This is a genomic window from Halomonas cibimaris (assembly GCF_055379665.1).
The window spans coordinates 1,036,648-1,148,949 of record NZ_AP043828.1; the positions used below are offsets into that span (position 1 = coordinate 1,036,648).

The 112,302-nt window shown below is 63.2% G+C and carries 104 protein-coding genes and 7 pseudogenes (2 of these 111 cut by a window edge); 65 read left to right on the forward strand and 46 right to left on the reverse strand.

The annotated features are described in order from the left end of the window. On the reverse strand, nt 1–297 hold the start of the coding sequence (gene rdgB, locus ACZ415_RS04720) for an RdgB/HAM1 family non-canonical purine NTP pyrophosphatase (RefSeq protein ID WP_344701822.1). The gene continues 324 nt to the left of window position 1, outside the view; the window shows 297 of its 621 coding nt (coding positions 1–297); the start codon lies at nt 295–297; the stop codon falls past the left edge of the window. A gap of 201 nt (nt 298–498) precedes the next feature. Here rdgB and ACZ415_RS04725 point away from each other — a divergent pair, with 201 nt between their 5' ends. After that, nucleotides 499–726 carry a hypothetical protein gene (locus tag ACZ415_RS04725; RefSeq protein WP_344701824.1) on the forward strand — a complete coding sequence of 76 codons (228 nt, stop codon included), beginning with the start codon at nt 499–501 and terminating at the stop codon, nt 724–726. A gap of 154 nt (nt 727–880) precedes the next feature. Here ACZ415_RS04725 and hemL read toward each other — a convergent pair whose 3' ends face one another. The 4 genes from hemL to ACZ415_RS04745 are packed head-to-tail and all read right to left on the reverse strand — an operon-like array spanning nt 881 to nt 5,274. Next, complete coding sequence (gene hemL / locus ACZ415_RS04730) at nt 881–2,164, reverse strand: glutamate-1-semialdehyde 2,1-aminomutase (protein WP_344701826.1); 1,284 nt, start codon at nt 2,162–2,164, stop codon at nt 881–883. Then, nucleotides 2,161–3,003 carry a bifunctional hydroxymethylpyrimidine kinase/phosphomethylpyrimidine kinase gene (gene thiD, locus ACZ415_RS04735; RefSeq protein ID WP_344701828.1) on the reverse strand — a complete coding sequence of 281 codons (843 nt, stop codon included), beginning with the start codon at nt 3,001–3,003 and terminating at the stop codon, nt 2,161–2,163. The genes hemL and thiD overlap by 4 nt, the downstream gene beginning before the upstream one ends. Then, nucleotides 3,003–3,434 carry a protoporphyrinogen oxidase HemJ gene (gene hemJ, locus ACZ415_RS04740; protein WP_344701830.1) on the reverse strand — a complete coding sequence of 144 codons (432 nt, stop codon included), beginning with the start codon at nt 3,432–3,434 and terminating at the stop codon, nt 3,003–3,005. Before hemJ ends, thiD begins: the two co-directional genes overlap by 1 nt. Nucleotides 3,435–3,471: 37 nt before the next feature. After that, nucleotides 3,472–5,274 (reverse strand): chloride channel protein, encoded by a 1,803-nt coding sequence (locus tag ACZ415_RS04745; protein ID WP_344701832.1) that lies wholly within the window; start codon nt 5,272–5,274, stop codon nt 3,472–3,474. Between the two features lie 125 nt (nt 5,275–5,399). Here ACZ415_RS04745 and argC point away from each other — a divergent pair, with 125 nt between their 5' ends. From argC to ACZ415_RS04770, 5 genes are all read left to right on the forward strand, one after another. Then, nucleotides 5,400–6,437, forward strand: a complete 1,038-nt coding sequence (argC, locus tag ACZ415_RS04750) for an N-acetyl-gamma-glutamyl-phosphate reductase (protein WP_344701834.1) — start codon at nt 5,400–5,402, stop codon at nt 6,435–6,437. A gap of 113 nt (nt 6,438–6,550) precedes the next feature. Beyond that, the gene (erpA, locus tag ACZ415_RS04755) at nt 6,551–6,904 is read left to right on the forward strand and encodes an iron-sulfur cluster insertion protein ErpA (protein WP_344701836.1); all 354 of its coding nucleotides are present in this window, start codon (nt 6,551–6,553) and stop codon (nt 6,902–6,904) included. A 192-nt stretch (nt 6,905–7,096) separates the two neighbouring features. After that, the gene (locus tag ACZ415_RS04760) at nt 7,097–7,918 is read left to right on the forward strand and encodes a transporter substrate-binding domain-containing protein (RefSeq protein WP_344701838.1); all 822 of its coding nucleotides are present in this window, start codon (nt 7,097–7,099) and stop codon (nt 7,916–7,918) included. A 124-nt stretch (nt 7,919–8,042) separates the two neighbouring features. Continuing rightward, nucleotides 8,043–8,714 carry an amino acid ABC transporter permease gene (locus tag ACZ415_RS04765; RefSeq protein ID WP_344701839.1) on the forward strand — a complete coding sequence of 224 codons (672 nt, stop codon included), beginning with the start codon at nt 8,043–8,045 and terminating at the stop codon, nt 8,712–8,714. Between the two features lie 9 nt (nt 8,715–8,723). Further along, nucleotides 8,724–9,509, forward strand: coding sequence for an amino acid ABC transporter ATP-binding protein (locus ACZ415_RS04770; protein ID WP_344701840.1), 786 nt, complete (start codon nt 8,724–8,726; stop codon nt 9,507–9,509). 9 nt (nt 9,510–9,518) lie between these two features. Here the strand turns inward: ACZ415_RS04770 and ACZ415_RS04775 are convergent, their stop codons facing one another. After that, the gene (locus tag ACZ415_RS04775; protein WP_344701842.1) at nt 9,519–10,205 is read right to left on the reverse strand and encodes an SDR family oxidoreductase; all 687 of its coding nucleotides are present in this window, start codon (nt 10,203–10,205) and stop codon (nt 9,519–9,521) included. A gap of 689 nt (nt 10,206–10,894) precedes the next feature. Between ACZ415_RS04775 and mnmG the strand changes: the two genes are divergently transcribed. The 14 genes from mnmG to mgtE all read left to right on the forward strand — a co-directional run bounded on the left by mnmG (nt 10,895) and on the right by mgtE (nt 24,064). Beyond that, the gene (gene mnmG, locus ACZ415_RS04780) at nt 10,895–12,814 is read left to right on the forward strand and encodes a tRNA uridine-5-carboxymethylaminomethyl(34) synthesis enzyme MnmG (RefSeq protein WP_344701844.1); all 1,920 of its coding nucleotides are present in this window, start codon (nt 10,895–10,897) and stop codon (nt 12,812–12,814) included. Continuing rightward, the gene (gene rsmG / locus ACZ415_RS04785) at nt 12,811–13,491 is read left to right on the forward strand and encodes a 16S rRNA (guanine(527)-N(7))-methyltransferase RsmG (RefSeq protein WP_344701846.1); all 681 of its coding nucleotides are present in this window, start codon (nt 12,811–12,813) and stop codon (nt 13,489–13,491) included. Before mnmG ends, rsmG begins: the two co-directional genes overlap by 4 nt. Next, entirely contained in the window at nt 13,492–14,259 is a 768-nt protein-coding gene (locus ACZ415_RS04790) for a ParA family protein (RefSeq protein ID WP_344701848.1), read from the forward strand. Nucleotides 14,260–14,330: 71 nt separating this feature from the next. Continuing rightward, on the forward strand, nt 14,331–15,260 hold the full coding sequence (locus ACZ415_RS04795; RefSeq protein WP_344701850.1) for a ParB/RepB/Spo0J family partition protein: 930 nt from the start codon (nt 14,331–14,333) through the stop codon (nt 15,258–15,260). A gap of 205 nt (nt 15,261–15,465) precedes the next feature. Next, nucleotides 15,466–15,873: an ATP synthase subunit I gene (locus ACZ415_RS04800; RefSeq protein WP_344701852.1), complete on the forward strand. Its 408-nt coding sequence runs from the start codon at nt 15,466–15,468 to the stop codon at nt 15,871–15,873. A gap of 4 nt (nt 15,874–15,877) precedes the next feature. Next, the gene (gene atpB / locus ACZ415_RS04805; protein WP_344701854.1) at nt 15,878–16,705 is read left to right on the forward strand and encodes a F0F1 ATP synthase subunit A; all 828 of its coding nucleotides are present in this window, start codon (nt 15,878–15,880) and stop codon (nt 16,703–16,705) included. Between the two features lie 51 nt (nt 16,706–16,756). Beyond that, complete coding sequence (gene atpE / locus ACZ415_RS04810) at nt 16,757–16,984, forward strand: F0F1 ATP synthase subunit C (protein WP_344701855.1); 228 nt, start codon at nt 16,757–16,759, stop codon at nt 16,982–16,984. Between the two features lie 76 nt (nt 16,985–17,060). Beyond that, entirely contained in the window at nt 17,061–17,531 is a 471-nt protein-coding gene (locus ACZ415_RS04815; protein ID WP_344701856.1) for a F0F1 ATP synthase subunit B, read from the forward strand. Nucleotides 17,532–17,542: 11 nt separating this feature from the next. Continuing rightward, a complete protein-coding gene (locus tag ACZ415_RS04820) occupies nt 17,543–18,094 on the forward strand; it encodes a F0F1 ATP synthase subunit delta (RefSeq protein ID WP_344701857.1) in 552 nt (183 codons plus the stop codon). Between the two features lie 16 nt (nt 18,095–18,110). Next, on the forward strand, nt 18,111–19,655 hold the full coding sequence (atpA, locus tag ACZ415_RS04825) for a F0F1 ATP synthase subunit alpha (RefSeq protein WP_344701859.1): 1,545 nt from the start codon (nt 18,111–18,113) through the stop codon (nt 19,653–19,655). A 69-nt stretch (nt 19,656–19,724) separates the two neighbouring features. Next, complete coding sequence (gene atpG / locus ACZ415_RS04830; protein ID WP_344701861.1) at nt 19,725–20,609, forward strand: F0F1 ATP synthase subunit gamma; 885 nt, start codon at nt 19,725–19,727, stop codon at nt 20,607–20,609. A 64-nt stretch (nt 20,610–20,673) separates the two neighbouring features. Further along, nucleotides 20,674–22,053, forward strand: coding sequence for a F0F1 ATP synthase subunit beta (atpD, locus tag ACZ415_RS04835; RefSeq protein ID WP_344701863.1), 1,380 nt, complete (start codon nt 20,674–20,676; stop codon nt 22,051–22,053). Between the two features lie 24 nt (nt 22,054–22,077). Continuing rightward, entirely contained in the window at nt 22,078–22,500 is a 423-nt protein-coding gene (locus tag ACZ415_RS04840) for a F0F1 ATP synthase subunit epsilon (RefSeq protein ID WP_344701865.1), read from the forward strand. A 145-nt stretch (nt 22,501–22,645) separates the two neighbouring features. Then, nucleotides 22,646–24,064 (forward strand): magnesium transporter, encoded by a 1,419-nt coding sequence (gene mgtE / locus ACZ415_RS04845; protein WP_344701867.1) that lies wholly within the window; start codon nt 22,646–22,648, stop codon nt 24,062–24,064. Nucleotides 24,065–24,073: 9 nt separating this feature from the next. Here the strand turns inward: mgtE and ACZ415_RS04850 are convergent, their stop codons facing one another. Further along, on the reverse strand, nt 24,074–25,255 hold the full coding sequence (locus ACZ415_RS04850) for a cation diffusion facilitator family transporter (protein WP_344701869.1): 1,182 nt from the start codon (nt 25,253–25,255) through the stop codon (nt 24,074–24,076). A 207-nt stretch (nt 25,256–25,462) separates the two neighbouring features. On the opposite strand from ACZ415_RS04850, the gene ACZ415_RS04855 reads away from it, so the two are divergent. The 6 genes from ACZ415_RS04855 (at nt 25,463) to ACZ415_RS04880 (ending at nt 32,362) form a co-directional block, all read left to right on the forward strand. Then, nucleotides 25,463–26,263 carry an undecaprenyl-diphosphate phosphatase gene (locus tag ACZ415_RS04855; protein ID WP_344701872.1) on the forward strand — a complete coding sequence of 267 codons (801 nt, stop codon included), beginning with the start codon at nt 25,463–25,465 and terminating at the stop codon, nt 26,261–26,263. 51 nt (nt 26,264–26,314) lie between these two features. After that, nucleotides 26,315–27,418, forward strand: a complete 1,104-nt coding sequence (locus ACZ415_RS04860; protein WP_344701874.1) for an FAD:protein FMN transferase — start codon at nt 26,315–26,317, stop codon at nt 27,416–27,418. A 4-nt stretch (nt 27,419–27,422) separates the two neighbouring features. Further along, a complete protein-coding gene (glmU, locus tag ACZ415_RS04865; RefSeq protein WP_344701876.1) occupies nt 27,423–28,790 on the forward strand; it encodes a bifunctional UDP-N-acetylglucosamine diphosphorylase/glucosamine-1-phosphate N-acetyltransferase GlmU in 1,368 nt (455 codons plus the stop codon). A gap of 32 nt (nt 28,791–28,822) precedes the next feature. Further along, complete coding sequence (gene glmS / locus ACZ415_RS04870) at nt 28,823–30,655, forward strand: glutamine--fructose-6-phosphate transaminase (isomerizing) (protein ID WP_344701878.1); 1,833 nt, start codon at nt 28,823–28,825, stop codon at nt 30,653–30,655. A 141-nt stretch (nt 30,656–30,796) separates the two neighbouring features. Further along, entirely contained in the window at nt 30,797–31,306 is a 510-nt protein-coding gene (locus tag ACZ415_RS04875) for a TnsA endonuclease N-terminal domain-containing protein (protein ID WP_344701880.1), read from the forward strand. Nucleotides 31,307–31,372: 66 nt separating this feature from the next. Next, entirely contained in the window at nt 31,373–32,362 is a 990-nt protein-coding gene (locus ACZ415_RS04880) for an IS481 family transposase (RefSeq protein ID WP_017428936.1), read from the forward strand. Nucleotides 32,363–32,623: 261 nt separating this feature from the next. Here ACZ415_RS04880 and ACZ415_RS04885 read toward each other — a convergent pair whose 3' ends face one another. Further along, nucleotides 32,624–34,042: an IS1380 family transposase gene (locus tag ACZ415_RS04885; protein ID WP_464387719.1), complete on the reverse strand. Its 1,419-nt coding sequence runs from the start codon at nt 34,040–34,042 to the stop codon at nt 32,624–32,626. Nucleotides 34,043–34,256: 214 nt separating this feature from the next. Here ACZ415_RS04885 and ACZ415_RS04890 point away from each other — a divergent pair. Then, nucleotides 34,257–35,269 (forward strand): IS630 family transposase gene (locus ACZ415_RS04890; protein ID WP_464387722.1). Its coding sequence is split into 2 segments (ribosomal slippage): nt 34,257–34,641 and nt 34,641–35,269, totalling 1,014 coding nucleotides; the frame shifts between segments, so codons are not numbered across the junction. Between the two features lie 192 nt (nt 35,270–35,461). Here ACZ415_RS04890 and ACZ415_RS04895 read toward each other — a convergent pair. Then, nucleotides 35,462–35,593, reverse strand: a pseudogene (locus ACZ415_RS04895) (IS3 family transposase); the annotation flags it as partial. Nucleotides 35,594–35,828: 235 nt separating this feature from the next. Further along, the gene (locus ACZ415_RS04900) at nt 35,829–37,247 is read right to left on the reverse strand and encodes an IS1380 family transposase (protein WP_464387768.1); all 1,419 of its coding nucleotides are present in this window, start codon (nt 37,245–37,247) and stop codon (nt 35,829–35,831) included. A gap of 207 nt (nt 37,248–37,454) precedes the next feature. On the opposite strand from ACZ415_RS04900, the gene ACZ415_RS04905 reads away from it, so the two are divergent. Beyond that, a complete protein-coding gene (locus ACZ415_RS04905) occupies nt 37,455–38,288 on the forward strand; it encodes a tetratricopeptide repeat protein (RefSeq protein ID WP_344703322.1) in 834 nt (277 codons plus the stop codon). A gap of 139 nt (nt 38,289–38,427) precedes the next feature. Here the strand turns inward: ACZ415_RS04905 and ACZ415_RS04910 are convergent, their stop codons facing one another. The 8 genes and pseudogenes from ACZ415_RS04910 to ACZ415_RS04945 all read right to left on the reverse strand — a co-directional run bounded on the left by ACZ415_RS04910 (nt 38,428) and on the right by ACZ415_RS04945 (nt 45,488). Further along, entirely contained in the window at nt 38,428–39,108 is a 681-nt protein-coding gene (locus ACZ415_RS04910) for an anaerobic ribonucleoside-triphosphate reductase activating protein (RefSeq protein WP_464387769.1), read from the reverse strand. A gap of 104 nt (nt 39,109–39,212) precedes the next feature. Then, entirely contained in the window at nt 39,213–39,374 is a 162-nt protein-coding gene (gene nrdD, locus ACZ415_RS04915; RefSeq protein WP_017428931.1) for an anaerobic ribonucleoside-triphosphate reductase, read from the reverse strand. Between the two features lie 48 nt (nt 39,375–39,422). After that, the gene (locus ACZ415_RS04920; RefSeq protein WP_344703325.1) at nt 39,423–41,147 is read right to left on the reverse strand and encodes a ribonucleoside triphosphate reductase; all 1,725 of its coding nucleotides are present in this window, start codon (nt 41,145–41,147) and stop codon (nt 39,423–39,425) included. Between the two features lie 746 nt (nt 41,148–41,893). Then, a pseudogene (locus tag ACZ415_RS04925) lies at nt 41,894–43,117 on the reverse strand (ISL3 family transposase). 418 nt (nt 43,118–43,535) lie between these two features. Next, nucleotides 43,536–44,108, reverse strand: coding sequence for a cytochrome b (locus ACZ415_RS04930; protein ID WP_311883922.1), 573 nt, complete (start codon nt 44,106–44,108; stop codon nt 43,536–43,538). A 28-nt stretch (nt 44,109–44,136) separates the two neighbouring features. Continuing rightward, nucleotides 44,137–44,688: a cytochrome b/b6 domain-containing protein gene (locus ACZ415_RS04935; RefSeq protein WP_311883924.1), complete on the reverse strand. Its 552-nt coding sequence runs from the start codon at nt 44,686–44,688 to the stop codon at nt 44,137–44,139. Continuing rightward, on the reverse strand, nt 44,681–44,953 hold the full coding sequence (locus tag ACZ415_RS04940) for a PepSY domain-containing protein (RefSeq protein WP_344703316.1): 273 nt from the start codon (nt 44,951–44,953) through the stop codon (nt 44,681–44,683). The genes ACZ415_RS04935 and ACZ415_RS04940 overlap by 8 nt, the downstream gene beginning before the upstream one ends. A 259-nt stretch (nt 44,954–45,212) precedes the next feature. Continuing rightward, nucleotides 45,213–45,488, reverse strand: a complete 276-nt coding sequence (locus ACZ415_RS04945; protein ID WP_311883925.1) for a hypothetical protein — start codon at nt 45,486–45,488, stop codon at nt 45,213–45,215. A gap of 155 nt (nt 45,489–45,643) precedes the next feature. Between ACZ415_RS04945 and ACZ415_RS04950 the strand changes: the two are divergent. The 10 genes and pseudogenes from ACZ415_RS04950 to ACZ415_RS04995 all read left to right on the forward strand — a co-directional run. Next, nucleotides 45,644–45,940 (forward strand): annotated as a pseudogene (locus tag ACZ415_RS04950) (DDE-type integrase/transposase/recombinase); the annotation flags it as partial. A gap of 225 nt (nt 45,941–46,165) precedes the next feature. Continuing rightward, nucleotides 46,166–46,828: a response regulator gene (locus ACZ415_RS04955; protein WP_027962683.1), complete on the forward strand. Its 663-nt coding sequence runs from the start codon at nt 46,166–46,168 to the stop codon at nt 46,826–46,828. Beyond that, nucleotides 46,825–48,243, forward strand: a complete 1,419-nt coding sequence (locus ACZ415_RS04960; protein ID WP_311883926.1) for an ATP-binding protein — start codon at nt 46,825–46,827, stop codon at nt 48,241–48,243. The genes ACZ415_RS04955 and ACZ415_RS04960 overlap by 4 nt, the downstream gene beginning before the upstream one ends. 78 nt (nt 48,244–48,321) lie before the next feature. Next, nucleotides 48,322–48,483, forward strand: a pseudogene (locus ACZ415_RS04965) (transposase); the annotation flags it as partial. A gap of 31 nt (nt 48,484–48,514) precedes the next feature. Then, nucleotides 48,515–48,706, forward strand: coding sequence for a ferredoxin reductase domain-containing protein (locus ACZ415_RS04970; RefSeq protein WP_311883927.1), 192 nt, complete (start codon nt 48,515–48,517; stop codon nt 48,704–48,706). A gap of 218 nt (nt 48,707–48,924) precedes the next feature. Beyond that, the gene (locus tag ACZ415_RS04975) at nt 48,925–49,479 is read left to right on the forward strand and encodes a TetR/AcrR family transcriptional regulator (protein WP_425552731.1); all 555 of its coding nucleotides are present in this window, start codon (nt 48,925–48,927) and stop codon (nt 49,477–49,479) included. Then, nucleotides 49,476–50,843, forward strand: a complete 1,368-nt coding sequence (locus ACZ415_RS04980) for an efflux RND transporter periplasmic adaptor subunit (RefSeq protein ID WP_027962675.1) — start codon at nt 49,476–49,478, stop codon at nt 50,841–50,843. The genes ACZ415_RS04975 and ACZ415_RS04980 overlap by 4 nt, the downstream gene beginning before the upstream one ends. Beyond that, nucleotides 50,840–53,947, forward strand: coding sequence for an efflux RND transporter permease subunit (locus tag ACZ415_RS04985; RefSeq protein ID WP_344703304.1), 3,108 nt, complete (start codon nt 50,840–50,842; stop codon nt 53,945–53,947). The genes ACZ415_RS04980 and ACZ415_RS04985 overlap by 4 nt, the downstream gene beginning before the upstream one ends. A 77-nt stretch (nt 53,948–54,024) precedes the next feature. Beyond that, the gene (locus ACZ415_RS04990) at nt 54,025–54,546 is read left to right on the forward strand and encodes a cytochrome c (RefSeq protein ID WP_084286595.1); all 522 of its coding nucleotides are present in this window, start codon (nt 54,025–54,027) and stop codon (nt 54,544–54,546) included. Nucleotides 54,547–54,711: 165 nt separating this feature from the next. Then, nucleotides 54,712–54,916 (forward strand): annotated as a pseudogene (locus ACZ415_RS04995) (IS481 family transposase); the annotation flags it as partial. Between the two features lie 16 nt (nt 54,917–54,932). Here the strand turns inward: ACZ415_RS04995 and ACZ415_RS05000 are convergent. The 3 genes and pseudogenes from ACZ415_RS05000 to ACZ415_RS05010 form a co-directional block, all read right to left on the reverse strand. Then, a protein-coding gene (locus ACZ415_RS05000) for an IS630 family transposase (RefSeq protein ID WP_464387722.1) occupies nt 54,933–55,945 on the reverse strand; the annotation gives its coding sequence in 2 pieces (ribosomal slippage) (nt 54,933–55,561 and nt 55,561–55,945; 1,014 coding nt in all). A 161-nt stretch (nt 55,946–56,106) separates the two neighbouring features. Continuing rightward, a pseudogene (locus tag ACZ415_RS05005) lies at nt 56,107–56,348 on the reverse strand (IS1595 family transposase); the annotation flags it as partial. Nucleotides 56,349–56,737: 389 nt separating this feature from the next. After that, nucleotides 56,738–57,490, reverse strand: coding sequence for an SDR family oxidoreductase (locus tag ACZ415_RS05010; protein WP_344703395.1), 753 nt, complete (start codon nt 57,488–57,490; stop codon nt 56,738–56,740). Between the two features lie 113 nt (nt 57,491–57,603). Between ACZ415_RS05010 and ACZ415_RS05015 the strand changes: the two genes are divergently transcribed. Both ACZ415_RS05015 and nhaD read left to right on the forward strand, forming a co-directional pair. Next, on the forward strand, nt 57,604–58,575 hold the full coding sequence (locus tag ACZ415_RS05015; protein WP_344703397.1) for a magnesium transporter CorA family protein: 972 nt from the start codon (nt 57,604–57,606) through the stop codon (nt 58,573–58,575). Between the two features lie 106 nt (nt 58,576–58,681). Continuing rightward, a complete protein-coding gene (gene nhaD, locus ACZ415_RS05020; protein ID WP_344703399.1) occupies nt 58,682–60,145 on the forward strand; it encodes a sodium:proton antiporter NhaD in 1,464 nt (487 codons plus the stop codon). Between the two features lie 13 nt (nt 60,146–60,158). On the opposite strand, the gene ACZ415_RS05025 is transcribed toward nhaD, so the two are convergent. Then, nucleotides 60,159–60,620 (reverse strand): MerR family transcriptional regulator, encoded by a 462-nt coding sequence (locus tag ACZ415_RS05025; protein WP_425552732.1) that lies wholly within the window; start codon nt 60,618–60,620, stop codon nt 60,159–60,161. A gap of 120 nt (nt 60,621–60,740) precedes the next feature. Here ACZ415_RS05025 and ACZ415_RS05030 point away from each other — a divergent pair, with 120 nt between their 5' ends. After that, nucleotides 60,741–62,873: a heavy metal translocating P-type ATPase gene (locus tag ACZ415_RS05030; protein ID WP_344703403.1), complete on the forward strand. Its 2,133-nt coding sequence runs from the start codon at nt 60,741–60,743 to the stop codon at nt 62,871–62,873. Between the two features lie 9 nt (nt 62,874–62,882). On the opposite strand, the gene mntR is transcribed toward ACZ415_RS05030, so the two are convergent. Continuing rightward, nucleotides 62,883–63,371: a manganese-binding transcriptional regulator MntR gene (gene mntR / locus ACZ415_RS05035; protein WP_344703405.1), complete on the reverse strand. Its 489-nt coding sequence runs from the start codon at nt 63,369–63,371 to the stop codon at nt 62,883–62,885. 288 nt (nt 63,372–63,659) lie between these two features. On the opposite strand from mntR, the gene ACZ415_RS05040 reads away from it, so the two are divergent. The 5 genes from ACZ415_RS05040 to ACZ415_RS05060 all read left to right on the forward strand — a co-directional run bounded on the left by ACZ415_RS05040 (nt 63,660) and on the right by ACZ415_RS05060 (nt 68,594). Further along, entirely contained in the window at nt 63,660–64,637 is a 978-nt protein-coding gene (locus ACZ415_RS05040) for a metal ABC transporter solute-binding protein, Zn/Mn family (protein ID WP_344703407.1), read from the forward strand. Between the two features lie 41 nt (nt 64,638–64,678). Further along, nucleotides 64,679–65,449 carry a metal ABC transporter ATP-binding protein gene (locus ACZ415_RS05045; RefSeq protein WP_344703409.1) on the forward strand — a complete coding sequence of 257 codons (771 nt, stop codon included), beginning with the start codon at nt 64,679–64,681 and terminating at the stop codon, nt 65,447–65,449. 3 nt (nt 65,450–65,452) lie between these two features. Then, entirely contained in the window at nt 65,453–66,571 is a 1,119-nt protein-coding gene (locus ACZ415_RS05050; protein WP_344703411.1) for a metal ABC transporter permease, read from the forward strand. Between the two features lie 48 nt (nt 66,572–66,619). After that, the gene (locus tag ACZ415_RS05055; protein ID WP_344703413.1) at nt 66,620–67,534 is read left to right on the forward strand and encodes a metal ABC transporter permease; all 915 of its coding nucleotides are present in this window, start codon (nt 66,620–66,622) and stop codon (nt 67,532–67,534) included. Between the two features lie 145 nt (nt 67,535–67,679). Beyond that, nucleotides 67,680–68,594 carry a c-type cytochrome gene (locus ACZ415_RS05060; protein WP_344703415.1) on the forward strand — a complete coding sequence of 305 codons (915 nt, stop codon included), beginning with the start codon at nt 67,680–67,682 and terminating at the stop codon, nt 68,592–68,594. 68 nt (nt 68,595–68,662) lie between these two features. Here ACZ415_RS05060 and rep read toward each other — a convergent pair whose 3' ends face one another. Next, nucleotides 68,663–70,732 (reverse strand): DNA helicase Rep, encoded by a 2,070-nt coding sequence (gene rep / locus ACZ415_RS05065; RefSeq protein ID WP_344703417.1) that lies wholly within the window; start codon nt 70,730–70,732, stop codon nt 68,663–68,665. A 117-nt stretch (nt 70,733–70,849) separates the two neighbouring features. Here rep and ACZ415_RS05070 point away from each other — a divergent pair, with 117 nt between their 5' ends. Then, nucleotides 70,850–71,332, forward strand: coding sequence for a tRNA (cytidine(34)-2'-O)-methyltransferase (locus ACZ415_RS05070; protein ID WP_344703419.1), 483 nt, complete (start codon nt 70,850–70,852; stop codon nt 71,330–71,332). 9 nt (nt 71,333–71,341) lie between these two features. Here ACZ415_RS05070 and pyrE read toward each other — a convergent pair whose 3' ends face one another. Next, a complete protein-coding gene (pyrE, locus tag ACZ415_RS05075; RefSeq protein WP_344703421.1) occupies nt 71,342–72,004 on the reverse strand; it encodes an orotate phosphoribosyltransferase in 663 nt (220 codons plus the stop codon). An 85-nt stretch (nt 72,005–72,089) separates the two neighbouring features. Here pyrE and ACZ415_RS05080 point away from each other — a divergent pair, with 85 nt between their 5' ends. Further along, a complete protein-coding gene (locus ACZ415_RS05080) occupies nt 72,090–72,857 on the forward strand; it encodes an exodeoxyribonuclease III (RefSeq protein ID WP_344703423.1) in 768 nt (255 codons plus the stop codon). Nucleotides 72,858–72,926: 69 nt separating this feature from the next. Here the strand turns inward: ACZ415_RS05080 and rph are convergent, their stop codons facing one another. After that, nucleotides 72,927–73,676, reverse strand: a complete 750-nt coding sequence (gene rph, locus ACZ415_RS05085; RefSeq protein ID WP_344703425.1) for a ribonuclease PH — start codon at nt 73,674–73,676, stop codon at nt 72,927–72,929. Between the two features lie 134 nt (nt 73,677–73,810). Here rph and ACZ415_RS05090 point away from each other — a divergent pair, with 134 nt between their 5' ends. Further along, on the forward strand, nt 73,811–74,677 hold the full coding sequence (locus ACZ415_RS05090) for a YicC/YloC family endoribonuclease (protein WP_344703428.1): 867 nt from the start codon (nt 73,811–73,813) through the stop codon (nt 74,675–74,677). A gap of 216 nt (nt 74,678–74,893) precedes the next feature. Further along, the gene (locus ACZ415_RS05095; protein ID WP_344703430.1) at nt 74,894–75,514 is read left to right on the forward strand and encodes a GNAT family N-acetyltransferase; all 621 of its coding nucleotides are present in this window, start codon (nt 74,894–74,896) and stop codon (nt 75,512–75,514) included. Here the strand turns inward: ACZ415_RS05095 and ACZ415_RS05100 are convergent. Beyond that, nucleotides 75,507–75,800, reverse strand: coding sequence for a sll1863 family stress response protein (locus tag ACZ415_RS05100; protein WP_344703432.1), 294 nt, complete (start codon nt 75,798–75,800; stop codon nt 75,507–75,509). The two genes, ACZ415_RS05095 and ACZ415_RS05100, sit on opposite strands and share 8 nt — an antisense overlap. 150 nt (nt 75,801–75,950) lie before the next feature. Continuing rightward, on the reverse strand, nt 75,951–77,483 hold the full coding sequence (locus ACZ415_RS05105) for a methyl-accepting chemotaxis protein (protein ID WP_464387770.1): 1,533 nt from the start codon (nt 77,481–77,483) through the stop codon (nt 75,951–75,953). Between the two features lie 152 nt (nt 77,484–77,635). Between ACZ415_RS05105 and ACZ415_RS05110 the strand changes: the two genes are divergently transcribed. Continuing rightward, nucleotides 77,636–78,628: an IS30 family transposase gene (locus ACZ415_RS05110; RefSeq protein ID WP_344703434.1), complete on the forward strand. Its 993-nt coding sequence runs from the start codon at nt 77,636–77,638 to the stop codon at nt 78,626–78,628. On the opposite strand, the gene ACZ415_RS05115 is transcribed toward ACZ415_RS05110, so the two are convergent. Beyond that, nucleotides 78,618–78,791, reverse strand: coding sequence for a hypothetical protein (locus tag ACZ415_RS05115; RefSeq protein WP_344703436.1), 174 nt, complete (start codon nt 78,789–78,791; stop codon nt 78,618–78,620). The two genes, ACZ415_RS05110 and ACZ415_RS05115, sit on opposite strands and share 11 nt — an antisense overlap. An 845-nt stretch (nt 78,792–79,636) precedes the next feature. Beyond that, entirely contained in the window at nt 79,637–81,055 is a 1,419-nt protein-coding gene (locus ACZ415_RS05120; RefSeq protein ID WP_464387729.1) for an IS1380 family transposase, read from the reverse strand. 283 nt (nt 81,056–81,338) lie between these two features. Between ACZ415_RS05120 and gmk the strand changes: the two genes are divergently transcribed. The 4 genes from gmk to ACZ415_RS05140 all read left to right on the forward strand — a co-directional run bounded on the left by gmk (nt 81,339) and on the right by ACZ415_RS05140 (nt 84,964). Beyond that, nucleotides 81,339–81,953, forward strand: a complete 615-nt coding sequence (gmk, locus tag ACZ415_RS05125) for a guanylate kinase (protein WP_344703265.1) — start codon at nt 81,339–81,341, stop codon at nt 81,951–81,953. A gap of 147 nt (nt 81,954–82,100) precedes the next feature. After that, complete coding sequence (gene rpoZ, locus ACZ415_RS05130; protein ID WP_344703267.1) at nt 82,101–82,358, forward strand: DNA-directed RNA polymerase subunit omega; 258 nt, start codon at nt 82,101–82,103, stop codon at nt 82,356–82,358. A gap of 56 nt (nt 82,359–82,414) precedes the next feature. Beyond that, entirely contained in the window at nt 82,415–84,544 is a 2,130-nt protein-coding gene (locus tag ACZ415_RS05135) for a RelA/SpoT family protein (protein WP_344703269.1), read from the forward strand. A 30-nt stretch (nt 84,545–84,574) separates the two neighbouring features. Then, the gene (locus tag ACZ415_RS05140) at nt 84,575–84,964 is read left to right on the forward strand and encodes a RidA family protein (protein WP_344703271.1); all 390 of its coding nucleotides are present in this window, start codon (nt 84,575–84,577) and stop codon (nt 84,962–84,964) included. A 63-nt stretch (nt 84,965–85,027) separates the two neighbouring features. Here ACZ415_RS05140 and ACZ415_RS05145 read toward each other — a convergent pair whose 3' ends face one another. Next, the gene (locus ACZ415_RS05145; RefSeq protein ID WP_344703273.1) at nt 85,028–85,927 is read right to left on the reverse strand and encodes an SDR family oxidoreductase; all 900 of its coding nucleotides are present in this window, start codon (nt 85,925–85,927) and stop codon (nt 85,028–85,030) included. Nucleotides 85,928–86,059: 132 nt separating this feature from the next. On the opposite strand from ACZ415_RS05145, the gene ACZ415_RS05150 reads away from it, so the two are divergent. Together ACZ415_RS05150 and recG are read left to right on the forward strand one after the other, a co-directional pair. Then, nucleotides 86,060–86,989 carry a hydrogen peroxide-inducible genes activator gene (locus tag ACZ415_RS05150; protein ID WP_344703275.1) on the forward strand — a complete coding sequence of 310 codons (930 nt, stop codon included), beginning with the start codon at nt 86,060–86,062 and terminating at the stop codon, nt 86,987–86,989. Nucleotide 86,990: 1 nt separating this feature from the next. After that, nucleotides 86,991–89,081, forward strand: coding sequence for an ATP-dependent DNA helicase RecG (recG, locus tag ACZ415_RS05155; RefSeq protein WP_344703277.1), 2,091 nt, complete (start codon nt 86,991–86,993; stop codon nt 89,079–89,081). A 79-nt stretch (nt 89,082–89,160) separates the two neighbouring features. Here the strand turns inward: recG and ACZ415_RS05160 are convergent, their stop codons facing one another. The 3 genes from ACZ415_RS05160 to ACZ415_RS05170 form a co-directional block, all read right to left on the reverse strand. After that, a complete protein-coding gene (locus tag ACZ415_RS05160) occupies nt 89,161–89,517 on the reverse strand; it encodes a hypothetical protein (RefSeq protein WP_344703297.1) in 357 nt (118 codons plus the stop codon). Beyond that, nucleotides 89,517–89,789 carry an HU family DNA-binding protein gene (locus tag ACZ415_RS05165; RefSeq protein WP_344703279.1) on the reverse strand — a complete coding sequence of 91 codons (273 nt, stop codon included), beginning with the start codon at nt 89,787–89,789 and terminating at the stop codon, nt 89,517–89,519. Before ACZ415_RS05165 ends, ACZ415_RS05160 begins: the two co-directional genes overlap by 1 nt. 135 nt (nt 89,790–89,924) lie before the next feature. Then, entirely contained in the window at nt 89,925–91,118 is a 1,194-nt protein-coding gene (locus ACZ415_RS05170; protein WP_344703281.1) for an NAD(P)/FAD-dependent oxidoreductase, read from the reverse strand. A 107-nt stretch (nt 91,119–91,225) separates the two neighbouring features. Here ACZ415_RS05170 and ACZ415_RS05175 point away from each other — a divergent pair, with 107 nt between their 5' ends. Both ACZ415_RS05175 and ubiA read left to right on the forward strand, forming a co-directional pair. Next, a complete protein-coding gene (locus ACZ415_RS05175) occupies nt 91,226–91,783 on the forward strand; it encodes a chorismate--pyruvate lyase family protein (RefSeq protein WP_344703283.1) in 558 nt (185 codons plus the stop codon). Between the two features lie 78 nt (nt 91,784–91,861). Then, nucleotides 91,862–92,752, forward strand: coding sequence for a 4-hydroxybenzoate octaprenyltransferase (ubiA, locus tag ACZ415_RS05180; protein ID WP_344703285.1), 891 nt, complete (start codon nt 91,862–91,864; stop codon nt 92,750–92,752). A gap of 5 nt (nt 92,753–92,757) precedes the next feature. On the opposite strand, the gene cysZ is transcribed toward ubiA, so the two are convergent. The 7 genes and pseudogenes from cysZ to ACZ415_RS05215 form a co-directional block, all read right to left on the reverse strand. Beyond that, nucleotides 92,758–93,492, reverse strand: coding sequence for a sulfate transporter CysZ (cysZ, locus tag ACZ415_RS05185; protein ID WP_344703287.1), 735 nt, complete (start codon nt 93,490–93,492; stop codon nt 92,758–92,760). Between the two features lie 49 nt (nt 93,493–93,541). Beyond that, nucleotides 93,542–95,752: a DNA helicase II gene (gene uvrD / locus ACZ415_RS05190; RefSeq protein WP_344703289.1), complete on the reverse strand. Its 2,211-nt coding sequence runs from the start codon at nt 95,750–95,752 to the stop codon at nt 93,542–93,544. A gap of 126 nt (nt 95,753–95,878) precedes the next feature. Beyond that, nucleotides 95,879–96,955, reverse strand: a complete 1,077-nt coding sequence (locus tag ACZ415_RS05195) for an NAD(P)H-dependent flavin oxidoreductase (RefSeq protein ID WP_344703290.1) — start codon at nt 96,953–96,955, stop codon at nt 95,879–95,881. Nucleotides 96,956–97,002: 47 nt separating this feature from the next. Beyond that, nucleotides 97,003–97,866 (reverse strand): transcriptional regulator HexR, encoded by an 864-nt coding sequence (hexR, locus tag ACZ415_RS05200; protein ID WP_344703292.1) that lies wholly within the window; start codon nt 97,864–97,866, stop codon nt 97,003–97,005. A gap of 197 nt (nt 97,867–98,063) precedes the next feature. Beyond that, nucleotides 98,064–98,414: an SLC5/6 family protein gene (locus ACZ415_RS05205; protein ID WP_344703294.1), complete on the reverse strand. Its 351-nt coding sequence runs from the start codon at nt 98,412–98,414 to the stop codon at nt 98,064–98,066. A 21-nt stretch (nt 98,415–98,435) separates the two neighbouring features. Beyond that, a complete protein-coding gene (gene tnpC, locus ACZ415_RS05210; RefSeq protein WP_464387713.1) occupies nt 98,436–99,878 on the reverse strand; it encodes an IS66 family transposase in 1,443 nt (480 codons plus the stop codon). Nucleotides 99,879–99,970: 92 nt separating this feature from the next. Beyond that, nucleotides 99,971–100,972 (reverse strand): annotated as a pseudogene (locus tag ACZ415_RS05215) (sodium-dependent transporter); the annotation flags it as partial. A gap of 547 nt (nt 100,973–101,519) precedes the next feature. Here ACZ415_RS05215 and ACZ415_RS05220 point away from each other — a divergent pair. The 3 genes from ACZ415_RS05220 to aroQ are packed head-to-tail and all read left to right on the forward strand — an operon-like array spanning nt 101,520 to nt 102,790. After that, nucleotides 101,520–101,918 carry a fluoride efflux transporter FluC gene (locus ACZ415_RS05220; RefSeq protein ID WP_344704806.1) on the forward strand — a complete coding sequence of 133 codons (399 nt, stop codon included), beginning with the start codon at nt 101,520–101,522 and terminating at the stop codon, nt 101,916–101,918. Next, nucleotides 101,915–102,298, forward strand: coding sequence for a fluoride efflux transporter FluC (locus ACZ415_RS05225; RefSeq protein ID WP_344704807.1), 384 nt, complete (start codon nt 101,915–101,917; stop codon nt 102,296–102,298). Before ACZ415_RS05220 ends, ACZ415_RS05225 begins: the two co-directional genes overlap by 4 nt. 39 nt (nt 102,299–102,337) lie before the next feature. Then, nucleotides 102,338–102,790 (forward strand): type II 3-dehydroquinate dehydratase, encoded by a 453-nt coding sequence (gene aroQ / locus ACZ415_RS05230; RefSeq protein WP_344704808.1) that lies wholly within the window; start codon nt 102,338–102,340, stop codon nt 102,788–102,790. Here the strand turns inward: aroQ and ACZ415_RS05235 are convergent. The 5 genes from ACZ415_RS05235 to hemC all read right to left on the reverse strand — a co-directional run bounded on the left by ACZ415_RS05235 (nt 102,787) and on the right by hemC (nt 109,089). Next, the gene (locus tag ACZ415_RS05235) at nt 102,787–104,715 is read right to left on the reverse strand and encodes an FUSC family protein (RefSeq protein WP_464387771.1); all 1,929 of its coding nucleotides are present in this window, start codon (nt 104,713–104,715) and stop codon (nt 102,787–102,789) included. The two genes, aroQ and ACZ415_RS05235, sit on opposite strands and share 4 nt — an antisense overlap. A gap of 82 nt (nt 104,716–104,797) precedes the next feature. After that, a complete protein-coding gene (locus ACZ415_RS05240; protein WP_344704809.1) occupies nt 104,798–106,069 on the reverse strand; it encodes a heme biosynthesis HemY N-terminal domain-containing protein in 1,272 nt (423 codons plus the stop codon). Further along, entirely contained in the window at nt 106,066–107,355 is a 1,290-nt protein-coding gene (locus ACZ415_RS05245) for a uroporphyrinogen-III C-methyltransferase (RefSeq protein ID WP_344704810.1), read from the reverse strand. Before ACZ415_RS05245 ends, ACZ415_RS05240 begins: the two co-directional genes overlap by 4 nt. A 46-nt stretch (nt 107,356–107,401) precedes the next feature. Continuing rightward, nucleotides 107,402–108,145, reverse strand: a complete 744-nt coding sequence (locus tag ACZ415_RS05250) for a uroporphyrinogen-III synthase (RefSeq protein ID WP_344704811.1) — start codon at nt 108,143–108,145, stop codon at nt 107,402–107,404. A 2-nt stretch (nt 108,146–108,147) separates the two neighbouring features. Continuing rightward, nucleotides 108,148–109,089: a hydroxymethylbilane synthase gene (gene hemC / locus ACZ415_RS05255; RefSeq protein ID WP_344704812.1), complete on the reverse strand. Its 942-nt coding sequence runs from the start codon at nt 109,087–109,089 to the stop codon at nt 108,148–108,150. A 340-nt stretch (nt 109,090–109,429) separates the two neighbouring features. Here hemC and argH point away from each other — a divergent pair, with 340 nt between their 5' ends. The 3 genes in view from argH to lysA are tightly spaced (at most 52 nt apart) and all read left to right on the forward strand, a layout consistent with a single transcriptional unit that may run on beyond the window. Further along, nucleotides 109,430–110,833, forward strand: coding sequence for an argininosuccinate lyase (argH, locus tag ACZ415_RS05260; RefSeq protein WP_344704813.1), 1,404 nt, complete (start codon nt 109,430–109,432; stop codon nt 110,831–110,833). A 5-nt stretch (nt 110,834–110,838) separates the two neighbouring features. Next, nucleotides 110,839–110,988 (forward strand): LPS translocon maturation chaperone LptM, encoded by a 150-nt coding sequence (lptM, locus tag ACZ415_RS05265; protein ID WP_464387772.1) that lies wholly within the window; start codon nt 110,839–110,841, stop codon nt 110,986–110,988. 52 nt (nt 110,989–111,040) lie between these two features. After that, nucleotides 111,041–112,302, forward strand: the 5' portion of a protein-coding gene (gene lysA / locus ACZ415_RS05270; RefSeq protein ID WP_344704815.1) for a diaminopimelate decarboxylase. 16 nt of this gene lie beyond the right edge of the window; the window shows 1,262 of its 1,278 coding nt (coding positions 1–1,262); its start codon is at nt 111,041–111,043; its stop codon lies beyond the right edge, outside the window.

Sequence of the window (112,302 nt, forward strand, 5' to 3'; positions counted from 1 at the left end):
CGCGTCGCTTTTGGGCTCGCCGGCGTAGCGGGCGGAGTAGATCCCCGGCTGGCCGGCGAGGGCGTCCACCTCCAGGCCGGAATCATCCGCCAGCGCCGGCAGGCCGCTGATGCGGCTGGCTGCGCGGGCCTTGAGCAGGGCGTTTTCCACAAACGTCAGCCCGGTTTCGGCAACGTCCGGCGCATTGATGTCTGCCTGGGGGCGCACGTCAAATCCCAGCGGCTGCAAAATCTGGTTGAATTCCTTGAGCTTTCCGGCGTTGCCGCTGGCCAGTATCAGCGTTTTTGTTGCGGTCATAGCGTGGTCTCCTTGGCGGCCGGCCAGTGTACGCCGGGTCGGAGTAGACCAAAAGGACGGGGCATCCGAGCCTTTTTACGACCTGCTTTTACGGCCTTCTTTTACAATCTTCTTGCGTAACTTTAATTTACAAACTTAAATACATTAAGCAACAAATCAGCCGGCACCTGCTCAGCCGTTCTCTGCTCGAGGGTCACTTTCATGTCGCAGGACAACACCCGCAAAACTGTTTACCTGGTTACCCAAAAAAGCCCGCAAACACAGCTGTTTGCGGACTATCTCGGGGAAAAGACCGGCTGCAACGTCTGCATACACCCCCCTGCCGGGGTGTTTCAGGCCCCGCCCGCTGATCGGGTGCTGGTACTGATCGACAGCGACCACGTAGCCGTCGACCGGCTCCCGGCGTGGCAGCAGCGACGAGACGCATAGCGCCGCCCCGGGCAGGCCGTAGCGGATGATACAACGCAGCATGGAAACCTCCGGTGGCGTGTCACAACGCAAAGAAGCCGCCTATAGGCGGCTTCTTCAGTATAGCCCACAAGTGTAACACTTGGTTACATCAGGCGGACACGGTAGGCCGTGCTTACGCCATGCCGGCAAACACCCGTTCGGCGGCGTCCAGCGTGTGCTGGATGTCCTCAGCGGTATGGGCGCTGGACATAAAGCCGGCCTCGAACGCCGACGGCGCCAGGTACACGCCTTCATCGAGCATGCCGGTAAAGAAGCGGCGGAAGGCTTCCGGGTCGCAGGCGGTGGCCTGGGCGAAGTTGTCCACGCGGCTCTGCGCGGTGAAAAACAGCCCAAACATGCCGCCGGCCCACTGCGCTACCATCGGCACGCCGGCGGCGTCGGCGCGTTCCTTGAGGCCGGTGCACAGCGTCTCGACCCGCTGGGTCAGCGCGTCGTGGAAGCCCGGCACCTGAAGCTTGTTCAAAAGCGTGGTGCCGGCGGCCATGGCCAGCGGATTGCCCGAGAGCGTACCGGCATGGTAGACCGGCCCCAGCGGCGAGATCTGCTCCATGATCTCGCGGCTGCCGCCGAATGCGCCCACCGGCATGCCGCCGCCGACGATCTTGCCCAAACAGGTCAGATCCGGCGTCACGCCGTAGTGTGCCTGGGCCCCGCCCATGGCCACGCGAAAGCCGGTCATCACCTCGTCAAAAATCAGCAGGCTGCCGTGCTCGCTGCATACCCGGCGCAGGGTGTCGAGAAATTCCGGGCGTGAAGGAATGCAGTTCATATTGCCCGCTACCGGCTCGACGATAATGCAGGCCACCTGGTCGCCGATTTCGTCAAAGCAGGCTTCCACGCCGTCCGGGTCGTTAAACGAAAGCGTCACGGTGTGCTCGGCCAGCGAAGCGGGCACCCCGGGTGAGTTGGGCACGCCGTGGGTCAGCGCACCGGAGCCGGCCTTGACCAAAAGCGAGTCGGAGTGGCCGTGGTAGTTGCCTTCGAACTTGACGATCTTGTCACGGCCGGTGTAGCCCCGCGCCAGGCGAATGGCCGACATGGTGGCCTCGGTGCCGGAGCTGGTCATGCGCACCATGTCCATGCTGGGGATCATCTCGCAGATCAGATCCGCCATGGTGGTTTCGATTTCGGTGGGGGCGCCAAACGACAGGCCGTTGTCCAGCCGGGCGCGCACCGCGGCCAGCACGTCGCGGTCGGCGTGGCCGGTGACCATCGGCCCCCAGGAGCCTACGTAGTCCACGTAGCGGTTGCCTTCCACGTCGAACAGATACGCGTTTTGGGCGCGCTCAATGAACACCGGCGGGCGGTGCATCCCCTTGAAGGCGCGTACCGGCGAGTTGATGCCGCCGGGAATGTGGCGGTTGGCGCGTTCAAACAGTTCAGCGGAAGTGGTCATGGCATCCTCTTTGTCGCAGGTAAGTGGCAATGAGCAAAAAAGCGGTTGGGCAGATGCTGGCCGTGCGCCGGCCGGTAGCCGTGGGACAGGCTCTGCCAGGTAAAGTGCTGGGCCTGCTCGCAGGCCGTGACCAGCGCATCGCCGGCGGCCAGGCGAGCGGCCAGCGCTGCCGCCAGCGTACAGCCCGAGCCGTGATACGTCGCCGCCAGGCGCGGCCAGTGCCACTGACGGGCGCTTTCCGGGGTGTGCAGCGTGTGGGTCACCGTTTGCTCGCCGTGCGCCAGCGGGGTGTCGGTGCCGGTGACCAGCACGCCCTGGCAGCCCGCAGACAGCAGCGCCACGGCGCGCTCGGTATCGTTTGCGCCGGCCTGCTCCGGGGTCAGCCGGGCAAGCTCGTGGCGGTTGGGGGTCACAATATCGGCATGCCCGATCAGCGTATCCACAAACCGCCGGCACAGTTCGGGTGTGGATAACTCCGCGCCGCCGCCGGCCCTGAGCACCGGGTCGATCACCACCGGCACGCCGGGAAAGCGGCGCACGATCTGCACCGCAGCGTCGGTGGTAGCGGCGTCGGCCAGCAGGCCGATCTTGATCGCCGCTACGGGGATATCCGCAAGCGCCTCGACGGCGGCCAGCATCGTGTCGGGGTCGGCGGGGATCACCCGGCGCACATCGTCGCAGCTTTGCACGGTCAGCGCGGTAGGGACGGTCAGCGCCCAGCCGCCGTTGGCCGCCACGGCTTCGCTGTCGGCGATAAGCCCCGCGCCGCCGGTAGGGTCGTGGCCTGCGAGCACCAGTACCGCCGCCGGAAGCGGCTCATTGAGCAATGACGTCGCCATTAAAAAGGCTTCACCACGACGAAAATCATAATGGCAATCAGCGCCAGCACCGGCAGCTCGTTAAACCAGCGGAAGAACACGTGGCGCTTTGTGCAGCGATCCTCGGCGAACTGCTTGAGATAGATCAGGCAGACGTGATGGTAGGCAATCAACAGCACCACAAACAACAGCTTAGCGTGCATCCAGCCCTGGCTGAGCCAGCCGGGCGCCAGCGCCAGCAGAATGCCGCCCAGCACGACAACCGCGATCATCGACGGTGTCATGATGCCGCGATACAGCTTGCGCTCCATGACCTTGAAACGCGCGATGCTCTCGTGCTCGCCGCTATCCCGGGCCATGGCGTGATACACGTACAAACGCGGCAGATAAAACAGCGCGGCAAACCAGGTCACCACAGCCATCAGGTGGAATGCTTTCACCCATAGATACATAACAGCTCCTTGTACAGCGGACGGACCGACAAACGCCTCAGGGGCCACGCTCGGGGCTGCGGCTTTCGGGAATGTGGTCGGTATAGCGGTAATAACGCTCGACGGCGCCACGGGTGATGATACCCGAAATTCGCTTTTGCTTATGCCGATAGCCGTGCACTACGTAAAGCGCGCCCAGCGTCTCGTTTTGCAAGGCCAGAAACGCCTCGGACAGCGTGGCCTGCAAGTTGATCGGTGCAAGTTCCAGGCGCTGGCCGGGAATTTCCAGCAGATCAACGTGCTGATAGCCGCGGTGCCCTTCATTGATGGGCGTTTCATGTTCCAGCAGCCAGCGTGCCAGCGCCGAGCCTTTCAGCGCCAGCGGCGGTTTGTCATCCTTGGCGCGCTCGATCACCAGCCACACCGGGTTGGTCGTCAGCAGCTTGCGCGCCTCGGCCGGCGTTACCGTCCGCTGGCTGCGCACCAGATTACGCTCCATGACCGCCGGCACCGACACCCGCGACAGCGCCTGCATCAGCGGGTGCTGCAGCGGATGGCGGCTGCCCTGACGGGCCTGGTTGAAAAAGCCCTTGCTGCCGGTCAGCTGGCGGGTGGTCAAACAGGCCACCACAACGCTGAGCATGCCCGGCAGCATCATGTTGGGCGTATGGGTCAGCTCCAGCAGCGCCATCAGCGCGGCCAGCGGGGCCTGCAAAATCGCCCCCATCATGGCGGCCATGCCCAGCATGGCGTAAATCGTCGGGCTGGCAGAGGCATTGGGCATCAGCTGAGCCCCCAGCACGCCGAACAGGGCCCCGGCCGCGCCGCCGGCCACCAGAATCGGCCCGATGATGCTCACCGGAATGCCGCAGGCCACGGTAACCGCCGTCAGCAACAGCTTGCCCACAGCCACGGCCAGCAGCACATCAACGGCCAAATGCGCGCCGAACGTCAGCCCCAGCGTATCGTAGCCCATGCCCTGCACTTGAGGATAAAACCAGGCCGTGCCGCCCAGCAGCACGCCCACCGCAATGCAGCGCACGGTCAAGGAAAAATGCGCCAGCCGCTCGGACAGCCGGGCCAGCTGCAAAAAGCCGGCGGCCAGTATGCCGATGCCCAGCGCGCTGATTACAATCCAGGGCAGGTTGGCAAAAGCGCCCAGCGCAAGATCGCTGACCTGAAAGGGACGCTCAAAGCCGAACACCAGCTGGGCGATCAAACCGCTGACCGTAGACGCCAAAATCACCGGCATAAATCCGGTGATGGTGTATTCCATCATCACCACTTCCATGGCGAAGATGACCCCGGCAATGGGCGTATTAAACGATGCCGAAATGCCCGCCGCCGTGCCGCAGGCCACCAGCACCCGCAGGCTGTTGTGGGGCAGGCGCATATATTGCCCGAGCCCGCTGGCCGCCGCGGCTCCCAGATGAATCGCCGGCCCTTCCCGGCCGGCAGACAGCCCGCCGAGCACCGACACAAGCCCTACCCACCATTGAGTGAACCAGTTTCCCCGAGGAAAACGCCCCTGGTGGTAGCTCAGCCGCTCGATTACATGCGCCACGCCGATCTTGCGCGCCGACGGCGACAAGCGCCCAAGCCACAGGCCGATGAGCGCCACGGCGATCAGCGGCAGCAGCGCTCGTCCCCAAGGGGCCAGCTGCTCAAAGGCTTCGGGATTGCCTTCGGGCATATAAAGCGTGGCGCCCAGACTCAGCAAAAAGCGAAAGGCCACCATCAGCGCGCCGGTCATCACCCCGGACACCAGGCCCAGCACGCAAAGCTGGGGCAGCGCATCCACGTTGGCGAGCTGGCGCCGGAAGCGCTCAAGAGTCAATAAGGAGCGAAATACGCGTGCCACGCCAGAGGTGTCCTTGTAGTGTTTTTGCGGTTGTACGCTTTACCATGATGTTCACTCTATTGTGTATCATAGGCGCATCAACTTCGACAGTCCGGCGCTTCAAGGCGCCCGTGAAGGAGTCAAACGTGATCAAGGTTGGCATTGTAGGCGGTACCGGCTATACGGGCGTGGAGCTTCTGCGCCTGCTGGCCCAGCACCCCGAGGTTAGCGTCGAGGCCATCACTTCGCGCTCTGAGGCAGGGAAAAACGTCACCGCGATGTATCCCAATCTGCGCGGCTACTACGACCGTCTGGCCTTCACCGCGCCCGACGCCAAGCAGCTGGGCGACATGGACGCGGTATTTTTCGCCACGCCCCACGGCGTGGCCCATGCTCTTGCCGGCGAGCTGCTCGAATGCGGCACCCGAGTGATCGACCTCTCGGCGGATTTCCGCCTGCGCGACGTTGCCGAATGGGAAGCCTGGTACGGCCAGACCCACGGCGCCCCGGCGCTGCTGGAAGAAGCCGTTTACGGCCTGCCCGAAGTCAACCGCGAGGCGATCAAGCGCGCCCGCCTGATTGCCGTGCCCGGCTGCTACCCCACCGCCGTACAGCTAGGCTTTTTGCCGCTGCTGAAGGCCGGCATGATCGATCCCGGCCAGCTGATCGCCGACTGCAAGACCGGCGTCACCGGTGCCGGGCGCGGCGCCAAGGTGGGCTCGCTTCTGGCCGAGGCCAGCGAGTCGCTCAAGGCCTACGCCGCCGGCGGCCACCGCCATCTGCCGGAAATTCGCCAGGGGCTGGTTGCCGCACACAATGGCGAGATCAACCTGACGTTTATTCCCCATCTGACGCCGATGATTCGCGGCATTCACGCCACGCTCTACGGCCAGCTTATCGCCGAGCCGGAGGCCGATCTTCAGACGCTGTTCGAGCACTGTTACGCTGACGAGCCGTTCGTCGATGTGATGCCCCCCGGCAGCCATCCGGAAACCCGCAGCGTCAAGGGCAACAATACCTGCCGGCTGGCCGTGCACCGCCCGGAAGGTAGCAATACCGTGGTGGTGCTGTCGGTGATTGATAATCTGGTCAAGGGCGCATCCGGCCAGGCCGTTCAAAACCTCAACCTGATGTTTGGCCGAGACGAAACCCTGGGCCTTGCCGCCCCGGCGCTGATGCCCTGACCGCCGGCGCCCCGGCAGACGTTGACCCTTTTGCCAAGGGATATCCATAATGGCGGCAATAACCGTTGAGCGGTTGTTGACTTTGATTTCCTCTCACGCTTGCGGAGATAACCATGAGCAGCGCCGAATCTTTTGTCCCCACTCCGCTGCTGCTTTCCGACAGCGCTCGTATACGCCTCAAGGCGCTGATGGAAGAGCAGAGCAATCAAGCACCCAGGCTGCGCGTCTACGTGACCGGCGGCGGCTGCTCGGGCTTTCAGTACGGCTTTGACTTTGCCGACCGGCTCGCCGACGACGACACCGTCATCGACTTTGGCGATGCGACCCTGGTAGTGGATCCGCTGTCCTACCAGTATCTGGTCGGCTCTACCGTGGACTATGAAGAAGGCCTGGCCGGGGCACGTTTTCGCGTACAAAACCCCAACGCCAGCTCCACCTGCGGCTGCGGCGCCTCCTTTATGGTGTAACGTAATCCTGCCCCGTCGCCGCTTCTATCAAGCACTCAACGTCTGGCCCCGTCAGCGCCAATAAACTTGACGCTCCAGCGGTTTCTCGCCAAGGTTATCCCGTCCAGTCGCTAAAAAAACCAACAACAGCCGTGGTCGCACGCGGGTTTTCCGGCGGTGCGCCACAGGCACTTCCATGACGGGGTTACGACAATGCTGAACAAAAAACTGAGCGCCATCGCCCACCAGGCCATCGGCCATACGCCGCTGGCATCCGCTGTGCTGGCGGCTGTCTTGGCCGCAGGTCTTGGCAGTGCCGGCATCGCCGCCGCCCAAGAACAGGACAAGCCCAGCGTCAACGTGGCCACCGACCCAAGCTTTGTCCCCTTCGAAATGTTGGATTCCGAAACCAACGAGATGGTCGGCTTTGACATGGACATCATCAACGAAGTCGCCGACCGCGCCGGCTTCGAGGTCAACCTGACCACCATGAAGTTCTCCGGCATCATCCCCGCGGTGCAGACCGGCAGCCAGGAAATCGCCATTGCCGGCACCACCATCACCGACAAGCGTGCCAGGGTCGTGGACTTCTCCGACCCCTACTACGACTCCGGCCTGCGCCTGATGGTCCGCGAAGGCAACGACGACATCCAAACGCTGGAAGACCTCGAAGGCAAAGCGGTAGCCACCAAGATCGGCTCTACCAGCTACGACTACCTTCAGGAAAATCTGGGCGACAGCGCCGAGATTACGCCCTACCCCGGCACCTCCGACATGTACATGGCACTTCTTGGCCGCAACGTCGACGCCACCTTTTATGATGCGCCCAACGTCGCCTATTTTGCCCAGACCCAGGGCGAAGGCCGCGCCAAGGTCGTCGGTCCGCTGTACGAAGGCCAGCAGTACGGCATCGTTTTCCACAAGGGCAGCCGGTGGCTCAAACCCGCTAACGAAGCGCTCGCCGCGATGAAAGAAGACGGTACCTACGACGAAATCTACCGCAAATGGTTCGGTAAAGCCCCCAGCGCCGAGTAACCCGGCGCGCTATCTGTGATTTCTTGTCAGCCAAGAGGTTGATCAGGGCCGGTGGGCGTCGCTCCCGGCCCTGCGTCATTTCTTCGCTTTGGTTTATGTATCGTCCCTTCTCAGGAGATTCGACGTGGACGTCACCTTCAATTTTGATTGGGCAGCGGCGCTCGCCTCGATTCCCCACCTGCTGCCCGGGATCCCCTGGACGCTTCTGATTTCGTTCGGCGGGCTTGCCGTCGGCTTTGTTATCGGCATTGTGTTCGGGCTGATGCGCATCAGCCCGCTGCGCTGGATGCGCTGGCTGGCCGTTGTCTATATCGAAGTGTTTCGCGGCACGCCGATTCTGGTGCAGGTATTGTTCATCTTCTACGGCCTGCCCCAGCTGCTGGGCGGGCCCATCGATGCGCTCACCGCCGGCATTGCCGCGATCGCGGTGAACTCCGGTGCGTATATTTCCGAAATCGTGCGCGGCGGGGTGCAGTCCATCGCCCGGGGCCAGCGCGAAGCGGCGCTGTCGCTGGGTTTATCGTCGCGCCAGGCGTTTCGCTATGTGATCTGGCCCCAGGCGCTGCGCCGCATGATCCCGCCGCTGGGCAACCAGGCGATCATCAGCATCAAGGATACGTCGCTGTTTTCAGTGATCGGCGTCGGTGAACTGGTCCGCCAGGGGCAGATCTACATTGCCACGACCTTCACCGCCATGGAGGTCTATTTCATGGTGGCGCTTTTGTATCTGGCGATCACCTGGACGCTTTCCATCGTGCTCGCCCAGCTTGAACGCCGCGGCCTGGCCGGAGAATAAGGACAACCCATGAACGCAACGACACAATCCGCTCAGCCAGCTCAAAACGCACGGCCCATCGTGCGCATGGACAAGCTCAACAAGCATTTCGGCAGTTTGCACGTGCTCAAGGATATCAACCTTGAGATTACCCAAGGCGAGGTCGTGGTGGTGATCGGCGCCAGCGGTTCGGGAAAGTCCACGCTGATTCGCTGTATCAACGGGCTGGAAGAGTTTCAGCAAGGGACGCTGGACGTGGCCGGCAAGACGCTGCTCCCCCACGGCAAAGGCGGACAGGCACTGCAGAAAATCCGCACGGAAGTGGGCATGGTGTTTCAACAGTTCAACCTGTTTCCCCATCTCAGCGTGCGCGACAACGTCACGCTAGCGCCGGTGAGCGTGCGCGGGCTCGGGCGCGAGCAGGCGCGGGACAGCGCAATCCGACTGCTGACCCGGGTGGGCATCGAAGATCAGGCCGACAAGTACCCGGCACAGCTTTCCGGCGGCCAGCAGCAGCGCGTGGCGCTGGCCCGGGCGCTGGCCATGGAGCCACGGTTGATGCTGTTTGACGAGCCCACCTCGGCGCTGGACCCGGAGATGATCGGCGAGGTGCTCGACGCCATGCGCGAGCTGGCCCGGGAAGGCATGACCATGGTGATCGTCACCCATGAGATGGGCTTTGCCCGGGAGGTCGCCGACCGCGTGATTTACATCCACCAGGGCGAAATCACCGAGCAGGGCCCGCCGGAGCAGCTGTTCGACGCGCCGCAGCACGCGCGCACCCGAAGCTTTCTGGCTCGGGTGCTCAAGCACTAGCTGCGAGCGTTATTCAACGGCCGGCGTGGGGCGTACCAGGATTTCGTTGACGTCTACATGGGCGGGCTGCTCCAGGGCGTACAGCGCCGCGTTGGCAATATCTTCATCTTTCATGGCGTGGTCCGGACGCTCATCAAAGAAGGGCGTGTCCACCATGCCGGGCTCAATGAGGGTGACGCGAATCCCCGTACCGCGCAGCTCTTCGCGCAGATTGTAGCCAATGCCGGTCACCGCCCATTTGCTGGCGCTGTACATGGAGCCGGGAATGGTCGCGCGCCCGGCGGCGGAGCCGGTCAGCAGCACGTGCCCCCGGCTTTCCCTGAGAGCCGGCAGCGTTGCCTGCAGCGTCAAACCGACGCCGTAGACGTTGGTCAGCAGCATGTCTTTCCACTGCTCGTGATCCGCCTCGCTGAAGCCGCCGGGCGAGCCGCCGCGACCGGCGTTGGCGAATACCGCATCGATACGACCAAAGCGCGCCAGCGCCTGCTCGACCAGGGCCTGCTGGTCGGGCATTGACGTGACGTCACAGCCTATTGTCATGACGCTGTCTTCGCCGAGTTCTTCAGCGAGGGCCGTCAGCTTATCGTGGCGGCGCGCTGCCAGCACCAGCTTGTAGCCCTTGTCCGCCGCGGCGCGGGCGGTGGCAGCGCCGATGCCGCTGGAGGCACCGGTAATCAGCAATACACGTTCTTCCATACCGAACTCCTCGTTGCGTGATAAAGCAGCGTTGCGTGATTGAACAATGCAGCTTCCCAGACTAACGCTGCCTGCCGTGCAGCCTCAAGCCGACCGTGCCCTGCGCGCTTTTTGCTCTCCTGATTCCCCGTGGCGGCGCTTTACTTTGGCACATTCGCCTGGCGTTTGAGCGGTCGCAAGGCCGATTTTTGCCTGTGGATATCATTTTTTGTTTGTGCCTTCCGTTTTTCCTGCCAAGCCGCGCCGTCAGCGGCTTTCGCAACGAAAACTGCCGGCTGTTGGCCCTGTTGATAACCGTGTGCATAAAGGCGGTATACATCGGTGAATAACTTGTTGCTAACACCGCCTGTGGATAAGCAGGCTGTTTATCCACCGGCCGTCCACTGCTCATGCACGCCTTTCCAACAGTTTGCCCACCGCTTTGCCAACAGACTAGATAGCTGATTTTTTAATGAAAAAATGAGTTTTCCACAGAAAACGTCAACCCCAATAATTACAACAACAACAGAACTTCTATTATTTAATTGATTTGTTATTAACTCAGCAGAGAACAGGCAAACCCGGTGTGGAAAAACCTGACGGTTACCCACAGGAGGTTTATACTGCCCGGCTGAACAACCGCGGCGCGTCTGCGCTGTGCTCTTGAATACCCACTGCCATCGGTGCCGAGCGCACAAACGAGGTGTCTTTTGAACTATCCCGACCGCTTTGACGTCATCGTCATCGGCGGTGGCCATGCGGGAACCGAAGCCGCACTGGCCTCCGCTCGCATGGGCTGTCAGACATTGCTGTTGACCCATAACATCGAAACCCTGGGCCAGATGTCGTGTAACCCCGCCATCGGCGGCATCGGCAAAAGCCATCTGGTCAAGGAAATCGACGCCCTGGGCGGCGCCATGGGGCTGGCAACGGACAAAGGCGGCATCCAGTTTCGCGTGCTCAACGCACGCAAAGGACCGGCCGTACGCGCCACGCGTGCCCAGGCCGACCGCGTACGCTACAAAAGTGCGATTCGCACGATGCTGGAAAACCAGCCCAACCTGACGATTTTCCAACAGGCCGCGGGCGATCTGATCGTCGACGGTGATACCGTGCGCGGTGCGGTGACCGAAACCGGCATTCGCTTTCACGCCGACGCCGTGGTGCTGTGCACCGGCACTTTCCTGGGCGGGGTTATCCACATCGGCCTGGATAAAACCCTGGGCGGCCGCGCCGGTGACGCGCCGTCCAACGCCCTGGCCGAGCGCCTGCGCGCGCTGCCGTTTCGGGTCGACCGGCTGAAAACCGGCACGCCGCCGCGCATTGACGCCAAAACCGTGGATTTCTCGAAGCTGGCCGAACAGCCCGGTGACAACCCCCGCCCGGTGATGTCCTACATGGGCCGCCGCGAAATGCATCCGCGCCAGATGAGCTGTCATATCGCTCACACCAATGCGCGCACCCATGCCATCATTCGCCAGAATCTCGACCGCTCGCCGATGTATTCCGGCAGCATCGAGGGCGTCGGCCCGCGCTACTGCCCGTCGATCGAAGACAAGGTTGACCGCTTCGCCGACAAGGACAGCCACCAGATTTTCATCGAGCCCGAAGGGCTGGACACCCACGAGCTCTACCCCAACGGGATTTCCACCTCGCTGCCGTTCGACGTGCAGCTGGAGGTCGTGCGCTCCATCGAAGGGCTGGAGAACGCGCACATCACCCGGCCCGGCTACGCCATCGAATACGACTTTTTCGACCCGCGAGACCTCAAGCACTCGCTGGAAACCCGATTTATCCACAGCCTGTTTTTTGCCGGCCAGATCAACGGCACCACCGGCTACGAAGAGGCCGGCGCCCAGGGGCTTTTGGCCGGGGTCAACGCAGCCCGCCGCGCCAAAGGGCTGGACGCCTGGTGGCCGCGGCGGGACGAGGCGTATCTGGGCGTGCTGGTCGACGATCTCATCACGCTTGGCACCAAAGAGCCCTACCGCATGTTCACTTCTCGGGCGGAATACCGGCTGCTGCTGCGCGAAGACAACGCCGATCTGCGCCTGACCCAAACCGGCCGTGAGCTGGGGCTGGTGGACAACGCACGCTGGCAGGCCTTCACCGACAAGCGCGAGGCCATCGAGCGAGAAAACCAGCGCCTGGCAAGCACCTGGGTACAGCCAAGCTCTGCCGCCGGCCAGCGGCTTGCCGAAACGCTGGGCAAACCCCTGGCCCGAGAATTTACCCTGGCCGCACTGCTCAAGCGCCCGGAGCTGGGCTACGCCGACGTCGCCGCGCTGCCGGGCATCGACGGCGCTCCGATCAGCGACGACACCGTCGCCGAGCAGGTGCAGATCCAGGCCAAGTACCAGGGCTATATCGACCGTCAGCAGGAAGAAATCAACAAGCTCAAGCGCCACGAGGCCACGCCGCTGCCGGCGGATATGGATTACACCCGCGTGGACGGGCTTTCCCACGAGATGCGCCAGAAACTCGGCGAGGCGCGCCCGGCAACGCTGGCTCAGGCGGCGCGCATTGCCGGTGTGACCCCTGCGGCCGTATCAATTTTGCTGATTCATCTGAAAAAGCATCGCCTGCTGCACAGCGCGGAAGTTGGCAAAGAAGAGGTAGCCAACGGATGAGCACGCCAACCGCTTTGCCCGTCCCGGCGCTGACGGCCGGGCTGCCCGAGCACGCGTCAGCCCGTCTGGACGAGGGCTTGAGGCGCCTGGACATTGCCGTGGACGACGTCAAGCGCCGCCGGCTGCTGGGGCTTGTAGCCTTGTTGCACAAGTGGAACCGGGCTTATAACCTCACCGCGGTACGCGACGTTGACGCGATGGTTTCACGCCACGTGCTCGACAGCGCCGCGGTGCTGCCCTTCATCCGCTCCGGGGCGCTGCTTGATGTGGGCGCCGGCCCCGGTTTTCCCGGGCTGGTGCTGGCCGTTTTGCGCCCGGAGCTTGCGGTCACCCTGCTTGACAGCAACGGCAAGAAGGTGCGCTTTCAGCGCCAGGCGATCATGGAGCTGGGGCTTTTAAACGTCACTGCCACCCAGGCCCGCGTCGAGTCGTTTACGGCCGGCGGCTTTGATCAAGTGATCTCCCGGGCCTTTGCCAGCCTGGCGGACTTTATCGCGCTGACGCGCCGGCTGCCGGCACCCGGCGGCGAGTGGCTGGCGATGAAAGGCCCCGGCGCCGACGACGAGCTTGCCGCTTTGCCCGGCGGCGTGGCACTTGCCCGGCGTCATCGGCTCGACGTGCCTTTTATCGACGGCGAACGCCAGCTTTTGATTCTGACCCCGCAAGGAGGGGAATAAGTGAGCCAGATTATTGCCCTGACCAATCAGAAAGGCGGCGTGGGCAAAACCACCTCGGCCGTCAACCTCGCCGCCAGCCTGGCCACGCTTGGACGCCGCGTGCTGCTGGTGGATCTAGACCCTCAGGGGCACGCCAGCATGGGCAGCGGCATTGACAAACACGACCTGGCCACCAGCGTGCTGGACGTGCTGCTGGAAAACGCAAGCGCCCGGGACGCCATCGTCTGCGACTCGCCTGCCGGGTACGACGTGCTGCCGGGCAACGGTGACTTGACCGCCGCCGAAGTCGAGCTTTTGCACTGCGACGAGCGCCAGAGCCGCCTGGCCCGGGCGCTGGCGCCGCTGGCCGAGACCTACGACGTCATCCTTATCGACTGCCCGCCGTCGCTTAACATGCTCACGGTCAACGCCTTGACCGCCGCCGACGGCGTGCTGATTCCGCTGCAGTGCGAGTTCTACGCTCTGGAAGGGCTTTCGGCGCTGCTGGACACCATCGAGCAGATTCAGCAGAGCGTAAATCCCGACCTCGACATTTCAGGGATTCTGCGCACCATGTACGACAAGCGCATGAGCCTGACCCGGGAAGTGGACAGCCAGCTGCGCCGCTATTTTGGTGACCGGCTGCTCAAGGCGACGATTCCGCGCAACGTCAAGGTGGCCGAAGCGCCCAGCCACGGCCTGCCGGTCAGCCACTACGCGCGGTTTTCCCGCGGCAGTCAGGCCTATCGCGTGCTCGCCAAGGAGATGCTGAGCCGCCTGGCGCTGTGACGTTTGCACGCCAGAGATACCCGTGCTTCGCTCAGCGATAGCCACTTTCGGTTGATGACGAGGAAAAGCCAATGACGCGTAAACGCGCGCTGGGGCGCGGGTTGGACGCCCTGATCGGTTCCCACAGCCGCCCGGCCGGCGGTGTAAAACCAGTAGACGATGCCGCGCCCGGCGCCGGCGATCCCGCGTATGCGCGTCAAGACAGCGGCGAAGACGGCGAGCGCCTTGAACGGCTGCCGCTGTGGCAGCTCTCCCGCGGCACGTATCAGCCCCGGCGCGATTTCAACCCGCAAGCCCTGGAAGAGCTGGCCGACTCGATTCGCGCTCAGGGCGTTATGCAGCCGATCGTGGTGCGCGCGGTGGGCGAGCAGCGCTATGAAATCATCGCCGGTGAGCGCCGCTTGCGCGCCGCCCAGCTGGCCGAGCTCGACGTTATTCCCGCCGTTATTCGCGACGTGGACGACGACACGGCACTGGCCCTTGCGCTGATCGAAAATATCCAGCGCGAAAACCTCAACGCCGTGGAAGAAGCGCTGGCGCTCAAGCGTCTAAGCGACGAATTTGCCCTGACCCAGCAGCAAATCGCCGACACCGTAGGCAAATCGCGCACTCAGGTGGCCAACCTGCTGCGCCTTTTGACCCTGGACGGTGAAGTGCAAACCCTGCTGGAGCGCGGCGATCTGGACATGGGCCACGCCCGGGCGCTACTCGGGCTTGCCGGCGGCCAGCAGGTGCGCGTTGCCCGGGACGTCATCAACCGCGACCTGACCGTGCGCGCCACCGAAACGCTGGTGAAAAAACTGGCCGCCAAGGGCGATGCGCCGTCGCAGCCCTCGGCGTCCCGGCCGGCCTCGCCGGACGTGGCGCGGCTGGAAACCACGCTAAGCGAAAAGCTTGGCGCGCCGGTTTCGATCAGGCAGGGGAAAAAGGGCAAGGGCGCGCTGACCATTCGCTATGCGAGCCTGGAAGAACTTGACGGGATTCTCGGACGAATCCAATAGCAGGCTTATTAACTATTCGGCAGGTAACGCCCTTTAACTCTGCCGCTTTGGTAGCAAAATACGCCAATACGGTTGAAAAAGTACCTCGCTCGGTTGAAGGCGGGGAGGGGCTTCCCTATAATCGCGCATGATTTTTGCAGGCTTTGCGTCAGGGCATCTGCGCCCGTGAGACGCAAATCCCAGGCAATACGGCTTTCAGGATTTCATGCAACCAGATCAACACCGGCATCGCCGGCATTACGTTCGCCAGCTGCTCGGTACCCAGGCAGCCACGGCGGCGGTGGCGGGGGCGCTGGGAGGCCTGCTGGCCGGGTCTGGCGGGCTGCTTTCGGCGCTGACAGGCGGTCTGGTGGGTATTGTGCCGCAGGTTTTTTTCATTCTGCGAGCCGGCATGCTGGATCCGCGCCTGCGGGCGTTGCAGGGGGCCCGGCGCCTGATGCGCGCCGAGGCCGGAAAGTTTGGTTTGACGGCGGTGCTTTTCGCTTTGACGTTTATCGCAGTGCCCCCGTCAAACCCCGCTTTCTTCTTTAGTACTTACGTAGCGGTTGTCCTTGCGCACTGGCTGACTCCCTGGCTTCTGCGCCGGCATCGCGTAACTGATCGAGGTAGCTAGCGCCATGGCAGCAGGAAACGTAGTCGCCCCGGCTGAATATATTCAGCACCACTTGCAAAATCTGACGTTCGGACTGCACCCGGAAAACGGCTGGTCGATCGCCGAAAACGCCCAGCAGGCAAGCGACATGGGCTTTTGGGCTATTCATCTGGACACCATGGGCTGGTCCATCGGCATGGGCTTTTTGTTCATCTGGCTGTTTCGCAAGGTAGGCAAGGCCGCCACGACCGGCGTACCCGGCACGCTGCAGAGCATCATTGAAGTCACCTTCGAGTTCATCGAAAACCTGACGCGCTCTACTTTCCACAGCCGAAACCCCATCATCGGCCCGCTGGCGCTGACGCTTTTCGTGTGGATTTTGATGATGAACACGCTGAAAATCATCCCGGTCGACTACTTCCCCGGCGTGTTTGCCAGCCTGGGCGTCGATCAGATGAAAATCGTGCCGACCACCGATATCAACGCCACCTTCGGCATGGCGCTGGGCGTTTTCCTGCTGGTGCTGTACTACAACTTCAAGGTCAAAGGCGCCGGCGGTTTTGCGCGTGAGCTCTCGTTCAAGCCGTTCAACCACTGGGCGCTGGTTCCGTTTAACCTGCTGCTCGAAGTTGTCGCGCTGATGGTGCAGCCGTTCAGCCTGGCCATGCGTCTATTCGGCAACATGTTTGCCGGCGAGGTGATCTTCATCCTGATTGCCATGCTGCCGTTCTGGGCAATCTGGCTGTTGGATGTGCCCTGGGCGATCTTCCATATCCTGATCGTTACCCTGCAGGCCTTCATCTTCACCGTCCTGTCCGTTGTGTATCTCAACGCTGCACACGAACGTCACTAACCGAGCAACACGTTACACCCCTAACCTCACCTAACCGCTAGGAGCACTACCATGGACTTCATCTACCTTTCCGCCGCTATCATCATCGGCCTGGGCGCATTGGCTACCGGCATCGGCTTTGCCCTGCTGGGTGGCAAGCTGATCGAATCCACGGCGCGCCAGCCCGAGCTGGGTAACGATCTGCAGACCAAGACCTTCATCATGGCCGGCCTGCTCGACGCTGTGCCGATGATCGGCGTGGGTATTGCGATGTACCTCATCTTCGTTGTTGCCGGTTAAGACAAGCCAAGCCGAGCGCTAGCCGCTCGGTTTTGCTTCACCCCGGTCGCCACGAACTTGTCAGAGGTACATCCCTGTGAATATCAACATGACGCTAATCGGACAGACGATCGCCTTCGCGATCTTTGTCTGGTTTTGCATAAAGTATGTGTGGCCGCCGATCAGCAATGCGCTTTATCAGCGCCAGAAAAAAATTGCTGATGGTCTGGACGCGGCAAGCCGTGCATCCCGTGATCTGGAAGTCGCTCAGGAACAGGCAGAGCAGACGCTGCGCGAAAGCAAGCAGCAGGCGTCTGAGCTTCTCGAGCAGGCCAATAAGCGCTCTACGCAGATTGTCGAAGACGCCCGCGAAGAGGCCCGTGCCGAAGGCGAGCGCATGATCGCCGGCGCCCGCGCCGCCATCGAGCAGGACGTGCAGCGCGCCCGCGAAGAGCTGCGCAGCCAGGTGGCCGATCTGGCCGTGCTGGGCGCTGAGCGCGTACTGGAAAACGCCGTCGACGAAAAAGCGCACCGCAAGCTGCTTGATGAGCTGGCTGCCGAACTGTAAGGAGGTCAACCATGGCGGAACAATCCACCGTCGCTCGTCCTTACGCCAAGGCAGCGTTTGACTACGCCCGCGATAACGATGCGCTCAAGGCCTGGTCCGATGCGCTGGCGCTGCTGGGCCAGGTCACGTCAGACCGGGAGGCCGGCACTTTGCTGAGCAGCCCGCGCCTGACCGGCGAGCAGAAGGTCGCGTTTCTTGCCGGCCTGCTGCAAGACCGCAAGCTGGCCAAGGGCGCCGGCAAAGCGTTCGAGCGCTTTCTGGCCACCCTGGCCGCACAGCATCGCCTGGGCGCGCTGGGCCCCATTGCCGCGCAGTTCGAACAGCTCTGCGCCGACTATGAACAGCGTATCGACGTAAACGTGACGTCAGCCTTTAAGCTCGATGACAAGCAGCAGAGCGTTTTGCTCAACGCGCTTAAAAAACGTCTGAATCGCGAAATCTCTATTACCACTCAGGTGGACAAGTCGCTGATTGGCGGTGCCATCCTGCGCGCCGGCGATACCGTTATTGACGGCTCGGTGCGCGGTCGACTGAACCGCCTTTCCGAAGCGTTGACCACTTGAGTTTGAGGGACATGGCATGCAGCAACTGAATCCTTCCGAGATCAGCGACATCATCAAGCAGCGTATCGAGAAGCTTGACGTCGCATCCGAAGCCCGTAATCAGGGCACCATCGTCAGCGTCTCCGACGGCATTGTGAAAGTGCACGGCCTCGAAGACGCGATGTTTGGTGAAATGATTGAATTTCCCGGCAGCGTCTACGGCATGGTGCTCAACCTTGAGCGCGACTCCGTGGGCGCTGTAGTGCTGGGCGACTACCTTAAGCTGGAAGAAGGCATGGTTGCCGAGTGCACCGGCCGCATTCTGGAAGTGCCGGTCGGCCCTGAGCTTATTGGCCGGGTGGTCGACGCGCTGGGTAACCCCATCGACGGCAAGGGCGACATCGACACCAAGATGACCGACGCGGTGGAAAAGGTTGCGCCGGGCGTTATCACCCGCGAAGGCGTGGATCAGCCGATCCAGACCGGTTTCAAGGCCATCGACGCCATGGTGCCGATCGGCCGTGGCCAGCGCGAGCTGATCATCGGTGACCGCCAGATCGGTAAATCCGCGATCGCCATCGACGCGATCATCAACCAGAAAGGCACCGGGGTTACCTGCGTCTATGTGGCCATCGGCCAGAAGCAGTCCACCGTTGCCAACATGGTGCGCAAGCTCGAAGAGCACGGCGCGATGGAGCACACCATCATCGTCTGTGCCGGCGCCGCCGATCCGGCTCCCATGCAGTTTCTCGCCGCCTACGCCGGCTGCACCATGGGCGAGTACTTCCGCGACCGCGGCGAAGATGCCCTGATCGTTTACGACGACCTGTCCAAGCAGGCCGTGGCCTACCGTCAGGTATCGCTTTTGCTGCGCCGTCCGCCGGGCCGTGAAGCCTTCCCCGGCGACGTGTTCTATCTCCACTCGCGCCTGCTGGAGCGCGCCGCACGCGTAAACGCCGACTACGTCGAGAAGTTTACAGGCGGTGAAGTCACCGGCAAGACCGGCTCGCTGACCGCGCTGCCGATCATCGAGACCCAGGGCGGCGACGTTTCCGCGTTCGTCCCCACCAACGTGATCTCGATCACCGACGGTCAGATCTTTCTGCAGACGGATCTGTTCAACTCGGGCGTTCGCCCGGCGATCGACGCCGGTCTTTCGGTCTCCCGGGTCGGCGGCTCGGCCCAGACCAAAATCATCAAGAAGCTGGGCGGCGGCGTGCGTCTGGCGCTGGCCCAGTACCGGGAGCTTGCGGCATTCGCCCAGTTCGCCTCGGATCTGGACGAAGCCACGCGCAAGCAGCTGGAGCACGGCCAGCGCGTCACTGAGCTGATGAAGCAAAAGCAGTACGCGCCGATGTCCGTAGCCGAAATGGCGCTTTCGCTGTTTGCCGCCAACGAAGGCCACCTGGAAGACATCGAGGTGGAGAAAGTGCTGGACTTTGAAAGCGCCCTGCACGACTACGCCCGCGCAGAACACGCAGCTCTGCTGGAGCAGATCAACCAGTCCGGCGACTACAACGACGAGACCAAGGACGGCTTGCAAAGCGTGCTTGAGAAGTTCAAGGCCACTCAGACCTGGTAAAGCGTTTGGCTCACCGCTGCGGTGGGCCTGCCTTCTTTTCTGAGAGCCACGAACGAAAGGTAGATCGCTATGGCAGCTGCAAAAGAGATACGCTCCCAGATCGGGAGCATCAAGAATACGCAGAAGATCACCAGCGCCATGGAAATGGTGGCTGCGTCGAAAATGCGTAAAGCGCAAGATCTGATGAAGGCCAGCCAGCCTTACGCCCGGCAGATCCGCAACGTGGTCTCGCACCTGGCGGATGCCAGCCCCGATTACCGTCACGCTTACATGATCCCGCGCGATGACGTAAAGCGCGTCGGCTACATCGTGGTGTCGTCGGATCGCGGCCTGTGCGGCGGGCTGAATACCAACCTGTTCAAGGCCACGGTCAAGGACGCGGGTGCCTGGCGAGACCAGGGCGTAGAGCTTGATTTCTGCGCGCTGGGCAGCAAGGCCGGCCATTTCTTCCACAAGTATGGCGGCAGGCTGGTCGCAGCCAAGAGCGGGCTGGGTGAAGCGCCCCGGGCCGAAAGCCTGGTGGGAAGCGTCAAGGTCATGCTGGAAGCCTACGACGAAGGCCACCTTGATCGCCTGTATGTGGTGCATAACGAGTTTGTTAACACCATGACGCAAAAACCGGTAGTGCGTCAGCTTCTTCCGCTGTCGTCCGAGATGGGCGACGACGAGCAGGACCAGGACAGCGCCCGTCCCCAGAGCTGGGACTACCTGTATGAACCGGATGCCAGGACGTTGCTCGATAGCCTGCTGGTTCGCTTTATCGAATCCCAGGTCTATCAGGCGGTGGTGGAAAACGGTGCCTGCGAGCAGGCGGCGCGCATGATTGCCATGAAAAGCGCCACCGACAACGCCGGCGACCTGGTCGACGATCTGGAGATGGTTTACAACAAGGCCCGTCAGGCCGCCATCACCCAGGAAATTTCCGAAATCGTCGGCGGTGCCGCTGCCGTATAACGCCTCGGAAGGCGCAGCCTTCCGGCACACAGGTTTCATTTGCAGGTTTTAAAGAGGAACCAAGATGAGCGGACGTATCGTACAAATCATCGGCGCGGTGATTGACGTAGAATTCCCGCGGGACTCGGTGCCCAAGGTCTACGACGCGCTGAATATCTCCCAGTCCGAGACCGTTCTGGAAGTTCAGCAGCAGCTGGGCGACGGCGTGGTGCGCACCATCGCCATGGGGACCACCGAAGGGCTCAAGCGCGGGATTGAAGTGAGCAACACCGGCGCTGCCATTTCCGTGCCCGTAGGCGAGGCTACCCTGGGCCGGATCATGAACGTGCTTGGCCAGCCTATCGACGAGGCAGGTGACATCGGCGAAGAAAAGCGCATGCCGATTCACCGCAAGGCCCCGGGCTATGCCGATCAGGCCGCCTCGGAAGAGCTTTTGGAAACCGGCATCAAGGTCATCGACCTGGTGTGCCCGTTTGCCAAGGGCGGCAAGGTCGGCCTGTTCGGCGGCGCCGGCGTGGGCAAGACCGTCAACATGATGGAGCTGATCCGCAACATTGCCACCGAGCACAGCGGCTACTCCGTGTTTGCCGGCGTGGGCGAGCGTACCCGTGAGGGGAACGACTTCTACCACGAGATGACCGAATCCAAGGTGCTCGACAAGGTATCGCTGGTATACGGCCAGATGAACGAGCCGCCGGGCAACCGCCTGCGCGTGGCACTGACCGGTTTGACCATCGCGGAAAACTTCCGTGACGAAGGCCGCGACGTGCTGCTGTTCGTTGACAACATCTACCGCTATACCCTGGCAGGCACCGAGGTTTCGGCGCTGCTCGGGCGGATGCCGTCCGCGGTGGGCTATCAGCCGACGCTGGCCGAGGAAATGGGCGTTCTCCAGGAGCGCATCACCTCGACCAAAGACGGCTCGATCACCTCGGTCCAGGCCGTGTACGTGCCTGCGGATGACCTGACCGACCCCTCGCCTGCGACGACGTTTTCGCACCTCGACGCCACTGTGGTACTGGCGCGCTCGATTGCCGAGCTGGGGATCTACCCGGCCATCGACCCGCTGGATTCCACCTCGCGCCAGCTGGCCCCGGAAGTGGTCGGTGACGAGCACTATCGCGTGGCCCGGGGCGTGCAGGGCGTGCTGCAGCGCTATAAAGAGCTCAAGGATATCATCGCGATTCTGGGCATGGACGAGCTTTCCGACGAAGACAAGCTGGCCGTGTCTCGGGCGCGTAAAATCCAGCGCTTTTTGTCCCAGCCGTTCTTTGTCGCCGAGGTGTTTACCGGGTCACCGGGCACCTACGTGCCGCTGAAAGACACCATTGCCAGCTTCCAGGGCATTCTCAACGGTGACTACGACGAGCTGCCGGAGCAGGCCTTTTACATGGTCGGCACCATCGATGAAGCCGTCGAGAAAGCCAACAAGATGCAGCAGTAATCCCGTCTACCAGGGAGGTTCGCCATGGCGAATAGCGTTAATTGCAACATCGTCAGTGCCGAGGCGGCCATCTACTCGGGCACTGTCGAGCAGGTGATTGCCTCCGGCACGGCGGGCGATCTCGGCATTCTGCCGGGGCACGCCCCGCTGCTGACGTCGCTGAAGCCGGGACCGGTACGTGTGAAGCTTGAAGACGGCCGCGAAGAAAACTTCTTTGTTTCCGGCGGCTTCATGGAAGTTCAGCCCGATGTGGTGACGGTGCTTGCGGACTCGGCCATTCGCGCCGACGACATTGACGAGGCCGCCGCTGAAGAGGCCCGTCGCGAAGCGCTCAGGCTGCTCAACGAAAAAACCGCGGAGCTTGACTATACTCGGGCATCGGCAGAGCTTGCTGAGGCGGTGGCCAAGCTGCGTACCATCCAGCAGCTGCGCCACCAGAGCCGCTAGCCCAAAAGCGGCGCCGGCTCTGCGCCCCTCGGTTCCTTGCGGAGCCGGGGGGCGCTTTTTTTGTCTGTTAATATAGCGCAGGGAGCTGACAAAATCGGCTCTGTGCAGCCCCTGCCACTCCTGACTGCCGCGCGGAGGACTCTTTATGGCGCTTGATGACAAAACGCTGGACGCGTTGAAAAATGATCTGCTCACGCGCTACGTGAGCGCCGCGCAGCAAGACGGCGCGGCGCCGGCAGAGACGCCGGATCGCGCCGCCGAGCGGCTGGGCGAGATTCGCTCGCCGGATATCGGCGAGATACTGGAGGCCCTGATTGAAGACGACGGCGCGCTGGAGGCCGCCGTGGCGACGCTGGCGCTGCTGGAAAACGATCGTGCGGCCAACGTGCTGGGCTATTTGCCCGGTGACCACCAGCTGGCCATCGTCGGCGCGCTGGACGATGCCCAGGCGCTCAAGCTTTTGGAAGAGATGGGCTCGGACGAGCGCGCTGACCTGTTCAACCTGTTGGGGGACGACCGCCGCGAAGCGCTGCTGCGGCGCATGGCGCGCAAGGAGCGTGAAGACCTCAAGCGTCTGGCAAGCTACGAGGAAGGCTGTGCCGGCGCCATCATGACCTCTGACTATGTGGCCATAGCCAGTGGCATGACGGTGTCTCAGGCGCTGATGCGCGTACGCCAGACCGCCCCGGATGCAGAGACGGTGTATCAGCTCTACGTGCTGGCGGCGGACGGCGAGCTTATCGGCACCATGTCGCTGCGCCAGCTGATGGTGGCCCCTCCCGGTGCGGTGGTGGATGACATCATGATTCGCGATGTCATCCAGGCCACGGTGGACGAGCTGCAGGAAGAGGTGGCGCGCAGCGTCGCCCGCTACGACCTGATTGCCCTGCCGGTGACCGACGGCGACAATCGCATGGTGGGGATTGTCACCCACGACGACGCCATGGACGTGGCCGAGTTCGAGGCCACCGAGGATATCCACAAGGGAATGTCCATCGGCCAGCTGGAAGAAGGCGTCAGCCGCGTACCGCTGTGGACCCTGTACCGCAAGCGCGTGCTGTGGCTGGTGCTGCTGGTGTTTGCCAACCTGTTTTCCGGGGCGGGCATCGCCTACTTTGAAGATACGATCGCCGCCCAGGTGGCGCTGGTGTTTTTCCTGCCGCTTTTGATCGGCAGCGGCGGCAACGCTGGTGCCCAGGCGGCGACGCTGATGGTGCGCGGCATGGCCACCGGCGATGTGGGTGTGAAGGACTGGGGCAAGATGCTGGGCCGCGAGCTATTGGTGGCCGGCTCGCTGGGGCTGACCATGGCCCTTGCGGTGGCCCCCATCGGCATTATGCGCGGCGGCAATGCGGTGGCCCTGATCGTTGCGGCTAGCATGATTACCATTGTGCTGTTCGGCAGCCTTTTGGGCATGTGTCTGCCGTTTGTGCTTGAACGTTTCAAGCTCGACCCGGCCACGGCCTCGGCGCCGCTGGTGACAACGGTGATTGACGCCACCGGCGTGGTGATCTATTTCAGCATTGCCACCACGGTGCTCGCCGGCGCCGGCGCCGGCGGCTAGCGCACAGCACTAGCCGGCAGCGCTGCTGGTGGCCCGGGTAATCAGCAGCACTTCCACGTGGCCCAGCCAGGCCACGTCGCCGGCCCGGGCCTTGAGCTGGCTGGCCAGGCACTGGGGCGGGAGGTGGATGTGATCGCCAACGATCAGCGAGACCGACACCTTGCCGCCCAGGTAGTGCAGCTGCAGCTCGGTGCAGGTGCGCCATACCGGATTGGCGTGCCAGCGCGCGTCCAGCGTGGCCTCGACCTCCGGGCGCAGCGGCAGGCCGGGAAAGCGGCTGGGATCGCCTTCGCCGGCGTCGTCTTCAGGGTCGATGTGAAAGGTCACGTCGGTCAGCGCGGGGAAGGCGTGGCGCAGCCGGCGGCTGACTTCGTTGCCGATTTCGTGGGCTTCCGAGACGCTTACCCGGCGGGCGACGACCACGTGTAAATCCACGATGACCCAGCCGGCGGATTGGCGGGTGCGCAGGTCGTGTACGCTTTCCACGCCCGGCACCCCCTTTGCCACGTCGTGCATCTGGCGCTGGGCGTCGTCGGGCAGGGCGGTGTCGACCAGCTCCCGGGCGGAGTCCCAGAGCAGATCCCAGCCCACCTTGCCAACCATCAAGCCAACAATAACGGCGGCCACGGCGTCCACCCAGCCCAGGCCGAACTGGGCGGCCACCATCGCTGCCAGCACCACCACGGTGGACAGCGCGTCGCTTCTGGCGTGCCAAGCGTTGGCTTCCAGCAGTTTTGACCGGATGCGTTTGGCCACGCGCATGGTGTAGCGGAAAATCCACTCCTTGGCGATCAGCGCCAGCCCGGCAAGCACAATCGCCCAAAGGCCGGGTGCGGCGACCGTTCGCCCGCTGAACAGCCGCTCCAGGCTTGACCAGGCAATGCCCCCGGCAACAAAGATCAGCACGCTGCCCAACAGCAGCGTGGTCAGCGTCTCGATGCGGCCGTGGCCGTACTGGTGGTCGTGATCCGGCCCCTGGCGGCCGTAGTGAATCGCGGCGAGCACAAAGCCGTTGGTCACCAGATCGGAAAGCGAGTGGACGCCGTCAGCGATCAGCGCTGCCGATCCGACCCAAAAGCCCACAATCATCTTGGCCAGGCTCAGTACCCCATCAAGCCAGGCGCCGACGTGGGTGACGTGCTTGGCGGCGCGGCTTTGTTCGTTTTGCGGCAAATCGGCAGGAGAGCTCATGGCGACCCGGTGGCGGCGGCCGTTGCCGGCCGCGCTTGGCGTTTGACAGACAGCGGCCAGTGTAACGCATCGCCGCCGGTAGGACACAGGGCGGACAACGCCGCGGCAGACGTGTATTCTTGAGCGCCGGTAGCCGCCTGCGCGCTGGCAGGCGGCTGATTCGTTTCACGTATTCGGGCGTTGCCCGCTGACTTTTACAGGTGTCCGATGGATTGGCTACAGGTCATCGTGCTGGCCGCGGTGCAGGGATTTACCGAGTTTCTCCCGGTTTCCAGCTCGGCTCACCTGATCTTGATACCCGCGCTTACGCCCTGGGGCGATCAGGGACTGGCGTTTGACGTGGCCCTGCATCTGGGCAGTTTGCTGGCCGTGATGGCGTATTTTCGCCGCGATCTCGCGGCGATGGGGCGTAGCAGCCTGGCCGCGATGGCCGGCCGCGGCGTCGATGCCGAGGCGCGGCTGGCGCTTGCCGTGGTGCTGGCAACGCTGCCGGTGTGTGCCATCGGCTTTGTGCTGCACGACGTTATCGAAGGCCAGCTGCGCGTAACGCCGGTGATCGCCGCGGCGATGATCGGCTTTGGCCTGCTGCTGGGCTATGCCGACCGCGGCGGTAACGGGCGTCGCGACGAATATAGCCTGCGCGGCCGTGACATCGCCATTATCGGCCTGGCCCAGGCGCTGGCGCTGATTCCCGGCACCTCGCGCTCAGGCATCACCATGACCGCCGCACTGCTGCTGGGCCTGGGCCGGGAAGCGGCGGCGCGATTTTCGTTTCTGCTGTCGATTCCGGTCATTGTTCTTGCCGGCGGCATGGAGGCGATGACGCTAAGCCGCCAGGCGGCGCCCATCGACTGGTCGGCGCTTGCGTGGGGCACGGTGCTGGCGGGCATCAGCGCTTATTTCTGCATTCGCCTGTTTCTGGCAGTGATTACGCGCCTGGGCATGCAGCCTTTCGTTGTGTACCGCCTGGTGCTGGGCGTGTGGCTGCTGTGGCTGTTTTACGGCTAGACAATGAACGGCCCGGCAAAAACGACAGCAAGTAAGGCAAAGGGAGCGCTTATGCGATATCTCACGTTGCGCGCGCTGGCCGCGGGGCTGGGGCTGGCCCTGCTGGCGCTGGCGAGCGGCTGCGACAGCGCGCCGCCGGCGTCGTCGCCTGTGCGCTTTCAGGGCAGCGTATTCGGTACGTTTTACCAGGTTACGGTGAACGCGGCGCTGACCCAAGATGAGCGCAATGCCCTGGAAGCAGGCTTTCTTGACGAGCTGGAGCAGGTGGACAAGACCATGTCCACCTACCGTGACGACAGCGACCTCGTGGCGTTCAACCGCGCCCCGCTTGGCGAGTGGCAAACGCTGCCGGCGGCGCTGATCGAAGTGATGGCGCTTGGCCAGCAGGTGGCCCGGCAAAGCGGCGGCGCCTTTGACGTCACCGTTGGCGGGCTGGTCAACCTGTGGAGCTTCGGCCCTGAAGCCCGGCCGCAGGAAATCCCCGCGGACGACGTGCTGGCCGCCCGGCTGCGCCAGATCGGCTTTGAGGCGCTGGACGTGGACGAGCCGGCCCGCCGCGCCCGGCGCGAACGCGACGTGTTTGTCGATCTTTCCGCCGTGGCCAAGGGCTACGCCACCGATCGCGTCGCTGCGTACCTGGACGCGCAGGGCATCGAGCACTACCTGGTGAACCTGGGCGGCGATCTGATCACGCGCGGATACCGCAATCCCGACGAGCACACGCCTTGGCGCATCGGCATCGAAAAGCCCCGGGCGAGCGGGCGCAGCGCCCAGTACGTGATTCCGCTGTCGGGCATGTCGGTGGCCACCTCCGGTGACTACCGCCACTATTTCGAGCAGGACGGTCAGCGCTTCTCCCACACCGTTGACCCGCGCACCGGCCGGCCGATTACCCATTCGCTGGCCTCGGTGACCGTGGTGGATCCGTCCAACGCCCGGGCGGATGCCTGGGCCACGGCGATGACGGTGCTGGGCGCAGAAGACGGCATGGCGCTGGCGCGCAGGCTGGATCTTCGGGTCTTGATGCTGGTACGCGAAGGCGACGGCTGGCAGAGTCTGGCAAGCCCGGCGTTTGCCGAATTCATCGGCGAGGCGTTCATGGCCGACCACACCATCCCGGTGGCAGACGAAGCCACCGCCGAGACACAAGGATAATGTCATGCACGACGAGCTGGATATTGTCGTTCTCGCCGCCGGCAAGGGCACGCGCATGCGCTCGCGGCTTCCCAAGGTGCTGCATCCGCTGGCCGGCAAGCCCATGGTGCGCCACGTACTGGACACGGCGGCGGGCCTGAACCCCCAGCGCACCCAGGTGGTGATCGGCCACGGCGCCGAGGCCATGCGCGAAGCGCTGGCCGAGCAGGCGGTACACTTTTGCCTGCAGGCCGAACAGAAAGGCACCGGCCACGCCGTGGCGCAAGCCCTTGAACAGCTTGGCCACGGCAAGGTGCTGGTGCTTTACGGCGACGTGCCGCTGATCCGCCGGGAAACCCTGGCCGCGCTGCTGGCGCGGGTGGATGATCAGCACATGGGGCTTTTGACCGTGGAGATGGAAAACCCCGACGGCTACGGGCGCATCAAGCGCGACGCCGCCGGCAGCGCCGTGGCAATCGTCGAGCAAAAAGACGCAAGCCCCTCTGAGCTGACCCTGACCGAGTGCAACACCGGCATCATGGCCATGACCGCCGCCCAGCTCAAGCGCTGGATGCCCAGGCTTTCCGACGACAACGCCCAGGGCGAATACTACCTCACCGACGTGATCGCCATGGCCGCCGCCGACGGGGTCACGGTGGCCACCGCCCAGCCGGCCAGCACGGTGGAAGTGCAGGGCGTGAACAACCGCGCCCAGATGGCCGAGCTTGAGCGCGCCTGCCAGCGCGCCCGGGCCGAGCGGCTGATGGCCGACGGTGTAGCCCTTGCCGACCCCGCACGGATCGACGTGCGCGGCAGCCTCACCTGCGGCCACGACGTGTTCATTGATGTGGGCTGCGTGTTTGAAGGCGACGTTAGCCTGGGCGAGGGCGTGCGCGTGGGGCCTTACTGCGTGCTCAAAAACGCCACCGTAGGCGCGGAAAGCGTGATTGAAAGCCACAGCGTGCTGGAGCAGTGCGTGGCCGCCGGGCGCAACGCCATCGGCCCTTACGCGCGGCTGCGCCCGGGCACCCGGCTGGCGGTGGCCGCCCGGGTGGGCAACTTTGTCGAAACCAAAAACGTTGATGTGGGCGAGGCCAGCAAAATCAACCATCTAAGCTACGTCGGCGACGCGACTGTGGGGCGCGACGTGAACATCGGTGCGGGGACGATCACCTGCAACTACGACGGGGCCAACAAGCACCGCACGCATATTGATGACGATGCCTTTATCGGCTCCAACAGTGCGCTGGTAGCGCCGGTCAGCGTAGGCCGGGGTGCCACCGTGGGCGCCGGCTCGACCATCGCCCGAGACGTCGCCGATAAGGCGCTGGGCATTACCCGGGCGCCCCAGCGCGAAAAAGCGAACTGGCCACGTCCCAACAAGCGCGATTAATACGCCAATCGGGTTTTACAAGGAGAAACGCTATGTGTGGCATTGTCGCCGCCGTTGCCCAGCGCAACGTTCAGGGCATTTTGCTGGAAGGCCTCAAGCGGCTGGAATACCGCGGCTACGACTCTGCCGGCATGACGGTGATGCACAAAAGCGCGCTGACCCGCCACCGCACCGTGGGCAAGGTCGCCGCGCTGGACGAGTGCCTGGCAAACGCGCCGCTGCCGGGCAAGGCCGGCATTGCCCACACCCGCTGGGCGACCCACGGCAAGCCCACCGCGGCCAACGCCCACCCCCATCACAGCGATGATCAGGTGGCGGTGGTACACAACGGCATCATCGAAAACTTCGAGGGGCTCAAGCGCGAGCTGGAAGCCGCCGGCTATGCGTTCAGCTCGCAAACCGACACCGAAGTCATCGCCCATCGACTGGCCGATACGCTTGCCGGCGGCGCGACGCTGTTTGACGCGGTGCAGCACACCGTACGCACCCTGGGCGGCGCCTATGCGCTGGGCGTGATGAGCCCGCGCGAGCCCGGCGTGGTCATCGGTGCCCGCCAGGGCAGCCCGCTGGTGGTGGGTGTGGGCATCGACGAGGCCTTTCTGGCCTCGGACCCGCTGGCGCTTTTGCAGGTCACCGATCGCTTTATCTACCTGGAAGAGGGTGATCTGGTCGAGCTTAAAAACGGCGGCCGAATCCGCATTGTCGACCGCGACGGCCAGACCGTCGAGCGCCCGGTGCATATGTTTGAATACGCCGACGGCGCGGCGAGCAAGGGAAACTACCGCCACTTCATGCTCAAAGAGATTTTCGAGCAGCCCGCCGTGATCGGCGCCGCGCTGGAAGGCCGGCTGGGCGAGGCAAGCGCGCTGGCGGAAAGCTTTGGCCCTGAAGCACCTGCGCTGTTTGCCCAAACCCGCCAGATTCAGCTCATTGCCTGCGGTACCAGCTACCACGCCGGGCTGGTGGCACGTTACTGGCTGGAACGCTACGCCGGCGTGCCGGTGCAGATCGAGGTGGCCTCGGAGTTTCGCTACCGCCACCCGGTGGTGGCCGACGGCACGCTGTTTGTGACGCTTTCCCAGTCCGGCGAGACCGCCGATACCCTGGCAGCGCTGCGCTTTGCCAAGGCCCTGGGCTATGTCGGCTCGCTGGCCATCTGCAACGTGCCGGGAAGCTCGCTGGTGCGCGAATCCGACCTGGCGCTGATGACCCGGGCCGGCCCCGAGATCGGCGTGGCGTCCACCAAGGCCTTCACCACCCAGCTGATCGCGCTGATGCTGTTGACGCTGGCGGTGGGCAAGGGCCGGGCGTCTGCCGGTGAACAGGCCGAGATCGTCGCCGCGCTGAAAACGCTGCCGGATATCTGCCGGCAGGTGCTGGCGCTGGACGGCGATATTGAAACGCTCGCCCAGGCCTTTGCCGAAAAACGCCACGCGCTGTTTCTCGGCCGCGGCGCGCATTTCCCCGTTGCGCTGGAAGGCGCGCTCAAGCTCAAGGAAATTTCCTACATTCACGCCGAAGGCTACCCGGCAGGCGAGCTCAAGCACGGGCCGCTGGCGCTGGTGGACAGCGAAATGCCGGTGATTTCCGTCGCCCCCAACGACGCCCTGCTGGAAAAGCTCAAATCCAACCTCCAGGAAGTGCGCGCCCGGGGCGGGGAGCTGTTTGTCTTCGCCGATGAAGGCGTGGGCATCGACGATAGCGAAGACGACGTTACCGTGCTCTATCTGCCCCCGGTCCACGAGGCCCTGGCACCGCTGCTTTATACGCTGCCGCTGCAGCTATTGAGCTATCACGTCGCCGTGCTCAAGGGCACCGACGTTGACCAGCCGCGCAACCTGGCCAAGTCGGTGACGGTGGAATAGGGCACGGGCGCGCTCGTACTGGCGCTGTGGGATGGTAATAAAGTCAGTAACTAGGGAAAAAAGTTGGTACCTTATAAATAGAGTTGGTAACAGGCACCCAATGTGGCAAAGTCAGGCTATTCTCCTCAAGGGGTATAGGGAATGGCCAGCTGCAAGCTAGACAAAAAAACGGAAAAATGGATTAAAGAAGAGCGCGGCAAAGGTAGCGGTAGTGATTACCGCCCTTGGTTGACGGTCAGAAATCTATCCTCCAAGGGGCGCTCGCACAGGGTGATGGGACACCTTACCGGGCGAACCCATCATTTTTTTTCTGATACAGAACTGGCAGCCTTCCTGTTGCTTGAATGGAACCCCGCAGTTACCGACATCCGCGAGCAATTTCCTCTCCGAATAGAAGACACTCTAACAATCGCTGACGAAGCCAACATTCGCCACCCCGAGGTAGGCGGATACCATCAGGTTATGTCCAGCGATTTCGTCGTTGATCTCTCCATGCCAACCGGGCCACAGAGGTTGGCCATTCAGGTGAAAGTCTCTACCGACTTGATGGATCCGCGAACTGTTGAAAAGCTCGAGATTGAGCAACGGTACTGGAAGCTTAAAGGGATTCCCTGGTATTTGATAACTGTAGGGTCCCTGATGATCAAATGAGTGATAGAAGTTACCCTCTGCTGATAGCAAGAGAGCTTCTACAGCAGTTCATCCGGGAGCAGAGACATGGACATCAAGCTGCATAAGCAGGCCACCACCACACCAAAGATCCGTGCTGACATCCAGGCAGCGCCCGCCAGCATCAGCGATAGCGAGTTGGCGCGCCAGTACGGTGTTGGTGATTCGACGATACGCCGTTGGCGGTACCGCGACGATGTTCATGATCGGTCCCATACACGCCATAACCTGCTGGCTACGCTCACGTCCGAGCAGGAGGAAGTGCTGATCGCCGCTCGCGAGTTCCTGCGCCTCGGTCTGGATGACTTGCTCGTCGTGGCACGTGAGTTTCTGAATCCTCGGTTGTCACGCTCCGGCTTGCATCGCATGCTTAAGCGCCGTGAGGTGCCGACACTCGCGGAACTGGCCCGTCAGGATGCCGGAGATGATGGCAAGCCTCGGCACAAGCCCTTCAAGGACTACGAGCCTGGGTATGTGCATGTCGATATCAAGCACCTGCCCCAGATGCCCGACGAGGAGCAAAAGCGCTACCTATATGTTGCCATCGACCGTGCCACACGTTGGGTCTATCTGGAAGTCAGGCGCAGCCAGTCCGCCAGGGATGCCAAGGCGTTCATGAAGTGTGTGGAGGAAAAGGCGCCCTTCACGATCCAGACGGTGCTGACTGACAACGGCAAGTCGTTCACCGATCGCTTCACGCGGGCAGGTGAGCGCAGGCCCAGCGGCCGCCATCCCTTCGATCTGGAGTGCCAGGCCCATGGTATCGACCATCGCCTGATCAAGCCGGGAAGGCCGCAGACGAACGGTATGGTAGAACGGTTCAACGGCCGCATCAGCGACGTGCTGGCCACCCGGCGCTATACCTCAGGCGAGGATCTGGAGCAGACGCTCAAACGCTACGCTTGGCTGTACAATCACCACATCTCGCAGAAGGCACTGCATCATCAATCACCGATTGCGGCGATGAAGGAGTGGCAGGCCAAGCGACCTGAGTTATTTACCAAGCGGGTTGTTAATCACACGGGACCCGACAGATAACTGAAAAGCAGATGCCTCATACCATAATCCCGGCTTATTCACCGGAACGCTGATTGGGCATCCTGAAGCCCCGGGGAGCCGGTAGCTCGTCGCCGAACGCCGATTTCGAGACGGCATCGTCTTCCGGTGACGCTCTGTCCGGCTGTTATCGCCGTTATTCAGCCCCTTCCCTGCCTTGTCGTCGGTCATCCGGCCAGCCGGAACCGCCGGTCATCGACAGGACCGGCGTCTCACTCTCTTGCTTATGCGACCGCTGAGGCGTCAGCGCAACGCCGTCAGTTTTGGTAGCCCTTTCAGCAGAGTCGGCCACCATTTATCGGCTGCGGCGCCGAGGTGGACCGTGATACGTCGGGCGTGGAGGATCAGGGTGGCGGCCACCTTGAGGACCTGCTCTCGCATCCGGATCAGGCTCCAGCCCTGTCGGGTTTGCCGTTCCAGCACGCAACGCAGACCATGCAGCACCTGATAGGCGTAAAGGCTCAGCAGAAGACTCGCCTCGTTGCGATCCATCACGTTCTGCTCGGTAGAGGCGCCGCGATCCGTCGACGAGAGGTGGACATCCAGCGCCGACTTGACCTCGCCCATGTGCGCCTCGGCGCTGCCGCGCTTGCGGTACAGCGATAACACCTTTTCCGGCGGCCAGTGGTACCGACTCAGGTTGGTCACCAGGAAAAAAGCGTGGAGCAACAGGTCATCGGGGCGTTCCTGAACCACCAGCACGACGCGCCGTGGCGCGGGCCAGCTGTCGGCCCGGTATTCAAGGTCATGGCACCATTCCCGGGGCTGGTCCGGGGGTCGGCCGGGCGGCCGCTTGAGATACGGCGCCGCCAGCGTCTGAAGGGTGTTGTTGCTGCGCAGCCGGCCCAGGTACGCGATATCACGCTCTTCCATGGCCAGCAGCGTATCGTTGCCGGTAAACCCGGCATCGATACGCACTGTCACTGTCGCACCGGTGCCTTCATTGAGGCGCCGTACCAGGTGAGGGATCCAGGTATCGGCGTTCTCGGCAGGGCCCGCGTTACCCTCGCGCAGCAGGCCGCCGACCATGTCACCGGTTTCGGCCAGCGAGGCCACCAGCGGCGAATAAATGCGTGTGCCGTACAGCCCGTGAAAGGCCGACCCGCCCTGACGACCATGGACCTCGATCGGCAGGCCGTCGATGTCCAGCGTCAGGTTATCGGGCTGCTCGCCGTGGTTCAGCGATGCCAGGCGCCAGATCGCCAGGCGCAACAGGCCTTCATGCACGGTATCGATGTTGTCATGACTCCCAAGGCACGCCAGCAGCCGCGACAGCGTCGCCTGCGACGGACGGTCCTGTGCCAGAGGCGTCATTCCGCGTGCATCGCTGCACGCCAGCTGCCAGAGCGGATCGTGACGCAGCGTGTCGGTATCGTCCAGGTCGATCCACCCCATGGCGCGCTGCAACACGACGGTTCGCAGCTGGCTGGCCAGGGAATGACGAATACGCAGTGGATCACGCCGGTCGACCAGGCTTTCTTCCAGCGCCTGGATAACACCGCTGTTGTCGAGGGCTTCACGCAGCAGCAAGGCGCCGCTGTCGCTGGTGGTGCGGTGGCCGCTTAGCTCGGCCCGAACAGAACCATTGCAGGAAGGCGTCCACGACGATAATCTTTCACCCATGGCGAGAGGTCCTCTTGAATCAAGTTCTGGCTGGAACATCCTGATTCTACAAGAGAAACCCCTCGCCATCTTTATTTTCAAGCCAGCCTCATGAATAAGCCGGGATAATGGAGAATCTGGATCTTCTTTACTCAGCACGTGTACAAAGCGAAAGCATGGAAGTGTTGCTTCAAAGCTTGCCGATCTAAGTGCCTGATCCAAAATATTCGTGCATAATGGGTGCCCAAATTTCTGACAAAAAGCGGACAGAATAATGGCAAGGCGCTTCGTCGAATCACTATCTGAATCTGAACTGCACACGCTGCTTTCTGCTTATCACCATGGTGAGAAGTGCGCTCTGCGCCGTCGTGCCCATGCTATTTTGCTGAGTGATCAGGGTCATACAATCAACCAAATCAGTGAGATACTGCAGGTTCGCCGTGATGCCGTATCCATATGGCTCAAGAAGTGGGAAGTGTCGGGCCTCGACGGGTTGATCGACAAGCCACGGAGTGGACGCACACCGGCCCTAGATGATGCGGACCATCAGCGGCTACAGGAGCTGGTCGCTGAGCAACCCCATCAGCTTCGCTCCTTGCATGCCCGCTTTCAGGAAGAAACGGGGAAAATTGTTAGCCTGATCACGCTTCGTAGAGCGCTAAAAAAAACGGTTTCAGCTTCAAACGGATCCGGCATTCGCTGAAGGAACGGCGCAACGAAACGGATTTCCGCAACACCCAAGGCCTCATCAAGGTACTTCAGCAATGGGAAGATCTCGGTGACCATGAGCTCTACTATTTTGATGAATCAGGCTTTTCACAGTCGTCGTCAGTCCCTTACGCCTGGAGCCCTGTCGGCGAACCATGTGAGATAACGGCCTACTCACATAGCCGAAGGCTGAACGTGCTGGGATTCCTCAGCCGAGCGGGGAAATTGGTTTATCACACGACGACTGAGTCGGTCACCACGCAAATTGTTATCGAGGCGTTCGATCAGTTTGTGGCGCAGAAAGATCCCGATACCTTTGCTGTCGTGGTGCTTGATAACGCCAGCATGCATCGCTCCAAGGCCTTCAGGCGGAAGATACTTGAGTGGATGTCGCATCGCGTGCACCTGGTTTACCTATCGGCTTACTCACCAGAGCTGAACTTGATTGAGATACTGTGGCGGCAAATGAAGTATGCATGGTTGCCGCTGGGAGCCTATCTCTCTTTTGATCGCCTCTGTGATGAGGTACACCGCCTACTTGGTGGTTATGGCACTGAATACGCGATTAATTTTGAATAAGCACTTACGAAATGGTGGATTCAAATAAAGAATACGACCATCGCTGCCATGCGGGATGGTTGAAATTCTGTTGATCCCGAAGAAAATAAGAGCAAATGGAATAACTGCTTTTAATGCAAGTTCAATCATGGAGAGTGACATAGGCTCAGGACTCATTCCGGTGTTCTGGTCAAGTCGTAGCGGACACTTTTATTAAGCTGCTTCGGCGATTTTTTCTATTTCCCTTGGCGCTTGGTAGCCAAGAGTGGAGTGCAGCCGGCAGCTGTTGTACTCCATCTCGATATAGGTCACGACGTCGCGTCTCGCTGACTGGCGGGTCCCGTACCCCCGGCTTATTCACCGGAACGCTGATTGGGCATCCTGAAGCCCCGGGGAGCCGGTAGCTCGTCGCCGAACGCCGATTTCGAGACGGCATCGTCTTCCGGTGACGCTCTGTCCGGCTGTTATCGCCGTTATTCAGCCCCTTCCCTGCCTTGTCGTCGGTCATCCGGGCAGCCGGAACCGCCGGTCATCGACAGGACCGGCGTCTCACTGTCTTGCTTATGCGACCGCTGAGGCGTCAGCGCAAAGCCGTCAGTTTTGGTAGCCCTTTCAGCAGAGTCGGCCACCATTTATCGGCAGCGGCGCCGAGGTGGACCGTGATACGTCGGGCGTGGAGGATCAGGGTGGCGGCCACCTTGAGGACCTGCTCACGCATCCGGATCAGGCTCCAGCCCTGTCGGGTTTGCCGTTCCAGCACGCAACGCAGACCATGCAGCACCTGATAGGCGTAAAGGCTCAGCAGAAGACTCGCCTCGTTGCGATCCATCACGTTCTGCTCGGTGGAGGCGCCGCGATCGGTCGACGAGAGGTGGACATCCAGCGCCGACTTGACCTCGCCCATGTGCGCCTCGGCGCTGCCGCGCTTGCGGTACAGCGATAACACCTTTTCCGGCGGCCAGTGGTACCGACTCAGGTTGGTCACCAGGAAGAAGGCGTGGAGCAACAGGTCGTCGGGGCGCTCCTGAACCACCAGCACGACGCGCCGTGGCGCGGGCCAGCTGTCGGCCCGGTATTCAAGGTCATGGCACCATTCCCGGGGCTGGTCCGGGGGTCGGCCGGGCGGCCGCTTGAGATACGGCGCCGCCAGCGTCTGAAGGGTGTTGTTGCTGCGCAGCCGGCCCAGGTACCCGATATCACGCTCTTCCATGGCCAGCAGCGTATCGTTGCCGGTAAACCCGGCATCGATACGCACTGTCACTGTCGCACCGGTGGCTTCATTGAGGCGCCGTACCAGGTGAGGGATCCAGGTATCGGCGTTCTCGGCAGGGCCCGCGTTACCCTCGCGCAGCAGGCCGCCGACCATGTCACCGGTCTCGGCCAGCGAGGCCACCAGCGGCGAATAAATGCGTGTGCCGTACAGCCCGTGAAAGGCCGACCCGCCCTGACGACCATGGACCTCGATCGGCAGGCCGTCGATGTCCAGCGTCAGGTTATCGGGCTGCTCGCCGTGGTTCAGCGATGCCAGGCGCCAGATCGCCAGGCGCAACAGGCCTTCATGCACGGTATCGATGTTATCGGGCCCTCCGAGGCAGGCCAGCAGCCGCGACAGCGTCGCCTGCGACGGACGGTCCTGTGCCAGAGGCGTCATCCCGCGTGCATCGCTGCACGCCAGCTGCCAGAGCGGATCGTGACGCAGCGTGTCGGTATCGTCCAGGTCGATCCACCCCATGGCGCGCTGCAACACGACGGTTCGCAGCTGGCTGGCCAGGGAATGACGAATACGCAGTGGATCACGCCGGTCGACCAGGCTCTCTTCCAGCGCCTGGATGACACCGCTGTTGTCGAGGGCTTCACGCAGCAGCAGGGCACCGCTGTCGCTGGTGGTGCGGTGGCCGCTTAGCTCGGCCCGAACAGAACCATTGCAGGAAGGCGTCCACGACGATAATCTTTCACCCATGGCGAGAGGTCCTCTTGAATCAAGTTCTGGCTGGAACATCCTGATTCTACAAGAGAAACCCCTCGCCATCTTTATTTTCAAGCCAGCCTCATGAATAAGCCGGGCTAAGGGGTGTAAATAGCGTACGGAGACACTGCCAGAGCGAACGACGCCGCCCAGACCCCTGACACGCAGCGGCCAAGGAAAACAAAGCACCGGGGAAATGGCTCTCCTGGGAAGACTCCACCAGGCGGGCAAGGAGGCATGATGGAGCTGGATACCGTGTTACGGGCCCTGCTGTGTGTCAGCCCCGTGATCGCAGGGGTGGTATTGGTGATCTACGCCCGTTCGCTTACTGGCGTTAACGGGTTCGACGACCTCAGTCAGAGCGATACTAAACACCGCGCTGAACAAGGCGATGCCCAAGCGCAGAACAATTTTGGCGCCATGTACCTCAACGGCAGGGGCGTTTTTCCTCGGAACACCACTAAAGCTGCTGAGTGGTTCCGCCAAGCCGCGGAACAGGGCCTTGCCTCCGCGCAGCACAATCTGGGCGTCATGTACCACAACGGCATAGGAGTTCCCCAAGACTACACCCAGGCTGCTGAGTGGTTCCGCCAGGCCGCGGAACAGGACTTTGCCGCCGCGCAGTACAATCTAGCCGTCATGTACGACAAAGGCAGGGGCATCCCCCAGGACGACACCCAAGCCGTCGAGTGGTACCACCAGGCGGCGGAACAGGGTTTTGCCGGCGCGCAGCACAATTTGGGCGTCATGTACGTCAACGGCAGGGGCGTCACCCAGGACGACACCCAAGCTGTCAAGTGGTACCGCCAGGCCGCGGAACAGGGCATTGCCGACGCGCAGCACAACCTGGGCATTATGTACCTCAAAGGCGAGGGTGTTTCCCAGGACGATACTCAAGCCGCTGAATGGACTCGCCAGGCCGCGGAACAGGGCATTATCGAGGCGCAATTCGGTCTCGGCTTGTTATATGGCGAAGGCAGGGGCGTTCCCCAGAACTACACTCAAGCCATCAAGTGGTTCTTCCGGGCGCAGCGGAACAGGGCCTTGCAGAAGCTCAAAAAAATCCTGACATGAGGGACGACCAGGATCAGAGCCTGGTTTTCCAGCATTTTCTCGGCGCTGCTGTCCCAGCGATCCGTGGTGGAGACGATCAGCCACTTGCTGAAAATGACAGTAACGGCGAGCAGGCGTCGAAAGAGGCTCCGCAACCGAACTAAACCACTCCTTCGCGCAGCTCCAGGTGTTGAAAGGCAGGCTGCAGGCGATGCACGAGATCGTGCAGCTCGGCAGTCGTCGGGGCCGTTGTCACCGGTTGAGTGTAGGCTTCTTCCAGACACTGCTGAGGGCGTGCCATCTGGATAGCATAATGCGTCACTCCCTGCGCCGACAGCGATAGGGCCAAATCGCGTAGCGATGCCAGGGTCCAGTCGCGCCAGTGGACGGTCGTGCGGCACTCGAAGGCGACATCGCTGGCCAGTAGCTGGGCCAGACTCTCCCGATGGGCAGCAGCCATACCGCGTCGGCCGACAATGACGTCGAAGTTTTCGGCGCTACCCTTCACGTCCAGCCCCACCCAGTCGAGCCAGGGCAGCAGCGCCTTCAGGCGCCGGGGATAAACGCCGGCAGTGTGCAACCCGACCCTGAAGCCCAGGGCGCGAACCCGCGCGGCGGCCAGCGGCAAATCAGCATGCAGCATAGGCTCGCCGCCGCTGAACACGACGCCTTCCAGCAAGCCACGGCGCCTGTCAAGGAAGGCCTCGATCTCCGCCCACTCATCGGGCTTGGCCTTTCTCGGTTCGAGCATCTGCGGGTTATGACAGTAGCCGCAGCGCAAGGGGCAGCCCTGCAGGAAAACCACGCAGGCGAGGTGGTCGGGATAGTCCAGGGTGGTCATGGGTGTCAGGCCGGCCACAGGCAACTGCGGCCGACGGGATTCAATGGGGGACATAGCGGCAAATTCCGACCGGACGCCCGCAGGCGTCCGGCGTGGTGGTGGGTTTAACGGGTGGTGGCGTGCTCCCGGAAGTGGCAGCGCTCGTAGTGTTCGGACTGCTTGCCGTGGTTGAACTGGCTGACCGGGCGGTGATAGCCCATCACCCGAGTCCAGATTTCGCAGCGCTGACGCTGTTCGGTGGGCAGGGTTTCGGTGGAGTGGTTCATGAAAAGCTCCTCTTTACGATGATGACCCGTTCACGGGTCGGCAATGCCTCAGGCCGGGGTATCGGCCTGGGAGGCGCGCTGTGCCAGAAGGGCGTCGTCGCACTTCGGGCAGAACTCGTGTTCGCCGGCCAGATAGCCGTGCACCGGACAGATCGAGAAGGTCGGCGTCACGGTGAGATAGGGGAGGTGAAAGCTCGATAGAGCGGTGTGGACCAGCTTCCTGCAGGCGCTGGCCGAAGAGAGCCGCTCGCGCATGTAGAGATGCAGCACGGTGCCGCCGGTATAGCGCGTCTGCAGCGGATCCTGGTGGATCAGCGCCTCGAAGGGATCGTCGGTATGGCCTACCGGCAGCTGGCTGGAGTTGGTGTAGTAAGGCGCCTGGGCCGTCCCGGCCTGCAGAATACCGGGAAAGCGCTTGGCGTCCTCCTTGGCGAAACGGTAGGTGGTCCCCTCGGCCGGGGTTGCCTCCAGGTTGTAGAGGTGACCGGTGCTCTCCTGGAACTCACGCATCCGCTCACGCACATGCTCCAACACCTCGACCGCCAGCTGCTGTCCCTCAGGGTCGGCGATATCGTAGTAATCGTCGCTGATATTGCGCGCCATCTCGTTGAGGCCGTTTACCCCCAGGGTCGAGAAATGATTGTGCAGCGTGCCCAGGTAGCGTTGGCTGTAGGGATAAAGGCCGCCGTCCATCCACTTCTGGATGCATTCGCGCTTGATCTCCAGGCTGTCGCGGCCCAGCTCGAGCAGCCGGTCCAGCTCGGCATAGAGCCCCGCCCGGTCACCGGCAAAGCGGTGGCCCAGGCGTGCGCAGTTGATCGTCACCACGCCCAGCGAGCCGGTCTGCTCGGCGCTGCCGAACAGGCCGTTGCCGCGCTTGAACAGCTCGCTGAGATCCAGCTGCAGCCGGCAGCACATGGAACGCACCATGTGCGGCTCCAGGTCCGAGTTGAGGAAGTTCTGGAAGTACGGCAGGCCGTACTTGGCGGTTAGCGCAAAGAGCCGCTCGGCGTTGTCGCTGTGCCAGTCGAAGTCGTGCGTGATGTTGTAGGTGGGGATCGGAAAGGTGAACGTCCGGCCGCGGCAGTCCCCTGCCTCCATCACCTCCAGATAGGCGCGGTTGAGCAGGTCCATCTCGGCCTGCAGCTCGCCGTAGGTGAAGGGTTGCTCCTGGCCGCTGATGACCGGCACCTGGTCGCGCAGGTCCGCCGGGCAGACCCAGTCGAAGGTCAGATTGGTGAACGGCGTCTGGCTGCCCCAGCGCGAGGGCACGTTGAGGTTGTAGATGAACTCCTGCACCGCCTGCTTCACTGCCGGGTAGTCGAGCCGGTCGAGGCGCACGAAGGGCGCCAGATAGGTGTCGAAAGAGCTGAACGCCTGGGCGCCGGCCCACTCATTCTGCAAGGTGCCGAGGAAATTGACCATCTGCCCCAGGGCACTGGAAAGGTGCCGGGGCGGCGCGCTCTCTGCCCGGCCCGGCACGCCATTGAAGCCTTCGGTCAGCAGGGTGCGCAGCGACCAGCCGGCGCAGTAGCCGCTGAGCATATCCAGATCGTGGATATGCAGGTCGCCCTCGCGATGGGCGTCGCCCACCGCGGCGGGGTAGACCTCGTCCAGCCAGTAGTTGGCGATCAGCTTGCCCGAGGCGTTGAGAATCAGCCCGCCCAGGGAATAGCCCTGATTGGCGTTGGCATTGACGCGCCAGTCGGCGCGCTGCAGATATTCATTGATCGTCGATGCCACCCCGACGGTACCAGGCTGCGGGCTTTCCATGGAGCACTCCTTCACTGACCGGATTTCTATATATGGTATCAAGCATAAACAAAAACACCATATGTTGTGCCTATGGAGTCTAGGTACTTCCCGGCGGCAAAAAAATGATCCAGGTCATTAATAGGCGGGTGAGAGGGATTCGCACTTCTTGCCTGCCTGTCAGAAACCATCCCGGCAGTCCTTCGGACGGGCGCGCCGTTCTGCTTGCGCTGGCAACCTATGGGAAGCGAGTCCCGGAGTCTCTGGAACGTTTGCACGACGAGTTTGCCCAGTGATCATTATCGGGAGACGATTGCGCTAGCTCATCGGGTGAGGCATCCGGTGTGCAGCGGATTTGTTAACGAAACGTGTCAGCAGACCTCTGCACGATCCTCGAAATTGTTCAGAACTCCTGTGCACGATGCAGACTGTCCGGGAAACACTCGGCTATCGGACACCCGCACAGGTGTTTCTGGGAGAATACTCAGGAGCCTTGGATACTGCAGGTGCTGCGCTTATTGTTTGAATTCAATATCATCTGCTAAAGATGCTATTAAAAAAATGGGTTTAAATATTTAATTACAATTAACTCAACTTCTCGCATTGCCAATACGCCGGATTTTTATGAGACACTATTGTCTGGAGCCAAAGTTATACCAAATGCCTCCTCCCCAGCTCAAAGATAAAACACGTTGAGTAACGAGCGACTCAAGATATTAGCTGTCGGGTTCCGCGTGATTGACGGCTCTTTTGGGTTCTTCGTCACTTCATGTGGATTGAGTGTGATTCAGCATGCGCCCCACAGGGCTACCGATCAGATAGATCATGGCGATGAAGTTGGCCTCGTTCCGATAGCCGCGTGCACGTGACCTGGCGGCCAGGAACAGACCGTTCATGCCTTCCAGGTGCGGTTGGTCAGGCCGGAGAGCCAGCGCCTTACCACCTGCTCGGCATCTCGTTCCAGCGTATTCAGGGCTTTCGCCATCGGTTTCAGGAGCGCGTTGTCGGCCACTGCAACGCGCATCACGTTCAGGTAGTGGGTGATCCGCCAGCGAGCGCCTCGTGGCGTCGGCGCCTGTTGGATCCACCTCAGCTTCTCCTTGATGATCCAGGCTTCCGCCGTGGCGCTACGGTCACTTACTAGCTCCTGGAGGGCGGTGACCTGGTTGGCTGTCAGGTTGCCGGCCTCGGTGTTCTTCAGCACCGCCCAGCGCAGTGCCTTGGGATGAGTTTGTTGGCGGCGCTCTCGCTTGCGGACCTCGTCCAGGGGCCTTGGTGAAAGTCTGCACGATGTGGAACCAGTCGACCGTCATTTCGGCGCTGGGCAGGTGCTCGGCCACGCTACTCAGGAAGGCCTGGGACATGTCACAGACGACTTCGACCACGTTGTCCGGGTCGCCGCCTGGAAGGCGCTGAAGGCCTCGATGGCGGCTTGCCATGGCCAGGCACAGCACAGATCACCGGCTCCTGAGGACGCTGCATGTCAAGGAGCACGGTGACATGGCGCTGGCCGCGTCGTGAGGCCGTCTCATCCAGGCCGGTAGCCGCGACCTCGGACAGCATCCGTCCCACATAGTAGTGCACGATGCGCCACAGGCGCTTGTCGGCAATCTCCAGCTGCCGGGAGACGGCCAGCACCGGCATCTCCTTGATCAGCGATATGGCAGCCTGCTCGAACAACAGGGTAAAGTCACTGCCGGGCCGTGCCCAGGGCACCTCGATGCGCTTGACACCATGCTCTTGGCACTTGGGACGCGTGCATGCAGATAGCAGTGGTGCTGGAAGAAGTTCAGATGCCGCCAGGTCTTGTCGGCGAAGTCATGGGCCGGGCAGGCCTGGCCGTACTCCGGGTAAGGGTAGAGGCTGCCTCGCTCAGCCTCGACATAGGGGTCCAGGCGATGAGGCGACACGGCGGTATCCAGGTGCTGGTCCTTGAGAACCCAGAGCGCTTCAAGGCCCAGGCCGAGGGGTAGAATCTGAGTGCCGTCCATGCTCTATCTCCTGTCCATGTGGAGGTCATATCCTGGCCCGGCTCAGGGGCGAATTCCACATCCAGCGACGAAGAGCCCCTTTTCATGGCAGTAGGCGCCCATCTCGGCTTCTGATGGGGGCCGTTTCAATCACCATGGCCAACTTGGCATCGGCCGACCATTCGTCTCCGGTTTTACGCTTGCCAGGCACAGACATTCCTTGTTGTCGGCATGTTTTCAGCCAACCATACAGGGTTGATCCTCGATGTCTGCTTCGGCGGCGACCGACGCCACACTACGGTTGTCTAGCGGCAACAATTGCTTTAGCACTACGGCCTTGCGTTCCTCGGAATAATGTGGCATGAACCATCCTATGCTGCCCATTCTGAGGTTAATTCAGGCGAAATCGCCAACTGGACAACTAAGCTGACAGAGGGGGTTACTTTGTTCCGTTATTCGGACTCCGCAGCGACGATCTTGCAGTCATGCGCTGGAGCGTATCGTCATGTTTGACGAAATGGTGATACAGCGCCGCTCCCAAATGGCCGAGTACCAGGGCCACGAATAGCCAGGAAATCGGCGCGTGCGATTCGCCTAGCATGATCGCCCAGGACATTTCCGTCTCGCGCTCGGCGAGAAGCTGGAGGCCGAAAAACCCCAGGGAATGGCCCTCGCCCACCATGATCAGAATGCCCGTCACCGGCATCAGTATCATGCAAACATAGAGCAAGAGATGCCCGCCTTTCGCCATCAGCTGCATGGCATGACGACCGCGGAGCTCTGGGCGATGTTCCCGCTGCCCCAGCATCCAGAGGACCCGCAGTGACACCAGAACGAGCAGTAGCAGCCCGATATCGACGTGCCAAGGAACGATGGTGTTGCCGATCCAGTGTTCACCGTCATTGATGTAGCCGCCGAGCGCCATGAACTGGGCGATGATGAGAAGCGCCATCGCCCAATGAAACAAAAGACTGACAGCGCCATAACGCCGGCGAGTATCGTGATAAGTCATTGATGCCTCCTATTACAGATGCCGTTGCTCAACGCCGTTTGTGACCGGTCACCATGGAACGAACCAGATTTTCTCGATGATGCACGCTTTCGTAGATCGCCGCCGCCACGTGCAGCGCGATCGCCACAAGGGTGATGTTCACCGCTATCTCGTGCACTTCTTCGATCGTCTCGCTGCCCCATCCCCAGTCGGTGGTCAGCAGCCAGCCGCTGACGCCGATCACACCGACGGCCGCGAGCAGGAAAAGGATCATGATCGCCGCCGCAGGATTATGACCAATATAGCGCGGCTCCTGTCCTTTCAGGGCGCGCCGCAGATAGTCGCTCAGGCGCTTGGGGCCCGACACGAAGTCACTGAAGCGTGCATGACGACTGCCGATCACGCCCCAGACCAGGCGAAAAAACACCAGCCCTAGGGCGACATAGCCGGACCATTCGTGGATGTCGCGGTTGCTGTCCGGAGTGAAGTAGGCGACGGCAAACGCCGCCACTAGGCTCCAATGAAAGACGCGCACCGCCGGATCCCAGACCTTGACCCGGTTGTCCCGGGTCACGGCGCTCGCTTTCGGGGTGTCAGTCATTGCGATACTCCTTTACGACCTCGCCGTTGACTGGGTTGAAGTAGATCTCGACTTTCACACCTTCTTTGTCCTCGCCGTAAATCTCGTAGCAGTTGCCATCGGTCACCTTGAACTCGTCGATGGTGTAGCCTTGATCGGTCAGCTCCTGCTGCATGGCGCCCTGGGACGTCCACTCGGACTCCGGCGCCTCGGTGCATTGCGGGCCCGCGACAGCGGCAGTGGTGAACAGCAGGGCGGCGCTGGCGACGAAATGACGGATTTTCATGGTAGCTCTCCTCGTTGATTCAGGGTGCATGCTGGTTGGCATACCCGTCATCGAAACACGCTAATCTGACGCGAACCTTAACGACGAAGACTTACAACCGATCCTATGCTTCTAGTTGATACGGCAGCTGTGAGGACCGCATCATCCGTTGTTAGACGATATGTCTCTCAGTGGGCGCCGTACCGCGATGCACAATCGAATGAGAGGGGACAAATTGACATAAACTTCGGAGGCACGGGGCTTGGTCGCCATAGTCGGGTTAGGCTAGTACGTACAGCATAGCGATGGTAACGAGCGCGGCTATGGCTAAGACTTGTAAGTCATCTGCTAGCTGGGATGTATTGGGCGACGCGGCAAGCCGAAGGGAGCCGAGGCTGGCAAGCATAGCCAACATCAGTAATTCGCCATAGACAGTGCCCGCCGTGAACATGGCACCGTGTAGCAGCGCCAATATCGCAATAGGCAACATAAGAAGATTTTCACATTGAAGTCGCTGACCGACCGGCGAGCCAATTGAATAAGCAAGCATGGTCATATATAGGCTCCTCAGGCTAAAAGACTGTCTCCTTCAGACTAACCGGCGTTACTTAACGTCAGCTTAGGCCCTATCTCTTCCTCGCTACATTCCTGGGAGCATCGTGGGGTAATGAACGGGGGGGCGGCACTGTGTTCTGGTCATGAGACCTCTATGCAGCGTTGGTCATTAAGGCGCTGGATCATGCCTGGAGATCGCGCGGTAGGCCAGAAGGCCTTATATTCCACTCGGATCAGGATAGCCAGTATGCCAGCCGGTCGTTCCGTCAGCGGCTATGGCGTTACCGAATGCAGCAAAGCATGAGCTGTGGTGGCAACGGCTGGGATAACGCCCCGATGGAGCGGTTGTTCCGTAGTCTGAAAATGGAATGAGTGCCCGCGCTGAGATACACGAATCTGCACAAGGCACGTCAGGATATCGGTGACTACCTGATGGGCTACTACAATCGGCAATAACCCCATGCTTTCAACGATGATATATCGCCTATGGCGGCCGAGGAAAAGATTTAACGTACTGTCCGAAAATAGTGGATCACTACAAGATGATGACAGGTCATGGGGGATATATGACGAGGCTCTTCATGCAGACAGGACAAAAGAGAACAACGCATAATGCATGCTTAAGCAAATCTTAAGCCTGCTAGCCGATAATCGAGTCAGGACTCGTGAGGATAGACAATGCGCATACTGCTGATAGAGGATGATTCCCTGCTGGGAGACGGTGTCAAATGTGCCCTAGAGCGCCAAGGCTATGTGGTTGACTGGCTTTCTCGAGGACGCGAGGGCCTAACCGCTCTGGAAAACGAAGACTTCTCGGCGGTGATATTGGATCTGGGACTGCCGGATATCGATGGCCTGGAGGTGCTGGCGAGCGTACGCCGCACAAGCAATGTGCCCTTGCTGATTCTGACCGCGCGAGATGCGATAGAGTCACGCATTCGCGGACTGGATGCCGGAGCAGACGATTACGTGCTCAAGCCTTTTGATTTGCAGGAATTGCTGGCCCGTTTGCGGGTCGTGACTCGGCGCGCCTCCGGTCACAGCTCTTGCGAACTTAAGCTTGGCGATCTGTTAATTGATGAGGCCAGCCACAAAGTGTCCTGGCGTGACCAGGAAGTTGACTTGAGGCGGCGCGAATACGCCTTGCTGCTCGAGCTGGTACGCCATGCCGATAAAGTCCTCTCGCGCACTCGCTTGGAAAGCCTGCTCTACGGTTGGGGTGAGGGAGTGGAATCCAACGCTCTGGAGGTTCATGTGCACCACTTGCGCAAGAAACTTGACAAGCGACTGATTACCACCGTGCGTGGTATCGGCTATCGCCTGGACAGCCGGGCGACATGATTTCAATACGCCGATATCTGGTCCGCACGTTGGCCATTACCCTGATAGCGGTTAGCGCGCTGTCCGTTGTCGCGGCGTACTTGATTTCCCAGCACGAGCTTGAAGAAATTCTTGACGCTCAGCTTAGCCTCGAGGCGCGTATCATGGCGTCTTTTCTACCAGACTCACCCAATACCGAGGTATACCGTGCACTGTCTCGGCAGCTGAGCCAGCCAGACCATCCGGCGCAGCTGTATGACGACCTGCTAACTGATACGACAGCGCAGACGTCGGCAGCCGCCCTTTTCCATCATGAAGAAAAAAAGGTGGGCCTGGGCTTTTGGAACGCGCAGGGCCGCCCGCTCATGATGGGGCCTCGCTGGCACGAAACGTCCGCCTTCCCCGCGCCGCGAGAAGAAGGTTTTCGCTGGGTCGACTACGAGGGTCGGCGCTGGCGAGTCTTCAGCCTGTTTGATAGCAACAGCGAGACTTGGCTGCGTATCGGTCTCCAGCAGCGCTTCCATCAGTCCATCGTCAACCGCATCACGATCAACCATCTCTGGCCGATGCTGTTGATGATGCCACTGGCACTGTGGCTGATGATGCGCGCGATTCGTCGCGGACTCACGCCCATTGAACAATTGTCACGACAGGTACGTGGCCGGGATCAAACGGACCTGAGCCCCATCAGTCTATCGGTACCGCGGGAGCTTGACGGGCTGCATCGCGCCCTCAACGATTTTATCACCAGGCTCGGTGAAGCTCTGCAAAAGGAGCGCCGCTTTACCGCCGACGCCGCTCACGAACTGCGCACGCCCTTGGCCGGACTGAAGATCCAGTTGGATAACGCCGTCGAGGGTGAAGCGGCATCGCTGGATAAGGCCAGGATCGGTATCGAGCGATTACAGCGCGTGGTCGAGCAGCTATTGATATTGGCACGCCTGGACCAGCGTCAGCAGCATAATGTCGAGAAGATTGATGTAGGGCTGCTGGTGGAAGACCTGGCGGCGGAACTTTGGCCGTTGGCCGAGTCGCGCGGACAGACGTTGGAAATAGCCGGGACTACTCGCGCCAGGGAAGAGCCATGCTACGTGACGGCCAATGCCACCGAGCTTGGCATCCTCATACGCAACCTGTTGGACAACGCGATGCGCTATACGCCGGATGAAGGCCGCGTCACGGTCTCCCTCGACAAGGTGCCCCAGGGACTCCAGCTGATCATACGCGATACCGGCCCGGGAATACCCGAGGCTTTACTGGGATCCGTGACCCAGCGTTTTCGACGTGCCTCGTCGCAGAGTATCAGCGGTAGCGGCCTGGGACTATCGATCGCCGTCGCGTTGGCGAAACGACAGCATGCCGAGTTGAAGTTGCGAAACCATGAGCGAGGGGGGTTGGAGGTGCGACTTGAGTGGCACGATCCTTCCTCGTCCTGATGGCTTTCTCGGCATAGTCTTCAATGCCTACCTTGACGACCTAACCCCCAGGCTGGGACATGCCAACCGCGTTTGACGATGCTGGTGGCCATCGCCAAGGCGCGCTGGCAAATCGAGCGCCACTATCAGGAGCTCAAGCAGGAGTTCGGCTTGGGTCACTATGAGGGGCGCAACTGGCGAGGCTTTCACCATCACGCCAGCCTCTGCATCGCGGCATACGGGTTTCTGGTCGCTGAACGCGATCTTTTCCCGCGTCGATGAGGGTGCCTATGTGCAGGACAAGATTGCCGTGGATGGCGCGGAACTGCGCCAGCTGATCGAGAAGGGCGCGCAGATCCTAGTCTGCGGTGGCCGAGACATGGCGGCAAGCGTCATGGCGGCGCTGAACGAGGTCATCGCGCCGCTAGGCATGGACGTGGCGACGCTCAAGGCCCGGGGACGCTATCGTGAAGACATTTATTGACCTCTGGATGGATGCAGGATCCCAGGATATAGGGTCCCAAGAAAATAGTATCCCGAGAAATAGGAGCAGGATCATACAGGTAGTGCCCGACACATCCTGCTGGTAAAAAGAGCTTTTCGAAATTAAGATAGTAACTGATTACTATCTTTTGGAAGATGCTCATGGCAAGAACCCATCATCTACCCGCGGAAGAACGCAAGGAGCGGACCGTGCGTGCCATGGTGGAGCTGTGCGCTGAACAGGACCCCGCTCGCATCACCACGGCCGCCATCGCTGCACGCATGGGCGTGACCCAGGGGGCGCTGTTTCGTCATTTCACCGGCAAGGACGAGATGTGGCAGGCGGTCGTGGCCTGGATCACCGAGCGACTCATGCGGCGTCTGGATGCAGCCGTCGACCGCCGCGCGACGCCGTTGATGGCCCTGGAGGCCATGTTCATGGCGCATACCGATTTCATTGTCGAGCATCCCGGGGTGCCGCGTCTGATATTCGGGCAGCTGCAGCACGCGGAGCCGACAGATGCCACACGACTGTTACGCTCCATGCTTGCCAAATACCGCGAACGACTCGCGGCCATTCTGACAGAGGGCAGGGCAAGCGGTGAGTTGCGTGCTGACTTGAATATCGAGACGGCGGCCACCCAGTTCATCGGCACCGTGCAGGGGCTGGTGGTGCAATCCCTGATTGACGACGATGTCGCGCGCATTGCTGAACAGGCGCCCGAGGCCTTTCTGCTCTATCGACGCGCCGTCCAGGCCAGGGAGGAGACATGAGCTCGCGACTCAAGCGTTGGGGGCGTGGCCTGCTGATCGCGTTGGGGCTGGCGATTGGTATCCTGCTGATCGTGGTCTTCGTCATCAATCGCCAGACACCCTCGCGCGGCAAGGACGCCTTGAGGATACCCACGGTGCGCGTCGTTGCGGTCGAGTCGCTACCCTTCGTCGTCGAGGCGCGGGGCTACGGCACCGCGCGGCCCGCCCGCACCTGGGACGCCACTGCCAACGTGCCGGGACGTGTCGTCGAACGCCATGAGGATCTGGAGAGCGGCACGCTACTGGCAGAGGGCACCCTGCTGCTGGAGATCGATCCCAGCCGCTATCGGCTGGCCGAAGCCGAGGCCCAGGCGCAGCTGGCCAGCCTTGCCGCGGAGCAGGCGCAGCTGAAGCGGGAAGCGGAGAATACCCGGCACCTGGTCGCCCTGGAGCGTGAACGCCTGGAGCTGGCGGAGCAGGAGCTGGCGCGCATCCAGCGCCTGGCCAGCAGCGGCTCGGTATCCCGCTCGCGGCTGGGCGACGAGCGGCGCGCGACCCTGGCCCAGCGTCAGACCGTGCAGTCGCTGGAAAACGAGCTGCAGCTCATCCCTTCGCGCCGCCAGCGCCTGGAAGCGGAAGTCGAGCGTACGACCACGCGCCTGGATCAGGCGCGCCGTGATCTCGAGGATACGCGCTTCGAAGCGCCCTATGACCTGCGCCTGGGCGAGGTCGAGGCCGAGCTGCATCAGTACATCAACGCCGGTCAGCGCCTGTTCCGCGCCGAGGGCATCGAGGCCGCCGAGGTGGTGGCCCAGGTGCCGATGGACATGCTGCGCCGCCTGCTCGGCACCCAGACCGTTCGCGATGCCGAAGACGGGATCCTGGACATTGCCCAGCGGCTGGATTTCTCCGCCATCGATGCCGAGGTGACCCTGGTCGCCGGGAAGAGCGCGCGCTGGCCGGCCCGGGTCGTGCGCATCGCCAACGGCCTGGATCCGGCCACCCGCACCGCCCGGGTCGTGGTGCGGGTCGAGGAGCCCTACCGGCAGGTGGCGCCGCTGACGCAGCCTGCGCTGGTGCGCGACATGTACGTGCAGGTACGGCTGGCGTCCAGAGCGCCGAACCCGCGGATGGTGGTGCCGGCGACGGCGGTGCATCAGGGTGAAGTCTACGTGGTCGATAGCGATCAGCACCTCGTGCGCCGACCGGTGCGTGTCGCCTTCGAACAGCACGATCTGGCGGTGGTGACGGAAGGGCTCGAGGAAGGTGACAGCGTGATCGTGGACGACTTGGTGCCGGCCATCAACGGCATGGCGATCGATCCGCGACGCGATGAGGAATTGGCACGGCGTCTTCGTCGCCAGGCGTTGGGAGAGAAGTCATGATTCGCTGGTTCGCCGGTCATCCCACCGCCGCCAATCTGTTATTGATTCTGCTGCTGGCGGTGGGGCTGTTCGCCGTTCCCAACCTCAAGCGCGAGACCTTTCCCGACTACCGGCCCGGCGAGGTGGGCATCGAGGTGAAGTATCGCGGCGCTACCGCCGCGGACGTCGAGGATCAGATCTGTCGTCGCCTTCACGATGCGCTGACCGGCGTGGACTTCCTTGACGAGTTCGTCTGCGTGGCCCAGGACAATCTGGCCAGCGCCACGGCCACCATGGAGGACGATGGTGATATCGGCCGCTTCCTGGACGATATCTCTACCGAGGTTGAAGCCATCACCGACTTCCCCGAACGCGCCGACCCGCCGGTCGTGCGCGAGCTGCACCGCAGCGATCTGGTGGCGGCGGTGGCGGTGGGCGGCGACATGTCGCTGTCCGGTCTGGAGGATTATGCCAAGACGCTGGAGGATCGGCTGCTGCGCCTGCCCGGCGTGGCCAGGGTCGATATCCAGGGGCTTTCCCAGCGCCAGTGGCAGATCGAGATTCCCCAGCAGGTGCTGGGGCAGTACGGCCTCTCGGCGAGCGAGCTGGCGGCGACCCTTTCCCGCCAGAATATCGACATGCCGCTGGGCATTCTGGAAACCTCGAGCCAGGATATCCAACTGCGCTTCACCGACCAGCGCCACTCCCTGCGCGAGCTGCAGGATGTGGTGGTCGTCTCCGGCGCCGACGGGGGCGATCTGACCCTGGGCCAGATCGCCACCCTGCGGGAGACACCCGAGCGCGAGGAGGAGAAGGTTTGGTTCGACGGCCAGCGCGCCCTGGTGCTGGAGGTGCACAAGACCCTGCGCGACGATGCCCTGGACGTGATGAAGGGTCTGCAGGCGGTAGCCGAAAGCGAGCGCCAGCGCCTGGACGGCGATGTTTCGCTGACCCTGACCCAGGACATGACCAGCATCGTGCGCGACCGCCTGCAGATGCTGGTCGAAAACGGCGTCATGGGGTTTGCGCTGGTGGTGCTGGTGATGAGCCTGTTCTTTCGGCCGCGATTGGCGCTATGGGCGGTACTGGGCCTGCCGGTGGCCTTCCTGGGCGCCTTTGCGGTCATGGGACTGGCCGGATTGACGCTCAACATGATCACCCTGGTGGGGCTGCTGATGGCGATCGGTATCGTCATGGACGATGCCATCGTGATCACCGACAACATCGCCACTCAGGCTCGGAAGGCCGCGACGCCGCTGGAAGCGGTAGTCGCGGGCACCCGGGGCGTACTCCCCGGGGTGGTGTCGTCGTTTCTGACCACGGCGGCGGTCTTCGTGCCGCTCGCCTTTCTGGTCGGCGAGATGGGCGAGGTGCTCAAGGTGCTGCCGGTCGTCCTGATTGCTGCCCTGGCGGCGAGTCTGATCGAAGCCTTCTTCATTCTGCCGCATCATCTGAAGGGCAGTCTTCATCGCCTGCAGGCCGAGCCGTCACGGCTGCGCGCCGGCTTCGAGCGCCGTTTCGAGCGCTTTCGCGAGGGCGTCGGACGCCTGGTCGAGGCGGCGATTCGCTGGCGCTACGCCCTGCTGGGCAGCGTGCTGATCCTGCTGCTGGGCTCCGGCGGCTATCTTGCCGGCGGCCATATCGGCAGCGAGGCGATGCCCGAGATCGATGGCGACGTGCTCGAAGCACGCATCCTGATGCCCCAGGGCACGCCATTATCACGCACCGAGGCGGTGGCTTCCCGGGTTGAGAACGCCCTGCGCGAGATCGACGAGCGGCTGACCCCCGAGCAGCCGGATGAGACGCCCCTGGTGCGCGCCGTTCAGGTACGCTTCAACCACAATCCCAGCGCTCGCGAGGCCGGTGCCCATGTGGCCACGCTGATCGTCGATCTGCTTGGCGCCGAGCGGCGCCGCCTGAGCCTGAATGAGCTGACCGCGGCCTGGCAGAAGGAGATCGGCGATATTCCCGGCTTGCTCAGCCTGATTATTCAAGAGCCGGGATTCGGGCCGGCGGGCATTCCCATCGAGGTGCGTCTGCAGGGGGAGAGTCTGGCTGGGCTGAAGACCGCTTCGCGGGAGCTCGGCGAGCATCTCGCCGGCTATGCGGGCGTCTACAACGTCATCGATGACCTGCGGCCCGGCAAGCCCGAGCGCCGCCTGTCGCTGGCCGAAGGCGCCCACGGGCTGGGGCTGAGCGCCGAAGAGATCGCCGCGCAGCTGCGCGCCGCCATGCTCGGGCAAATCAGCGACACCCTGCGCATCGGCCAGCGGGACGTGGACATCCTGGTGCGCCATGCCGAGCAGGATCGACAGAGCCTGGATGACCTTCAGGATCTGACCGTGCAGCTTCCGGGGGGAGGCCGAGTGCCCCTTGAAGTCGTCGCCAACATCGACAAGGCCCGGGACTGGGCGCGGATCACTCGGGTCGATGGCCAGCGTACCGCTACCGTGACCGCCGACGTGGATGCGACCTTGGCCAATGCCCAGGCGGTTGTCGACGATATTCGCCGGCACTGGCTGCCCGATTTCCAGACGCGCCATCCCCAGGTGGCGGTCGCTTTCGAGGGTCAGGTCGCCCGCTCCGCGGAGACCGGCGGCTCGATCCGGCGCGCGCTGCTGATCGGTCTGCTCGGCATCTTCGTCATCCTTTCCTTCCAGTTCAGAAGCTATGTCGAACCGCTGATTGTCATGCTGTCGATCCCGCTGGCCTTCGTCGGCGCGCTCTGGGGCCATGTGGCGATGGGCTTTTATCTGTCGATGCCCTCGATGATCGGCGCGGCGTCCCTGGCCGGCATCGTGGTCAACAACGCCATCCTGCTGATTCACTTCATCAAGAGCTACCGCGCCGCGGGGCAATCCGCCATCGCCGCGGCGGGCCAGGCCAGCCGCGACCGCCTGCGCGCCATCCTGATTTCGACGAGCACCACCATCGCCGGGCTCCTGCCGCTGCTGGCCGAGACCAGCGCCCAGGCGGCGGCAGTGCAGCCGCTGGTCATTGCGGTGGTGTTTGGCCTGCTGACTTCCACCGTGCTGGTGCTGGTAGTGATTCCGGCACTCTATGTGATCTTCGACGACCTGGGCTGGGCAAGGGTAGAGGAAGCTGCGTCCGACGCCAGGCTTTAGGCAAGAGAGGCGAGTTGAGACGTTTCGATGTGCTGCCCGGTGAATGCAAGCAAATCAACGTGACCGTGAGGTAGATCATGAGTAAACGACAGACACACCGCATCATTGTATCGGCTGCCGCGCTGGCTGGCCTGACATTGAGCGCTACCGTTTTCGCGGCGCAGCCGGTAGGTCCTGATTTGACCGAGAAGCTGCGTGGGCTGCTGGTCAAGGAGATGGTCGAGGTCGAGGCGGCGATGCAGGAGACCTATAGCGCTATCATCCAGGGACGGCATGATGAGGTGGCGCAGAAGGGCCTGGCCATTCACGACAGCTTCATTCTGGAACAGTCCTTGACCAAACAGGACCGTAAGGACTTGAAGGCGGCGGTTCCCGAGGCGTTTCTGCAGATGGACACGCGCTTCCATCAACTGGCGGCGTCTCTGGCCGAAGCGGGCAAACAGCAGAATACTCAGGCTCAGGTCAATACCTTCAACCGCATGACCGAATCCTGCGTGGCCTGTCACAGCCGCTATGTGACGGACCGCTTCGAGGGTCTGGAGGAGCAGTCATTCTCCGAGGCCTGGGGGAATAACGCAGGCGAAGAGCGCCCAGAGTGATTTGCAAAGGCCATCGGTCATGTGAATAGGGTCTTGACACCTTTAGCTGGAGCCGGGCGCAGGCCGAAGTGTTTTCAGCCAGTTAAGGCTCAGTAAATGGCAACGATGCGCTGTTCTGCGGCCATGGCGGCCTTATCTAGCTCAGAGAGGGAGAGCTACGAACCCATCAGCGATGTGCTGGCGACTCGACGTATACCTCAGGAAAGACCGGGAGCAGACACTCAAACGCTATATATGGCTGTAAAATCACCTTATCTCGCAAAAAGTACTGCACCATCAATTGCCGATTACTGCGATGAAAGCATGGCAGAGCCAGCGGTCTGAGTTATTTACCAAACGAATTGTCAATCACACTGGACCCGACAGCTAAAGGGTTAGGTAAGTGCTTATTCAAAATTAATCGCGTATTCAGTGCCATAACCACCAAGTAGGCGGTGTACCTCATCACAGAGGCGATCAAAAGAGAGATAGGCTCCCAGCGGCAACCATGCATACTTCATTTGCCGCCACAGTATCTCAATCAAGTTCAGCTCTGGTGAGTAAGCCGATAGGTAAACCAGGTGCACGCGATGCGACATCCACTCAAGTATCTTCCGCCTGAAGGCCTTGGAGCGATGCATGCTGGCGTTATCAAGCACCACGACAGCAAAGGTATCGGGATCTTTCTGCGCCACAAACTGATCGAACGCCTCGATAACAATTTGCGTGGTGACCGACTCAGTCGTCGTGTGATAAACCAATTTCCCCGCTCGGCTGAGGAATCCCAGCACGTTCAGCCTTCGGCTATGTGAGTAGGCCGTTATCTCACATGGTTCGCCGACAGGGCTCCAGGCGTAAGGGACTGACGACGACTGTGAAAAGCCTGATTCATCAAAATAGTAGAGCTCATGGTCACCGAGATCTTCCCATTGCTGAAGTACCTTGATGAGGCCTTGGGTGTTGCGGAAATCCGTTTCGTTGCGCCGTTCCTTCAGCGAATGCCGGATCCGTTTGAAGCTGAAACCGTTTTTTTTAGCGCTCTACGAAGCGTGATCAGGCTAACAATTTTCCCCGTTTCTTCCTGAAAGCGGGCATGCAAGGAGCGAAGCTGATGGGGTTGCTCAGCGACCAGCTCCTGTAGCCGCTGATGGTCCGCATCATCTAGGGCCGGTGTGCGTCCACTCCGTGGCTTGTCGATCAACCCGTCGAGGCCCGACACTTCCCACTTCTTGAGCCATATGGATACGGCATCACGGCGAACCTGCAGTATCTCACTGATTTGGTTGATTGTATGACCCTGATCACTCAGCAAAATAGCATGGGCACGACGGCGCAGAGCGCACTTCTCACCATGGTGATAAGCAGAAAGCAGCGTGTGCAGTTCAGATTCAGATAGTGATTCGACGAAGCGCCTTGCCATTATTCTGTCCGCTTTTTGTCAGAAATTTGGGCACCCATTATGCACGAATATTTTGGATCAGGCACTTACAGGAATGGTACTGGCGTTGATTATTGGCAGTGCCGGGGCCAGCCTAACTGAGCTGATCTTTATCGCGATCTGCCCACGATGGCCAGAAACTAGGTGGTCAACGACAGATGCGTGGCATGGGAGATGGTACCGGCGGTCAGCGAGGTTTGATGATAGCAGCGATGGCACTGGTAGAGCCCCCGCGACAGCCGGCAGCCAGTGTTGTTGCCACAGTCGGAGTGATCCCCATGGGTTAGCGATAAGAGATCTGCTTGGCACTGCGCTTCCGCGTCCTACTGCTTGAGAAATGCTGGCACGACAGGTCGGGTTGGAACTGGATAGAATTGCGTGCCATAACGCCACCTCCTGTACTGGGCATAACATCAGTATAGGAGGGACTGACGGGATGGTGGTTGATTAACATGAGTAATCAGGTAGAGTTTTCCAGCACTTAACCCTACCAGTGATATAGTCTACTGATTGTAAAAGAAATTTCAGATTCCCTTCATATACGGAATATAAGGTGACATTGTTCAGAGCTGGAAATTACGTGATGAAATAATAAAAAGTTACCAACTTTATTAGTATGGAAACTGAGTTCTGGAAGAGGTGCGTTGGTTTTAGTTACCATCTTTATTTTTTAGCATGAATATTCTTTGCCGAAAAATGAGGCTTCCAAGAGTGATTTGTTACCAACTTTTTTACCATCCCACAGGCGCCGCCGCGCGTTGAACGACCCGGCGTTTACAGCTCTTGGGCGGTAGGCCGCAGAACAATCTCGTTGATGTCCACGTCTGCCGGCTGCTCAATGGCGTAGACGATGGCCCTCGCCACGCTGTCTGCGGGTATCGCCATTTCGTAGAGGTCGTTGACCTGCTGGGCGGTCTCTGCGTGGCCCACGCTCTGGGGCAGCTCGCTCTGTACCGCGCCCGGCGACAGAATGGTGCTGCGGATGTTGGGGCCGGCCTCCTTGCGCAGGCCTTCGGCGAGCGCCCAGACGGCGAACTTCGAGGCGCTGTAGACAGCGCTGCCCGGGAACACCACATGGCCGGCCACCGAAGAGAGGTTGATAAAATGCCCGCTCTGCTGCTGGTTCATCACCGGCAGGGCCGCGTGGATGCCGTACATGACGCCTTTTACGTTGACGTCGATCATCTGCTCCCATTCGTCGATGCGGCCTTCGGCCAGCGGCGAAAGGGGCATCAGCCCGGCGTTGTTGATCATCACGTCGAGACGGCCGAAGGTGTCGGTGGCGTGCTTGACCAGCGCCTCTACCTGGCCGCGATGGGTCACGTCCGTGGCTTTAACCGTGGTCTCGGCGCCGAGCCCCTTGAGCTCTTCGGCCAGTTCATCAAGGCGCTCCTGGCGGCGCGCCGCCAGCACCAGCCTGGCCCCGCGATGCGCCAGGTGCCGCGCCGTTTCAGCGCCCAGGCCGCTGCTTGCCCCGGTAATAACGATGACCTTGTCTTGAATGGCGTCGTGCTGTTGGGTGTTCATGCTTGGCCTCCGCGGCTGGTTGAATACACCTTCCTTGTTGTCGACGACAGCGAGGTTTTTCAAGTGTCGGCGTGTACACTCACCGGCCTGTGCATCTGTAGCGAGACACATTCATGATTCGCACGCTGTTACTTACCGCCGCCGGGGCGCTGCATACCGGCGGCAGTGAACTGATCGAGCGCTTTCACGCCGAGCCGGAAAGCCGTATCTGGATCGACGTTCAGGGCGAGTCGAGCGCTCGGGAGCGGGCGCTTCTGGAGGCGTTCGGCTGCCATCCGCTGGCGATTATCGACGCCCAGAAGGACAATCGCCATCCGCCCAAGATCGAGGCGTTCGAAACTCATACGCTGATCATTTACCGCGGGCTTGCCGCTTTCGATCCGGATCTTGACTACCACCCCCAGCAGATTCCCTTTTTTATCGGCGAGCGCTATCTGATCAGCCTGCATCCCGGCCGGGCCATGAGCATCGACCGTATGCTGGGGCAGAACGGCGGCGCGCTGCTGAAAAAATCGCCCGGGCACGTAGCGCTGCGCCTTATGTATCTATCGGCCGGGTTTTATCAGGAAAGCCTGACCGAGTTTGAGGCGCGGCTCAGCGAGCTTGAAGACACCCTGGTGGAAAACGGCACCGATACCCTGATGAAACAGGTCATCGGCTATCGCTCGCGGCTTTTGAAAATGCGCCGGCTGTTCAACTATCACCAGTCGATCACCCGGTCGCTTTTGACCGCCGAATGTGATCATTTGCCGCACAGCAACGAAGACACCGAGCATGCGATTACCGACGTGCACGAACGCTTCGAGCGCCTCTACAGCCTGACCAGCATGTACTACGACATCTGCGGGGATTTAATCGACGGCTATATGTCGCTGTCGTCGCACCGGCTCAACCGCACCATGCAGGTGCTGACGGTGATCACCGCGATTTTTGTGCCGCTGAGCTTTCTGGCCGGGCTGTACGGAATGAACTTTGCCGTTATGCCCGAGCTTGGCTATCGCTACGGCTATTTTGTCCTGCTTGGCTGCATGGCGGCGATCGCGCTGGGGTTGATCTGGCTTTTTCGGCGCAAGCGCTGGCTATAGGCCGGGCGAGGGGTATTTTTCCCGGCACGATTGCAGGCGTTACTTAGGGCGCTTATTATTATTCCCGTGCCGCTCCTCTTGCCCTCTTTTGCCCCAGGTCTGTGCCATGCTCCCAACCGCTCCCGCCTTCCGGCCCCGCTCACTGCGGGTTCGCCGGCTGCTTTTTGCTGCCTGTTTACTGACTTTTCCCGGTTTGGCCTTTGCCGAGGCCGGGCCCATTGATCTGACGTTATCGGTGGCCGGTATCGCCTCGGTGGCGATTTTTTTCCTCGCCTATGCGCTGGTGATGGGCGAGGAAATTTTGCACATGCGCAAGTCCAAGCCGGTGCTGGTGGCGGCGGGGCTGATCTGGGCGCTGGTGGCGTGGATGTACATGCGCGCGGGGCTGCCGGACGTGGCCGAAACCGCGTTCAAGGAAACCCTGCTGGAATACACCGAGCTTTTGCTGTTTCTGCTGGTGGCGATGACCTACATCAACGCCATGGAAGAGCGCCGGGTGTTCGACAAGCTGCGCGCCTGGCTGGTGTACAAGGGCTTCAGCTACCGCGCGCTTTTCTGGATTACCGGCATTCTGGCGTTTTGGATTTCTGCCGTGGCCAACAACATGACCACGGCCATGCTGATGTGCGCGGTGGTGCTGAAAGTCGCCGAAGGCGACAACAAGTTCATCAGCCTGTGCTGCGTGAACGTGGTGGTGGCGGCCAACGCCGGCGGCGCGTTCAGCCCCTTTGGCGATATCACCACGCTGATGGTGTGGCAGGCAGGTCAGATCCCGTTCGGCGGCTTTTTTGCCCTGCTGCTGCCGGCCATCGTCAATTTTCTGGTGCCGGCGCTGATCATGAACTTCTTTATCAAAAACCAAAAGCCCGCCTCGCTGACCGAAACTGTATGGCTCAAGCGCGGTGCGCGGCGCATCGTTGCGCTTTTTCTGTTTACCGTGGCGATTTCGGTGCTGTGCCACTCGGTGCTTAACCTGCCGCCGGCCATGGGCATGATGTTCGGCCTGGGGCTTTTGCAGTTTTTCGGCTACTACCTGCGCCGCAGCCTGCCGCGCTCGCTTGAGCGCAAGCGCGAGCGCTACTCCCGCCGGGGCGACTGGCGCAAGCTCGAGCAGCTGGGCAGCGTGGTGCCGTTTGATATCTTCAGCCGTATCGCGCGCTCGGAGTGGGATACCCTGCTGTTTTTCTACGGCGTGGTGATGTCGGTGGGCGGACTTGGGTTTCTGGGCTACTTGAGCCTTTTGTCCGAGACGCTCTACGGCGGCGGCAACCCGGTGCTGGCCAACGTGATTCTGGGGATGATTTCCGCGGTGGTGGACAACATTCCGGTGATGTTTGCCGTGCTCTCCATGGCCCCGGACATGGCCGAAGGCAACTGGCTGCTGATTACGCTGACCGCCGGCGTGGGCGGCAGCCTGTTGGCCATGGGCTCGGCGGCCGGCGTGGCGCTGATGGGCCAGGCCCGGGGCATCTATACCTTTGCCGTCCACCTGCGCTGGATGCCCGCCATTTTGCTCGGCTACGCGGCAAGCGTGGGCGTGCATATGTGGGTTAACGCCGGGCTTTTTTAAGGGCCTGGCGGGGTTAGCGAATCGCCTGCTGGCCGCCGTGGGCGGCCGTATACAGGCACTGGTCGTGGTCGCTCAGCACCTCCACGATGCGACACTCCTCCACCCGCCCGCCGGCGCACTGGGCGACCATGCGCTTCAGCTCGTCGCGCAGGGCGGAAAGCCGCTCAATGCGCGCTTCCACTTCTTCCAAATGGCGCTTGGCAATGGCGTCGGCGTGATCGCAGGGCATGTTCGGGTGGTCGGCCATGCCCAGCAGCTCGCGCACCGCCTCCACCGAAAAGCCAAAATCCCGGGCGTGGCGGATAAACGTCAGCCGGCGCAGCGTGGCGCCGTCGTAGCGGCGCTGATTGCCGGCGTTGCGTGCGGGCTCGGGCAAAAGGCCGATCTGTTCGTAGTAGCGCACGGTTTGTACCTGGCAGCCGGCGCGGCGTGCCAGCGTGCCGATGGCGAACGTCTGTTTGTCTGAGTGCGGCATGGTCATCTCCGGTGTTTTGTGCGTTTGTCGCGTTCACGGCTATTGAAGCTATAGTGGCTTTAGGTTCTATGTTGGGCGCAAAATAGGCAATGGCAAGACATAACGGCCAGGAGGATGACGATGACCCTATCAGCCGGTGATACGACGCGGCGCTATCGCGTAAGCGGCATGGACTGCGGCGGCTGCGAACGCAAGGCGGTCGCGGCGGCCACGCGGGTAACCGGCGTGACCGGTGCCGAGGCCAACGCCGCGGCGGGCACGCTTTTGGTGTCTTTCGACGCCGGTACGCCCCCCGACGAGGCCGCCATCGGGCAGGCGCTGCGCGGGCTGGGCTACGAGCTCAAGACTAATGAGCCGCCATCGCCTGAAAGCAGTGCTGCGGCGGAAAAGGCCTGGTGGCAAACGCCCAAGGGCCAGCTGGTGCTGGTCAGCGGCGCGCTGCTGGCGCTGGCCGGCGTTTTGCATCTGCTCTGGCCGGGGCTTGGCGACGCGCCGTTTGTGGTGGCCACGCTGGTGGGGCTTTACCCCATTGTGACCTCGGCATGGCAGGCGCTGCGGGTCGGTGAGGTGTTCACCATTGAATCGCTGATGACCGTGGCCGCCGCCGGGGCGCTGATCATCGGCGCGGCGGCGGAATCCGCCGTGGTGGTGGTGCTGTTTGCCGTCGGCGAGCTGTTGGAAGGCGTGGCTTCCACCCAGGCGCGGCGGAGCATTTCGGCGCTGTCGGCGCTGACGCCGCGCACCGCGCGCCGGCTTGACGGCGACGAGCCGGTGGAGGTCGCCGCGGACAGCCTGGTGCCCGGCGAGCGGGTGCTGATTCGCCCGGGCGACCGCATCCCCTGCGACGGGCGCATTGTGGAGGGCGGCTCGCACCTGGACGAATCACCGGTCAACGGTGAGGCCGAGCCGCGCTATAAAAGCGTAGACGACGAGGTGCTGGCCGGCACCGTTAACCGCGACGGCGCGCTGACCGTGGCGGTTACCCGCCGGGCCGAAGACAACACCATCGCGCGGATTATTCGCCTGGTGGAAGACGCCCAGGCCGCCAAGGCCCCGGTGGCGCGGTTTATCGACCGCTTTGCCCGCTGGTACATGCCGGCGGTGGTAGCGCTGGCCGTCGCCCTTGCCGTGCTGCCGCCGTTAGCGGTGGGCATGGCCTGGTCGGAATCGGTCTATCGGGCGCTGGCGCTGCTGCTCATCGCCTGCCCCTGTGCGCTGGTGATTTCCACCCCGGCGGCGATTGCCGCCGGGCTTTCCAGCGGCGCCCGGCACGGGCTTTTGATCAAGGGTGGCGCGGTGCTTGAGTCGCTGGGCAAACTCAAGGTGGTAGCGCTGGACAAGACCGGCACGCTGACCGCGGGTATCCCCGAGGTGACCGATGTGCTGGCCTGGCAAAGCGCTGACGAAGACGATGTGCTGCGCCGGGCCGCAGCGCTTGAGCGCGAATCCGGCCACCCCATTGCCGCGGCCATTGTGGCGCGTGCCGGCGAGCGCGGCCTTGATCTGCCGCGAGTGGAAAACGGCCGGGCGCTGGCCGGCATCGGGGTCGCCGGGCAGGTAGCCGGTGATGACCTGACGCTTGCCAGCCCGGCCTATGCCGGCCGCATTGCTGTACTTGACGAGGCGGCAAAGGCGCAGATGCATGCCCTGGAAGAAAGCGGCAAAACCGTCGCTGTGCTGGTAAAAGGTGACGTGGCCGTAGGCGCCATTGCCCTGCGCGACGAGCCCCGGGAAGACGCCCGGGACGGGCTTGCCGCGCTTGCCCGGCTGGGCGTGCGCGCGGTGATGCTAAGCGGCGACAACCCCAGAAGCGCCGCCGCCATTGGCAAGCTGCTGGGCATCGAGGCGTACGGCGGGCTGATGCCCGAGGACAAGGCCGCGCGCGTGGCCGAATGGCAGCGTGACGGTGAAGGCCCGGCGGGCAAGGTGGGCGACGGCATTAACGATGCCCCGGCGCTGGCTTCTGCTGATGTGGGCATTGCCATGGGCAGCGGCACGGACGTGGCGCTGGAAACGGCCGACGCCGCGCTGCTTAAAAACCGCGTGACCGGCATCGCCGAGCTGATCGGGCTGTCCCGGGCGACCCTTGTCAACGTCAAGACCAACGTGGCGCTGGCGCTGGGGCTGAAAGCCGTGTTTCTGGTGACCACCGCGCTGGGCATTACCGGACTGTGGATTGCGGTGATGGCCGATACCGGTGCTACCGTGCTGGTCACGCTCAACGCCATGCGCCTTTTGCGCCACCGCTACTGACGTGGCCGGCTAGTCGCTACCCTGACGGGGCGCGGCGGCCATAAAGCGCTGCATGATGCCGAGGGTTTCGTCGCTGACGTGATGTTCCATGCCCTCGGCGTCAATGCGCGCGGCGTCGTCGCCGACCCCCAGCGCGCGCAGAAAGTGCAGCACGATATCGTGGCGCTTTCGCGAGCGGGCCGCCATGGCCGTACCCGCCTCGGTGAGAAACAGCGAGCGATACGGGCGGCTGGTGACCAGCTCCAGCTCGTTGAGCCGGCGGATCATCTTCGACACCGTGGCCTGGCTGACCCCCATGCGCGCGGCGATGTCCGCCGCCCGGGCTTCGCCGCGATGGGTCAGCAAATCACCGATCAGCTCCACGTAGTCCTCGATCAGCTCGGTTTCGTGGGCCTGGCGCACCGTGGCGTACTGGCGCGCGTGCTGCTCGACCGGCGGCAGGGCATCTACGCTTGCGCTTTTAGCGGGTGCCCTTTGGGGGCTGTGGTCATGACTCATGAAGGCATCAGACGTATCGGCTGGCAGTAAAGAAGAAAAAACCTGATGGCGCCATCTTAGCGTATTTTGCCGCCCGGCCGTAAGCCGCCGCCCCGCCTTCCCTGGCCCGTTTCATCCGCCCGGTGTGGTCCGTCTGCGTCTTGTATTTGGGCGATCGCGCCTCTAAACTTAGCCAAGGCTTACTTTGTGTCTGGGGGCTAACACGCCGGCGGTGCCGGCCCACGTTCGGCATTGCCATCCCCGCTTCACTCCCGGTTCCAGGATTCCCGTTTTCAGGAGAAATTGCCCATGAAGATGCGTTACGCCGCCCCCCTGCTGGCGCTGTCCCTTGCCGCACCGCTGGCCCATGCCGAGTCTCAAAAGGCGCCGCTTAACGTGGTGACTACCGTCGGCATGATTGCCGATGTGGCCGGCGAAGTAGGCGGCGAGTGCGTCAACGTCAATCCGATGATGGGCCCGGGGGTGGACCCGCATCTGTATCAGGCCAGCGCCAGCGATGTGAAAACCCTGCGCGACGCCGATCAGATTCTGTATTCGGGCTATTCCCTGGAAGGCCAGCTGGGCAAGGTGTTGGAAAACTTCTCGCGTCAGAAAACCACCGTGGCGGTGTCGCCGGCCTCTATCGAACCCGCCGAGCTTTTGACCGCCCAGGACGTTTACGGCATCGACCCGCACCTGTGGATGGACGTTTCGCTGTGGGCGCAGACCGTGGACACCGTTGTCGATACCTTCCTCAAGGCCCGCCCCGAGTGTGCCGATGCGATTCACGCCAACGCCGAGGCCTACACAGCGCAGCTCGACGCGCTGCACGAGTGGGTAGGGCAAGGCATTGCCTCGATTCCCGAAGAGCAGCGCATTCTGGTCACCGCCCACGACGCGTTTAACTACTTCGGCCGCGCCTACGGTATCGAGGTGAAAGGCATTCAGGGCATCAGCACCGAAACCGAAACCGGCATTGCCGATATCCGGCGCATGGCCGACGTGGTGATCGAGCGCGAAGTGCCGGCGGTCTTTATCGAAAGCACCATCAATCCGCGCACCGTGCAGGCGGTGATCGACGCGGCCGAAAAGCGCGGCCATACGGTGGAAATCGGCGGCCAGCTGTACTCCGATGCCATGGGCGAGGCCGGCACCGCCGACGGCACCTACATCGGCATGCTGTACGCCAACACCCGGGCGATTGTGAAGGCGCTGGGCGGCGAAGTAGCGCCGCTGCCCGAGGCGCTTGGCGCCTGGGCCAAGCAGTGGGGCGTGGATGAGGCATAAGCCGCCGCAGAGCACGGAATAACGAGCACGGGATAACGAGTATGAACACCGCCGTTACGGCCAAGCATTTAACCGTCAGCTATCACAACACGCCGGTGCTGTGGGACGTCAACGTGGACATTCCCGCCGGCGTCATGGCCGGCATTGTCGGGCCCAACGGGGCGGGCAAGAGCACCTTTATCAAAAGCCTTCTGGGGCTGGTGGTGCCGCTGTCCGGCAGCGTGCGCTTTCACGGCCAGCCGTACAAAACCCAGCGCAAGCGCATCGGCTATGTGCCCCAGCGCTCCAGCGTGGACTGGGATTTTCCCACCACCGTGCTCGACGTGGTGATGATGGGGCTTTACGGCCGGCTGGGCTGGATCAAACGCCCCGGGCGGCGCGAACGCGCCGAGGCGCTGGACGCGCTGGACATGGTGGGCATGCAGGACTTCGCCGGCCGCCAGATCAGCCAGCTTTCCGGCGGCCAGCAGCAGCGGGTGTTTCTCGCCCGGGCGCTGGTGCAGCAGGCCGACATCTACTTTCTTGACGAACCCATGGCCGGGGTGGACGCCACCACCGAGCGGGCCATCATCGACATTCTGCGCCGGCTGCGCGACGCCGGCAAAACGCTGATTGTGGTGCATCACGACCTGCAGACGGTGACCCGCTACTTTGACTGGCTTTTGCTGCTCAACGTCCAGGTGGTGGCCGCAGGCCCTGCCGAGGCGGTGTTTACCGGCGACAACCTCAGACGCGCCTACGGCGGCCAGATTGCGCTGCTCGACGACAGCCATCGCTTCGTCGGCGATGTCGCGGCGCAAGGAGCGAAATAACCCATGGCCTGGCTAACGCTTCTGGGAGATTACACTTTTCAAAACGTGGTCATGGGCGCGGCACTGCTGGGCATTATCAGCGGTACCCTGGGCAGCTTTGCCGTGCTGCGCGGCCAAAGCCTGCTGGGCGATGCCATCTCGCACGCTTCGCTGCCCGGCGTGTGCCTGGGGTTTATCGTGGCCGGCAGCCGCCACATGGGCAGCATCATCGTCGGGGCGATGATCACCGGCGGGCTGGCCGCGCTTTTGATGCTGGCGCTGACGCGCATGAGCCGGCTCAAGACCGACGCCGCGCTGGGCGCTTGCCTGAGCCTGTTTTTCGCCGTCGGCGTGGTGCTGTTGACCTATATCCAGGGCATGAACAACGCCTCCCAGGGCGGGCTGGACGCCTTTCTCTTCGGCCAGGCGGCGGCCACGCTGCGCTCGGACGTGTGGTTTATGGGCGGCATTACCCTGGTCGCACTGGCTATGCTCTCGGCGCTGTGGAAACAGGCCAAGCTGGTGACGTTTGACCCGGAATTTGCCCGCACCCTGGGCATGCCGGTCACCGCGATCGATATCATGCTGACGGCCATGATTACCCTGGCCGTGGTGGTGGGGCTGCAGATGGTCGGCGTGGTATTGATGGCGGCGATGATCGTGGCCCCGGCCGTGGCGGCCCGCCAGTGGAGCCGGCATCTGGGCGGCATGGTGGTGATGGCCGCCGGTGCAGGCGTGGTCAGCGGCATTGCCGGGGCCACGCTGAGCACGCTGGGCCGGGGGCTTGCCACCGGGCCGCTGATTATTCTCAGCGCGACCGCGATTGTTCTGGTGTCGCTTGCCGTCGCCCCCGGGCGCGGGCTTCTCTGGGAGTCGCTGCGGCTGGTGCGCCAGCGCTGGACGCTGCACACCCGCCAGATCCTCTATGTGCTCTACCAAACGCGGCTGGAGCAGGAGGAAAACGACCCCGGCCCCGGGTTCAGCCGCAGCGCCTTTACGGCCCTGGCGCTGTATCGTTTGCGCCGCCGGGGGCTTTTGACCTTGAGCCGCCGGGCCCCGGGCCGTGCGCCGCGGCAATGGCGGCTAACGCCTGCAGGCGTGCGCGTGGCCCAGCGGGTTAGCGCAACGTTTAACGCAGCGTAAGCGCTGCCGGCCGGTTTTGTGACCTGACTCCACGCGATAGAGGCGACAATGCTCGAAGCTTTTTTTCACAACGCCGCGCTACAGATCATGCTGGTAGGCGCGATGGTGGGCACCGCGTCGTCGCTGGTGGGCACTTTTCTGGTGCTGCGCGGCAACAGCATGCTGTCGGACGCCATCAGCCACTCGATTGTGTTTGGCATCGTGGCGGTGTGGCTTTTGACCCACCAGCAAAGCGGCCCGGTGCAGCTCATCGGCGCGGCGTTGACCGGGCTTTTAACGGTGTTTCTCACCGAGCTTTTGGCAAGCTCGCAGCGCATGAAACAAGACGCCGCCATCGGGCTGGTATTTCCGGCGCTGTTCTCTGTTGGCGTGCTGCTGCTTAACGTGTATGCAAGCGATGTGCATATCGATACCCATACGGTGCTGCTGGGAGAAATCGGCTTTGTCTGGCTGGACACCGTCAGCGTGCTGGGCCACGACGTGCCCCAGGCGGTGGTGTCCATGGCCGTTATGCTTACGCTGAATCTGATATTTGTCGGCGCTTTTTTCAAAGAGCTCAAGCTTGCCACCTTTGACCCGGCGCTGGCCCGGGCGCTGGGCTTTGCCCCGGGCGTTTTGTTCTATGCGCTGTTGATGCTGACCAGCTCCACCGCCGTGGCGGCCTTTGACGCCGTGGGGGCGGTGCTGTTTATCGCCTTTGCCATCGTGCCGCCGGCGGCGGCCTATCTGCTTACCGACCGTTTGTGGCTGATGCTGGTGCTGGGTTCGCTGATTTCCACCGCGGCAAGCGTGAGCGGCTACTTCCTTGCCGTGTACTGGGACGTGTCCATCGGCGGCATGATGGCGGTGATGACCGGCGGTTTTTTGCTGCTGGCGTTTATCGCCGGGCCGCGCTATGGCCTCATCAGCCAGCGCGTTCGCCGCCGCCGGTCCCGCCGGCTGCCGCCGACATCCGTGGCATAGCGCCACCCGGGATTTTCCCGAGCTTGGCGTTGCCGGTATACTCTCACGGTAGGTTCGCTCGGGCGTCATGGCTCTTGGCTGCAGCAATCGGGTTCTCCCAACCTGGCCTGCACCGTTTGCCCAGCGGCGCCGCTGTGCGCAGGTTATGGACGATAATACGAACGAGGTGGTGAGAGTGGATTGCAAACTGATCAAAAGCGGCCTGGCGACCCTGGGTGTGCTGGCATGCGTTGCCGGTGCCCAGGCGGCCATGGATAAAGACGCCATTGCCGAGCGCATCGCACCGGTGGGCGATGTCTGTCTGGCAAGCGAGGACTGCGGCGGCGCTGCCGCGCCGGCACCCAGCGCCAAGGCCAGCGGCGGTGGCAGCGACGCTGCGCCGGACGGCGAGGGCATCTATGCCAACGTCTGTTCGGCCTGCCACGACACCGGGGCCGCCGGCGCCCCGGTACGCGGTAACGAAGGCGACTGGGCCGCGCGCGTCGACAAGGGCTTTGATACCCTGCTGGATCACGCCATTAACGGCTTCAAGGGCATGCCGGCCAAGGGCGGCAACCCGAGCCTAAGCGATGAGGACATGCACGCCGCTGTGACCTATATGGTCAAGCCGGTGATGGACGTGGCCGAAGCGCAAGGCGCCCCGGCAGAAGACGACGCGGCTGACAGCGAGGCCGATATGGCCGCAGCACAAAAAGACAGCGCCGCAGACAGCGCTAACGCTGAAAACACCGCCGCGGCGGATGACGCCGGCAGCGAAGAATCCGGCGGTGACGCTCAGGCCGAAGATGCGGCCGGCGGCGGTGAGCCTGCCTGGGCGAGCATCGACGGCGAGGCCATCTTCAACCGGGCCTGCATGGCCTGCCACGCCACGGGTGCCGCCGGCGCGCCGATCTCCGGCAACGCCGAGCAGTGGGCGCCGCGCATTGCCAAGGGTAAAGACACCCTGTATGACCATTCCATCAACGGCTTCAACGCCATGCCTGCCAAGGGCGGCCAGCCGAGCCTTTCCGACAACGAGGTCAAAGCCTCCGTTGACTATATGGTTGCCGAGTCGCAGTAAGCGTTACGCGTAGCGTACGCCACCCCGCAGAGCCGCCGGCTTTGCGGGGTTTTTTGTGCCCGCGCGTTTCAGCCCAGCAGCGAACGCAGCCCGGCAATCGCGCTTTGCCCCCGTGCCTGCTTTTTCTCCGGGTCTTCCTTGTCCGGCCGGCCTTCCCAGTCGAGGTCTTCCGCCGGCAGCTCGTCGAGAAAGCGGCTCGGCGTGCAGTCGGAAAGCTCGCCGTAGGTCTTGCGCTGGCGGGCCAAGGTGAGCGTGAGCGTGCGCCGTGCGCGGGTGATGCCCACGTAGGCCAGCCGGCGCTCTTCTTCCACGGTGCCGTTTTCCACGGCGTTGCGGTGGGGCAAAAGGTCTTCTTCCAGCCCCATGAGATACACGTGGGGAAATTCCAGCCCCTTGGAGGCGTGCATGGTGAGAAGCTGCACCCGGTCCGAGTCGTCCTCTTCGGCCTGCTGTTCGAGAATATCGCGCAGCACCAGCCGGGAAATCGCGTCTTCCACGCTGTCGGTTTGCGTGGCCGTGGCGTCGGTGCTCTCGGCGTCATCGTCTTCCGGCGAGCGGTCAAGCGACTTTTCCAGCTGGTCGATCAGCGTCCACACGTTGGCCATGCGCCGCTCGGCCACGGTGGGCGCGCTGGCGTTCTGGTACAGCCAGGCCTCGTAGTCCATCTCCGTCATCATCTGGCGAATGGCGGCGATGGCGTCGCCTTCATCCATGCGCCGGCGGGTGGCGTCGATAAAGCGGGTAAAGCGCGCAAGCCTTTCCACCGCGCGCTCGGGCAGGGTTTGCTCAAGGCCCATTTCGTGGCAGGCGGCGAACAGCGAGACCTCGCGATCCGTCGCATAGTTGGCGAGCTTCTCAAGCGTAGACGGGCCGATCTCCCGGCGGGGTACGTTGACGATGCGCAGAAAAGCGTTGTCGTCGCCGGGGTTGATTAAAAGGCGCAGGTAGGCCATGGCGTCTTTCACCTCGCCCCGGGAGAAAAACGAGGTGCCGCCGGACATCTTGTAGGGGATCTGATAGTGCTGCAGCTTGAGCTCTAAAAGCCTTGCCTGAAAGTTGCCGCGATAGAGCACGGCGAAGTCGCGCCACTCGGCACGCTCCTTGATGCGCCGGGTGAGAATCTCGCTGGCCACCCGCTCGGCCTCGGCCTCTTCGTGGCGGTTGACCACCACGCGAATCGGCGCGCCGTCGCCCATCTGGGACCACAGGGTCTTGTCGTAAACGTGGGGGTTGTGGGCAATCAGCGCGTTGGCCGCGCGCAAAATGGTGCCGGTGGAGCGGTAGTTCTGCTCCAGCTTGACCACCTTGAGCCGCGAGAAATCTTCGCCCAGGGTGACCAGGTTTTCCGGCCGCGCGCCGCGCCAGGCGTAGATCGACTGGTCGTCGTCGCCCACCACGGTGAAGGTTTCGCGCTCGCCCATCAATAGCTTGACCAGCAGGTACTGGCTGACGTTGGTGTCCTGGTATTCATCCACCAGCATGTAGTGGATTTTGCGCCGCCAGCGGGCCAGCGCCTCGGGGTCGTCGCGCAAGAGCACCACCGGCAGCAGGATCAGATCGTCAAAGTCCACGGCGTTGTAGGCGCGCAGGTGGCGCACGTAGGCCTCGTACACCCGAGCGGCGTAGTGGGCGTCGTCGTCGGCGGCGTGGGACAGCGCTTCGCCGGGCAGCACCAGGTCGTTTTTCCAGTTGGAAATCATCGACTGCACGGCGTTGATCTGATCGGCGTCGACCTGGGCGTCCTTGTCCATCAGGTCGCGCAAAAGCGCCTTGGCGTCTTCGGGATCGAACAGCGAAAACCCCGGCTTGTAGCCCAGCGCCTTGAGCTCGCCGCGGATGATATTCAGCCCCAGGGTGTGAAAGGTCGACACCGTCAGCCCGTGGCCTTCGCGGCCCTTGAGCATGCTGCCCACGCGCTCTTTCATCTCCCGGGCGGCCTTGTTGGTAAAGGTCACCGCGGCGATCTTGCGCGCGCTCATGCCGCACTCCTTGACCAGATAGGCGATCTTGGTGGTGATCACGCTGGTCTTGCCCGAGCCGGCCCCGGCGAGCACCAGGCAGGGGCCGTCGATGGCGCGTACGGCCTGCTGCTGGCTGGGGTTGAGGCCGCGCAGGCGCTGGGCAATGCTGGGGTTCATGCTGGCTCCTTGGGCGAGGCCGCCCGGGCTAAATCACGCGATGCTGGCAGGGGCGACGGGCCGGCTGCGATAATCGGCCGCTGCGTAACGAGGCGAAAGGTCAACGAGGCAAAACACATGTTTGAGATTGCGCTGTTCGAGCCGCGCATGGCGCCCAATACCGGCAACATCATGCGTCTGGCGGCCAACAACGGCTGCCGACTGCATCTGATCGAGCCGCTGGGGTTTGATCTGGAAGAGCGCAAGCTGCGCCGGGCGGGGCTGGACTACCGCGACGCGGCCAACGTCACTCGGCACGCGGATTTTAGCGCTTTTCAAGCGGTCATGCAGGGGCGCACCGTGTGGGCGCTGACCACCCGCGGCACGCGCTTTTATACCGACGCCGCCTTCGCCCCGGGGGACGTGCTGCTGTTCGGCTCGGAGACCGGCGGCCTCTCCGCCGAGGCCCACCAAAGCCTGCCCGAGGAACACAGGCTGCTGATTCCCATGCAGCCCAACAACCGCAGTCTGAATCTGTCCAACGCCGCGGCGCTGGTCAGCTTTGAGGCCTGGCGGCAAAACGGCTTTGCCGGCGCCGTGGTGCCGTCCGTGCCTGGATAATGTCGTAGCCTAGCGGATGCCGTAGCGCGCGCGGTAGTCGCGAATGGCCCGGGCGTGGGGCTGCATCTCGGGGCCGGCGTGCGCTTCCAGGTACTCAAGCACCTGGTCCAGGGTGACGATGCTCACCACCGGCATGCCGTAGGTTTCCTCGACTTCCTGAATCGCGCTTTTATCGCCCTGGCCGCGCTCCTGACGGTCCAGCGCAATAATCACCCCGGCGGCCCGGGCGCCGTGCTCGGCGATGATGTCCATCACCTCGCGCACCGCGGTGCCGGCGGTAATCACGTCGTCGATAATAAAAATATCGCCTTCAAGCGGCGCGCCGACGATGCTGCCGCCTTCGCCGTGGGCCTTGGCCTCCTTGCGGTTGAAGGCGTAGGGCATATCACGGCCGTGATGGTCGGCCAGCGCCGCGGCGGTCACCGCGGCCAGCGGAATGCCCTTGTAGGCCGGGCCGAACAGCACGTCGGCGTCAAGGCCGCTTTCCATCATGGCCCGGGCGTAAAAGCGCCCCAGACGCGACAGGGCCCCGCCGGTTTGAAACAGCCCGGCGTTGAAGAAGTACGGACTAACGCGGCCGGACTTCAGCGTGAATTCGCCGAACTTGAGTACGCCCTGCTCGATGGCAAAGGCAATAAAATCGCGTTGATAGGGGTGTAGGGCAGCGGCCACGGGAGTCCTCGCTTTTTTGCCGGGGGATTTACCCAAAGGTGGAAACGTCGGGTATCATACAGCAGCGACGCAAAAGGGACGATCTATGAAAATTGCCAGCATCAATGTCAACGGTATTCGCGGTGCCGTCGAGCGTGGGTTTCTGGACTGGCTGGCGCAGCAGGACGCCGATGTGGTCTGCGTGCAGGATACCCAGGTCAAAAGCTTCGAGCTGGGCGATCATATCCTGTATCCCGAAGGCTACGAAGGCTACTTTCTCGACGCCGAAGAAGACGGCTTTTCCGGCGTGGCGCTTTACTGTCGCAAGATTCCCAAAGCCATCATGTACGGTCTGGGCTTTCCCGAGTGCGATAACGAAGGCCGCTTTTTACAGGCCGACTACGACCGCTTCAGTATTGCCACGTTTTTGATGCCGGACGGCCGCGACCAGCGGGCCAAGCAGCACTTCATGGAACAGTATCAGGAATACCTGAGCAAAATGGCGCGCAAGCGCCGGGAATATATCATCTGCGGCACCTGGCATGTGGCGCACAAAACGCTTGATCTGGCGAACTGGTCCGATAACCAGCTCGCGCCGGGCTTTCGCCCCGAAGAGCGCGCCTGGATGGATCATGTGCTGGGCCCGGTGGGCTTTATCGATACCTTCCGCGAAGTTAACCGCAACGCCGGCGAGTATACCTGGTGGCCCAAGCTCGACCAGGAAGTGCCCCGGGCGCGTCAGGAAGGCTGGCGGCTGGACTACCAGATGGTGGGCCCCAACTTCCGCCGCCACGTGGTGGACGCTTGGATCGACTACGACGCCACCTTCTCTGAGTTTGCCCCGCTGATCGTCGAGTACGATCTCGACCTGTAGCGCCTTCCTCTCCTGGGTACGTTATCCACAGGCGGTTTTCTCCACCGCCTGTGGACAGATTGAGCCGAACTAGACGCGCATTTCCAGCACCTCGCGCTGGTAGCGGTCAAGCTGCTGGCCGGCCTGCTCGGCCAGATCCAGCATGGCGTTGAGCTGGGTGCGGCTGAACGCGCCGGCTTCTGCCGTGCCCTGCACCTCGATCAGCTCGCCGTCGGCGGTCATCACCACGTTGGCGTCGGTATCGGCGCTGCTGTCTTCGGGGTAGTCCAGATCCACCACCGGCACGCCCTTGTAAAGCCCCACCGAGACCGAGCTGACCAGCTGCTTGAGCGGGTCGGCCTTGATCTTTTTCTCCCGCTGCAGGTAGCGCAGCGCATCCACCAGCGTCACGCAGCCGCCGGTAATCGCTGCGGTGCGGGTGCCGCCGTCGGCCTGGATGACGTCGCAGTCCACGGTGATGGTGAATTCGCCGAGCTTTTTCAGATCCACCGCCGCGCGCAGGCTGCGCCCGATCAGCCGCTGAATTTCCAGCGTGCGCCCGCCCTGTTTGCCCCGGGTGGCCTCGCGCCCGCCCCGGGTGTGGGTCGCGCGCGGCAGCATGCCGTATTCGGCGGTGACCCAGCCCTGGCGCTTGCCCCGCAGCCAGCGCGGCACGCCGGCTTCCACGCTTGCGTTGCACAGCACCTTGGTGTCGCCAAACTCCACCAGCACCGAGCCCTCGGCGTGGCGGGTGTAGTTTCGCGTCAGGCGCACGGTGCGGAGCTCGTCGGGCGCACGGTCGCTGGGGCGAATGACTTCAGGATGGGGCACCTTGCTCATGGTGGGCTACCTCGTGACGGATGTGGGAAATGTGGGATAAAAGAAGAGAAAAACGCGCCGGGCATTGTACATGACGGCCGTGGCGGGATATCGGCTAAACTGGCGGCCATGGTTGTTATACAAGGAGAGCCGCCATGAGCGTACACAGCATGACCGCCTTTACCCGGGTTGAGCACGCCGCCGCCTTCGCCACGCTGACCCTTGAGGTGCGCTCGGTCAACCAGCGCTATCTGGAGCCGACCTTTCGCCTGCCCGAGGCCCTGCGCGGGCTGGAGCCGCACCTGCGCGACGCGCTGCGCAAGCGCTTTGCCCGGGGCAAGGTGGAATGCACGTTCAAGCTGGACGCAGCCGACACAGGCCAGGCCCCGGCGGTCAACACCGACTACCTGGCCGAGCTGGCCGCGGCACTTGAGATCGTGCAGCGCGAAGTGCCCGGCACCGCCGCCCCCACCGCGCTTGATTTGTTGAACCAGCCCGGCGTGCTGGATAGCGGCCATCGCGACCGCGAGGCGATCTGTGCTGCGGCCCGCGCGCTGTTTACCCGGGCGCTGGACGAGCTGGAAGACGCCCGCGCCCGGGAAGGCGAGAAGCTTGCAGCCATGATCACCCAGCGGCTCGACGGCGTGAGCCGCGAAGTCGCCGCCGTGCGCGCGCTGATGCCGCAGGTGCAAAAAGCCCAGCGCGATCGGCTGCTCGAACGGCTGAGTGAGGCCCGCACCGAGCTTGACCCCCAGCGGCTGGAAGCGGAGCTTGTGCTTGTCGCGCAAAAAAGCGACGTTGCCGAAGAGCTCGACCGCCTCGATGCCCACGTCGAAGAAGTCCGCCGCCGGCTGGGCGAGCCCGGCCCCAAGGGCCGCCGGCTGGACTTTTTGATGCAAGAACTCAACCGCGAAGCCAATACTTTGTCGTCCAAATCGCTGGTCGCCGCCACCACCCGCAGTGCCGTCGAGCTCAAGGTGCTCATCGAGCAGATGCGCGAGCAGGTGCAAAACGTTGAGTGAGCGGGTGCCTTGCTGTGCGAGCAGCAAACGGTTTCCCTGTGACAGCGCCGCTCGGCCATTGCCGTCAATGCGCGTCGGTACAGGGCGCTGGCGAAAGTGAGCCAAGCCACGGCAACCCGCGATTTGACTGGTCTGCTGGAAAAGCGCTGCCTACAGCGGCGGCTCGGCGGCGGCCACAGTACGTGCTATGCCGTGGCGATGTAAGAGAGAACGTTGATGACGGTTTTTGACCTACGCTGCCTTCATGCGGCGGATGTAGCGGCCGCCGCCGAGCTTTTGGGCCGCGGTATGCGCGACAACCCCACCCACGTTCAGGTGTTTGGTGAATACCCTGAGCGCCGCCGGCGCGCGCTTGCCGCCATGTTCGCCCCCTTTATGCGGCGTCAGGTACAAAGCGGCCTGGCGTTTGGCGCCTTTATCGGCGATGAGCTGGCAGGGGTGGCCGGTTTATCGCTGCCCGGCCGCTGCCAGCCGGCACTGGCGGATAAGCTGCGCGCCCTGCCGGCCCTTTTGGCCGCCACCGGCCCGCGCAGCCTGTGGCGCGTCTACTGCTGGACGCGAGTCTGGAAGCAGCGCGATGCTCAAATGCCTCGCCACGGCCATCTGGGACCGCTGGCGGTGGCCCCGGAGCGGCAGGGCCAAGGCATCGGCAGCGCGCTGTTTGAGCGTTTATGCGATGAGCTGGGCAAGCGCGGGCTTACCGGCTATCTGGAAACCGACCTGGCCGCCAACGTGCGGCTGTACGAGCGCTTCGGGTTTAGCGTCGTCGCCAGGCGGCCAGTGGTGGGGACAGAGCACTGGTTTATGTTGCAAAGACGCCGAGAGCCGGCTATTTGAACCGCGAGCGGGCTTTGTTGAAAGCGTCGCTGACCGAGCTCCAGGCGCGCTCGGCGCCGTCCTTGATGTCGTCCCAGGCGTCGTCGCTGGCGTCGCGCAGCCTGTCCAGCTTCTGGCGCATCTCCTCGCGCTGCTGCTCCAGACGGTCGGCTTCTTCTTCCTGCTCTTTTTTGAGCTGAGCGTCGGCCTCGGCGCTGCGGGCACGGGCGCGCAGCCGATCGATTTCGGCCTGCCATTCGTCCAGCTTGGCGCGCAGTTTCTGTTCGTAGGCGTCGCGTTGGCTCATGAGCGCTCTCCTTTGGGGTGGGTTGCATCATTTTTGCGATGGCGATTTAACCATGACACCTTGCCTTCGGCGTGGCAAGGCAAGCGGCCTGCCGGATAGCGCCGCGGTGCCGGCCGGCACCGCGGCGCTATGGTGTTTTCCGGGTAAGGGTTAAAACTCTGTCCATTGTTCGGAGGCGTGCCGCGCCGGCTGATGCTCAGAAGGGCTTTTGAGCCGACGAGGTTGCCCGGCCTCGGACAAAGCAGGCCGGGAGGTGGCCGCGTCGGTTTTGGCGGTATCCAGCAGTGTCTGGGTTGTCTTGCGCCGTTCCTGTTCGTTCAAAAACGCCATGGCGCTGTAGGATAGCGCGCGAACCTGGGCGGCAAGCTTGTTGGTGGCGTCGTTATAGGTCGACATGCTGTCGACGCTGGACTGTGTGCTGGTGTCGATATCGTTGATGGCCTTGCTGATCTGGCCGATGCCTTCGCTTTGTTCGTGCGTGGCGGCGGTAATTTCTTCCATAAGGTCGTTGACCTTATGGCTGGCCTGGCGAATCGTCTCCATGGCGTCGGTGGCATCGTTTGCCTGCGTTTTTCCGCTGTGAATGCTCTGGCGTGCCTGGTCAATGAGTTCCTGTACTTGCCTGGCCGCTTCGGCGGACTGGCTGGCCAGTTTTCGTACTTCTGAGGCGACCACGGCAAAGCCGCGGCCATGCTCGCCGGCCCGGGCGGCCTCTACCGAGGCGTTCAGCGCCAGGATGTTGGTTTGAAAGGCGATGGAATCGATGGTGCTTACGATACCCGACATGTTTTCTGCGTGCTGTGTGATCTCGCCCATCGTTTCGGCGAGCTCGCCCATGACCTTGCCGCTTTGATCCACCGCGCTGACGTTGCCCATGGAGGCGGCGCTGGCCTGGGAGGCGTTGTGGGCGCTTTGCGCGACCGTAGAGGAAATTTCTTCGGTGCTGGCCGCCGTTTGCTGGACGGCAGAGGCTTGCTGCTCCAGGCGGGCCGCCATGGCATCGTTGCCGCGGGAAAGGCTGGCCACGGCGGGCGCGACGATGTCTATTCTGGCGTTCAAGTCGCCGATCAAGCCCTCAAGGGAGCGGCGCATAAAATCCATGGTGCGAAGCGCGCTGTCTATTGCCTTGTGGCCGGTATGCGGAATATCCGCGGCCAGGTTTCCGGCTGCCAGCTGCAGCGCCAGATCGTTGATATCGTGAATGAATCGGTACCTGCGCAGATGAGCGCGGCCCTGGCGGACGCCGGCGATAACCCCGCCTATTATACCGGCGGTAAAAAAAGCGGTGGCGGCACTGCTGGCAGGCGCCAGCTGGGTAAGCGTGACGCCGGCGGCGATGCCCAAACCGCCAAACAGCCCGCCTCCGACAATGCCTGAAAGCGCTGCCTGGGCCCGCGGATGCTGGAGGGTGGCGGGAAGCAAAAGCCGCGGTGACATGCGGCGGTATGCGACGCCGTGTCGAACCCGGTAATGCCCTCTTTGCTCGCGAATGTCGGCGTAGACCTTTTCGGCGTGGGCGACCTCCTGGCGGCTTGGCTTGACGCGAATAGAGCAAAAGCCGGTCACTTCTGTGCCTTCGCGGATGGGCACGACGTTTGCGCGCACCCAGTAGTGGTCGCCGTCTTTCCGGCGATTTTTGATCAGCCCGGACCAGTAGTAACCCGCCTGGAGATCGTTCCACATATCCTTGAAAACGGCTTGTGGCATGTCCGGATGGCGGACAATGTTGTGCGCCTGAATTCATAGAATAACTGCAGCACTTTGGCCAGCACGGTAGAGGTAGGAGGGCCAGCGCCGGTACCCTTCCTGCTTTACCGACCAAAGTGAAGCAGAGCATGGGATACCAACAGCTGACCCAGACGCAACGATACCAGATTTACGCCCGTTATGACTTGGGTAGAAGCCAGCGACAGATCGCCAGGGAGTTGGGGCTCCACAGCAGCACGATTAGCCGTGAGTTGCGCCGCAACGCGACGGCCAGTGGCTATGATCCCGAACGGGCTCAGGCTTGTAGTGATCACCGACGACGTACCGCCCGGAAATGGACGAAGCGCTTGCCCAGCTTGATCGCTGCGGTGGCGGATCGACTGCGTGAGGAGTGGAGCCCAGAGCAGATCAGCGGGTTCATGGCACCGTTGGCCGGCGTAGGCGTCAGCCATCAGTGGATCTATTCCCTGGTCTGGGATGACAAGGCCCGCGGCGGCACGCTTTGGCAGCATCTCCGGCAGCCCAGGAGACGCAGCAAGCACCGTGCACACGCCAAAAGCGCAGGGCTTGGCAAGATACCTGATCGCGTGGGTATCGAGCATCGCCCGGCCGAGGTTGAGAAGCGGCGCTACATCGGCCACTGGGAGGGTGACACGGTACTGCAGGGGCATAAGCAATCAGGCATCGTCACGCTGGTTGAGCGACGCAGCGGTTATCTGCTGGCGGCACGGCTACCCAGCATTACAGCGGCGTTGACGAAAACGGCCATGATCCGCCTGCTGAAGCCTCGTCGAGGGGCGGTGAAAACCATCACGCTGGATAATGGATCGGAGTTTTCGGAGCACCAGACCGTGGCGAGAGCCGTAGCAGCGCGAACCTACTTTTGCGACGCCTACTGCTCGGGACAGCGCGGAACCAATGAAAATACCAACGGCTTAATTCGGCAGTATTTTCCCAAGGGAACCAGCTTCCGCCAAGTCACTGATGCCGAGCTACGCAGGGTGGTGAGAAAGCTAAATGACCGCCCTCGAAAACGACTCGGCTATCGAACACCGGCACAGGTGTTTCTGGGGGAATACTCCGGAGCACTGAATACCGCAGGTGCTGCGCTTATTGGTTGAATTCAGGCGGAGAGCCGGTCAATTCTTCGTAGCTAAATCCGCTTACCTCAATAAAAGGTTGATTAGCGTATTGGATATAGCTTTGTTTGTCGGTTTTGGAGATGAGTACGTCGTGGTCACCGAGAAGGTATTCTCGCTGTGTGGTCGGTCCGTTATCGCGCATTGTGTTGTCCTTGTGTGGAACAAGACTTGCCAAGAGGTGGTAATGGCTCGTGGGAAGCACGGATTACGGCTTTGCCGGAAAGTATCACGGGCATGGAGCGGGCTGGAAGCCGGGCGTTTATGATACAAAAAAAACCTTTTATAAACATGCTTTTGAATGCAATAGAGCTGTGTGAAATAGCGCTGGATGCAATAAAAATAGATACAAGAGAGTCGCGTGCAAGAGCTGGGCGAATAGCGCAGGATGGAAATCGCGCATGCGATGTTTCTTTAATATTTATGTCTCATGTATGTCTTTGCCGACGGGTCTTTTTACCAATACTTTTGCACAAGCGCTTGCGTGCTAACGTTTTTACTGCTGGCGCCGTCTCGCCGAGTGGGGGCGTGACGATACCGCATGGCAGCCGTCTATGCAGCACAATTTCTCGGTGCGTTGAAACGTTCGCTGTGTAAAACGTCGTCCCTTGTAGAAACGCTATAGCATCCCAGCGGTAAAAAGGCTCAGCGGTAAAAAGACGCAGCGGTGCACTGTTGACCAGTGCGTCAGCAAAAGCAAACGATCGCTCAGCGACAAAGCGTCACGGGCCGTACGCGCAGTCAATGTGGCCTTGATCCCGGCTTATTCACCGGAACGCTGACTGGGCATCCTGAAGCCCCGGGGAGCCGGTAGCTCGTCGCCGAACGCCGATTTCGAGACGGCACCGTCTTCCGGTGACGCTCTGTCCGGCTGCTATCGCCGTTATTCAGCCCCTTCCCTGCCTTGTCGTCGGTCATCCGGGCAGCCGGAACCGCCGGTCATCGACAGGACCGGCGTCTCACTGTCTTGCTTATGCGACCGCTGAGGCGTCAGCGCAACGCTGTCAGTTTTGGTAGCCCTTTCAGCAGAGTCGGCCACCATTTATCGGCTGCGGCGCCGAGGTGGACCGTGATACGTCGGGCGTGGAGGATCAGGGTGGCGGCCACCTTGAGGACCTGCTCACGCATTCGGATCAGGCTCCAGCCCTGTCGGGTTTGCCGTTCCAGCACGCAACGCAGACCATGCAGCACCTGATAGGCGTAAAGGCTCAGCAGAAGACTCGCCTCGTTGCGATCCATCACGTTCTGCTCGGTGGAGGCGCCGCGATCGGTCGACGAGAGGTGAACATCCAGCGCCGACTTGACCTCGCCCATGTGCGCCTCGGCGCTGCCGCGCTTGCGGTACAGTGATAACACCTTTTCCGGCGGCCAGTGGTACCGACTCAGGTTGGTCACCAGGAAGAAGGCGTGGAGCAACAGGTCGTCGGGGCGCTCCTGAACCACCAGCACGACGCGCCGTGGCTCGGGCCAGCTGTCGGCCCGGTATTCAAGGTCATGGCACCATTCCCGGGGCTGGTCCGGGGGTCGGCCGGGCGGCCGCTTGAGATACGGCGCCGCCAGCGTCTGAAGGGTGTTGTTGCTGCGCAGCCGGCCCAGGTACCCGATATCACGCTCTTCCATGGCCAGCAGCGTATCGTTGCCGGTAAACCCGGCATCGATACGCACTGTCACTGTCGCACCGGTGCCTTCATTGAGGCGCCGTACCAGGTGAGGGATCCAGGTATCGGCGTTCTCGGCAGGGCCCGCGTTACCCTCGCGCAGCAGGCCGCCGACCATGTCACCGGTTTCGGCCAGCGAGGCCACCAGCGGCGAATAAATGCGTGTGCCGTACAGCCCGTGAAAGGCCGACCCACCCTGACGACCATGGACCTCGATCGGCAGGCCGTCGATGTCCAGCGTCAGGTTATCGGGCTGCTCGCCGTGGTTCAGCGATGCCAGGCGCCAGATCGCCAGGCGCAACAGGCCTTCATGCACGGTATCGATGTTATCGGGCCCTCCGAGGCAGGCCAGCAGCCGCGACAGCGTCGCCTGCGACGGACGGTCCTGTGCCAGAGGCGTCATCCCGCGTGCATCGCTGCACGCCAGCTGCCAGAGCGGATCGTGACGCAGCGTGTCGGTATCGTCCAGGTCGATCCACCCCATGGCGCGCTGCAACACGACGGTTCGCAGCTGGCTGGCCAGGGAATGACGAATACGCAGTGGATCACGCCGGTCGACCAGGCTCTCTTCCAGCGCCTGGATGACACCGCTGTTGTCGAGGGCTTCACGCAGCAGCAGGGCACCGCTGTCGCTGGTGGTGCGGTGGCCGCTTAGCTCGGCCCGAACAGAACCATTGCAGGAAGGCGTCCACGACGATAATCTTTCACCCATGGCGAGAGGTCCTCTTGAATCAAGTTCTGGCTGGAACATCCTGATTCTACAAGAGAAACCCCTCGCCATCTTTATTTTCAAGCCAGCCTCATGAATAAGCCGGGTTGATGCTGATCAAGGCATCCAACGGGCAGGCCGCAAGCGGCCTTCGGCGTTGCGCGGGCCTCTACAGTCCGCCCGCCGGATATGCGATAATCCGCCGCCTGCGGTCACGGCTGAGCACCGGCGCCGGCCCTGCCGGGCAGCGCACGGCTGCGTCAGCGTTTTATTCATCCTGTTGTGTCGCCGAGGCTACTTTTGGCCAAGGCTGGGGAAGCGCGTCATGTCCCAAGGTACGCTTTTTGTTGTATCCGCCCCGTCCGGGGCCGGCAAAACCAGCCTGGTGCGCGAGCTGGTGGATAGCCTCAACGGTATTCAGGTGTCGGTGTCGCATACCACCCGCAAGCGCCGGGAAGGCGAGGTGGACGGCGTCAACTACCACTTCACCGATATAGCCGAGTTCGAAGCGATGGCGGCACGCGGGGAGTTTTTCGAATACGCCCGGGTGTTTGACCACTACTACGGCACCTCGCAGCGGGCGGTGCAGGACCGGCTGGACGCCTGCCAGGACGTGATTTTGGAAATCGACTGGCAAGGTGCGCGCCAGGTGCGCGAAAAGATGCCTGAAGCGGTATTGATCTTTATCCTGCCGCCCTCGCGCGAGGAACTTGAGCGCCGGCTGGCCGGCCGCGGCACCGATGTCCATGCGGTGATCCAGCGGCGCATGCAGGATGCGGTCAGCGAAATGTCGCATTTTGATGAGTATGACTACGTCGTGATCAACGACGATTTCACCACCGCGCTTGATGAGCTGCGCGCGCTGGTCATCAGCCGCCGGTTGACCGCAGCGACCGTCTGCAAGCGCCATACGCCGCTGCTTGAGGCGCTGCTGTCGTAGCGGCGGCTGCCCGCGCGGCGCTTGTCACGGTAGACCGGCGTCGAGTAGGCTAGCCGTGACCCAGCGTGATTCCCGCTACCTTCTTTTATTCCCGGGCCGATGTCGCTATCGGCCCGGTGCTGCAATGACTTTTACAGGAAGACGCCCATGGCTCGTGTTACCGTCGAAGATTGTCTGGACAACGTGGAAAACCGTTTTCAGCTGGTGATGATATCAAGCCAGCGCTCGCGCCAGCTGGCGCGCGGCTCCCGGGATGCGCTGCTGCCCTGGGAAAACGACAAGCCCACCGTCATGGCGCTGCGCGAAATTGCCGCGGGGCTTGTGGATCGCAGCGTGCTCGACGAGCCGGTGGAGGCGCCGGTACGCCCGCGTCCGATGGATGCCGGCGTACCCGCCGACGACTAAGCGGCGGGCCCTTCTGACATCGGCACCGGCGATTGTACCCAAGGGAGGCGCGGCGCATGTTTACCATTGATGACCTGACGGATCGGCTTGGCGGCTATCTCCCCCCGGACGAAATCCAGCAGGTCAAGCGCGCCTTTTATTACGCCGAACAGGCCCACGACGGCCAGCACCGCCGCTCCGGTGAAGCCTACGTGACCCACCCGCTGGCGGTGGCCAACATTCTCGCCAACATGCACATGGACCATCAAAGCCTGATGGCCGCTATGCTGCACGACGTCATCGAAGACACCAGCGTCGACAAGCCGGCGGTGGAAACCCAGTTCGGCAAGCCCGTGGCCGAGCTGGTGGACGGCGTCTCCAAGCTCACCCAGATCGCCTTTGAAGACAAGGCCGTCGCCCAGGCGGAAAACTTCCAGAAAATGGTGCTGGCGATGTCGCGGGATATCCGCGTGATCATCGTCAAGCTCGCCGACCGGCTGCACAACATGCGCACGCTGGGCGCGCTGCGCCCGGACAAGAAGCGCCGCATCGCCCGGGAAACCCTGGAAATCTACGCCCGCGTGGCCGGCCGTCTGGGGATCAACACCATTCGCATCGAGCTTGAAGACCTGGCGTTTCAGGCCATTCACCCGATGCGCGCCGAGCGCATCAAGCGCGCCGTGATCAGCGCCCGGGGCCATCGCCGCAGCGCCATGCGACAGGTGCAGGACACCATGCAGCAAAGCCTCAACGACGAAGGGCTGAGCGGCACGGTCATGGGGCGCCAGAAACACCTGCTGTCGATCTATCGCAAAATGCGCGACCAGCGCAAACCCTTCGCCGAGATCATGGACGTGTTCGGCTTTCGCATCGTCACCGACGACGTGGCCAGCTGCTACCGTATTCTGGGAATCGTTCACAACCTCTACAAGCCGGTACCCGGGCGCTTCAAGGACTACATCGCCATTCCCAAGGCCAACGGCTACCAGAGTTTGCACACCACGCTGTTCGGCCCTCGGGGCATGCCCATCGAAGTGCAGATCCGCACCCGCGAAATGGAGGCCATGGCCAACAACGGCATTGCCGCCCACTGGCTGTACAAGGCCGGCCAGACCGATCACCCCATTGCCGAAGGCAGCCGCGCGCGGGCGCGTTCCTGGGTCAAGGGGCTTTTGGAAATGCAGCGCCACGCCGGCGACTCGCTGGAGTTTATCGAACACGTCAAAAACGACCTGTTCCCTGACGATATCTACGTGTTTACCCCCAAAGGCGACATCATGGAGCTGCCCCGGGGGGCCACGGTGATCGACTTTGCCTACAGCGTGCACACCGATATCGGCAACAGCTGCATTGCCTGTCGTATCGACCGCCAGCTGGCGCCGCTGTCCACGCGGCTGGAAAGCGGCCAGACGCTGGATATCATCACCGCCCCGGCAGCGCGGCCCAACGTCGCCTGGCTCAACTTCGTGGGCACCGCCAAGGCGCGCTCGGCGATCCGCCATGCGCTGAAACACCAGCAGCAAAAAGAGGCCATTCAGCTGGGTCGCCGGCTTTTGAACAAGGCGCTGTCGGTGTTTGAAACCAGCATCGAAGAGCTCGACGACGCCCTGGTCAAGCGTGCGCTCAAGGAGCTGGACATTGAGGACAAGGATACCCTGCTGGAATCCATCGGCCTGGGCCGGCACATGGCCTATGTGGTGGCGCGCCATCTGATTGATCTGCTTGACGGGCAGGGCGCGACCGCCAGCGGCGAAGCCAAAAGCCAGCAGCCGGTGGTCATCAGCGGCAGCGAAGGCATGGTGACCAGCTTTGCCCGCTGCTGCCACCCGCTGCCCGGCGACGACGTGGTCGGACATCTTTCCGCCGGCAAGGGGCTGGTGGTGCACCGGGCCGAATGCAATAACCTGGCCGACAAGCAAAACCCCGACAAGCTGTTTACGCTGGAATGGGCAGAGAATATCGATGAGGATTTCCTCGTTGCGCTGCGCATCGAGGTGGAAAGCCGCCGCGGGCTGGTGGCCGAGCTTGCCGGCGTGGTCACCGACGCCGATGCCAACATCGAACGTATCGGCATCGAAGAGCGCGACGCCCGGCTTGCGTCGGTCAACCTGACCCTGGCGGTGAAAGGCCGCGTGCACCTGGCGCGCATCATCAAACGCATTCGTAACCTGCACAGCGTGGAAAAAATCTACCGGCTGGGCCAGTAACCCGGCCAACGACCCAAGGAGACCGGTCTGATGAGCAACAAGGCAGTCATTAACACCGAGAAAGCCCCGGCCGCGATCGGCCCGTATTCCCAGGCCATCAAGGCGGGCAACACCGTATATATTTCCGGGCAGATCCCGCTGGACCCGGCCACCATGACGCTGGTGGAAGGCGACGTGGAAGCCCAGACGCGCCAGGTGTTTACCAACCTCAAGGCGGTATGTGAAGAAGCCGCCGGCAGCCTGGGCGATATCGTCAAGCTCAACCTTTACCTGACCGAGCTTGAGCACTTTGGCGTGGTCAACGAGATCATGGAGGCGTTTTTTTCCCAGCCCTATCCGGCCCGGGCCGCGGTCGGCGTGAAAGCGCTGCCCAAGGGTGCCCGCGTCGAAGCCGAAGCGGTGATGGTGCTGGGCGACTGAGCCGCCGTGCGCCCCCAGTGCACAAGGCCCGGACTCATGTCCGGGCCTTGTGCGTTTCAGGACCTACGTTTCAGGGGTGTGCGCGGCTGGCTGGGTGGGCAGAAAGCCGCCTTCCTTGAGCACCTGGGCGTAGCCTTCACGAAAAGTGGGGTAGCGAAAGACATAGCCGCTTTTTACAACGCGCGTGTTGTCGCAGCGCTTGCTGGCACGCCGGCGCAGCGGCGACTGCATGGTGTCGGTGGGCTTGACCCGGAGCTGACGCGCCAGCCAGCTCATCACCGCATGCTGGGTGGCAGGCTCGCTGTCACTGCCCAGGTACAGCGGCTCGACGCTGTCGCCGCGCTCGTGGCGCTGGATCAGGTGATGCAGGATGCCGGTGCAGTCGTCCCGGTGAATGCGGTTGGTGTAGATCTCCGGCGTGACCGCTGCCACTCGGCCCTCGGCGACCTGGCGAATCAGACGATCGCGCCCGGGGCCGTAGATCCCTGAAAAGCGCACCACCGTGCCGGGGATGGCGTGATCGAGCAGGGCCCGCTCGGCGTCAAGCATCAGCCGGCCGGAAAAGCTCTCGGCCGCGGCGGGGCTGTCTTCGTTGATGACCTCGCCTTGTTGCTGGCCGTACACGCTGGTGGAGGAGACAAAAAACATACGCTTGGGCGGTGCTGCGTGCTGCTCCAGCACGGCCAGCACGCGCTTTATGCCGTCCGAATAGGCGCTTTGGTAGGCGCTTTCCTCGAAGCGGTCGGCGCTTGCGGTGTAGATCACATAGTCGGTCTCGGGCAGGGCGTCGGCGCCTGCGTCGTCGAGCGTGTTCAAATCCAGCGCCAGCGGCTCAATACCCGTGCCGGCCAGGGCCTCGGCGCGGCGGCGCACGCCGATGACGCGGTGCCCCTCGGCGATCAGTTGATGTCCCAGGGTCATGCCCAGGTCGCCACAGCCGATAATCAGTACGCTTGGTTTCACCATTTGACTCCTGTTGGGCAGGGGCTTTTGACAAAATATGTCCAGTTGATAGACCCTCCCTATAAGACAGGGCAGCACTCGACTAGAATGCCGTCAGCACGCTTATCACGGGAGGATGCCACGGGCGCCAAGATGACTCTAACAGAACTCCGCTATATCGTAACCCTCGCTCAGGAGCACCACTTCGGTCGTGCCGCCGAGCGCTGCCATGTCTCCCAGCCGACGCTTTCCGTGGCGGTCAAAAAGCTTGAAGAAGAGCTTGCCGTGCCGCTTTTTGAGCGCTCCAAGGCCACCGTTCAGGTCACACCGCTGGGCGAAAAAATCGTCGCCCAGGCCCAGCGAGTGCTGGAGCAAAGCAGCCAGATCTACGCCATGGCAAGCGAAGGCAGAGACCAGCTGGCCACCCCCTTGCGCATCGGCGCGATCTACACCATCGGGCCCTATCTGTTCCCGCATCTGATTCCTGAAATTGCCGGTGCCGCCCCGCAGATGCCGCTGTATATCGAGGAAGGGCTGACCGGCACCCTGCGCGGCAAGCTGAGAAGCGGCGAGCTCGATGCGATCATCGTTGCACTGCCGTTTACCGAAACCGACGTGCTCACCAAGCCGATTTACGAAGAGCACTTCGAGGTGCTGCTGCCCGCCGGCCACCGCTGGGCCGAGCGCGAGGTGATCCGCAAAGAAGACCTGCTCGAAGAGCGCCTTTTGCTGCTGGGCGAGGGGCACTGCTTTCGCGATCAGATTCTCGAGGCCTGCCCGGCGATTACCCAAAAGCTTGCCAGCCCCAACAATACGCTGATCGCCGAGGGCGGCTCGCTGGAAACCATCCGCCACATGGTGGCCTCAAAGCTGGGTATTACGGTGCTGCCGCAGTCGGCGCTGGGCAGCGAAAACCACCAGCACTCGATGCTGATCAGCCGGCCGTTTGCCGCCCCGGCGCCGTCGCGCACCGTAGCCATTGCCTGGCGGGCGAGCTTTCCCCGGCCCCGGGCCATTGAAGCGCTGATCCGCGCCGCCGAGCGCTGCCGTCAGCCGGTGAACGGCGCCGTTGAGGTCGTCTGACGTGAGCTCGCTGAACGCGCCGATTAGCACGCTGAAAGGCGTAGGCGAGGCGCTGGCCGCAAAACTGGGGCGGCTGTCCGTCGAGCGGGTCAGCGATCTTTTGTTCCACCTGCCGCTGCGCTATCAGGACCGTACCCGGCTGACGCCCATGGCCACCCTGCGCGCCGGCCAGGAGGCGGTGATTGAAGGCGAGATCATGGCCAGCGACGTGGTCAAGGGCCGCCGGCGCAGCCTGCTGCTGCGCCTGCGCGACGGCAGCGGCATCGTCAGCCTGCGGTTTTTCCACTTCTCCCCGGCCCAGCAGCAACAGCTGCGCCCCGGCGTGCGCGTGCGCGCCTTCGGCGAGGCCCGGGCCGGCGCCACCGGGCTTGAGCTATACCACCCCGAATACCGGCTGGTGCAGGCGCAGGCGGACGGCGCTGCGCCCCCGGTGGAAGAGCACTTCACGCCGATTTACCCCACTACCGAAGGGCTCAACCAGCCGCGCCTGCGCGCGCTGGTCGGCCAGGCGCTGGAAATGCTTTCGCGCGAGCCCGACGCGCTGCCCGAGGTGCTGCCCGATGCGCTGCGCCGGCGCTTTGCCCTGCCCGGGCTGCACCGAAGCCTTGCGTTTTTGCACCAGCCGCCGCCGGATGCGGACATCGAGCGGCTCAGCGCCGGCCGGCACCCGGCCACCCGGCGGCTGGCGCTGGAGGAGCTTTTGGCCCACCGGCTCAGCCTGCGCGAGGTGCGCCTGCGCATTCAGCAGGACGGCGCGCCGGCGCTCACCGACGGGCGCGGGCTGCAGGCGCGCTTTCTGACCCAGCTGCCGTTTGCGCTGACCGGCGCCCAGCAGCGCGTGCTCGAAGAAATCACCCTCGATCTCGCCCGCCCGGCCCCCATGCTGCGGCTGGTGCAGGGCGACGTGGGCTCGGGTAAAACGGTGGTGGCCGCCATGGCCGCGCTCGCCGCGCTGGAAAGCGGCTGCCAGGCGGCGATCATGGCGCCCACGGAAATTCTCGCCGAGCAGCACTACCGCGCGTTCAAGGCCTGGCTGGAGCCGCTGGGCATCGAGGTGGCGTGGCTTTCCGGCAAGCTCAAGGGCAAGGCGCGGCTTGATAACAAGGCGGCGATTGCCGACGGCCGGGCGCGCATGGTGGTGGGCACCCACGCGCTGTTTCAGGATGATGTGCACTTTCAGCGGCTGGGGCTGGCGATTATCGACGAGCAGCACCGCTTCGGCGTCCACCAGCGCCTGGCGCTGCGCGAAAAGGGCGAGGCCGGGGGGCTGACGCCTCACCAGCTGATCATGACCGCCACGCCCATTCCGCGCACGCTCGCCATGAGCGCCTACGCCGATCTCGACGTGTCGCTGATCGACGAGCTGCCCCCCGGACGCACGCCGGTGAAAACCGTGGTGGTAAGCGACGAGCGCCGCCCCGAGGTGGTGCAGCGCATCGAACGCGCCTGCGGCGAGGGCCGTCAGGCCTACTGGGTCTGCACGCTGATCGAGGAGTCCGAGGCGCTGCAGTGCCAGGCCGCCGAAGTCACCTGTGACGAGCTGACCGCCGCGCTGCCGGGGCTTGCCATCGGGCTGGTGCACGGGCGCATGAAGGCCGCTGAAAAAGCCGAGGTCATGGCCGCGTTCAAGGCCGGCGAGATTGACCTGCTGGTGGCCACCACGGTGATCGAAGTCGGCGTTGACGTGCCCAACGCAAGTCTCATGGTGATTGAAAACCCCGAGCGGCTGGGGCTATCCCAGCTGCACCAGCTGCGCGGCCGCGTGGGGCGCGGCAGCACCGCAAGCTTTTGCGTGCTGCTTTACCATCCGCCGCTGTCAAAAACCTCGCGCCAGCGCCTGGGCGTAATGCGCGACACCGCCGACGGCTTTCGCATCGCCGAAAAAGATCTGGAAATCCGCGGCCCCGGCGAGGTGCTGGGCACCCGCCAGACCGGCCTTGCCCAGATGAAAATTGCCGATCTGGAGCGCGATGCCGATTTGCTCGATAGCGTCAGCGCTCTGGCCGAGGCGCTGCAAAACGACGCCCAGGCCTCGACGGTGCTGATACGGCGCTGGCTGGGCGACGCCGCCGGGCGCTACGGGCAGGTGTAGTTTGTGTGGCAAAGTGGAAAAAAAAGCGGCGCAGCGAAAACCCGCAGCGCCGCTTTTTTCTGCCGTGCCGTGTGAGCCGCTACAGCTGCCTGAGCAGCTTTTGCAGCCGGGTCATGTCGGCGGAGTCGCCCACCAGGCGCACCTTGTTGCGGCGCATGCCGTCGAAAAACGCCCGGGAAGTGGGCTTTTTCAGCACCGCAAGCGCGGTGGCGGCGTCAGCGAAGCGCAGCTCCAGATCCAGATCCGTGGGCAGGCCCGTGGCGCTGTGGATAGCGGACGGCGTCATGCGGTAGTGGCGGGCAATGGACAAATCCTCGGTGGCAATGCCGAAGGCCAGACCGCGCATGTCCTTTAGCTGTTCGGCAAAGCGCGGCTTGCGGCGCAGCGCGCGCTTGAGCAGCAAGCCCAGAAGCCACAGCGCAAGCCGGAGCTTCATCAGCAAACCGCGTCTTTAAGCGTCTTGCCCGGCTTGAAGGCCACGCTTTTGCTGGCCGGAATGTCCAGCGGCTGGCCGGTTTGCGGGTTTTTGCCGGTGCGCGCGGCACGTTCGCGAACGGTAAAGGTGCCAAAGCCGATCAGTGCCACGTCGTCGCCCTGGGCTACGCTGTGGGTGATTTCGTCCAGAATCACGTTGAGAACCTGGCCGGCCTTGTCCTTGGACAGGTCGGCGCTTTCGGCGATGGCAGCCGCCAGTTCGGGTTTGCGCATAGGATATCTCCCTTGTGATGGATCAGGCGCGTTTGAGGTTGTGATGGTCGTTGCGCTGCGGTGATCGTTGTGGACTGCGACGCGCCAAGCGTGGCGCTGGCCGGGCCACCGCGGCGGCCCGGGCGTTTTCAGGCGTCAGCCTAGCAGCGCCGGCGCTGCTCTGGAAAGCTTCACTTTCTTTTTCACGCACGCCCCTGTCAACGCAAACCCGAGCAAATGCCCGTTTTGATCTTCCGCCAGCGCGGTGATGTTGGCCCCGTCGGCCTCGATCCGCCAGCGCGCCGGCGGCGTCAGCGGCGGGTAGGCCACCACCGGCAGCAGCGGCGTTTTGACCACCACCGGCCAGGCGCCGAAGCGCACCGGCGTGGGATGGCCGACAAGCGTTTGCGCCAGCGCCTTGGCGCTTGCCTGCAGGGGCTGAACGTACATGGCGTTGACGCCGTCGACGCAGGCGGCGTCGCCCAGCGCATACACGCGCGGGTGCGAGGTCATCAGGGTGCGGTCCACGGCAATGCCGCCGGGCACGACCTCAAGTCCGCAGGCCTCGGCCAGCGCGGTGCGTGCCAGCAGCCCGGTGGCCAGCAGGGCAACGTCGGCGTGGACGAGCGCGCCGTTATCCAGATGCACCGCCAGGCAGTCGTCGTCAAGATCGAGCCGCTCCGGGGTACGGCCCAGATGCAGCGCGATGCCGGCATCAAAAAACGCCTTGCCCAGCGCCTTGCCCGGCGGCTCAGGCAAAAGCCGCGGCAGCGGCGTGGCTTCCGGGGCTATCAGGCTGACCTGATGGCCGCCGGCGTGGAGGTCGTTGGCAAACTCGCAGCCGACAAGCCCGGCCCCGATGACCGCAACCCGGGCGGCTTTATCGCCCAGGGCTGCATAAAAACGGCGGTAGTCGTCCAGATCGTTGACGCTAAAGCAGCGCGGCGCGACGCGATCAGGCAGGGAGAACGGCGTGCGCGGTGCAGCTCCGGTGGCCAGCACCAGCGTGGTGAAGGTCAGCGTACGGGCGTTTGGCGCGCTGCCCTCGGCGCGGCACGGCGCCAGGGTAAGCCTGCCGGCGTCCGGCTCAATGGCGGTCACAACGGTGTGCGTCCAAAGCGTAGCGTCGAGCTCGTCGGCCAGCGCGGCCACGCTTTGCTGGGCCAGCCGCTCCGGGGGCAGGCGCTTGGCGAAGCCGGTGGACAAAAGCGGCTTGTTGTAGGGGGTGCCGCTGTCTTGGCTGATCAGCGCCAGCGAGCGGTTATCGCCTGTCTGACGCAGTGCGCGGGCCAGGCCAATCCCGGCCATGCCGGTGCCGATAATGACCAGTTCAGCGTGTGAAGCAGGCATGGTGTCATCCTGAAAGCAAAACGTGAGGGTGCGGGGCACGCCGTTATCAGCGTACGAACGGGCCCATGTTACACTAGCCGCCCGAATTTCTGGCGGGGAGCGGCGCGGTGAAAGACAACGTTCAGCGAGATAGCCCAGCGCCGGGCCTGCCCGTGCGCTGGCGCCCGGCGGCGGCGGCGCGCCCGCGGATGTCGCCACGCTGGTGGCGCTGGGTGGCCTCTACCGATTCGCTGACCGTGCGGCTCAAAGCGGCCGGCGGTGCACGGCGGTTCAGCGTGCGTTTGCTGCGCCAGGGCACAGGCTACCCGTTTGCTGACGAGGCCCGGGCGCTGGGTATCGCACCCGGGCGGCTGGCCTGGCGGCGCGAGGTGGCGCTGTGCCTGGACGGCGTGCCCTGGGTGGTGGCGCGCTCGGTGGCACCGCTTTTTGCGCTGCGCGGGCACAGGCTTTACGCGCTGGGCGAGACGTCGCTCGGCAGCTGGCTGTTTGCCCAGCCGGGGCTTGTCCGCGGCCCGCTGGAAGTCACCCGGGCGCCGCCGCGGTTTGTAACCGCCCCCAGCCTTTGGGGGCGGCGGTCGGTGTTTTGTCACGGCCGGCTGGCGCTTTTGGTGCAGGAATACTTCCTGCCGGCCATGGCCGAGGCGCTTGCGCTGCCGGCGGCCTGAGACCGGGCGCTTTTGACAGATGACGGATGACGGGGTAGCGGCCCGGTTCGGGCCGATTTTGGCATAGCGAGGTAGAGCATGGATCGTTCTTTGCTGCGGCCCACAGGGCTTGCGCGCGTGGCGGATTTTCTTCACCTGACCCGGCTGGATCGCCCCATCGGCACCTGGCTTTTGATGTGGCCGACGCTCTGGGCGCTGTGGCTGGCCGCAGACGGCGTGCCCGGGCGCGGCGTGGTACTGATTTTTGTGGCCGGCGTGTACGTCATGCGCGCCGCGGGCTGTGTGATCAACGACTACGCCGACCGCCGCGTGGACGGCCACGTCAAGCGCACCAAAAAGCGCCCGCTGGCCACCGGGCGCATCAGCGAAACCGAAGCCAAGGGCGTGTTTGCCGGGCTGGTGGTCATCGCCTTTATTCTGGTGCTTTTGACCAACCTGTTTACCGTTTTGCTTTCCCTGGGCGGGGTGGCGCTGGCGTTTATCTATCCGTTCATGAAGCGCTACACCCACCTGCCCCAGCTGTTTCTGGGCGCGGCGTTTTCCTGGGCGATTCCCATGGCCTACGGCGCGGTAACGGGCCATGTGCCGGTCGAGGCGTGGCTGCTGTTTGGGGCCAACGTGGCCTGGACCATCGCCTACGACACCCAGTACGCCATGGTCGACCGCGATGACGATGTGAAAATCGGGGTGAAATCCACCGCCGTGCTGTTCGGCCGCGCCGACAGGCTGATGGTCGGGCTGTTTCAGCTGGCCGCACTTGGTTTTCTCGGCTGGGCCGGCTGGCGGCTGGCCCCCGGCGGGTTTTTCTGGCTGGGGCTTGCCGGCATGGCGGCGACGTTTCTCTACCAGCAGTGGCTTATTCGCGCGCGCGAGCGCGACGGCTGCTTCCACGGCTTTTTGAACAACTTCTGGTCAGGGCTGATCGTGTTTGCCGGCATTGCCCTGAGCCTGTGGCCGGCGGCGGCATAGCGCGGCTAGGCGCTGCCTGCGGGCTTGGGCGCGTGGCGGTAGTGGGCGTCCCACATCAGCACCGCACCGGCCACCGCGCCGGGGATCAAAAACAGATTGGCCAGCGGTATCCAGGTGATCAGCGTGACCGCGCCGCCGTAGCTTAGGCTGTGCCACGGGCGGCGGGCCAGCCGGCGGCGCATGTCGGCGAAGCTGATCTGGTTGTTGTCCATGGGATAGTCGAGATAGCTAATCGCCATCATCCAGGCGGAAAAAAGCCCCCACAGCAGCGGGGCCAGCAGGTTGACGCCGGGAATCCAGCTGATAACAAACAGCACCGCGGCCCGGGGCAGAATGTAGCCCAGCTTGACCAGCTCACGGCCCAGCGCGTCCACCGCGGCCCGGGTCAGGCTGCGATCGTCCAGCGGCGCCCGCCCGGTGGCGACGATTTCCACCTTCTCGGCGAGAAAGCCGTACAGCGGCGCGGCAATCAGCTGGGTAACCAGCGTAAAGGTAAAAAACACCACCGCCAGCAGGCACAGCACAAAAAGCGGCCAGATCAGCCACGACAGCCAGTCGAGCCAGCCCGGCACCAGGTTCATCCAGTGCTCGACCCAGCCGCCAAAGCGGCTGATGACCATGCCCAGCAAAATGACGTAGACCGCCAGGTTGACGGCAATCGGGGCAAAGACGTAGCGGCGCAGGCCGGGGCGATAGACCCAGCGTGTGCCCTGGGCAATGGCGTCAACGGCGGTCATCATAGGCATTCACGGATTACGGTGAAACGTCGGCTGTGCTGGAAAAGCCCGGCTACGAAAGCGGAATCAGCTTGGCAAAGCCCAGCACCAGCCACTTGGCGCCTTCGTGCTCGAAGCTGACCTGCACGCGCGCGCGCGGGCCTTCCCCTTCGGTATTTAAAATAACGCCTTCGCCAAAGATCGGGTGCTCCACCGCCTGGCCGACGTGCAGGCTGGGCAGATCGCCTTCGCCTTCGACGCTTTGCTGAGACAAATCGCCGGAAGCGCCGCCCCGGGCGGTCACCGGGCGTGAGACCTGGCCGCGCAGGCGCACCTCTTCCAAAAGCTCGGCCGGCAGCTCGCGCAGAAACCGCGACGGCCGGGGGAAGATTTCCTTGCCGTGCAGGCGGCGAGTTTCGGCGTGGGTCAAATACAGCTTGTGCATGGCACGCGTCACGCCGACGTAGGCCAGCCGGCGCTCTTCTTCCAGCCGGCCGGGCTCTTCCATCGACATCTTGTGGGGGAACAGCCCTTCTTCCACGCCGGTGATAAACACCAGCGGAAACTCCAGCCCCTTGGCCGAGTGCAGGGTCATCAGCTGCACGCTGTCTTCGAACTCCTCGGCCTCGTGCTCGCCGGCGTTGAGCGCGGCCTCGGACAAAAACGCCTCCAGCGCCGTGAGGCCCTCGCCGGCTTCCGGGGCGTCGAACACGTCGCCCTGGGTAAAGGCCCGGGCGGCGTTGACCAGCTCTTCGAGGTTTTCCACCCGGCCCTGGCCTTTCTCGCCGGGCTCTCTTTGATGATGCTCGATCAGCCCGGTGCGGGCGATGACGTGCTCAATGATCTCGTGCAGCGCAAGGCCCGAGGCGTCGTTGTCCAGCTGCTCGATCAGATCGGCGAAGGCGCGCACGGCGTTGGCGGCACGGCCCTTGAGCGTGCCGTCACTGGCGCTGTCATGGAGTGCCTGCCACATGGTGATGCCCTGATCCCGGGCGCGAAAGCGCAGAATCTCCACCGTGCGCGTGCCGATGCCCCGGGCGGGCACGTTGATCACCCGCTCCATGGAGGCGTCGTCGTCGCGGTTGAGCAGCAGGCGCAGGTAGGCCAGGGCGTTTTTGATCTCAAGGCGCTCGTAAAAGCGGTGGCCGCCGTAAATGCGGTAGGGCACGCCCTGGCGGATCAGGGTTTCCTCGATCAGCCGGGACTGGGCGTTGGAGCGGTAGAGAATCGCCACGTCGGCGCGCCTGAGCCCGGTGGCGGTGCGCTCTTTGAGGGTGTCGACGATAAACCGCGCCTCTTCCAGATCGTTAAAGCCCGCGTAGACGGATATCGGCTCGCCGCGCTCGCCGTCGGTCCACAGACGTTTGCCCATGCGCTCGGTATTGTGGCTGATCAGCGCGTTGGCGGCGTCGAGAATGGCGCTGGTGGAGCGGTAGTTCTGCTCCAGGCGCACGGTTTTGACCCGGGGGAACTCGGTCTCAAAGCGGCGGATGTTTTCCACCCGAGCCCCGCGCCAGCCGTAGATGGACTGGTCGTCGTCGCCCACCACGGTGGTGGGCGTTTGCTGGCCGGTGATCAGCTTGAGCCAGGCGTACTGCAGGGTGTTGGTGTCCTGAAACTCGTCCACCAGCACGTGGCCGAAGCGCTCGCGATAGTGGGCCAGAAGTGCGGGGTTGTCGCGCAAAAGCTCAAGACTTCGCAGCAAAAGCTCGCCGAAATCCACCAGCCCGCCGCGCTCGCAGGTCAGCTGGTAGAAGTGGTAGAGCTCGACCATCTGGCCCAGATAGGCGTCGCCGTCGGTGTTGACCTGAGACGCGCGCAGGCCTTCTTCCTTGCAGCCGCTGATAAAGCCCTGCACCTGGCGCGGCGGAAAGCGCTCGGCGTCGATGCTGTGATCCTTGAGCAGGCGCTTGATCAGGCGCAGCTGGTCGTCGCTGTCGATGATCTGGAAATGCTGGGGCAGGCGCGCGTCCTGCCAGTGGGTGCGCAAAAGCCGATGGGCAATGGAGTGAAAGGTGCCCACCCAGACGTGGCGCATGGAAATGCGCAAAAGCGCCTCCAGCCGGGTGCGCATCTCTCGGGCGGCCTTGTTGGTAAAGGTCACCGCCAGCAGCGCGTAGGGCGAAAGCCCCTCGGCCTGCATCAGCCAGGCGATGCGATGCACCAGCACCCGGGTTTTGCCCGAGCCCGCCCCGGCCAGCACCAGAAGGTTGCCCTGAGGGGCGCTTACCGCGTCGCGCTGGGCGGAGTTGAGCGAATCCAGAATCGCCGTCACGTCGTCCATAAAAGCCGCTGCCGAGGGTTGAAAAGTGAGCGGCCAGTCTAGCACAGCCCCCGGCAGGTGCGCCGGCCGTGAGGTTTCAGCGGGAGGAGCACATGGCGCGCCGGCAACGCCGCCTGTAAACGGCGGCTATCGCGCCGGGGACAAAAACCGGCAGTTTTGCACCAGGCTTTCGATCAGTTCGCCCGCGGGCATTTCGCGCGCCAGCGGGGCGCCTTGCCCTGCCCAGTGGGCAGAAAACGCCGCGCTGTTGCCGGCCTTGGCGGCGGCGGCCAGCGCTTTGCCGGCGGCGTAGGCAATCGGGTAGTCGGGCAGGGCCGGGGCGTTCGGCCGGTCAATATCGGTGTGCATACGGCTTGCCAGGCCTCTGGCGGGGCGGCCCGAGATGACGCGGGTAATGCGCGTGTGGTAGCTGTGCTCGCTTTTCAGTGCCTGGCGGTAGGCCGTATCGGCGGCGGATTCCGGGGTCAGAATAAACGCCGTGCCCAGCTGGGCGCCGGCAGCGCCCAGGTCGATGGCGGCCTGAATGCCCTGGCCGTCCATGATGCCGCCGGCGGCTATCACCGGAATGCCGCTTGCAGCGCTGATCAGGCGGGTAAGCGGCAGGGTGGCCATCTGCTGATCGCCTTTTTCGGGGGTGAAAACGCCTCGGTGCCCGCCGGCTTCGCTTCCCTGGGCCACTACGGCCTCTACGCCTGCCGCCTCCACCGTGGCGGCCTCTTCCGGGGTAGTGGCGCAGCCGACGGTGACGATGCCCGCCGCCTGAAGCGCTTGAATCCATTCCACGGGCGGCAAGCCGAAGTGAAAGCTTACCACCGCCGGCTTTTCTTCCAGCAGCATGTCCAGCGCCGGACGATGATCGTTAAAGCTTGGGTAGGCGGCGGCGAGCCGGGTGGGGGCCGGCGCCTCGAACGCTTCGAAAAAGGGCGTTAAATAGCGGATCCAGCGGGCCTCCCGGTCCGGATCCTGCGTCGCTTCGCGGTGGCAGAATACGTTGACGTTAAAGGGCTTTTCCGTCAGCGCCCGGGTCGCACCGATCATCTCTCGCGCCTGTTCGACTGAGCTTGCCCCGATGCCGATGGAGCCCAGCGCCCCGGCGTTGGAAACGGCCGCGGCCAGCGCCGGCGTTGATACGCCAACCATCGGGGCCTGCACGATAGGGTAGCGGATACCCACAAGGCGCGTCAGCGCATTGGCAAAGCGCATGGTGTTCCCCCTTTTGCTTGCTTTATGGCGGCTTTATGGCGACGCGGTCACGGCGTGGCGTCGCCTTCAGGATAGCGCAGCGGGTTAAGGCTTTTCTTCACTTCCTTGAGCTGTTCGGCCAGTTTGGGCCCGCGGGTTTTGGCCACGCCCACGGCGAGCACGTCGATGAGCACCAGGTGTGCGATGCGCGAGCTCATGGGGGTGTAGATTTCGGTGTCTTCGAACACGTCAACGTAGAGCGGCAGGGTGACCTCGTCAGCCAGCGGCGAGCCGCTGGGGCACAGGCCGATCACCGTGGCGCCGGCTTCCCGGGCCAGGCGTACGCTTGCCGCCAGCGCCCGGGTGCGCCCGGTCTGGGAGATGGCCACGACCACGTCGCCGGCTTTCAGCGTGACCGCGGACATGTTTTGCATGTGCGGATCGCTGTAGGCCGAGGTAAAAATCTGCAGGCGGAAGAATTTGTGCTGGGCGTCTACCGCCACCGCGCCGGAGGCGCCAAAGCCGTAGAACTCCACCCGGTTGGCACCGGCCAGGGCGTTGACTGCCTGGCCCAGCGCCTGGTTGTCGATGCGGTCGCGTACCGAGAGCAGCGTGCCCACGGTGGAATCGAAGATGCCTTGGGAAAACTCGGCTACCGAGTCGCTGTCGTTCATCGAGAACTGGGCAAACTGGCTGCCGGTCGCCAGCATCTGCGCCAGCTTGAGCTTGAAATCCTGAAAGCCGTTGCAGCCCAGCGCCCGGCAGAAACGCACCACGGTGGGCTCGCTGACCTTGGCTTCGGTCGCCAGATCAACGATGCGCATGTGAATAACCTCGTCGGCGTTTCTCAGCACAAAACGGGCCACTTTCTGCTCGGAGCGGCGCAGGTGCTCCATGCGGTGTCTCAATTCATCGAACAGGGCACGACTCACGGCGGGCTCCTTGTGATTAACGACGGATGACGGGCCGAAACGTAACCGGCCGTGCCGAATTATCGCACGTTTGGCGCGCCCGGCGGGACCTGCCGGCCGGGCCTGTGCTGTAAAACGCATCGTTTATCATCTCGTATAAAGAAAAACGCCCCGCCGGCTTGTGCCGGCGGGGCGTTGGCGTAGCGGGGTGCGCTGGCCTACAGAAGACCGGCCACGCCGGTAATAAACACCACAATAACGCCGATAGGGGCGATAACCCGGGCAATCACGTTCCAGGCGCGCACGCCGAAAGCCGACAGTTCCAGCTCTTTCTCCACGCTTTTGCGCTCCAGGCACCAGGCGGCAAATATAATCGCCCCCAGACCTGTCAGCGGCAGCAGGAACTTCGCGGTGAGCGTATCGAGGAAGTCAAAGATGTTCAGGCCCAGCAGGCTGACGTCCGACCAGACGTTGAACGACAAAAGCGCCGCTACGCCCAGAAGCCACACGGCTACGCCGCCGATCAGCGTTGCCGTGACCCGGGGCAGCGAGGTGCGCTCTTCCAGCATTTCGACGGGTAACTATTTAGCTCATGCTGCCTGATCCAGCTCGTCCTCTCGCATGAAGGCAGGCACCTCACCGGCAAACAGTTGCTCCAGCGCCGTGTGCGCCGCCAGGCCCTGTTTAACGGCCGTCGAGAGGAAACTGCGCATCCGACAGAAGATCTCCGCCCCTTCCCACGAGCGGAAACAGCCCGAGATCTTCTGCTGGACCTTTGTCATCCGCAGGTCGCGCTCTCCCTGGTTGTTGGTGAAGGGAACGGCAGGATCCTCGAGGAAGCGCAGCACGTCATCCTCATACGCCCGGAGGCGTTCGAGCAGGTTGCGCGCTTTGGTGCGCCTGGTGCGCCCACGGGTTCCGGGGGGTGGCCTGGCCGGTGGCGGACATTCGGCCTCACCCTCCGCCAGGCAGTCCCGGTAGCGAACTCGCCAGCGCTGCGCCTCGTCTGCCGGGAGGCAGCCTCCCGCCTCATCGACGGCGCGATTCATGGCCAACAGCCGATCATGCAGCGACGTCGCCCAGGTTTGCTGGTCGTTGTCCCGGACGCCGGTCAGTTCGCGAAGGTGATGGGCATTGCACAGCGCGTGCCGGCAATCGTGGTAGCGGTAATAGGGCTTCCAATGATCATGCACCAGTACTCCCTGGACGTAAGGCAGGATGCCGATGGCGTCCATGGCCTCCTGGCCGCGCTTTGCATGAGGCGCCAGGTAGGTCAAGGCTTCATTCGAGGCGCAGTGCAGCCAGTAGCGCTTGCCACCGACCTGCATCCCGGTTTCATCGGCATGCACGGTAGCCGCTTCACGTAGCGCCGGGATCACCCACTCGGCAAAGGGCTCGGCTCGTCGGCAGGCCTCCTGGTTGAAGGCAAACAGGGTGCCGGTGCTCAGTGACAGGCCATACTGCGACGTCAGCAGCTCCCGAATGCGCGCATAAGGCAGCAGCTGGTATTGGGAGAGATAGACGGCATGCGCCTTGAGACGCGGGCCATACTGGATCGGGCGGGTCACGCCGTCGGGAAACGGCGCTACATGGCGTTGGCCCCGATCATCCTCCAGCACCTCGGCCTGGTACTCGGTCACCACCGACTGGATCACGATGTCCTGGACCTGACGCTTCTCAACGCCGACCGAGTGATACGCTCTCCCCTTGTTGGGCAGAGTGCGGCGATCGACGCGCAACGATACGACCTCATCCGGGTCGGTAACCGGCTCCAGCGTCCTGCCTTCGTGACCCGGTTGCCCGCCGGGGCGACGCTCGCCCTTTGCCCGGGAGCGGCGTTGGCGGTTGAGGTCCTGTGACGGCGGCTTGCTGCTATTGCGGCTGCTGGTCGCCAGCCGGTCCGCCATCAGCTTGACCAGCAGCATCAGGACGTCGATCGCGGCGCGCAGCGAAGGAGAGACCGTGCGGTCTTCCTTGAGCTGCTGCCGGACCCGCTCGAGGGCCTCGTCGACGTTGATATCTCTGATGGTCATGTTGCCTGCTGGGTGGGGGAGTCGAATGACGGTACTATGCCTGAAGGAACAGCGGGTTGGCGAGTCTCACCCGACGCCACCTGAATAGTTACTTCGACGGTAGGTTCAAGCAGCGAAATCGCCGAGGTCAGCGCGGCAAAGGTCAGCAGCAAAAAGAAGATCAGCCCCAGCACGGTGCCGCCGGCCATGTTGCCAAACGCCAGCGGCAGGGTGACAAAAATAAGCCCCGGCCCTTCGCCCGGGCTCAGCCCGTTGGCAAATACGATAGGAAAGATGGCAAGCCCGGCGAGCAGGGCAATCACGGTATCGAGGATGATCACCGTGCGCGCGGTGCTGATCAAATTGACGTCCTGGCCCAGGTAGGAGCCGTAGGCCATCATGATGCCCATGCCCAGCGACAGGGTGAAAAACGCCTGGCCCATGGCGGCCAGCACCACCCCGCCGCTCAGCGCGCTCCAGTCAGGGCGGAACATGAACGCCACGGCCTCGCCGAAGTGCCCGGTGGTCATGCCGTAGCCCACCAGCACCAGCATGAGAATCACCAGCGCCGGCATCATCGAGCGCACAGCGCTTTCCAGGCCCTTGGTGACGCCCCGGGCGACGATGGCGATGACCAGCACCATAAAGGCGGTGTGCCAGCCCAATAGCTCTCCCGGGCTTGCCAGCATGGCGCTGAACATACCGCCGATGCTGTCTGCGTCGCCGCCGCTGAAGGTGCCAATCACCGAGCCCAGCGTATAGTTGAGCGACCAGCCGCCGATGACGCTATAAAACGATAGAATCAGAAAGGCGGCCAGCACCCCGCTGACGCCGATTCCCAGCCAGGCGGCAGGCTTGCCGTTCTGGCGTGCCTGCTCGGCCATGGTGTCAATGGGGTTTTTCTGCCCCCGGCGGCCAATCAGCCATTCTGCGACCAGTATCGGCAGGCCGACCAGCGCTACGCAGGCCAGATAGACCAGCACGAAGGCAGCGCCGCCGTTTTCCCCGACCATGTAAGAAAAGCGCCAGATGTTCCCAAGGCCTACGGCCGATCCCGCAGCCGCAAGCACAAAGGTCATGCGCGATGACCACTGTGCGTGAGCGAGTTTTGCCATACATCACCTGTTATTCCATGCGTTGTCGTAATTGCGTTTGTGTAATCGCGTTTGCGTACTTGCGCTATCGTCATTGCGTTTATTGTCGCCGCGCTATGGCAATGGGCGTGGTGCCCAAGGCGGATCGCGTATCCGTTTTGAAGACGAACGCGCCCAACACGCCGTGCTGCGAAGATCGTGCAATTTATCCGATCAGTACAGACTGTACCAGCTGGGCATGGCAAAACGCGCGTTGATGGGCCATTTTATGCACCTCACACAAAGCAGGCCGGGGTTTTCCCCTGAACTATCCACAGGCTGCCAGCCCTTGATGAGCCGGCAACGCCGCCGCTGCCGTTCAGCCGGCCGGCTGCGTGGAAAGCCCGTGAAACCGGCTTTTCCGATATATCATGGTATAAAAACCGGCAACGGCGCCAGCGCCGGGCCGTTTTCCCGGGCGCATCGATATGGCCGGGTTAAACAAGTTATCAACAGAATGTCAAGACGCGTCTTGCTTGTGGATAACCTTTTGCAAAAGGCGTAATGCCGGCCCGTTCAAGGAGTCTGTATGTTCAGCACCACGCTACTGATGGGCGTTATGGCGGGCGGCGCCCTGGGAGGCGCGCTGCGCGCTTTTATGGCCAGGGCGGGGGCGCGCTACTGGGGCGACGCCCTGCCCTGGGGGACGCTTGTGGCTAACTATACGGCGGCGCTTGTGCTGGGGGCGCTGGCCGGCGGCATGGCACAAAGCCAGGCGGCCGGCCTTTTCTGGGCCTTTGCGGCCACCGGGGCGCTGGGCGGGCTGTCCACGGTGTCGTCACTTGCCCAGCAGGCGCTTTCGCTGTGGCAGGAAAGCCGCCGCCGGGCGGCGTGTGCCTACCTCGCGCTTAGCGCAGGCGGCGGTATCGTTCTGGCGGCGCTGGGCTATACGCTGGGCGATGCCGTCGCTCTGGGAGGCGGCGTATGACGGCGCTGCGCTTTTATCTGAGCGTGGCCGCGGGCAGCGCGCTGGGCGCGGGCGCACGCTATGCGATCACGCTGGCAGCGGCGGCGATGATCGGCTCAGCGTTTTGGTTGGCAACGCTTGGCGTCAATCTGGCCGGTGCGGCGTTGATGACCGCCTACTCCACCCGGGCTGCGCAGTCGCCGGGCGGCGCGCTGGCGCGCTGGCACGCCTTCTGGACCACGGGCTTTTGCGGCGGCTTTACCACCTTTTCCCTGTTCAGCGTGGATGCCGTGGTGCTCTGGCAGCGCGGACAGCCGGGGCTTGCGCTGGGCTACGTGGCGGCAAGCGTTGCCGGCTGGCTGGCGGCCGCGCGGCTGGGCCAGCGGCTGGCCCGGAGTTGAAACCTGAATGTCCCCACCGCTATTACAAGGAGAATGACCATGTCGGATTCGCTCAAGGTGCTGGTACTGCACGGCCCCAACCTGAACCTGCTGGGCACGCGCCAGCCGGAGATTTACGGCAGCGAAACCCTGGCCGACGTCAACCGCGCCCTTGAGCGTCGGGCCGAGGCGGCCGGCGCGGTGCTTACGCACCGGCAAAGCAATCACGAGGGCGAGCTGATCGACGCTATTCAGGCGGCCCGCAGCGACGGCACTGCCGCTATCATCATCAATCCGGCGGCCTATACCCACACGTCGGTGGCAATTCTGGACGCGCTCAACGCCTTTGACGGCACGGTCATCGAGGTGCATCTGTCCAACGTGCACAAGCGTGAGGCGTTTCGCCAGCACTCCTACGTCTCGTTACGCGCCGACGGGGTGATCGCGGGGCTCGGCAGCCAGGGCTATTACGCCGCGCTGCAGGCCGTGGTGGCCGAACACGGCAGCGCCTAGCGTTGAAAGCGCAACGCTCGGCGGCGCAGGGCGGCGGTGTCGTCAAGGGCGTGGCGCAGCTGGGCCGCAAGGCCGGCCAGGGCGGAGTCTTGCTTCTCCGACGGCAGTTCGGCAAGGGCCCGGGTAACGCCGTCGGGTGCCCGACGCAGGTGGCGCAGCGCTTCCAGCAGCTGCCGGGCGGTTCGATGCTCGGCGTCGGTGAGGGCCGCGGTCTGCAGCAGCGTGCGCAGCCGGATCACACCGTCGGCCAGATTAAGCATTCCCAGCGTGCCGGCATGGCCGGCGCTGCCGCTTTCCTGTGCCCGTCCCACGTGGATCATCAGGCGCAGCAGGCGGCGATACATGCGCCCGTACCAGCCGTCATCCGGCGGCGGGCTGTTGTGCCGGCCGCACAGGCGCTCGATGTCGCGCAGCATCTCCCACGCAAGGTGGCCGGCGCGGCGCCCGGGGTCCCGGGGCAGCAGCCGGTAGGCCAGCGCCACCAGGGCAATGCTGGCGATCAGCGAGCCGGCGTCCTGAAGCACGCTGCCCAAAGCGGTGGGGGCCTGCAGAAACGGCTGGCTGGCGAGCATGAAGCACATGTTGCCGTCCAGCGCCGGTATTTTGGTGATGCGGCTGGCCCGGGCCAGGCCGCCAAACAGCATGAAGGGGGCCAGCATCAGCAGGATATCCCCGAGCCCCTGGGCGTGGGGCATCAGCCACAGCCGAAACGCCGCCGCCAGGCTGACGCCGACGATAATGCCCTGCAGCATGCGCGGTGCAAGCGCCTGGGGCACGTCCATGCTCGACAGCACCATGGTAAAAGTGCATAGCCCCATGGCCGGCAGCCAGGCGTTGTCCCACCCCGAATAGGCCACCAGCAGCCCGGCGAACAGCGTCACCACGCCGCCGGCGGCGCCGGCAATCAGCGCCGAAGGGGTATCCCGGCGCGTGGGCAGGGTAATGCGCGGCGGGCGGCGCGAAGGATGCGGTTCGAGCCAGGCAGCCGCGGCGTTTTCGGCATCGACCAGCTGGTCGAGCAGCCGCGCCAGCCGCGGCGAGAACGCCTGAGCCTGACGGGCGGCATGCTCAAGCGCCGCGCTCGCACTTGCGTGCCGGGCAGGCCTGTCGAGGGCGTCGGCGGCGCTTTCCAGCGCGTCTCTGAGCGGTGCCGGCAGGGGCTGCCGGCCGGTGAGCCGGGCCATGGCCAGCAGGCTTAGCGTGGCGGCAACGAAGGCGCCGCTGACCTGCGCCCCGGAGGAGCCCCGCAGAGGGCCGGCGTGGCTGGGAGCCAGCTGCTGCTCCAGCCGGGTCAGGGACAAAAGCAGCTCATCGTCTGCCGGCCGGGACTCGTCCCGGGCCAGCTGCCTGAGCGCCTCGCCGCCCAGGCGGCGGACTCGGCCGAGCAGCTCGCGCCGGGGCGGCGCGGGGAGCAAAACCATGCCCATGGCCATCACACAGACAACGCCGATCAGCGTGCAGACCACCCGCGCCAGGGCAATGGCCGCGCTGGCGCTGCCGGCGGCGAGACTGGGCAACAGCACCACGCTTGCCGTGAGTCCGGCCATGAGCGCGGCGTAGCCGAACGAGGCTCGGGTCAGGTGGGTGAGTGCCGCACAGCCGCCGGCCCAGCCGGCCAGCAGGGCGAGCGCCAGCGCCAGCGGCAGGGGAGCGGCGAGCAGCGCAAACCCCACCGCGGCGCCGGCAAGCGTACCCAGCAGGCGGTAGACCCCGCGCTCCAACAGCAGCCCCCGGGAGGGCTGCGCTACGATCCACACCGCCATGGGCGCCCAGAAGGCGTTGGGCAGGTGAAAAAGCGAGGCAATGGCAAAAGACGCCAGCGCCATGGCGGCAGTGCTGGCGCCGAAAACGGCGGCTTGGCGGGTCAGGCCCAGGGCCTGGGCGATACGGGTCATGGTGAGCACGGCGGTCGTTTGGCGTTGCAAGCGGTGAACGGCGTACGGGGCCGAACGTAAAAGGGCGCCCGCAGGCGCCCGTCAGGGTAGAAACAAAGCCGGCAAGGCGGCATCAGGCGCTTTTTGCGCCCTTGGCGTCTTGTTTGTCGGCCGCGTCGTCTTTGCGCTGCTCCGCACTGGGCTGGGGCAGCGACGGTAGCGACTGGGCCAGCATGTCGACGCTGTGGCGGTAGTAGAGCTGGCTTTTGTTGTGATCGCCAAGGCTTGCGTAGAGCCGCGCCAGTTCGGCACAGACCATGCCGTTGGGGCGCTGGCGCTGGCTGGTCTCGAAGTACTCCTGAGCCTTGGCCCAGGCGCCGGTGCGCAGCGAAAGCCGCCCGCAGGTGAGCAGCAGCTCCGGATCGTTGGGGCGTTCCTTGAGCCAGTCTTCGGCCTTGGCCAGCTGGCGGCGGGGATCGACGTTGAGCAGACCGTAGCGCTTGACCAGCCGCGCGTCCCAGTGGTGGTCCAGCGAGTAGCTGAGCAGGCGCTCGGCAATGGTGTCTTCGCCGGCGTGCACCAGTGCTTCGGTGTACAGCACGATCAGCTCGGTATTGGCGCGCAGGTAGTCGGGCATGTCGGCCCAGAGGCTGCGCACGCGCTCGATATCGCCGGGGTTTTTGGCCTCGAAAACAATCAGCTCGCGGTAGGCACGGCTTTCCAGCTGCTCGCGCTCGGCGGTGGAAATCAGCTTTTGCCGGGCCAGCCGCGGGATCAGCCGGCGCAGGCCGTCCCAGTCGTTGACGCTTAGATGCACCTGCTTGAGCATCTTGAGCACCTGGGGGTGGTTGGCAAGCTTTTTATCCAGCCGGTTGAGAATCGCCAGGGCTTCCTCGGGCTGCTGACGGTCGATCATCAGCTGGGCCTGCATCAGGCCGATGGCCGCATCGGCGCCGTCGGTGGTGAGCTGGGCCTGGTTGAGATGCTCCTGGGAGGTTTCGTAGCGGCCCTGGTAGTGCGCGGCGAGTGCGGCCGAGAGGTGGTTGACCAGCGGCGTGCTGGAATCGGCAGCGGCGTGGGAAAGGGTTTTCTCCGCTTTTTTCCAGCGCCCCTCGGTCAGCGCCACCAGTCCGCGCACGGTATGTTTCATGGCGCGGCGGTTACGCGCCCGGCCGCTCCAGCGGCGAAAGCGCCCTACCGGGCGCACAATGCCGCCGAGCAGGCGCAGCGCAAAGTGCAGGGCAATAAACGCGCCGAGCAGCACGACCAGGCCAAACCAGAACGACGTCTGCACCGAGGTGTCGCCGACGCGAATCAGCCAGTAGCCGGGCACCGACATCATCAAATGGCCAAACAGGGCGCCGACGGCCAGCCCGGCTACGATCAGCAATACGAGCTTTCTCATGCGTCACCTCCGCCGGCGCGGCGCGCGTTGAACCGCTTGTCGATGAACTCGGCAAGGGCTTGCTGGGAGCCGCTGATGTCGGGCAGTTCCGGTGTGATCTGCTTTTGCTTGAGTTCCTTGAAGCGTGCCATCACGCTTTGGGTATCGGCGCGGTCGGTGTCGAAGTAGCCGTTAATCAATTCAAGCGCGTCATCGATGCTGCCGGTATAGAGCGTTTCTTCCTGCTTGAGCAGGGCCAGCTGGGCCTGCTCGGTGATCAGCCGCAGGCTCTGGCGCAGGTAGGCCTCTTGCTTGGGGGTCACCAGCGCTTCCAGGGCGTCGTCGTGCTTGCGCACGACCACCAGATCCTTGAGCTCTTGGCCAAAGCGGGCGAGCTGGCGCTGGAAGGTGCCGCTGGGGGCTTGCTGCATGCCGGATTCGACTTTTTGCGCCTCAACGTCCTGATCCAGACGCAGCGTCTGAATGCGCTCCTGCTGGGCATCCAGTGCCAGATAAAGCCCGCTTACGTCCACGTCAGGCACGGCCTGTAGCGCGGACAGATCGCGGGCGATCTCGCGGCGTACCGCGGTCAGCGCAGGGTTGTCGGCATCTTTCAGGCGCGCATCGGCCGAGCGCAGCAGCGCGGCGGCGCCCTGTACGTCGCCTTCCAGCTGCAGGCGCTGGTTGGCCAGGCGCAGCAGGTAGGCGGCCTCGGCGTGGAGCCAGTCGCGCGCGTCGGTGTCCTGCTCCTGGGAGAGCTGGGTGAGCACTTTATCCAGGGTTTTGTTCACGCTTTGGCGGTAGTCGGAGAACTCGCTGCGTAGCGAGCCCAGGGCGCTTTCAAGCGACTGATCGCGGTCTTTTTCACCGCTTTCCAGGCGCGCTGCCAGCGCATCAACGCGCTGCTGGGAGGCGCGGCCGTCGACGCTTGCGGCCAGCGTGTCAAGGCGCTGCTGCTGGCCTTGCAGCCGCTGCCAGCCCTGCCAGGCCAGCAGCGCCAGGGCCGCGGCGACGATCAGCGCCAGCACAATGGCGGCGGTGCCTTTAGCGCTGCCACCGCCGCTTTGTGCCGGCGCGTTGCCGGCGCCGGGTGGCTTGCCGGGCTTCGAGGCGGCGGCTTTACCGTCGGCGCCGGACGCTGCCCTGCCGGCGTTTTTGGCCGGCTTGGCACCGCTTTCCGGCGGCTTGGTGTTTTTGGCCGGCTTGGCGCCGCTTTTATTGCTGCCCTTGCCGGCGGCGGCATCGTCGCGCTTGGCGTTGGCGGCCGCCTTCGGCACATCGCTTTGCTCGTTGTCGTGTTGGTTCATGTATGGCTAGCCTTTGTGAGAATCCTTGGTCGACATCGGCGCCCGGTCAGGAAACGCGCGCGAGCGCGGCGGTCAGTGCGGGCGGTGTTGCCCCCGGCGCCACCGTGGTGGCGGTAAAGCCCAGCGTGTCAGCCAGTGTAGCCAAACGTTGGCTGGACACGATTAGCGGTTGGTGCAAGGCGCTCGGTGAGCACCATGGTGCCAGATGTTGCAGCATTTCGCCGCTGGTGACGATCAGCGCCCGATAATCGCCGGCGTCAAGCCGCCGGCGCGCGCCGGCCGGCGGTGGGCGGTACTCGCGGCGATAGACTTCGCTGCGGGTCACCCGGGCGCCGCGCTCGGCCAGCGTTTCGGTCATCATGATGCGCCCGCCTTCGCCGGCGATCAGCAGGACTTTTTCGCCGTCCAGCCGGCGCAGCGAAGGCAGCGTGAGCAGCGCCTCGCTGGTGTCCTCACCGGCGTCCGGCGGCGGGGTACGTACGCGCACGCCGAGCCGTGCGTGCAGCGCCTCGGCGGTGGCGGTGCCGACACTATAGTAGCCGATGCCTACGGGCAGCTGCGGCCAGTAGCGATCCAGCGCCTCGGCCAGGCAGTGGGCGGCAAAGGGGCTGACCACGATGATTTTGCCGTACTGGTCGATATTCAGCCAGATGCTGCGCTGGCCGGGCGTTTCAATGAGCGGAACAAGCTCCATGATGGGCAGCTTCTCCACCGCATGGCCGTGTTCGCGCAGCGAACAGGCCAGCGCGTCGCCGCGCTCGCCGGGCCGGGTGATCAGCACCGGCTGCATGGTCACTGGCGGCCGTATACGTCGGCAAGAATATCGCCGGCGCCCTGGTCGAGCAGGTCGTCGGCCACGCGAATACCCAGCGCTTCGGGCTCGTGCATGGAGCCCCGGCCTTCGGCGCGCAGCACCTCGGTACCTTCGGGGTTGCCCACCAGGCCGCGCAGCCACAGGGTTTCGGCGTCCTTGTCGAGAATCGCGTGGCCACCGATGGGTACCTGGCAGCCGCCGTCCAGGCGGGTGTTCATGGCGCGCTCGGCGCGCACCCGGGTGGCGGTGTCGGCGTCGTCAAGCGGGGTCAAAAGGCTGATCATTTCCGGGTCGTGCAGGCGGCACTCGATGCCCAACGCCCCCTGGCCGCAGGCGGGCAGGCAGACTTCCGGCGGCAGCGCCTGCGCGATGCGCGCTTCAAGCCCCAGACGGATCAGCCCGGAGCTTGCCAGAATAATGGCGTCGAACTCGCCGGCGTCGAGCTTGCCCAGACGGGTCTGGACGTTGCCGCGCAGGTTGAGAATCTCCAGGTCCGGACGCGCTTCGCGCAGCTGCAGGCCCCGGCGCAGGCTGGCCGTGCCCACTCGGGCGCCTTCGGGCAGCTCGTCGACGCGGTGATAGTGGTTGGAGACAAAGGCATCGGTAGGATCGGAGCCGTCGAGAATGACCGAAAGCCCCAGGCCTTCGGGAAAGCTCATGGGCACGTCTTTCATCGAGTGCACGGCAATGTCGGCGCGGCCGTCGAGCATGGCCTCTTCCAGCTCCTTGACGAACAGCCCCTTGCCGCCGATTTTGGCCAGCGGCGTATCGATGATCTTGTCGCCCTTGGTGGAAATGGCCACCAGCTCGACTTCCAGCTCCGGATAGGTGGCGATCAGACGGTCGCGCACATGCTCGGCTTGCCACATGGCCAGTTGGCTTTTGCGTGTGGCGATACGCAGCTTGGTAATGGATGGCACGTTATTCTCCCTTGGGCCGGCAAGCGGCCATATAAACGGTGATGAGCGCTATCATAAAGCACCTGAGCGGTTAGGAAAAATCGCGGCCCGGGCGTGCGCGTGGCCCTGACGACTCTGGTACACTTTTGCGCTGCCGGTACACACAAGCAAGCCTCTATTATACCTTTGCCTATATACTATCTTTGCCCGGCTGTATTCTCTGCCCGGCTGTATCGTTTTCTCTGCCCGGCTGTATCGTTTTGCCCGGTGAACCGTGGCCGTATGCCACGCTGGCGGCGCCCCGGCCGTGCCGCCGATACGGATGCTGTGATTTTATCTGCTTATCTAAGGGACGTCTGCCATGAGTCAAGCCACCAACCAGTCCTGGGGCGGTCGCTTCAGCGAGCCCACCGACGCTTTCGTCGAGCGCTTTACCGCCTCGGTCGACTTTGACCGGCGCCTGGCCCGTCAGGATATTCAGGGCTCCATTGCCCATGCCACCATGCTGGCCCGGGTAGGCGTGCTCAGCCGCGACGAGCGCGAAGCCATCGTGACCGGACTCAACGAAATCCGCGACGAGATCGAGCGCGGCGAGTTTGCCTGGTCGGTGCCGCTGGAAGACGTCCACATGAACATCGAAGCGCGGCTGACCGAAAAAATCGGCATTACCGGCAAGAAGCTGCACACCGGCCGCTCGCGCAACGACCAGGTGGCCACCGATATTCGCCTTTATCTGCGCGACGCCATCGATACGATCGAAGCCGAGCTGATCCGCCTGCGCGAAGGCCTGGTCGAGCTTGCCGACCGCCAGGCCGACACCATCATGCCCGGCTTTACCCATCTGCAGACCGCCCAGCCGGTGACCTTCGGCCACCATCTTCTGGCGTGGCAGGAAATGCTCGCCCGGGATCACGATCGTCTGCTCGACTGCCGCCGGCGGATGAACGTGCTGCCGCTGGGGGCGGCGGCGCTGGCCGGCACCACCTATCCCATCGACCGCCACGTGACCGCGGACCTGCTGGGCTTTGAGCGCCCGGCGGAGAACTCGCTGGACGCGGTGAGCGATCGCGATTTCGCCATCGAATTCGCTGGCTTTGCCAGCATTTTGCTGATGCATATGTCGCGGATGAGCGAGGAGCTGGTGCTGTGGAGCAGCGCCCAGTTTGACTTTATCGATCTGCCGGACCGGTTCTGCACCGGCTCGTCGATCATGCCGCAGAAGAAAAATCCCGACGTGCCGGAGCTGGTACGCGGCAAGTCCGGCCGGGTCTACGGCCATCTGGTCAGCCTGTTGACGCTGATGAAATCCCAGCCGCTGGCCTACAACAAGGACAACCAGGAAGACAAAGAGCCGCTTTTTGACACCGCCACCACGGTGCTCGACTGCCTCAAGGCGTTCGCCGACATGGTGCCGGCCATTGAGCCCAAGGCGGCCCACATGTTTGAAGCCGCCCGCCAGGGCTTTTCCACCGCCACCGATCTCGCCGACTATCTGGTACGCAAGGGGGTTGCCTTCCGCGACGCCCACGACATCGTCGGCCAGTCCGTGGCCTACGGCCTGCAGCAGGAAAAAGACCTCTCGGAGATGACCCTGGGCGAGCTCAAGCGCTTTTCCAGCGTCATCGAGCCGGACGTGTTCGATGTGCTGACGCTTGAGGGCTCGGTGGCGGCGCGCAACCACATCGGCGGTACCGCGCCGGATCAGGTCCGCGCCGCGGCCGCCCGCGCCCGGGCCACGCTGGTCGAAATCAAGGCCACCACATGAGGCGCATGACCGCCAGGGCGCCGAGTGTTGCCGCGCTGCTGCTGAGCCTTTCTGTCATGCTGGCCGGCTGCGGCCAGAAAGGCCCGCTGTATCTGCCGGAAGACGGTGCCGCCGAGCCAGCGACCGACAAGACACCTGCCGCCGAGCGCGAATAAACCACGTCCCGGGGCCGGTTGCCTGCCGCCGCCCGGGCTCAAGAGGACGTCAATGGATCATTTCAATTACCGAGACGGCGCGCTGTTCGCCGAAAACGTGGCGCTTTCGCGCATTGCCGAAGAGCACGGCACGCCCTGCTACGTGTATTCCCGCGCCACTCTGGAGCGCCACTACCGCGCCTATACCCAGGCGCTGGGCGAGCACCCGCACCTGATCTGCTACGCGGTCAAGGCCAACGCCAACCTGGCGGTGCTCAACGTGCTGGCGCGGCTGGGCGCGGGGTTTGATATTGTCTCGGTGGGCGAGCTTGAGCGCGTTTTGCAGGCCGGCGGCGACCCGGCCAAGGTGGTGTTTTCCGGCGTGGCCAAGCAGCCCGCCGAGCTTGCGCGCGCTCTGGAAGTCGGTATCAAGTGCTTCAACGTTGAATCTCGCCCGGAGCTTGAGCAGCTCAATGCCGTGGCCGGCGAGCTTGGGGTTACCGCACCGGTGTCGCTTCGGGTCAACCCCGACGTGGACGCCGGCACCCATCCGTACATTTCCACCGGCCTGAAAGACAACAAGTTCGGCATTGCCATCGGCGATGCGCCGGCCGTCTACGCCCGGGCCGCTGAGCTTGCCCACCTGAACGTAGTGGGGCTGGATTGCCATATCGGCTCCCAGCTCACCGAAACCGCGCCGTTTCTCGACGCCCTCGACCGTTTGCTGCTGCTGATGGAGCGGCTGCGCGAAGACGGCATCGAGCTTTCGCATCTGGATCTCGGCGGCGGGCTGGGCGTGACCTACCGCGACGAAACCCCGCCGCACCCGTCGGACTACGCCCGCCAGCTGCTCGAACGGCTGGCGCGCTGGGACGGCGCGGAAAACCTCACGCTGCTGTTCGAGCCGGGGCGCTCGATCGCCGCCAACGCCGGCGTGCTGCTGACCCGGGTGGCGTTTTTAAAGCCCGGCGAAAGCAAAAACTTCGCCATTGTCGATGCCGCCATGAACGACCAGCTGCGCCCGGCGCTTTATGATGCCTGGCAAGCCATTGTGCCGGTGGATGCGCGCAAGGAGCGGGAGTCCGCGGTGTACGACGTGGTCGGGCCGGTGTGTGAAACCGGCGACTTTCTGGGCAAGGAGCGCAAACTGGCCGTGGCCGCCGGTGACCTTTTGGCCATGCGCTCGGCCGGGGCCTACGGCTTTGTCATGGCGTCGAACTACAACAGCCGCCCGCGCCCGGCCGAGGTGATGGTCGACGGCGACGCCTGCCACCTGGTGCGCCGGCGCGAGCGGATGGAAGACCTGTGGGCCGGCGAGGCGCTTTTGCCCGAGCG

What these genes read in the sequence shown, in the direction of transcription:
- ACZ415_RS04725 (WP_344701824.1), top strand. Translation starts at nt 499, where the DNA reads ATGTCGCAGGACAACACCCGCAAAACTGTTTACCTGGTTACCCAAAAA.
- hemL (WP_344701826.1), bottom strand. Translation starts at nt 2,164, where the DNA reads ATGACCACTTCCGCTGAACTGTTTGAACGCGCCAACCGCCACATTCCC.
- thiD (WP_344701828.1), bottom strand. Translation starts at nt 3,003, where the DNA reads ATGGCGACGTCATTGCTCAATGAGCCGCTTCCGGCGGCGGTACTGGTG.
- hemJ (WP_344701830.1), bottom strand. Translation starts at nt 3,434, where the DNA reads ATGTATCTATGGGTGAAAGCATTCCACCTGATGGCTGTGGTGACCTGG.
- erpA (WP_344701836.1), top strand. Translation starts at nt 6,551, where the DNA reads ATGAGCAGCGCCGAATCTTTTGTCCCCACTCCGCTGCTGCTTTCCGAC.
- ACZ415_RS04760 (WP_344701838.1), top strand. Translation starts at nt 7,097, where the DNA reads ATGCTGAACAAAAAACTGAGCGCCATCGCCCACCAGGCCATCGGCCAT.
- ACZ415_RS04770 (WP_344701840.1), top strand. Translation starts at nt 8,724, where the DNA reads ATGAACGCAACGACACAATCCGCTCAGCCAGCTCAAAACGCACGGCCC.
- ACZ415_RS04775 (WP_344701842.1), bottom strand. Translation starts at nt 10,205, where the DNA reads ATGGAAGAACGTGTATTGCTGATTACCGGTGCCTCCAGCGGCATCGGC.
- rsmG (WP_344701846.1), top strand. Translation starts at nt 12,811, where the DNA reads ATGAGCACGCCAACCGCTTTGCCCGTCCCGGCGCTGACGGCCGGGCTG.
- ACZ415_RS04795 (WP_344701850.1), top strand. Translation starts at nt 14,331, where the DNA reads ATGACGCGTAAACGCGCGCTGGGGCGCGGGTTGGACGCCCTGATCGGT.
- ACZ415_RS04800 (WP_344701852.1), top strand. Translation starts at nt 15,466, where the DNA reads ATGCAACCAGATCAACACCGGCATCGCCGGCATTACGTTCGCCAGCTG.
- atpB (WP_344701854.1), top strand. Translation starts at nt 15,878, where the DNA reads ATGGCAGCAGGAAACGTAGTCGCCCCGGCTGAATATATTCAGCACCAC.
- atpE (WP_344701855.1), top strand. Translation starts at nt 16,757, where the DNA reads ATGGACTTCATCTACCTTTCCGCCGCTATCATCATCGGCCTGGGCGCA.
- ACZ415_RS04820 (WP_344701857.1), top strand. Translation starts at nt 17,543, where the DNA reads ATGGCGGAACAATCCACCGTCGCTCGTCCTTACGCCAAGGCAGCGTTT.
- atpA (WP_344701859.1), top strand. Translation starts at nt 18,111, where the DNA reads ATGCAGCAACTGAATCCTTCCGAGATCAGCGACATCATCAAGCAGCGT.
- atpG (WP_344701861.1), top strand. Translation starts at nt 19,725, where the DNA reads ATGGCAGCTGCAAAAGAGATACGCTCCCAGATCGGGAGCATCAAGAAT.
- atpD (WP_344701863.1), top strand. Translation starts at nt 20,674, where the DNA reads ATGAGCGGACGTATCGTACAAATCATCGGCGCGGTGATTGACGTAGAA.
- ACZ415_RS04840 (WP_344701865.1), top strand. Translation starts at nt 22,078, where the DNA reads ATGGCGAATAGCGTTAATTGCAACATCGTCAGTGCCGAGGCGGCCATC.
- mgtE (WP_344701867.1), top strand. Translation starts at nt 22,646, where the DNA reads ATGGCGCTTGATGACAAAACGCTGGACGCGTTGAAAAATGATCTGCTC.
- ACZ415_RS04850 (WP_344701869.1), bottom strand. Translation starts at nt 25,255, where the DNA reads ATGAGCTCTCCTGCCGATTTGCCGCAAAACGAACAAAGCCGCGCCGCC.
- ACZ415_RS04855 (WP_344701872.1), top strand. Translation starts at nt 25,463, where the DNA reads ATGGATTGGCTACAGGTCATCGTGCTGGCCGCGGTGCAGGGATTTACC.
- ACZ415_RS04860 (WP_344701874.1), top strand. Translation starts at nt 26,315, where the DNA reads ATGCGATATCTCACGTTGCGCGCGCTGGCCGCGGGGCTGGGGCTGGCC.
- glmU (WP_344701876.1), top strand. Translation starts at nt 27,423, where the DNA reads ATGCACGACGAGCTGGATATTGTCGTTCTCGCCGCCGGCAAGGGCACG.
- glmS (WP_344701878.1), top strand. Translation starts at nt 28,823, where the DNA reads ATGTGTGGCATTGTCGCCGCCGTTGCCCAGCGCAACGTTCAGGGCATT.
- ACZ415_RS04875 (WP_344701880.1), top strand. Translation starts at nt 30,797, where the DNA reads ATGGCCAGCTGCAAGCTAGACAAAAAAACGGAAAAATGGATTAAAGAA.
- ACZ415_RS04880 (WP_017428936.1), top strand. Translation starts at nt 31,373, where the DNA reads ATGGACATCAAGCTGCATAAGCAGGCCACCACCACACCAAAGATCCGT.
- ACZ415_RS04885 (WP_464387719.1), bottom strand. Translation starts at nt 34,042, where the DNA reads ATGTTCCAGCCAGAACTTGATTCAAGAGGACCTCTCGCCATGGGTGAA.
- ACZ415_RS04900 (WP_464387768.1), bottom strand. Translation starts at nt 37,247, where the DNA reads ATGTTCCAGCCAGAACTTGATTCAAGAGGACCTCTCGCCATGGGTGAA.
- ACZ415_RS04905 (WP_344703322.1), top strand. Translation starts at nt 37,455, where the DNA reads ATGGAGCTGGATACCGTGTTACGGGCCCTGCTGTGTGTCAGCCCCGTG.
- ACZ415_RS04910 (WP_464387769.1), bottom strand. Translation starts at nt 39,108, where the DNA reads ATGACCACCCTGGACTATCCCGACCACCTCGCCTGCGTGGTTTTCCTG.
- nrdD (WP_017428931.1), bottom strand. Translation starts at nt 39,374, where the DNA reads ATGAACCACTCCACCGAAACCCTGCCCACCGAACAGCGTCAGCGCTGC.
- ACZ415_RS04920 (WP_344703325.1), bottom strand. Translation starts at nt 41,147, where the DNA reads ATGGAAAGCCCGCAGCCTGGTACCGTCGGGGTGGCATCGACGATCAAT.
- ACZ415_RS04930 (WP_311883922.1), bottom strand. Translation starts at nt 44,108, where the DNA reads ATGACTTATCACGATACTCGCCGGCGTTATGGCGCTGTCAGTCTTTTG.
- ACZ415_RS04935 (WP_311883924.1), bottom strand. Translation starts at nt 44,688, where the DNA reads ATGACTGACACCCCGAAAGCGAGCGCCGTGACCCGGGACAACCGGGTC.
- ACZ415_RS04940 (WP_344703316.1), bottom strand. Translation starts at nt 44,953, where the DNA reads ATGAAAATCCGTCATTTCGTCGCCAGCGCCGCCCTGCTGTTCACCACT.
- ACZ415_RS04945 (WP_311883925.1), bottom strand. Translation starts at nt 45,488, where the DNA reads ATGACCATGCTTGCTTATTCAATTGGCTCGCCGGTCGGTCAGCGACTT.
- ACZ415_RS04955 (WP_027962683.1), top strand. Translation starts at nt 46,166, where the DNA reads ATGCGCATACTGCTGATAGAGGATGATTCCCTGCTGGGAGACGGTGTC.
- ACZ415_RS04960 (WP_311883926.1), top strand. Translation starts at nt 46,825, where the DNA reads ATGATTTCAATACGCCGATATCTGGTCCGCACGTTGGCCATTACCCTG.
- ACZ415_RS04975 (WP_425552731.1), top strand. Translation starts at nt 48,925, where the DNA reads ATGGTGGAGCTGTGCGCTGAACAGGACCCCGCTCGCATCACCACGGCC.
- ACZ415_RS04980 (WP_027962675.1), top strand. Translation starts at nt 49,476, where the DNA reads ATGAGCTCGCGACTCAAGCGTTGGGGGCGTGGCCTGCTGATCGCGTTG.
- ACZ415_RS04985 (WP_344703304.1), top strand. Translation starts at nt 50,840, where the DNA reads ATGATTCGCTGGTTCGCCGGTCATCCCACCGCCGCCAATCTGTTATTG.
- ACZ415_RS04990 (WP_084286595.1), top strand. Translation starts at nt 54,025, where the DNA reads ATGAGTAAACGACAGACACACCGCATCATTGTATCGGCTGCCGCGCTG.
- ACZ415_RS05010 (WP_344703395.1), bottom strand. Translation starts at nt 57,490, where the DNA reads ATGAACACCCAACAGCACGACGCCATTCAAGACAAGGTCATCGTTATT.
- ACZ415_RS05015 (WP_344703397.1), top strand. Translation starts at nt 57,604, where the DNA reads ATGATTCGCACGCTGTTACTTACCGCCGCCGGGGCGCTGCATACCGGC.
- nhaD (WP_344703399.1), top strand. Translation starts at nt 58,682, where the DNA reads ATGCTCCCAACCGCTCCCGCCTTCCGGCCCCGCTCACTGCGGGTTCGC.
- ACZ415_RS05025 (WP_425552732.1), bottom strand. Translation starts at nt 60,620, where the DNA reads ATGCCGCACTCAGACAAACAGACGTTCGCCATCGGCACGCTGGCACGC.
- ACZ415_RS05030 (WP_344703403.1), top strand. Translation starts at nt 60,741, where the DNA reads ATGACCCTATCAGCCGGTGATACGACGCGGCGCTATCGCGTAAGCGGC.
- mntR (WP_344703405.1), bottom strand. Translation starts at nt 63,371, where the DNA reads ATGAGTCATGACCACAGCCCCCAAAGGGCACCCGCTAAAAGCGCAAGC.
- ACZ415_RS05040 (WP_344703407.1), top strand. Translation starts at nt 63,660, where the DNA reads ATGAAGATGCGTTACGCCGCCCCCCTGCTGGCGCTGTCCCTTGCCGCA.
- ACZ415_RS05045 (WP_344703409.1), top strand. Translation starts at nt 64,679, where the DNA reads ATGAACACCGCCGTTACGGCCAAGCATTTAACCGTCAGCTATCACAAC.
- ACZ415_RS05050 (WP_344703411.1), top strand. Translation starts at nt 65,453, where the DNA reads ATGGCCTGGCTAACGCTTCTGGGAGATTACACTTTTCAAAACGTGGTC.
- ACZ415_RS05055 (WP_344703413.1), top strand. Translation starts at nt 66,620, where the DNA reads ATGCTCGAAGCTTTTTTTCACAACGCCGCGCTACAGATCATGCTGGTA.
- ACZ415_RS05060 (WP_344703415.1), top strand. Translation starts at nt 67,680, where the DNA reads ATGGACGATAATACGAACGAGGTGGTGAGAGTGGATTGCAAACTGATC.
- rep (WP_344703417.1), bottom strand. Translation starts at nt 70,732, where the DNA reads ATGAACCCCAGCATTGCCCAGCGCCTGCGCGGCCTCAACCCCAGCCAG.
- ACZ415_RS05070 (WP_344703419.1), top strand. Translation starts at nt 70,850, where the DNA reads ATGTTTGAGATTGCGCTGTTCGAGCCGCGCATGGCGCCCAATACCGGC.
- ACZ415_RS05080 (WP_344703423.1), top strand. Translation starts at nt 72,090, where the DNA reads ATGAAAATTGCCAGCATCAATGTCAACGGTATTCGCGGTGCCGTCGAG.
- rph (WP_344703425.1), bottom strand. Translation starts at nt 73,676, where the DNA reads ATGAGCAAGGTGCCCCATCCTGAAGTCATTCGCCCCAGCGACCGTGCG.
- ACZ415_RS05090 (WP_344703428.1), top strand. Translation starts at nt 73,811, where the DNA reads ATGAGCGTACACAGCATGACCGCCTTTACCCGGGTTGAGCACGCCGCC.
- ACZ415_RS05095 (WP_344703430.1), top strand. Translation starts at nt 74,894, where the DNA reads ATGACGGTTTTTGACCTACGCTGCCTTCATGCGGCGGATGTAGCGGCC.
- ACZ415_RS05100 (WP_344703432.1), bottom strand. Translation starts at nt 75,800, where the DNA reads ATGAGCCAACGCGACGCCTACGAACAGAAACTGCGCGCCAAGCTGGAC.
- ACZ415_RS05105 (WP_464387770.1), bottom strand. Translation starts at nt 77,483, where the DNA reads ATGTGGAACGATCTCCAGGCGGGTTACTACTGGTCCGGGCTGATCAAA.
- ACZ415_RS05110 (WP_344703434.1), top strand. Translation starts at nt 77,636, where the DNA reads ATGGGATACCAACAGCTGACCCAGACGCAACGATACCAGATTTACGCC.
- ACZ415_RS05115 (WP_344703436.1), bottom strand. Translation starts at nt 78,791, where the DNA reads ATGCGCGATAACGGACCGACCACACAGCGAGAATACCTTCTCGGTGAC.
- ACZ415_RS05120 (WP_464387729.1), bottom strand. Translation starts at nt 81,055, where the DNA reads ATGTTCCAGCCAGAACTTGATTCAAGAGGACCTCTCGCCATGGGTGAA.
- gmk (WP_344703265.1), top strand. Translation starts at nt 81,339, where the DNA reads ATGTCCCAAGGTACGCTTTTTGTTGTATCCGCCCCGTCCGGGGCCGGC.
- rpoZ (WP_344703267.1), top strand. Translation starts at nt 82,101, where the DNA reads ATGGCTCGTGTTACCGTCGAAGATTGTCTGGACAACGTGGAAAACCGT.
- ACZ415_RS05135 (WP_344703269.1), top strand. Translation starts at nt 82,415, where the DNA reads ATGTTTACCATTGATGACCTGACGGATCGGCTTGGCGGCTATCTCCCC.
- ACZ415_RS05140 (WP_344703271.1), top strand. Translation starts at nt 84,575, where the DNA reads ATGAGCAACAAGGCAGTCATTAACACCGAGAAAGCCCCGGCCGCGATC.
- ACZ415_RS05150 (WP_344703275.1), top strand. Translation starts at nt 86,060, where the DNA reads ATGACTCTAACAGAACTCCGCTATATCGTAACCCTCGCTCAGGAGCAC.
- ACZ415_RS05160 (WP_344703297.1), bottom strand. Translation starts at nt 89,517, where the DNA reads ATGAAGCTCCGGCTTGCGCTGTGGCTTCTGGGCTTGCTGCTCAAGCGC.
- ACZ415_RS05165 (WP_344703279.1), bottom strand. Translation starts at nt 89,789, where the DNA reads ATGCGCAAACCCGAACTGGCGGCTGCCATCGCCGAAAGCGCCGACCTG.
- ACZ415_RS05170 (WP_344703281.1), bottom strand. Translation starts at nt 91,118, where the DNA reads ATGCCTGCTTCACACGCTGAACTGGTCATTATCGGCACCGGCATGGCC.
- ubiA (WP_344703285.1), top strand. Translation starts at nt 91,862, where the DNA reads ATGGATCGTTCTTTGCTGCGGCCCACAGGGCTTGCGCGCGTGGCGGAT.
- cysZ (WP_344703287.1), bottom strand. Translation starts at nt 93,492, where the DNA reads ATGATGACCGCCGTTGACGCCATTGCCCAGGGCACACGCTGGGTCTAT.
- uvrD (WP_344703289.1), bottom strand. Translation starts at nt 95,752, where the DNA reads ATGGACGACGTGACGGCGATTCTGGATTCGCTCAACTCCGCCCAGCGC.
- ACZ415_RS05195 (WP_344703290.1), bottom strand. Translation starts at nt 96,955, where the DNA reads ATGCGCTTTGCCAATGCGCTGACGCGCCTTGTGGGTATCCGCTACCCT.
- ACZ415_RS05205 (WP_344703294.1), bottom strand. Translation starts at nt 98,414, where the DNA reads ATGCTGGAAGAGCGCACCTCGCTGCCCCGGGTCACGGCAACGCTGATC.
- tnpC (WP_464387713.1), bottom strand. Translation starts at nt 99,878, where the DNA reads ATGACCATCAGAGATATCAACGTCGACGAGGCCCTCGAGCGGGTCCGG.
- ACZ415_RS05220 (WP_344704806.1), top strand. Translation starts at nt 101,520, where the DNA reads ATGTTCAGCACCACGCTACTGATGGGCGTTATGGCGGGCGGCGCCCTG.
- ACZ415_RS05225 (WP_344704807.1), top strand. Translation starts at nt 101,915, where the DNA reads ATGACGGCGCTGCGCTTTTATCTGAGCGTGGCCGCGGGCAGCGCGCTG.
- aroQ (WP_344704808.1), top strand. Translation starts at nt 102,338, where the DNA reads ATGTCGGATTCGCTCAAGGTGCTGGTACTGCACGGCCCCAACCTGAAC.
- ACZ415_RS05240 (WP_344704809.1), bottom strand. Translation starts at nt 106,069, where the DNA reads ATGAGAAAGCTCGTATTGCTGATCGTAGCCGGGCTGGCCGTCGGCGCC.
- ACZ415_RS05245 (WP_344704810.1), bottom strand. Translation starts at nt 107,355, where the DNA reads ATGAACCAACACGACAACGAGCAAAGCGATGTGCCGAAGGCGGCCGCC.
- ACZ415_RS05250 (WP_344704811.1), bottom strand. Translation starts at nt 108,145, where the DNA reads ATGCAGCCGGTGCTGATCACCCGGCCCGGCGAGCGCGGCGACGCGCTG.
- argH (WP_344704813.1), top strand. Translation starts at nt 109,430, where the DNA reads ATGAGTCAAGCCACCAACCAGTCCTGGGGCGGTCGCTTCAGCGAGCCC.
- lptM (WP_464387772.1), top strand. Translation starts at nt 110,839, where the DNA reads ATGACCGCCAGGGCGCCGAGTGTTGCCGCGCTGCTGCTGAGCCTTTCT.